This window comes from Neobacillus sp. YIM B06451 (assembly GCF_032667185.1).
GTDB lineage: Bacteria > Bacillota > Bacilli > Bacillales > Cytobacillaceae > Bacillus_D.
The window spans coordinates 403,701-519,043 of the sequence record NZ_JAVFKJ010000002.1 but is presented as its reverse complement, the minus strand read 5'-3'; the positions used below and the strand labels follow the sequence as shown (position 1 = coordinate 519,043).

The window sequence follows — 115,343 nt, the reverse complement described above, 5'->3', positions numbered from 1 at the left end:
TTGGCGGTGATGGTGCCGCCGTGGGCTTCGATGAGTTGCTTGGCGATGGCGAGGCCGAGGCCGCTGCCGCCGAGTGCGCGGGTCCGGGATTTATCCACGCGGTAGAAGCGTTCAAAAATCCTTGGCACATCTTGTTCGGGAATGCCCCACCCTGTGTCGCGGACTATTATCCTAACGCGTCCACCATCCAGGGGAGCCGCTTCCAGGGTGACGGAGCTTCCCGAATCGGAATACTTGCGGGCGTTGTCCAAAAGGTTGACGATAACCTGCTCAAAGCGCGTAGGATCCAGCCTTGCGCGCAACCCCATCGGGCAATCGAGAAGGAGGTTGATTTGCCGTTCCCTGAACGCGGGGGCCACTTTTTCCAAAAGGGCCTTGAAAAAGGGGTTTAGTTCTACGTCCATTTTCTCGACGGAAAAAGTGTTTTCGTCGATTTTGGCAAGGTCGAACAGTTCTTTGATGAGCTTGGCGAGTTTGCCGGACTCTTCGTGTATGATTGACAGATAGTTGTCGCGTTCTGCCGTTGAAATGTCGGGACGCCTGGCGATTTCGGCATAGCCTTTGATATAGGTGAGCGGAGTGCGGAGCTCGTGTGAAATGCTCGCGAGAAAATCGTTGCGCTCGGTTTTCAAAAGCGCGAGGTCGCGTGCGAGGATTTCGATCGATTGGCCAAGCTCGCCTACTTCATCCTTGGACAGTTTTGGCAAGGTAACCGAGAAGTCACCTTTGCTGATGCGCTTTGTTGCTTCGTTCATCCTGACAAGCGGCAGTGTGAGAACGCGGGAAAGGAACGCGACGGCACCGATCATGAACAGGAGCGCGAGCAGGCCGGCAATAAGGAAATGTTGGTTCATGTCAGCGATGAGCTCCTTTAGCTTGCCGGTATCCTGGAACATGTAAATATAGCCTATCCCGCCGCCATCCATCCTGACGGGGGAAACGGACGTAATGAACGGCTTGTTTTTCCAGTCGTCTTCAAGGATCATGCCTTGGCGGGGAACATCGTCTGGCCTAAGTCCCATCGTTGTTTTCATGGCAGGGGTGACGGTGTTTGACGACATGAGGATGGTGCCGTACGTGTCGGTCAGGACGACCATTGTGTCTGTCCGCGATTCCATAAGGGCGATATGGCGGATCGTTTCTTCATGAAAGCTCCCCTCGAGAATTTCACGATGGTTGTTGCCTCGTGTCTTCAAGGCGGAAAGTTCATCATCTACCCGTGAGTGGATGATGTTGCTATGGAGGAACACCATCAGAACGATTTGAAGCAGGAAAATGGCCGCAAAAAAGACGAGGCCAATTTTGAAGGAAAGTTTGTTCATAGGAACATTGCCTCCGATGCGCAAAGTTAAGATTATGAAGTACAAAGAATTCCAATAAGGCAAGAGCTTTTTTTTGAAAAATAACATCCAATCGCCATAAAGGCTTTTGTCAATTGCGGAAAAAGTGGAGTGGGAGATAAATTTAGAATACATCATTTTGGGGGAATTTTGGCAAAAAAAAGTGGGCCCTGCGTCGCAGGCACCCGTATTATAAAAGGGAGGTTAATTAAGGGTAAAGCCAGATAGTTAAAACAAAAAAACTTGGTAAAACAGATGTTTAGTCAGTGTTGCGTATTTGAGCAATCTGATTTGCCTTGTCAGCTTCGGCTTCGTGCTGTCATGGCCCCACCATGCGGCATTCGGCTTATTTCCTTACGGCATTTCAGGATCGATTCCTGAATTTTGGGTTTTTCAGGGGCTTTTCGTCCCCTTCTTTACCACATCTTCATAATAAAAAAAGGGAATGTAGATGGTATGAAGAAGTTGTGTGGTTTTTGTGAAGATGAAAATTGTTCAAATTTGCCGCGTGTTTTAGATGGTATGATGGAAGTGGCGGAAGGAGTGTATTTTTATGGCAAAAATTCTGATTGTTGACGATGAAAGAATGATTATTGAAGTGCTAGAGGCCTACCTGGAACGGGAAGGCTACTCCATTACGAAAGCCGATAACGGGGTAGACGCGCTGAAGAAGGCGCGGTCGGAAAACCCTGATATGATTATATTGGATTTGATGCTTCCGGACATTTCCGGAGAGGAAGTGTGCCGGCTTGTGAGGAAGGAGTCGGAGGTACCGATTTTGATGCTTACCGCGAAATCGGGTGAGGATGACAAAATTAACGGAATCGTGATGGGGGCGGACGATTATGTGACTAAACCGTTCTCACCGAGGGAGGTTGTCGTCCGTGTCCAGGCAATTTTGCGAAGGGCCAAAAAATCGGTTGAGAAGTCTGATAAACTTCAATTTAAAGGCGGCCTCACGATTGATACAGAGAAAAAGGAAGTGACCATGAACGGCGAATTGATTAGCCTGACTCCGATTGAGTACAAGCTTTTGACGAATATGGCCGAAAATCCTGGCCGGGTGTACAGCCGGATGGATTTGCTTGAGAAAATCCAGGATGAGGGCATGTTTTATGAAGGCTATGAGCGGAGCGTCGACACGCATATTAAGAATCTCCGCAAAAAAATCGAACTGGATTCAAGGCAGCCTCAGTTTGTTGTGACCGTGTTCGGAATGGGCTATAAATTCGGGGGCACTCCGCATGCTTAAGACGCTCAGGGCGAAACTGCTTTTTTACATCCTGTTTGTGTCGATGGTCGGGATTGTGCTCGTTAGTCTTTTTATCCAGTGGGGGTTCGATAAGAGCTTCAATAACTACCTTGAGCGAAACCGCGACCAGAAGATCGAGAGGGTTGTCAATCTTGTAAAAGCCGGGTATCAGCGTGAAGGGAAATTGGTAGATGACCAAACTCTGAGATTGATGAATGAATACGCGCTGACAGAGCAGCTTTATTTTCAGGTTTACGATGTTGCCGGCCATACGCGGCGGGATACATCTGCGATCAGGGCCGTAATGAACAATATGGGGATTGCCGTGCCGGAAAATACGGAAGGCTGGCTCTCCAAGTCATATCCGCTCATTGTCGCAGATAAGGCGGTTGGAGAGGTAGTCGCGATTTATCCACGGGGATTTATTAAGGATCAATCAACATTCCTGCAGACGATCCAGCTTTACATTTACGGAGCCGTCTGCCTGACGGTCATTATCGCGATTATCTTTTCGCTGTTTTTTTCAAAAACATTGACGTCCGGGCTGAAGAAGCTTCAGTTTGCCGCAAACCAGCTCCAAAACCATGACCTTGAAATCCGGATTCCGCTTAGGGGGCTGCCGGAAGAAGTGAAGCAGCTGGCGATTTCGTTCAATAATCTCGCCGAATCGCTTTCGAAAGAAGAGATGCTCCGAAAACAATTTACCGGTGACTTGGCGCACGAGCTAAGGACACCACTTGCGACATTAAGGAGCCAGATCGAGGCGTTCCAGGACGGCATCTGGGAGCCGACACCACAGCGGCTTGAAGCGAGCCATGAAGAATTGATGAGGCTTGTCCGGCTTGTGAATGAACTTGAGAAATTGCTCGCGGCGGAGAATCCGCAAATCCATTTGGAGATGGCAAGGCTTGAAGCGGGGGCTGTCCTATCCTTGCTTCGGGACATGTTCTCACCGTCTTTTTCGAATAAAGGTGTGGAACTTGATTGCAGCCTTCCTGAAAAGGAAGAATGGTTTTACGGCGACAGGGACAAGGTAATGCAAATCCTTTCAAACGTCATTAACAACGCGCTAAAATACACGCCTGAGGGAAAAAAGGTTTCCATTTCCGTGGCGGGTGAAAGTGAATACTCGGTCGGTTTCATTGTTGAGGATGAAGGGGCCGGGATTGCAGAGGATGACATCCCGCATATTTTCGAACGCTTTTACCGTGGTGACAAGTCTCGCGACCGGAAGACGGGCGGTGCAGGGATCGGGCTTTCGATCGTTAAGGCGCTCATGGATGCCCACAAAGGGAACATCCAGGTGAAAAGCCGGCTGAAAAAAGGCACAACGTTGACGCTGTGGTTTCCGCGGGAAGAGGAATGAGCACCCAAAGTGTTCCTAAAAAGAAACCGCTCCGTTAATCTATACGGGGCGGTCTTTTTTTTGTCGCTAGGAGCAGTCCTCGGCTGTTGGTTGGACATACTTCTATTGCTAGTAGGCATCATGAAGGGGTACTAGGCATTAAAAAGTGTGTATTAGGAATTAATAAGTGCTTTTTAGGTAAAATTCCAGCGCTGTTTGGTGGAATCAAGTGCCGGATGGGTTGAATATCTCGGCCATGTGGCCAAGTTCAATCGTTGTTTAATCTGATAGCTTCCCCAGGTGGACGATTTCCCCATCCTTCCGTCCGCCAAAGCAAAACCAGGCTCGATTGTTATCCACATGCCAATAATCCAAATTTTAAAAGGCTGCCCAAAGTGTCAGGTTCCAGCCACTTATCCCCATTCAGAACCTTACATGTCCACAATTCCACAGCCAAATACCAGTTATCCCCAGGAAATGCAAAAATACCACCCCATATCAAGTGGTGGTATCCACAATATCATAATTATCCACATGTGGATGAACGGGCTGAACTCGTCCAACCACAGTGAGAAGTGGCAAAACCCGGTCGCCGAAAGCCCCGGCCCCAATGCCGCTTTACACACTATATCTCTTCCAAACCTGAAGGAAATCAGCAGCCGCTTCATTTGGCTCAGCCAATACATCCAAGGTTGGGCCCGACTGCTTGATTTCGCCGTTAACCATAATTGCAAGCCTGCCCGTCAATAGTTTCACTTCCATAAGGTCGTGGCTGACGAACATCGCGGTGGTGCCAGACCCTGCGAAAATTTCACGGAAATCCTCCATTAGCTTGATTTTTGTAGGAAAATCGAGTGCGGAGAACGGCTCGTCCAAAAACAAAATTTCCGGCTCAATAATCATAGCCCGTGCAAGCGACACACGCTGTGCCTCGCCGCCAGACAAAAAGCGGGCATTTTTCCGGGCAAGGTGGCTGATTTGGAACCGGTCCATCCACATTTCGGCGCGCCGCCAAATTTCAGCCCGCGGAACTTTGCGTAGCTTCAGGCCGACTGCTATGTTTTGCATCACGGTCGTATCGAGCAGAAGGGGCTGCTGAAGCGCGATTGAAAATTTCCGGCGCAGATCAAGAGGCGCGCCGTTATCAGGAACGGCCTCGCCCTTGTACGAAATAGTACCTTCCGCTGGCGCTTCAAGGAAGGATGCAATTTTTAAAAATGTACTTTTTCCGGCGCCATTTGGCCCCATTACACCGAGAAACTCACCGCCTAGGATTGAAAAATCAGGGATGTCGAGGACTTTTCTTTTTCCAAAAAAATGCTTGATACCATGAAAGTGAAGGTATGGGTTCATAGCGGCCGCTTCCTTTGCTGGAGTGTTGTCAGGAAAAACGTGATCAGGAATGCCAGGGTCATCAAGATGAATGAAAGGGCGATGGCGACGTCGAAGTTCCCTTTCGAAACTTCCATGACGATGGATGTTGTTAGGATACGCGTGTCGCCCTTGATGTTTCCGCCGACCATCATCGCGGCGCCGACTTCGGCAATTACGCGGCCAAAACCGGCCATGACAGCGGCAAGGATGGCGATTTTTGCTTCTTTAAGCAGTAGCCAAAGCGATTGCGCTCTCGTCGCGCCAAGGGCTTTTATTTGTAAAAGTAGTTTCGGGTCAAGCGCCTGGAACGCCGATGCCGTCAGCCCGGTGACGATTGGCAGTGACACGAGGATCTGTGCCAGCACGATAGCGGTCGGCGTATAAAGGAGCGACAGGTCTCCAAGAGGTCCGGAACGCCAGAGCATAATTGTGATCGTCAGGCCCGCGACTACTGGCGGCAGCCCCATCCCGATGTTGATGAACACCATCAAGAGGCTACGCCCCGGAAACCGGGCGAGCCCGATGAGCATTCCAAACGGTATGCCGATAAGCGTGCTGACAAGGATTGACAGGAAGCATACCCGGAGTGTCAACAGCGTTATGTCGAAGATTTCCCTGTCTCCAGACAAGATCATCTCTATTGCTTTTAAAAATCCATCAACTATCAAATCCATCGCAGACAGGCCTTTCATGTATGGTAGAGGTGTTTATGGTCATTAGTTTAAGTGTCTAAATTTGCAGCCAATTTCCCAGCTAGTGGTTATTTTAGTCGGGCGTTCCTGTTTTAGGCTTGTTCCCTAAGTAGAAATCAACAGCCAAATGAATAGAGTGCCATTTTTCAAAAACGCCGATTCCTACGTTGTAATTCTATTAAACTATAAAACGATCAAGGACTAAATAGGGTTGCCCCCGTCCTTGGCGAAAACGGGGGCAGATAAAAGGGAACTCTATAGAAACAGGAAGGGAAAATCCTGTTTGCTACTGCTAGGATTCGCCCCGCGGACACTTAACCGGGAAGCAGTTTTTAGTAAGCGAATTAGTGGCCAACTACTCTGTATACTTGAAGAACAGCGACTGGCCGTATTCGTCTTTTCCAAACTCTTCGATCATATCCTGGGTTTTACTGTCGACCATGAACTCGACGAACTGCTCGCCGCCCTTGGCATTGACCTTCGTGTGTTTCTCAGGATTAACCTGCATGACGTGGTAGATGTTTTGCAGGTCAGGATCACCCTCTACGATAATTTGGAAATCTTGCAGATTTTTTTCCTGGGCAAGGTAGGTCGCCCGGTCAGTTAGGGTGTAACCCTGTTTTTCGGAGGCGATTTGAAGGGTCGGCCCCATTCCCTGGCCACTTTCAATATAATTGTCGCCTTCAGGTGTTGCGGAAATGGCTTTCCAGATGCCGAGTTCTTTTTTATGCGTACCTGAATCGTCGCCGCGGGATACGAAAACGGCTTTTGATTCAGTAAGCTTTTTGAATGCTTCCTTCGTTGGCAGGCCTTTGATTCCAGCCGGATCGCTAGTTGGGCCTACGACGATGAAGTCATTGTACATGATGCGCTTCCGGTTAACCGCATCACCGGCGTCAACTATGGCCTGCTCGGCTTCAGGGGCATGTACGAGCAGGACATCCGCTTCGCCTTTCGTGCCCATTTCAAGCGCCTGACCAGTACCGACCGCAATTGTTTTTACGTTTGCGTTATACTTTTCTTCAAATACAGGAATGAGCACATCGAGGAGCCCGCTGTCCTGGGTGCTCGTCGTAGTGGCAAGAATGACATCTTGAGGCGGTTCTGCCGCTTTTTCCTTATCAGCCGATTTCTTTTCTGCCGATGTTCCAGAGCTTGAGCAAGCGGATAACAGAAGGAGGAAAGCGATAATTAATATTGATAGATAGCGATTTTTAAACATTTAAAGTTGCCTCCGGTTGGGTAGTTTCGTAAATCATTTTCCCGAGCTCGCTTATGTCGTAGCCTTCGAGGTTTGAAAGGCTCGTTTTGAATTCTTCCGATTGTAAAAATGAAGCCAATTTCCTTAGTGTTTCCCGGTTTTCATCCGTCCAGCGGAACACAAGGTCGAACTGCTCCTTTGCGACGGGAATGAAGTCAAGGCCTAGATGGGATGCGGCTGAACGGATTCCGAATGCGGCATCCGCGGCGCCCCTGCTGATGTGGGAGGCCGTCGAAAGATGTGTCCATTCCTCATTCTCATAACCGTTGATGTCGGCCGGGGCAATCCCGTTCGCAAGAAGCTTCGAGTCGAGCAGAAACCGGGTTCCGGAGCCCTTTTGCCGGTTGATGAAACGGATATCCGTCCGGGCAAGGTCGCTGAATCCTCGTATGCCCTTTGGATTTCCCTTTGCGACGATAAAGCCCTGCTCCCTGGAAGCGAGCCGCATGACGCTGATTGTTTCATAGACGAACAGCTGGTGGATGAACGGCAAATTGTATTGCTGCGAGGCTGGATCCAATAGGTGCATCGCTGCTATGTCGGCCTGGCCTCGGTACAGCATCATCAGGCCTTCAAGGCTGCCGATATACGTTGGCTGAATTTGCAGTCCTTGGGCCGAGGCCGTCTCCTTGACGAGATGCTCGACGAGGAAATCGTGGCTTCCAGCTAGGCGTGCCTGGAATTGCTTGCTTGCCGCGGGCTGCTGAGGCTGTTCGGGGGCTGGCTTTCGGGCCGGCGCTTTCATGCTGCCCTTGTAGCGCTCAATTTCATCGTGCTCAATGCGCATTTTATTGCCGATTTTGAACGCTTGAAGCTCACCGCGTTTGATCATCTCGTAAACCGTGTGTTTGGAAATCTGGAAAATTCGGGCTACCTCATCAGGCGTATACGCTTTCAATTCCACGAAAGAGCCTCCTTTTTGTATTAAGATGGCATGTAATGTTTGTGCCGGAGCATTAAATAGGTATATGGCATTCATGATCCTAACATTTTAAAAGATTTGAATTAGTTTGGATGTGATGCTTTGCTCCAAAACTGTTTCAATAGTCTTGCCGCTTCTAAGAGGCGTTTCAAATTGTCTGATAGTTTCATAGTAAACGATTTCCAATGCTTGGGGAAGTGATTTTTGTTACGTTTTGTTAATTTTTATTTAGTTTAGTTAAGTTTTGTTTAGTCTTATTTGGTTTTTGGCAACAGAACAGAGGGAGGTTGGCCAAGATTTTGATATGCCAGTCACATAATCTCCATAAACGCCATCGATTGTTCAACCCCTCACAGATGAGTTTTACTGTACTATTGAAGAGAGTGAATTTTTTATATAAGGAAGGGATGTTCATGGCAAAGCTTCTTTACGTAACCGCGACACCAAAGACCGACAGTAAAATTTCTAAAGGAATGCAGCTTGGCGAGGCGTTTCTTGATGCCTTTAAGCAAGAGCAGCCTGATGTTGAAATAACACATATGCACCTTTACGATATGGATATCCCAATCATTGATATGGATATGTTGTATGCACGGGCGAAACTGAGCTTCATGGGGAAGAAGATGGAGGACCTAAGCGAAGGGGAGAGGAAGCAGATCACCGAGATGCACGCGCTCGCCGACCGTTTTATCGACAATGATTATTATGTGTTTGTATCCCCAATCTGGAACCTTGGCTCGCCGGCAATATTAAAAGCGTTCATGGATAACCTATTCATCGCCGGCAAGACGTTTGACCCAGACCCCGGCAACCGGCATGGGCTGCTTACTGGCAGAAAGGCTATCCACCTGCAGACGCGCGGCGGGATTTACTCCGAGGGGCCACTTAAGGATTTCAATTTTGGCGACCAGTACTTGACGACCGCACTTCGTTTCCTAGGGATGGAAGTCCTTCCGACAGTTTACGCGGAAGGTGTCGACCATTTTCCGAAAGAAGTTCCTGCCATCATGGCCGCGGCAAAAGAACGCGCAGCCGAAGCCGCACGTGAAATGGCAAGAGGGAATATGGCAACAGAATAAAGGTTAGAAACTTTGTGGTAAACTGGATACTAATTTGTGAGTAAGAGGCTTAAGAAGGATTTATCTTCTAAGCCTTTTGTTGTTTTTGGAGCTTACCATTAGAAGATTTGTCCTTTAGATTAGCTTCATTTATGTTTTTCCAGCCGTTAGGACTATTTCCCTCAAGCAAATTACGCTATTTCCTGGGAAATTTGTCGTTCCAGGGCAATTTTAATGTCGAGGACTTCATTTGGAAAAACCGAAACTATACTAGCCTTCCCCTCGACTATAGTGTCGTAACGAACAAAACATTAAAATTGGGGGTTAATGAACATGGCTATTCGCATTCAATTTACAAAAAGCTTTATTTTATTAGGATTGGTTCTGGCACTGGCACTATCAATGGTATTTGCATCGTTTGGGAAAAAGGCGGAGGCATCTGTTTCCTGGGGGCAAGAGGTAACAGAAGAGGCTAAACGCTATATTGGCTCACCCTACAAATGGGGCGGTACAGCAACAAAAGGCTTTGATGCTTCAGGCTACACTCAGTTCGTTTATAAAAAATCGGCCGCAAAAATCAGCCTCCCACGCACTTCAAAAGACCAATACAAAGCCGGAAAAACAATTGCCACAAAAAATCTTAAAGAAGGCGATCTTGTCTTCTTTAATACGAATGGCAAAGACGTATCTTCTGTAGGAATCTATCTTGGCAAAAATAAATTCATCACCGTTACACCTTCAAAAGGAGTCTCCATCCAATCATTGGATACAACGTATTGGAAAGACCGATACGTCGGAGCAAAGAGGTTCCTCGAGCAGTGATGGAAGGCGAATAAGAAGAGGACTGGGCGTTTCCGGTCCTTTTTCTCGTGTTTTATTAAGAACATATTTCTCTTCATATGTAACTCTTCAGTCTGTTCTTTAAAAAAACACTCGCCCAGGCACTGGACGGGTGTTCAGCTTTGAAATTAAAATTTACCTGTAAATTGAAAGAACAAGACGGCTACGCCCAAAGCCCACACGTAAATCGCGAATGGTTTCAGGGAGTGGTTTTTCAGGTAGCCAATCATCCACCGTACCGCGATATAGCCGAAAATGGCTGAAGAAATGATACCCACGATAAGCGCGGATAGGGAAATCGTTTCGGCGCCGCCTTCCATAAGATCGAAGGATTGCAGGACGACCGCTCCAACAATCGCCGGTGTCGATAGGAGAAACGAGAAATAGGCTGCCGTTTCCCGGTCAAGCTTTCGCCAAAGCGCGGCGACAATTGTAAAGCCCGAACGTGAAATTGCAGGCATAATTGCGGCTGCCTGGAAGACCCCTATAATAAAGGAATCTTTGTAGGAGATGTCCTCCATTTTTTTGTGGCCGTTTTTAATTGAATCGGCCATCCATAGAAACAGTCCGGTAATGAGGAATTCCCATCCAATCGTTGAGCCTGTTTTTGAAATTTCATCAATATAATCCTTCAACAAGAGGCCAACAACCACTGCGGGAATCGTTCCAACAACCAGCAGCCATGTGAGTTTGCCAAATGGATTACGGATGATTTTTAAAAATTCGTGCCTGTAAAAAACAAACACCGCCACGAGTGTCCCAACGTGGAGCATCGTGTCAAGCAGCAGCCCGGCTTCCTGCAAGCCAAACAAGTTACGGCCCAGATAGAGATGGCCAGTTGAGCTGATCGGCAAAAATTCGGTCAAACCCTGAATCAGCCCCAGAATAAATGCTTCAATTTTCGTTAACATCGCGTACCTCCAAATTTCCTGAATACCGTCCATGGGTGGAACGATGCAATACATAGGGCTTAAATTGGCGCACATTCCGGCCTGGGGAAAGCAACCTGTCCATTATATGTATGCGAACAATCAATCTTATAGCCCTGGGTGAATCCCTGTATTTCGGGGAAACTAAACAGAAATTTCCAGCACCATCATCTCATTTTAGTTGCCATTTTGGGTAGCCGTCAAGGAAAAATACACGTTACTGCACCTAATCATAGCTTGTTTGTAAAAGCTGTAATGCCAACAATACGGAAAGGCAACACGCAAGAACCTGAAGCTAATCACGCTTAGTTTGAGAAGGTGCTATTGGAGGAATAGGGTAGTGGATTTGATAGGTTGATGGCAAGGGCCAAATTTTACCTTGAACCGCTTTTATGTTGAGATTTCCTTCTGAAAAAAATATAATGAAGTATTGTAGCCTAACCGATTTTACTTGAGTTTCATTTGACATTTATTCCATTCTCGCTAGAGCTTTTGTGAAAAACTGCCACGCTTAAAAAGATGAATGCTTTTGGGACGAGCCCGGCGCCATCAGTAATTGCCAGCGGGCATATAGACGATTACCGCACACAAAAACCCCTTGCCGTTCCACACTGGAAGGGACGAAGGAGATCACCGCCAAAATGAAAAACACATCGAAAATTGACTATAATCTTGCACTTATCCTGCTGTTGCTATTCCTCGCAAGCTGTATCGCCATCTATAGCGCGCAAAGCTCCGGCCAGTACGAAGGAAATTTCCTCGTGAAGCAAATCCTCTGGTACGCAGTTGGCAGCGGCATCATTGCAGCCGTTATCTCGCTTGACTCCGACCAACTGAAAAAAATAACCTGGTATGCCTATGGCTTCGGGCTTTTCCTGCTTGTACTCCTTATTATTGCACCCGATTCGATCGCCCCCCGCATCAACGGAGCGAAATCGTGGTTTAAGGTTCCGGGAATCGGATCTCTCCAGCCTTCAGAATTTATAAAAGTGTTTATTATCCTTGCGTTATCGAAGCTCATTTGGGACCACCACCAGAAATATCCGGTCAAAACGATTGGAACTGACTTTATCCTTTTGGTAAAATTGGCCGCTGTGACATTTGTGCCGCTCGTGCTCGTCATGCAGCAGCCCGATCTAGGCACATCGCTCGTGTTCATCGCCATCCTGGTTGGAATGATTTTTATTGCAGGCATTACATGGAAACTGCTCGTCCCAATTTTTGCCGGGGGCCTGTCGCTTGCAGCGGCGATTTTATACTTTGTCCTCTGGAAGCCGGAGCTTCTTGAGAAATACCTCGGGGTCCAGCCCTACCAGTTCGGAAGGATTTATTCGTGGCTCGATCCGTACAATTACCAAAGCTCGACCGGGTTCCAGTTAACACGATCGTTGCTTGCAATTGGTTCGGGGCAAACGGAGGGGAAAGGCTTCGGGAAGCTGCAGGTCTACCTGCCGGAAAGCCATACGGATTTCATTTTCGCTGTCGTCGGTGAGCAATTTGGCTTCGTGGGCGCGAGCATTCTCATCTCACTGTTCTTTTTGCTGATTTACCACATTACCAAGGTAGGGATGGAAACGAAGAATAACTACTATACGTACCTGTGCGTCGGCGTTATTTCGATGATCACCTTCCATGTCTTCCAGAACATCGGTATGACCATCGGACTTTTGCCCATTACAGGCATTCCATTGCCATTTGTCTCATACGGAGGCAGCTCCCTCATGGGCAACATGCTCGCCATCGCACTCATCTTCTCCATCCGCTATCACTATAAAAAATACATGTTCTCAACCAAAGAATAGGTGGCCCGTTTCCCGGCCACCCTTTTGGTCGAAGTGCACAATTCGACTCCAAACTATCGGTGCTTGGCATCCTGGCGGACAAAATGTCCCGGTTGCCTGGCACCATTTTTATTGGATAACACCGCTTTCGACGATGGAGACACTGGGCATTATGTTCACTTTGAGGTTTCTGTAGTCTGTTTGTTTCCACTTTTTATAGCTGAAGCCGCGGGTTTTTGATTTAACGAAGTGCCCGAAGCCGAATGGGTCTACGTCTTTTTTCTGAAATTGTTTTACTAGTTTCCCGGAGTAAGATCGTATTTGGTTTTCCAAGGCGCGCTCAACTTCATTAATGATTTTTTGGTCAAGGTGATGCCCTGTATACTGAGGAAGGAACCCTTTCACCTTAATGTGCACATCGATTTCATAAGGATTGCGGCGGACCAGCTTCTTCTTAAATTTTGTTCTTATACTTTCAACCATGGCCTTATTTTTACCAAGAACTACCCTTTGGCTCGCCTCCCCATAATCCCCGGTCATTATCTTGAAAAAGAACATGTCATTTCGGGGAACTTTATCAACAACCTTTCCATCTTTAAAAAGGGCAATCCCGTTAAGCTGGACGGCTTTGTCGTCCTTTTTTTTGATAAGGGGAAGGTACGCGGTTTTTCCTGTTTGATAATAATCAGACATAAACAGGTGCATATTTGTTTTTGGCAAGTCTCTTGTCTTGATATTATGTTCCAGCATATCAGCAATAAAGGAGGCGTTTCCCTGCTTTCCGAAATCTCCTTCAAGTATTTCCTGGGCCTTTCCATCAACGACTGCCAAATAAGTTTTTGTTCCGACGCCAGGGTCGCGTTGAAGGGAGTCAAGGACTTGATAAATTCCTTCTTTTGCAAAATCCATCCCAAAAAGAACTATCTCCACAGAACCCGTTACAACCGGATCGGGAGACATCTGCTGAAAGCTGTTAAAAAGATCCCTCGTTGGCGAAGCTGAGGTAGTCAGGGTGTTATTTTCTACTGTTTGGTCAGGCAAAAAGAACGGAATCAAAGCGGTCCCGATTACCTTATCCCCTTCACCCTTATCAAAGCCGATGCCTGTGACAAGCCGGACATCGTCAATAATTTCCGTTTGTACGCATCCACCCAAAAGAAGCAAGGAGCAGAGCACAATCTGGAGGTAATACCACCTATTTTTTTTCATTGCCTTTCACCTTCCTAGCGATAAGAACTGCAATAAAAAGGAGGGGTAAATAACCGAAACCTAGAACGAACCCCGCTCTTCCTAAGAAAGTAGTTAACGCAGCCTCCTGTTCCCGGGATTGAATAAGGGTTATACAGATAAGGGCTACTACTGCAAGAAAATAAACGCTGTATTTTTGTTTTATATTGTAAGTGCGTTTTAGGATTCGTGAGGCGGCCCATAAGCCAAGGCAAACAATCGGAAGGACGTTTAGTGCCCAGGTCGCAATTCCGATATATTCAAACCGCTCGATAAAAGGCATTTCCACAATTTTAAACATTGAGAGCGTTGCCCAAATTGTCCGTTGCAGTTGGCCTTCCGAATAATAGCCAAATGAAATGACGGCGATGAAAACATATTGAATCGTTGTAAACAAGATCCCACGCTGCGCCCACTTATGCGAGGACTGGGGATTTTTAATAAAAGGATACAAAACAAGCAGACTTTCCCAGCCTAGATAGGTGAATGACATGTACAACGCCGCTAGCCCTAAATCCTTAAATGAATGGTTGAAAATAGGCAGCAAATCCGAGTAGTCGGAATAAGGAATCGTGTACAAAAACACGAACAACAAGTAAAAGGTGAAAAAAACCCCGAAAAAAACGATCCCAGTAATCGTCCTGAACCCGCCTTGAATGACGTAAATGACCAGCAGGAGAAATGCAAGCCCAAACCAGAATGTACTAAGGCCGGGGAACATCCAAACCTGGACAATTTGGATGAAGCTCCTAAGCGGTATAATGGCAGTTAATGTGAAATAAAGTATCAACGGAAGGCTGATTAATTTTCCTAGCAACTTGCCAAAAGTAAACTCATGAATGGAGACAATATCCCCGCCAGCAATTCCCGCCATTTTATAAACCATCCAAACTAAAGGATGGATTGCAAGACCGGCGATTAATACCGCAATCCATGCATCATAGCCGGCATGCTTGGCGATGATACGCTGGAAGCCGAGGACCCCAACACCGAATTGCATTCCGTGAATGATGAAGAAAACGAGAAATGGGGAAACTTTAACCTTATCCGGAACCATCTCAGACATTCCATCCACCCCTTTTTAGTCGTCAATGTCTTTCATTTCCTTTAGCTTCCTCATATTTTTCGGATTGAATCGGAATGGATTTTTCGTACGCAAAAACATCGGCCTGGTACTAACGGCTGAGAACGGGAATCGGATGAGAACATCCTTGTTATCGGCCAGCCGAGGCGGATATAAGGGGTGAAGAAACGGCCTGTTCATGGAAGTTAACCTAATTAAATGCGTTAGTAAAATGCAAAAGCAGAAGACAATGCCCAGCAATCCCCATAGCGCAGCAAACAGCAAAAATGGAAAGCGCAGCAACCGAATCGTATTCCCCATTTTGTAAACGGGAGTAGTAAATGAGGCTAGCCCTGCGAGTGCCACAAAAATGAGCAGGACGTTGCTCGTCAGACCGGCTTCGACCGAGGCTGTCCCAATGACGATACCTCCTACAATACCGATTGTTTGGCCAACCTTTGTCGGAAGACGGGCACCGGCCTCTCGGAGCAGTTCAATTGTCAATTCAAGGAAGAGTGCCTCAAGGATTGGAGGAAACGGGATCACTCTCCTCGAACTGACAAGTGTAGTAAGCAGATCCTTTGGGATCAGTTCGTAATGATACGTAAGGACCGCCACATATACGGGAGTGATTAGTACCGAAAACGCGATTGAAAAAAAACGGATGAGTCTGATAAAGGAAGATAACACCCAATTTAGGAAATAATCGTCAAACGAACTAAAAAACTCGCTCAGCGTTGTGGGCCCAATTAACGCATGCGGTGATCCATCGACTAGAACCGCGACTTTTCCTTCCGCAAGAATGGCAGCCACCCGATCTGGCCGCTCCGTATCGAGCAGCTGTGGGAAAGGGGAATTCCTATTATCGGAAATCAGCTGCACGATGTAGGAACTGTCGATAACCGCATCAAAATCGATTGCCTTTATCCGATCCGTAATTGTTTTTACATTGTCCGGGTCGGTAATGCCCTTGATATGAAAAACCGCAACCTTCGTTTTCGTCAGCGAGCCGACCGTGATCTCTTCAGATACGAGTTCCTTAATTGGAAGACGCTTCCTAATCAAGTTTGTATTTACCACAATCGACTCCACAAACGCTTCCTTTGGCCCGATGACGCTGAATTCGACCTCGGGCGGAGAGATAGCGCGGACATTGGCCTCCTTCGTTTCAAAAATGGCGAACTTCCCCGGGTCTGTCCCTACAGTCAAAAGAAGATAGCCCCTTAGCACCTTTTCCTCGAGCTTATCCGGTTTGTCTAAAATCTCTATTCCAGTAATAGGCACCAATGCCGTCACATCATCGATAAATTCGAAGTGCCGTTCCAACAGGTAGGGAAGAATATCCCTTTGGACAATTTTTTCATCCACTAGAGTAGAAAAAAATGATAAATGGAACTTAACTCCCGTCTTCCGATTCGAATATTCCTGCTGTACAAAATCATTCGACTGCAAAATAATCTCCGGAAGCGGCACTTCCACTCCAGTCTTCCGCCCCATCGCTTACACCTCCACAAAATCAACACAGATAGCATCCCCAAAAAAACCACAAATATGAAAAATAGGGAAAGTTTCAAAAAGGTGCAAGCACCATAATAGAGCAAATACGTCCAAGTGGGTTTAGGCACCTATACAAAAAAAAGCACCCGCATAAGCAGGTGCAAAAGGTTATATAGGGGAGATAGAGCTGTCATGCAAGGGAGCCTATACGCATGTTCCGCTGAAATTATTCCGCGAAAATCTTTTCAATATCGTCTAGCATCAGGTTTGCAGCAATAACACCGCCGGCTGTGTTCCAGATTGTGTCGCTGACTTTATGGACATTGCCCTTCTTGGAAACTTCCAGATTTTTGAACAGAGGGTCTTCAATCCATTGCTTTTCAACCTGGGACGCCTTGCCGTCGCCTTCTTCATATGTGAAGTAGAAGAGGATGTCGCCATCCATCGCCGGAATGCGCTCCTTTGTTACGTTCTTTTCGGCAAAATCGTCCACGTCCTGGCTTTCCGGACGGGCAAAGCCGAGTTCCTCAAGAATTACACCGGAGAATGTGTCCTTATGGTAAATCCGGACATCGCCAGCCATGAAACGGACCATTGAAACCTTCATGCTAAGCTTTTCGCCAAGCTTGCCTTTCAAGTCTTCGATGCGCTTGCCATAATCGGCAAGTACTTCTTTACCTTTTTCTTCTTTATTGACAGCTTTCGCATATAACTCGAAGTTTTGTTTCCAGTCGCCCCGCAGCGTTTCGGCAAATACTGTAGGAGCAATTGCGTTCAGTTGTTCATAAATTTCTTCCTGGCGCATTTTGTTGCCGATAATCAAATCCGGCTTCAGAGCCGCAACTGCTTCAACATTGACCTGGCTCTCAACGCCAACAACCTTTGCATCCTTCATGTCATCCTTGATGTGGTCGTACCAAGGGTCGCCTGTCCACGATTGAACAGCGCCAACCGGTTTAATGCCCAGGGCAAGCAATGCTTCAGTACCTTCGTTTGTTAAAATAACGACGCGCTCGGGAGTATTTTTAAGCGTGGTGGTACCCATTGCGTGTTCAATTGTATAGCTTTGATCTTCCTCAGTCTTGGATTTATCCTTGTCTGCCGAGTTGTCCTTTTCATTTCCTCCGCAAGCAGCCAATAATAGCACCGCGAAAATCGCCATCAGTGAGAATATGCTTTTCATCTTTCTCATGTTTGTCGTGCCTCCTGATAAATGTTAATGATAATCATTTTCAATTCCACCATCATCATAAAATGATAAAATGAACATGTCAATGATTTAATTGAAAATAATTCTCAAGTAATTGGCGGAAATGTGAACAGGCAAAAACCTGAAAAGAAGAGGAACTACCTGAGCGGTAACGAAGGTGCAAGTAAGCCCAGGCATACAAAAAGCGTCCAGATGGTCCTGGCACACAAGTCCTATCAGCAGTTTGACAAATCGGTGAAAAGAGGGAAAACCAACTGAAAATGATTCTCAGAATCATTGACACTCTCTCCGAGCCGCTTTAGACTAGATATATAACTAGTCAATCATGTAAAAGTGGGAAAGGTTTTCACTATTATGGTTTTCCTAAAGAATACAGGTTTAAAGTGGATAGGCCTTTTCGGGGCCATCTTATTGATGCTTGCCCTGATGGTGGCTAGCATTGTGTTTGGCTATACGGACACAACAATTAAAATGGCCATCGAAACATTCACCAACTTTAACGGATCGAATGAACATTTAATTATAGAATCGGTCCGCCTGCCACGCGCGTTCATCGCCGCAGCTGTCGGAGCGAGCCTTGCTGTGTCGGGGGTCCTCCTCCAGACATTGACAAAAAACCCGCTCGCATCGCCAGATATTTTCGGCGTAAATGCGGGTGCCGGGATGATGGTGGTTATCGCTGTCACGCTCCTTAAAGTGGACAGCATCCAGGCTTTCACATGGCTCTCGTTTTTCGGGGCAGCTGCTGCAGCAATCGGCGTTTACGCAGTCGGATCATTTGGCCGCGAAGGGCTTACCCCAATGAAACTGACTCTTGCTGGCGCCGCGCTTTCTGCGATGTTCGCCAGTTTTACCCAAGGCTTGCTCGTCCTGAATGAAGCGGCCCTTGAGCAGGTGCTATTCTGGCTCGCGGGGTCCGTCGCCGGACGGGAGCTGGATAACCTCGTTGCCGTACTTCCTTACCTGGCAATTGGCTGGATTGGGTCGCTGCTCATCGCTTCGAAAATGAATGTCCTGTCAATGGGCGAGGACGTGGCGAAAGGCCTTGGGCTAAACACCGCCTTTGTTAAAATTGGCATCGGGATCCTTGTCATCCTTCTCGCCGGCGGGGCAGTCGCGGTAGCCGGCCCTATTGGGTTTATCGGTATCGTCATCCCGCATGTAACCCGTTCGATTGTCGGCATCGATCACCGCTGGGTCATCCCGTATGCGGCGCTCCTTGGAGCCATGCTTTTATTGGCAGCGGATATCGCCTCCCGTTACCTGCTTATGCCACAGGAAGTACCGGTCGGCGTCACAACAGCGATCATCGGCACCCCATTTTTCATTTATATTGCGAGAAGGGGGTTTAACAGCCGATGAGCCAATTCAAAAGCACTCGATTTTTAAAAGGAAGGATTTCCTTCCTTCTCGATAAAAAAGCACTGTTTGTCTTTTTTGGGCTAGCCCTAGCCGCCTTTGCCCTTTTTGTAGGGAGTACGGCGATGGGGGAAATGAAAATTAGCCCTCTCACCGTCCTCCAAGTATTTTTTGGCGGCGGAACCGAAATGGATCAGTTGATCGTTAAATCGTTCCGGCTTCCGCGCATTATTATCGCGCTTACGGTCGGCATGGGGCTTGCCGTGGCTGGAGGCATCCTGCAGGGGATGATCCGCAACCCGCTCGCATCGCCTGATATCCTGGGCATTACTGGCGGCGCATCGGTCGCGGTCGTCGGCTTTCTCGCCATATTTAGTGACAGAAGCAACGCTCTGACCGTCAGCATCGCCTGGCTTCCGGTCGCCGCATTTATAGGCGCAGCGGTTGCCGCATTCCTTGTTTACATTCTTGCCTGGAAAAATGGAGTTTCGCCAATTCGCCTTGTCCTGATTGGGATTGGGCTAATGGCCTTAATGAAAGCTTTAACTACGATGATGATGATCCTAGGACCGATTTTTCAGGCAAGCCAGGCGAATATTTGGATAACAGGAACTGTCTATGGCTCAACGTGGGCGAACGTTTCAATCGCCTTGCCGGCCACAATCATATTAATAGTACTAGCTATCATTGCTGCCAGGAACTTGAACATTCAGGAGCTTGGGGATGATGTCGCTACGGGGCTGGGTTCACGTGTACAAAAACAACGCTTTGCCCTGCTCGCAATTTCGACTGGATTAATCGGAACGTCCGTTGCATTCGCGGGCGGCATCGGCTTCGTTGGCCTCATGGCTCCGCACATGGCGCGCAGGCTCGTCGGTTCTTCCTTCGGGGCGCTGCTACCGGTTTCAGCCATACTGGGTGGAATCCTCGTCATGGCCGCGGACCTTATAGGAAGGACCATGTTCTCGCCGCTCGAAGTACCAGCCGGCGTATTCACCGCAGGCATCGGAGCGCCCTACTTCATCTATCTACTTTTTAAAACAAGGAACCAATAAAAGTAAGGCTGAATAATTGGAGAGAAGAAATTCTAAATAAAGCAACTTGGTCATATTAAAAACAAACCGATTTTGCGAAAGATAAAAACGTTCTCGGATGATATAGACATCGTATAAGCCATTTGAACAAAACGTGATAACGTGTAAAGGAGCTGTCTGAAATGACGCAAGCGATTGAAACGAAAGAACTGTCCCTTTCCTACGGAGATACATTGATCATCGAAGAACTTGACCTGAAAATTCCCAAAGGTGAAATAACGGTTTTTATCGGAGGGAATGGCTGCGGGAAATCGACCCTTCTTCGCTCAATTGCGCGCCTGCTGAAACCAAAGTCAGGCACAGTCCTGCTTGAGGGAAAGGCCATTTCAAAGCTATCGACAAGGGAAGTCGCCAAAAATATGGCCATCCTCCCGCAGACGCCTGTTGCTCCTGAAGGGCTGACTGTCCTCCAGCTTGTAAAACAGGGACGGTATCCGTATCAATCTTGGCTAAGGCAATGGTCCGAAGAAGACGAACAAAAGGTGAACGATGCGCTGAAGGCGACCGGCCTTGAGGAACTAAAGGACCGTCCTGTCGATTCTTTGTCCGGCGGGCAGAGGCAGCGCGCCTGGATTGCGATGACATTGGCGCAGGATACCGATATCCTGCTTCTTGATGAGCCAACAACTTACCTGGACATGACCCATCAAATTGAAATTCTTGATTTGCTTTACGAATTGAATGAGCGTGAAAACCGGACAATCGTCATGGTCCTCCACGACCTCAACCTCGCCTGCCGGTACGCACATAACATTGTCGCCATCAAGAACAAACAAATATATGCGCAAGGCCGTCCAGAAGTCGTCATCAACTGCTCACTCGTCAAAAATGTTTTCGGTATGGAATGCGAGGTCACAATGGACCCGCTCTTCGGCACCCCGCTCTGTATCCCATATGGGAAAGGCCGCTGTATTCTAAAAAGTGCCGTTGCTGTTAATGGCTAAGAAATTTTAAAGCTCGAACAGCAGTGGCCAGCCAGTCTTTCGGTCGTTTAAAAGACAATTTAAAGTCCGAACAGCGGTGGTCAGGGGGTCTTTCGGTCACTAAAAGAAGATTTCTAACATCTCCTGGCATCCCAACAACGGTGCCAGGCCCCTTGATGTTTGCTCATACTTTTTAGAGAAGGGGGTTGTGTGGATTTGGAGTTCAAAGTAGGTAAATTGACGGATATAGAGAAGGAAGTTTTGAAGGATTTCCGTTTTTCGGATGAGCCAATGGAAGGGATGATTTCCGTTAAAGCGATGCTGGATCCAGCTGAAATGCATTCGTTGATCGAGCGGCTTAAGGATACATTCCAAACGGACTCCGATAAAGTTGCCGCTTCAGTTTTTATGAAACGGTATGCGTTTCTAGCTGTCGTCGCCCTTTACACAATAACGGCCTGGAACAAAAAACTTGATATACGTCCGGAAAACATTTATTTCGAACCGCCTTCAGCTGAACCGAAATGGCTTCCGAAGTTTTTCTTGGAAAACAAGCAAACAGAGGAATTTACCAAAGCAGACCGCCAAACCCTCTTACGAGAAGGGGTTTCCGAGCTGTTCGCCGGCCACATCAACCCGATCATCGAAAGGCTTGCCAAAACGACCGGCCTTTCAAAATTGATTCTGTGGGAAAACACGGCTATCTATCTCATGTGGCTGTATGAATCAAAACTTGAAAATGTGCCAAATGCCGACTACGACCTGGACTTTCTTTTCAAAAAAGCGGAAGGGTCCCTGTTCGGGAAGTATAACCGTAATCCAATCAGTAAATTTTACTATGAAAAAACATACGTGGATGACCTGGACGAAATGGTCCGAATCCGCCAAACATGCTGTTTTTCCAATTTGACTGGCGAAAAGGCAAAGCGGTGTAAAACGTGCCCGTGCCGGAAGCTTGAAATGGAGGGCAAATGCTCAAATGGACCAGAAAACGTTTGCGATGCAGTTCGAAGCCTTACTTGAAAAATACGCTGAACTCCTTGTCGGCACCTCAGACAAGGACATTACCGAGAAAGTGAAGATGTATGCCCTCTACACCCACATCGCTAAGACCATGCCAGCCCTCGCCAAGCATTGGAACGCACTTTATCCGGATGCGAAGGATGGAATGAAGGAACTTATGGCCGAAATCAAACGCCTAAACGAGGAGCATCGTAACACGAAGCCACACCCTTAACCTGTAGGGAGTGGCTTTTTTGGGAGAAAATTGGTATACACCTATGTGCTAAAATAGTAAAATTAGGTAATTGGATTGCAGGGGTGCTGCCGATGAAGGCCGAAAAAAGAACAATAAACCAAATCAGCTACACTTTCATTAACAATGGAGGAGCGGCAGTCCGCTTCATGTTTTCAGGCGCAGGCTATACGTACGAAAAACCGCTGCTTTACTATTCCACCATGGCCATGCTCGAGAATGGGTACGATGTGGTCCATATCCACTATTCCTATGAGTACGGGCCTTTGTTCAAGCGCTCTCTTTCGGAAATAAACGATACTCTCTGTAGCGATATCCATCCCGTACTAACTGAAGTTCTTGAGGAAAAGCAGTACGATTCGATTATCTTTTTGGGAAAATCTCTCGGAACAATTCCAATCATTCATGAGTTTATCAGGAACAACCGCTATGAAAATGCGAAAATGGTGCTGTTGACGCCGCTCCTGAGATACGACCAAATTACAGAAACTTTAAGGGATTGCCGCCACCAGGCATTCATCGCCATTGGCGAGAACGATCACCATTTTAGCGAAAGCAAAGTCGCTGACATCGAAACCAATCCGATGGTCACGGTCATAACGATTCCGAAATCCGACCACTCCCTTGAAATCGTACCGTGTAACACAAGGCAGTCTCTTTCCGTGATGGAACACGTCATAGAAACTCTGGCTAATTTTATTCGCAATTCAAGTGAAGCCCGCTAAAAAGGAGCAAAACATGAGATTATTTTTAATTGCCGTATTGATGAGTTTTGTCGGCGGGGCTTTGTTGCTGCTTGGCCCAATAGGTGGCATCATCGCGTTTGGTATTATATCAGCCCTTTTGATTGAACTGCTGATCATTTTAAAGGATGTCGACCTCCGGCTATCAAGGCTGATACCAAAGCGTGATAAAGTAAAGGAATTTGTCGAGGAAGTCCTCCTGAAAAGGGATGACGTTGATTTAAAGTAGTTGAGGGTTATTGTTATTAGCGCGAATATTTCTCGGCAAATTTGAAAAAGCCCCCTTTTCGGAGGCTCTATTTTTGGGGAAAAAGATCCCGGTCATGTCATCCGGGCATCCCTTTCCCTATTGTACATTCCCGCCATAAGGGAGCTGATCACGATAGCCGGAGAACTGCCGGGACTTCTTCTGCAGCGATTGCGCCTGGGCCGGTTCAACCTTGTACCAGCCTTCCTGGAACATCACATTATACAAATGGCGTTGCAGATTTTGCGTCTCGTTGTACATTTCGAGTACATCCTTATACAAGCCCATATGGCTCGCCTCGTTCAAAAATACATCATAGCCGTGGGTCATGTATTTTTCGGTCGCCAGCAAATCGTTGATAAAATCCCGGTCGTTCATGGATGGGTTTTTCTCAACTTTCGTCGGTTGGTTTGAAATCGAATTGTTGGTCATCGTCCGTTCCTCCTACTGCTGCATATACTGCTGCGGATTTTGGTTCTCGTGTGCGCTTAAATGGCCAAGGATTTTCTCATAATGGCGCTGGTGCATCTGGCCAACCCGCTCGGCCTCAGCCCGCATCGCTTCAATCTGGCAATGCTGCGCGTAAAAATGAGCCTTCTTTGCCGCAAGCAAATTCCACGTCAGCATATCCGTCAAATACAGCTCATCTTTCCCCGATAACACATTTGGCGGCTGCTGCATAACCCCTTGCTGATTCTGCATACCTTGATTTTGCTGCTGTTGCATAGTCAAAACCTCCTGAACATAATAATCCCGCATCCGTTAACATCCCCAAACATGGGAGGAATATGCAGTGACGCAAGGCGGTTTCTCTATAAAAAACACAGAGAGGCAAGCCCATTCTCTGTGCAAAAAAACAATTTCTAACAGTCAACCGGAGCTTGTTCTTTGAACTTTAACAGACACTTCCGGCAAATACAGACCTTGTGCAAAAACTCAATTGGGATTAATTCAAGAATACCGTGGGAATTCTTCATGCGTGCACCAGCAAGCTTCGGTATTCCCCGACATGCACCCGTTTTCATCCCCGCAAAGCGGGCAAATATTCCCGGCCATCGCCAGCCCCTCCATATCGCTTTTTCTCTATTTTAAGCTTTTTTTTCGGAGAGTCCACCGCAAAATAAAGAAGGCACCCATGACGGGCGCCTCAAATTTAATCCTTTTTAAATTGATTGTTCTGGCTGTTCACCTTATTCTTCCGATGCCGAATATTATGCGGACCCGCATTCCCTTTCACACTCGCCGCACTCACACCAGCCTCAGAAGGATTCTTCTTCAACCTCGCCATCAACATCACCCCTTACCTTAACATTCCCAGCTTACTCATAAATAAAGTGGAAAATTAGGGCTGGCATGGACCATCCAGGGACAAAGAAACCGAGATGGCGCTTGCATATATAACCAAAAAAAATTCCGGCACGAGGCCGGTAAAAAAGATATTCTCTTTAGTACAGGGTGGAAGTATGGAAAGTGGGGTAACTTTCCATACTTCCATCCTATCCATCCATTATGAACGTTATATGAAGGTAATGTTAAGAAATTTTAAAGTTTTTCACCGGTAGGTACGATAGTGAGAAAAGCATCCCATTCCGTTACCTGGCCATGTGTACGTTCCTTTACCAATCTTTTTTAGCCATTCTTTGGTATTGGATGATGTAGTAGTCGAGTTTCTGGCTGGCCTGGATCGTAGCTTGATGATTCATTCCAAGCTGATTGCTTTTTATAATCAAATCAGTCCGGAGGAGTTCAATATCGGCAACCAATTCATCCTTGTTAACGATCAGTTGTTGACCCATGGCATTTCTCCCGTCAGAAAAGTTTAGATGATAAAAAAAGATCCGGCCAGAAAGCCGGATTAAGACTATATATTAAAAGAGGGGGGATATGAAAAGTATGAGGGGAGCTTTTCACAAAACCATCATACCTCGCAAAAATGAACAAATTATGAACAAACCGTTAACATTTCCTTAAATATATCCCGAAACAAAAATTATTCAACAACAAGTAGAATGTTACGAAAACCCAACGAAAATCGATGAGAGGGTAAAAGCGAAACAAGGTAAAGCCTTTTATCGAATTTTTTAAAAAAGGATTTTCCTCTCCAATCACGAATCTTAAGGCTAAGACAAAGGGGGAATCCAAATGTATCAATACTTTAACGGCCTCGTAATCAGGGAAGGAACGGAAGGTATTCCAGCCGAAAAAGTCGAAGCCCTTTTCGAAGATGCCGGCTGGGCCCGGAACACGCCCAATTGGCAAAAGGAAAAATTTACTTTGATTTTCAAAAACTCGACTTGGGCTTTCACTGTCTGGGATAAAGACGACATGATTGGCATGGTCCGCGTCATCTCGGACCAGATCATGGCCGCGACGATTATGGACCTTATCGTCCATTCAGACTACCAAGGTAGAGGCATCGGCCAAAAGCTTGTCGCCCTCTGCCTTCAAAAACTCCCGCACGGGGATTGGTTCGCCCACACCTCTGCTAATAATTTCCCGTTCTACGAAAAATGCGGCTTCGAGGTAAAAGACCCTGCTAAAAACGGCACATGCGCTTACTATGGATACATTCAGGCCCGAATAGACGGCCACCGCTAGAGAGCGGATCCCTTAGTCGAACCAAAATAAACAGTGGTTTGCAAAGTTTTGGGATTGGAAGGTTTTTTAAAAAAGTAATAATTTGAGGCAACGAGCGTTTCTCCGTTACCTTTGAAGTCGATGGCGTTGAGTCACTCGCAGCCCTTCGCAACCACTTCCTTTAAAAGGTGTCAAGGTAGGCGAAATCGATACCGGGACCACCAAGGCAGAAACTTCGTCTTCCGTGACCTGGACGGCAATGCCTTCGATGTCTGGAGCGAACAGCCCAACCTTCAAAGAGTACCTTGCCCATGTAAAACAGGGGAACGGAAAGCCGACCTCATAAATCGGAGCCAAACACCGTTTTGGAAGGAAATTGTGAACACTTTTTGAAATGTGTCATCCAACCGTGCTGCTTTTGGTAAGATACTAACAGAAGCGGGGGGATGGCGATGTTTTTTTACAAAAGGAGAATTAAAGCCCGGCCTGGTCAAAGCCAGGATACTGAGGCTTCCATTGATGGGCATGCCGTTCAGGAAACCCGAAAAAATCCTATTCGGAGATGGAAGCTATTGGTTGGCTTTTTGATAACAATGATTTGTTTCATTGCATTTGGTTTTGGAGCACTCAGCTATGCCTCAACCCCAACATTTTGTGCATCCTGTCACGAAATGGCTCCCCAGCATGCAACTTTCCAGGTCAGTGCCCATAATCAGATAAAATGCGTTCAATGCCATATCAAACCCGGTGGGAAAAATACGATAATAAATAAAGTCGAAGAAGCCAAAAGGGTTGCTGCTCATTTTACCAAACCGTCCACGCGAGTTGTCCAGACAGTGGCCGTAAGTAATGAGAATTGCGAGCAATGCCATTCGAGGAACCGCCTAGTTACTGCCACTGGGGACATTATTGTCAACCATGTTGGCCATATTGAAGAGGGAATCCCTTGCATCACCTGTCATAGCGGTGTCGTCCACGCCAAAGTAGTCGAGCGGGGAATCAGCGACTCCTTTACTTATCAGGCCTGGACTAATGAAAATGCCGAAAAGCTGATAGGTGAAAAATTTGTTAAACCAAATATGGGGACTTGCATTGACTGCCATGAGCAGGTGAACCAGGGAAAGCGTCCTTGGAAAGATTCAGCTTACAGCCTCCCGGATTTGGAACGTGACCAGGAACTTGACGAAAAAGATTCTTCTATTGAGGAAACGCCTGAAATGAAGGCAGGTACTCTGGAGAGAAGCTTGCCCAAAAACACCCAGAAGGTGATCCTCGAAGCAATAGGCCAGCAAAAAACTGACACGAAGCTTTCAATGCAATGTTTCACATGCCATCAAGAGATTAATACCCCAAAAAATCACAGCAGCAAAAACTGGTCCCAAACCCATGGAAGTAACGCAATAGAGGAATTAGGCGAGTGCCTGAACTGCCACAAAGACTCGCTCTGGTCCAAAAAACTTCAAAAGCAGGATATTAGGAAATTGTTAACCGAAGAAACGAAGGAAATCATCTATGAAAAAACCATTGCGGCGGCAGCAAAGGAATCCCGTGGCAACTATTTTTGCAGCTTGTGCCATGCAGAAAGCCCAGAAAATCACAAGGATCGCCACACCTGGCTTTTCGATGCTCATCGAAAAAATTCCGAGTCCCCTGAACAAAGAAGAAGCTGCTTCGTCTGCCATGACAACGAAAAGCCAGAACCGGGCATAGAAAATAATGCCCCTTCAGACGTGTATTGCGAATTTTGCCACGAAGGTGACTTCCCAGGTGAACCAGCATACTAATGCTCCTGCCAATTTAAATATCGAAGATGCCAATCATTACAACCGGGCAAAAAAGTTCCAACCCGTGTTCCCAGGCACCTTAATTCAAAAAAACGGTCTTTTTTGTGATAAAAAGGCCGCTTTTTCTGTTTGAAAAATGGCCAATAGGAAGTAGGAACAAAAAAAGGTCCGGCACGCGGCCGGACAAAAAGAGAATTTTAAAGGGGGTATGAAAAAGTTGGTTCCTTTCCACACATCTATCATACTGCCCAAATATGATGATTCTATTACGTACAGATTAAAAATTAACGTAAAATTAATTACGGTGCTGTAATATTCCCTCTTTTTGGGATATCGGTTGAAAAACGGGGAGAAACATGGTAGCATTTTTTTTTTTTTTTTTTTTTTTTTGGAAGGAATTGGGTATACGCTCGTCGAATAGTAAAATAAGGGAGACAAATAAACTCATTTTTTACAAGCAACTTTCACTTCCTAAATAATGAGAGGGAGGTATACCATGATGCAAATAGAAATGTTCATGAAAGTTCTTCAATATCTTACCATTCCATTTGTAATTGCCGTACTCATTTTTATTTTCTCAATTCTGAGATCTATCGTTGCGATATTTGTTCCCTATAAAACACGCCTCGTCCAGTGTACAAATTGCATCGAGCTGATTGATGAAACCGCCGTTACCTGCAAGTATTGCAAAACGGTCATTAACAGGCCGGAGAAAAAGCCAAACCTATTCATAAGAATGGTGAATTATAAAACCTTTGACAGGTTTCATGACAGAAATCAGGTAATGATCAAGGATTTCCATCGGAAAAACGATGATCCTCGGGTTTAAGTCGTTCTCGAAACGGCAGGCCCATTTTTTAAAAAAGCTATTGCAAGTGATGAATAAATAATGTAATATGTGGAAACAACAATAGAACTATGATTTTCAAAAGCGATGACGAGGGCATGGGGTACTTTTTCGGTTTACAGAGAGGGAAGGAAAGCTGGAATCTTCCTAACGCAGGAAAGTGTCTTACCGCCTCCGAGCTGCATTGGGGAAATGAAGTATCCAATGCCGTCCTTGCTACGTTACAGCGCCAAAGCCGTAAGCTGCCGCCCCTTTACACGGGAATGTTCCGCTTGAAAAAGTGAAACTCATGGCCAGGTTTGTTTACGGGAAATTGGGTGGAACCACGGGTAACGCACTCGTCCCTTGCCGAGGGATGGGTGTGTTTTTTATTTTTCAAAAATATAAGTATCGCGATGAAAAGGACACGAATTGTTTTCCGGTTTCCAGAGAGGGAAGGGTGCTGCGAACTTCCTAACGCAGGAGAACAATTTACCGCCTTTGAGCCGCATCGGGGAACCAGAGTATCCGATGCCGTATATGCTGCGTTAAAGCACCAAAGCCGTAGGCAATCGCCGTTTTACAAAGAAGGATTGATTACGGGAAATTGGGTGGAACCACGGGTTATGCACACTCGTCCCTTGCTTGAGGGACGGGTGTTTTTTATTTTAAAAAAGGAGAGGAAAACGATGATCAACGTAAAATTAGCGGACGGAAGTATGAAGGAATTTGCAAAGGGAGTGTCAGTCGGGAAGGCAGCGATGGCAATCAGCGCAAGCCTTGGGAAACAGGCAGTTGCGGGAAAGGTTGACGGCGAGCTCGTCGACCTAAGCTTCATTCTTCAAAACGGCGCGGTGCTTGAGATCATTACGCTCGATTCCGAAGATGGGCTGCAAATTTTGCGGCATTCTTCGGCCCACATTTTGGCACAGGCAGTAAAGCGGCTTTTTGGCGAAGTAAAGTTAGGTATCGGACCTGTCATTGAAGACGGATTTTATTATGACATGAAGCTCGAACGCAGCTTGTTCCCCGAGGATTTACTGGCGATTGAAAAAGAAATGGAGCGCATCGTCGCCGAGAACCAGGCGATCAAGCGCCATGAAGTATCCTATGAAGAAGCAGAGAGGTTATTTTCCGAAAAAGGTGAACAGTTCAAGCTGGAAATCCTGAAGGACCTGCCCCCTGGCGAAAAAATAACACTTTATGAGCAGGGAGAATTCATTGATCTTTGCCGCGGCCCTCACCTTCCGTCGACTGGATTCGTGAAAGCCTTCAAACTGACACGCGTTTCTGGCGCTTACTGGCGCGGCGACAGCAAGAATGAAGTCCTTCAGCGTGTTTATGGCGTTGCTTTTAAAAGGAAAAAGGAACTTGATGAGTACCTAAATTTCCTTGAGGAAGCCGCGAAGCGCGACCATAGGAAGCTTGGGAAGCAGCTGGAACTGTTCATGTTTTCTGAGGAAGCGCCGGGTATGCCATTCTATCTGCCTAATGGGCAAATCATCCGGAACGAACTGGAGAACTTCTCCCGTGAGCTCCAAAACGGCGCCGATTACAGCGAGGTCCGGACTCCGTTCATGATGAACCAGCGGCTGTGGGAGCAATCAGGCCACTGGGATCACTACCATGAAAACATGTACTTTTCCGAGGTCGACGGGACAAAATTTGCGATGAAGCCGATGAACTGTCCCGGCCATATGCTGATTTTTAAAAACAATCTTTATTCCTATCGCGATTTGCCTGTGCGCTTATCCGAGTTTGGGCAGGTGCACCGACACGAGTATAGCGGCGCGCTGAATGGCATGCTGCGCGTTCGGACTTTTTGCCAGGACGACGCTCACATTTTTGTACGTGAGGACCAGATCGAGGATGAAATCAAGGAAGTGTTCAAGCTCGTTGACCGAGTCTACCGGACTTTCGGATTCGACTATTCGGTGGAGCTGTCGACTCGCCCGGAAGATTCCCTTGGTGAAGACGCGCTCTGGGAGGTTTCCGAGGCAGCTTTAAAGCGGGTGCTTGAAAACCTGGAAATCCCATATCACTTGAACGAAGGGGATGGTGCATTTTACGGGCCGAAAATTGATTTTCACATAAAGGACGCCTTGAAGCGGAGCCATCAATGTGCGACAATCCAGCTTGATTTTCAAATGCCTGAGAAATTCGATTTGGCGTACATCAATGAAAAGAATGAAAAGGTACGGCCAGTCGTCATCCACCGCGCGATTTTCGGCTCGATTGACCGCTTCTTCGGAATTCTCGTCGAACATTTCGCTGGCGCCTTCCCGGTTTGGCTCGCTCCAATCCAGGCGCAAATCATCCCGGTCTCTGGAGTCCACCTTGATGCCTGTTTGCGCTTTCAGTCAGAATTAAAGCAGCTTGGGGTCAGGGCAAAAGTCGACGGAAGCGGGGAAAAGCTTGGCTACAAAATCCGCCAGGCCCAAATGCAGAAAATCCCGTATGTGCTCGTAATCGGCGACAATGAAGTGAACGACAACACAGTGAACGTGCGGAGATACGGTCAGCAAAACTCCGAAAGCATCCCGTTTGAAGTGTTTAAAGAAATCATTGCCCGGCAAATCAAGGAACGCTCACTCGAAAGTGAATTGCCGGCTGGGGAACTTGTATAATTTTTGCAGTGCGCTGATCCTTTGGGTTGGCGCACTTTTTTAGTAATGGCATTTTTTTAGGCGGGATGTGATAATTGAATTACCCAATTATAGGAAATGGAGAAGCGAAGTATGAGAAAAATTTTTATCGTGTCAGGTCCGGCGGGCGTGGGGAAATCAACCATTGCTAGGAGGCTGGCCGAGCAATTTAGCCATAGTGCCTATATTGAAGGTGATCTGGTCAATCATATGGTTGTAGGTGGGCATATCCCACCGTGGGAGAGCCAGGAATTGGAGTCGCTCGTCTGGGAAAATATCATCGATTTGGGCATTAATTTTGTTCAGGCCGGCAAGGACGTTGTCATCGATTATATCTCTTTCCCTGAGGATGTCCGGCGGTTTTCCGAAAAGGTTGGTAAGGAAGTTGGGGATGTTGAAATCCATTACGTAGTATTATGGGCAGAACGCGATGAGTTGTTGCAGAGGGATTCCCTTAGGGCGAAACCCGACCAAATGGGAGCTAGATGCCTCGAGCTGGTGGACGAGTTTCTCAGCAAGGGAGTCGAACCGCGCTTTTTCTATGATACTACCAGGCTATCTAAACTCGATGATATCGTCACTAAGATTATGGAGAATCCCTCCTATAAATTCTCATGGAAGGTTGGGGCCACATGAAAAAATGGCTTTTGGCCGGTATCGGGATAGCGGCCATTATGGTAGTTCTTTATGCTTTTGGCAAAAATGGGCCCGTAAACCCGGTGAGGCTTGGGGAACAGATCAACCTGCTTGCATCCGGGAAAAGCCTCCCCGTCAATTTCGATGACATCGCCTTTCAGAACGAAGATCATCCAGATAATGAATATTTAGTGAAAAAAGCCGTCAATCAGATTGGTTATCTGAAGATATGGCGGCATTTTAGACTAGATACCGCAGACATCCCGGCGGTTGATTTTCAAAAGAATGCAGTTATCTTTTTTGGCACCTATGAATCAGGGAGCTGTCCTTTTAAGATTGAAGAGGCCACTTTTCGGGCTGGGGAAGAAGAGTTGTCCATGCGGCTAGCTGCTGAAAGCGGTGTCTGTACAACCGATGCCACACCAAGAACTTTTGTGATTGAAATTAAAAAAGATGCTTCGGAAAAATTAAGGAACTTCGTTGTAGTACAGGGCGGGAAGGAGACCTCGGTGCCAGTGTTGGAGGATTGAGTTGTTTAGGGAGAATAGGGGGATGGACAGAACGTGAAAAAGTGGAAAACCTTGGCGTCTGAGTATTTTTACAAAACACCCTTCGGAAACTTGCGGAAGGACACATGCGAGCTTTCAAACGGTATTGTAATCAACGATTATTACGTAAATGAATATCCGGACTGGGTGAACGCGGTAGTTATTACCGAAGATAACAAAATCGTGCTAGTAAAACAGTACCGCCACGCCGGGAACGACTTTTTCCTGGAGATACCCGCAGGGAAAATTGAAGAAAACGAGACGTATGAAGAAGGAATTCTTCGGGAGGTCAGGGAGGAAACGGGATTTACTTCTAATTCCGCTCCGGTTAAATTAGTTGAATTCATGGTCAATCCCGCTACCCAAACCAACAAAGTAATTTCCTATCTAATTCAGGGCGCTTATAAAGCATCTGCACAAACATTGGATAGCACCGAAGAGATTCAAGTGATACTCGTTGATTTTAACGATTTTGGCAGGATGATGGGATCCGGCGAAATCAAAACTCAGCTATTTACCGCTAGCGCGTATTATATGGCGAAGAATTATATTGGGGCACAGGGTTCTAAAGACCAAATTATACCTACATAGAGGTGACAAAAGATATGTATCTCTCAAAACTGGATGCTCGGACGCTTACGGATAGGCAGTTGACGAATCTGCTATTCGGGGGACTCGAAGATGATGGAGAACAGGGCGACTGCATTTTTGTGGCTGGGAGCAACAAAGCGGTCCAGTACAGGTTGCCGAAAGCAGTACAGCTTTATAATGAGGACCGGGCCAGCAAAATCCTTTTTTCCGGTGGCGTAACATGGCCGGGGAACGATTTTCCGGAAGCAATCATGCTGAAAAATGAGGCGCTCGCCCTCGGGGTCCCGGAAGAGGATATATTGGTGGAGGACCAATCGCTCCACACTAAGGAAAACGTGCTCGCCTCCTTGTTAACATTGGATCGTGCGTTTTACTTACATAAAATTAACAGGCTCCTTATTGTCACGAGCACCTACCACATGCGGCGGATGCACCTGACGTTGAAAACGTATATGCCGCCGTGGATCCGCTATACGTTGTGCCCCGTTAAGGATAACAATACAAATGAAGATAATTGGTTCCTTAGTGATATTGGCAGAAAACGCGTCGAAACGGAAGCACAGAAACTAATCTATTATATTAAACTTGGGGTACTAATCGACGAAGATGTTGAAGTATAAATGAAGACTAAATATGGTTTTTAAAAAACTTGTAGGATTTTGCCGGAAAGGAAGTTTAACCTCCATTCGTAGTGGGTATAAATGACTGAATGTGAGAAACTTCAGTGAGGCGAGTGACATGCACGAACACGAACAGCAATTACTCAAAAGAGAAATCAGCAGGCTGTCACAGGATCTTGAAAGATGCCCTGACCCCCAATATAGAGAGCTAATACAAGAGTATATATTGTTTTTAGGTACTGTTATAGACAATAATAATTAATCCCTATGAGGGGTTTTTTTGTTTTTATAAAACATTTCCGGCTGAGAATTTTGATGGTTGGAATTTAATAGTTCAAGCTAAGCCGTTTCTGAAATAGAAACGGTTTTTTGCTGTGGGCACCAATTGTGTGTGGTAAAATTAGGGGGAAGAGTGTACCTCAGTTTTAAGGAGGTTCTAAAAATGAACGCAATCGAAAAAAGGTTCATTATCTCAAATAAAATCCGGAATATCCTCACATATCTTCTTGTCGGCTATATCGCTTTTATGGTGGTTGTCTCCGTCGTGAAGTTTCCGGTATCTGTTGCTGGTTTATTTTTCAAATTGGAACCGCCAGTGTACGTACCAATTCAAGCGGACCATACGTATGCCAGGGCAATCGGCTTTGATAGGGTACAGCTAACGTATGAAAATCAGAACGAATCAATCATTGTTTGGGCGACAAGCAAACTAGGGTGGAACAATGTATCGGATTGGGATGAATCGCTCACTTTGCCGGATGGCACCACCGCCTATTACACGGTTGCATCCGATGACACCCAAATGTTTAGCTGGACAAAAGGCAAGGTTGAATACTCAATTGATTATAAAGGAACAAGTAATCTGGCAAAAGAAGAGTTCATTAAGACGGCTTTAAGTATGAAGTGAAATGTCAAAAGACTGCCGGCAACTCTCAAACAAGGTTGCCGGCAGTCTTTTTAATTCTGGAGAGTCTCTCACAATGTTTTTTTAAAAACATCCATTACCTATCTTCAGCCAAAATCGGAATCATATAGCGAAATGTCTGCGCACTAGGGGAGTCAAACTTCTCCAATTTAACCCCATTGGACTTGAACCCGAACCGGTGTACCTGCCTCATGAACTGGAAACAGATAAACGGATCATTTACATTGCATTCCAGTGTGGCGTAGAGCATTGGCTTCAGTTTCTCGAAATACATCTCCCCGCCAGCAGGCAAGTGGGAAGGCTTTCCTGTTAAAATAAACCCTACTTCTCCTGTGAGGGTATCGCCTTTGGAATCCAGGGTCCGAAGGTAAATCCCAGGCCGAACGTCAAGCCCAAATTGCTTTGTTTTACCCAAATCGGAAAGCATGGCTGCCTGAAAGGGGTTCAATTTCCTTTGGACGGTATGGCGGAACCAAATGAACGTGGGCTGCTCGTCCCATCTCACAAGATGCATATGCTGTTCCTTGGCATTCATACCATTCAGATACTTTTTTGCAACCTGCAGGGAAGCGAGCTTTGATTCCACTTCCTGCCTCCAGCCTGAAAGCAAATACTGCCTTTTTTCCTCATCTGCTTCCAAATAGGAATGAATGACCTGGATGCTGATATCGGCAAGGCGAAGAGAATGGATGATCTGTGCTTGATGGACCTGTTCCTCTGAGTAAACCCGATATCCATTATCCAAACGCCCGGAAGGCTCAAGCAATCTTTTCTGGTCATAGAACCGCAACGTGCTTGGTGATAGCCCGGTCCGCTCGGAAAACCTCTGTATTGTCATTGCCAAACCCGTTCACCTCCATTCAAGGAATGCCTGCAAGTATCTTTAGCAAAAGGGACTTACGCAGAGTATGACCAAACATTGATGCGGTTTCCGTCCAAATCAAAAAAGTGGAAGCCAGCCCAGCCTGTATTCGGGTTGCCTGCGATTTCCGATGGTTCCAGCCCTTTGGCTTTTAACTGGTTATATGTCTCGAAAAACAATTCAGGCCGGACATCAAAGTAACTCCGGACGGAAGGGTTTGCTTTTTCAAAAGAGGCATCCTCAATCCGCTCCAGCCAAATATTATCGTAAAACACTTCAGAAAGCTGAATCCAATCATAGGCATCCTCTGCTTGCAGGTGGGCATAATCACTGCCGTATTGTTTTAAAAATTTCAACCCCAGGTTCTCTTGATACCAGACTGCCGCTTCCTCTACATCCCTGACCCCAATCCTTACATTCACATCGCTGAAACCTGTAATCCGTGCTTCCGGAAATTGCCCTTCAAGGGAAGGATTATGTACCGCGGTAATCCTTGCATTCTCAAAGCCGAAAATATCAAAACTCAGCTGCCCGGTCGGCAATTCTGTCAGTTCCGAAACCTTGATTCCTTCCTTTTTGAAATAAGCCAGTGTTTCCTTCAGATTCACAACTTCGAACCCAACGCGTGTATGCCCTTCAAAGGAACTGTCTGATTTAAAATGCTCAAAATCAGCTTCAAAGGATTTAAGCGTAACAACCCCAAGCCGCGGCATTTTTAAAAAAGCTTTTTTCCCTACCGGGGATACGACTTGATCGAGGCATGTCCACCCCAAATGTTCGGTATACCAGTTAAGGCCATCTTCAAAGCGATCCCACGAAACCATAATAAACCCGCCATCCCATCTAAAAACCATCTTTCCATCCCCTTTAAACTAAATCGGTAACATCTTCCAACCTCTATTCTAAAGGTTAAGGTTACTTTAAGGTCAAGAAGTTATAAAAATTATTGAGTGAAAAAACGCCAGTTCGATTCCAAATTTCAACGGAGCCTGAAGAATAACTGATTGCGGCATCGCAGGTCCAAGATCTATCTATCTACGTGAAATGCCTGCTTGTTCGGTATTCATTTAGCATTAATAATTGTGGATTCGGCATAATTATCGCTCGGTTTGGCATTATTGGTTTCCTATTCCCACCAAAGATGCCCGGCAATAAGTCAATTTCCCCTTGTATAAAATTGATATATATGTATAATAAAAACTAATTGTATAAGAAGGTTTTCTAGGGTTCCGTAACAGTGATGTTAGCCTGGTCCGAGAGAAAACTCACAGCGAATGCTGTGCCACGGAGGGATAAAAGCCTGGGAGATACTGTTTACAGTAATCTTTCGGGCTTTTTTATTTGTGGAAAATAACGTATGAAAGGTGAGAAACATGAATTCAAACTGGATGAAAGTTTTCATAGCTGCCATTTTCGAGGTAGCATGGGTGATTGGATTGAAACATGCGGATGGATTCCTGGAATGGACAGGAACCGTTCTGGCGATATGGGTTAGTTTTTACTATATGATTTTGGCGAGTAGGAACCTGCCCGTCGGAACGGTTTATGCTGTGTTCGTCGGCCTTGGGACCGCGGGAACAGTATTAGCGGATATTGTGATTTTTGGAGAGCCATTCAAGGCCGAGAAAATACTCCTGATTGCCATTTTATTAGCCGGGGTTATAGGCTTAAAAATGGTCTCAGGCGACAGCGAGAAAGAGGAGGCGGAATCGTAATGGCATGGATTTCATTAATTTTTGCAGGGCTTTTTGAAATGTTTGGCGTTGCCATGATGAGTAGGCTTAACCAAAAACGAAACTGGCAATCAGTTGTCTTATTGGTCCTCGGGTTCGGAGCAAGTTTCCTATTTTTATCGTATGCGATGAAGTTCTTGCCTATGGGGACTGCATATGCAATCTGGACGGGGATTGGCGCGTCAGGCGGAGCGCTCATAGGCATGTTGTTTTACGGCGAATCAAAAGACTGGAAGAGAGTTGTCTGCATTGCGATGGTACTTGGCTCTGCAATCGGCCTTAAACTCATTTCGTAAATGTGGAAAATAACCCCTCCATATGATTAGATAGGATTATCTGAAAATTCCTTAATAGATAAGCTTATGGGGGGATGTTTCCAATGGGCCACGAACAGGCTTTGGAAAATTATATCCGGGCAACAAACACGCATGACTTTGGAGAGGTGGAGAAACTTCTCCATCCAGGAGCGGTTTACTGGTTCTCGGATAAAACCTGCACATTGATAAGCGACATACAGGCATACTTTGAAAATTCATGGAATCTCATCAAAGACGAAGTATACTCCGCCTCCGATACCAATTGGCTTGCCGTTGACGCCAACTCAGCCACCTGCATTTACCGGTATCATTATGAAGGCTTTTACAATGGAACATTAATTTCTGGCAGCGGCCGGGCAACCAATGTTTTCGTAAAAGACGCCAACCAGGAATGGAAACTAATTCACGAACACCTTAGCCCGTAATGAAGCTCTTTTTAAAAGGGCTGCTTCTAATGACTGTTTTGAAAGTTTTAAGAGTGAAGCTGTCTTGATAGGATATCTCAAGACCGTTTTGAGAGTTTTTAAGAGGTAAACCGGTCTTGATGTTTTTTTTAGAAAACCTACAGTTATCAAACTAGTAAATGAGGAAAAAGAAGCATGGGTATTCAAATTTTGACCTATTCCGAAAAACCGATTAAGGCTGAGGACGTGATGCGGTTGTACCAAGATGCTGGATGGTGGCCGGAAAGGGAAGAGGGCAATATTGAGCTGATGCTAGCGAACGGGCAATCCGTAGGAGCATGGGACGGGGAAGTACTCATTGGGTTTGCCCGCGCCGTCACAGATGGGAAGTTCAGGGCGTATATTGAAGATGTTGTCATCATAACTTCCTACCAGAAAGACGGAATTGGTGCAAAGCTAGTCTCCATGCTCTTGGATGGCCTCACCCATATTGACGTCATCAGCTTATTTTGCGAACAACATCTCATTCCTTTTTACGAAAAAAACAACTTCAGGCAGAGCAAATCGCAATACGTCATGCATAGAATTAAAGGTAGTTAAGAACCGAGTTTTTTCGGAAAGTTAAATCCAAAAATAAAAAGAAGCGTGAGGAACACACGCTTCTACATAAAGTACCTATTTGTTATTTAGTACCCTCCACCCATGTAGGATGCTCCAATAATAATTAGAAGGATGAAAAGCACAACAATCAAAGCAAAGCTTGTGCCATATCCACCGCCACCTTGGTATCCCATAGACTCACCACCCTATTAGTCATGTTACAAAGTATGCAAATTCTAAAGAGATTGATAGGGACAAACATGGAGGAATTAGTAGGTGAAAGAACCATTTAGTGAAAGAATCAAAAGTCATTCTCTAGGCCTATGAAAATAAACATGTCCAAGCATCCCACCATGCGCTCTCCGGATAAGAAAGGAGTACCAAAAGTGAAAAAATCCAAACCCACTGTCCTTGTACTTGGAAGTTTCCACATGAGCGAGCATAAGGAATTGTTGTCGGAAAAACGGCAAGCGGAAATCGAGGAAGTTGTAGCTAAAGTAATCGAATTCCGGCCAACGAAAATCGCGGTGGAAATGACCGCTGAAAAGAATGATCTCCTAAATCAACAATACCGGGAATTTAAATTGGGGCGGTTTTCCATAGAGTTGAATGAAATTGATCAGATTGGCTTCCAATCAGCTTCAATACTGGGTCATGATAAGCTTTATGCGGTTGATTGGATGGGAAAATCGCGGATGGGCTATGGAGAAGTAGAGCAATGGTTAAAAGAAAACCAGCCTGAACTCCATAAAGAAATTTACGAAGGAATTTTTTTACCGGAACTAACAAGCAATAAGAGTGTGTTAGAGTATTATCGGGAGCTGAATGACCCTGTATGGCTTGCGAAAGTACATAAAATGTATCTAAATATGGCCCGCATCGGGGATTTCAGCAATTATATAGGCATGAACTGGTTAAGCTGGTGGTATGAAAGGAATTTAATCATCTTCTCCAATTTAACCCGCCTTATGAATTCGGATAGCGACAGAATTTTATTCATAGTAGGCTGTTCCCATAGCGCAATCATTACCAAATTCCTCGAGGAAAGTGAAATGTGCGAGATTGCGGACCCTTTGGGGTATTTATCCTGAAATTGCGACAGGCTGAATGTATTATAATTGAGGTGAACATGTGATCACATATAAGGAGATAGATGAATCCTATTTTCATGAATATGATAGAATCGCCATGCTTGTCCATGTTAAAAGTATATTTAGCCTGGAAAAAATAGAAAATGGTTTAGGCGGAATTTTGCTAAAAGAAACCCCGGTTAAAGAATACATAAAAGATCTAGGAGCATATGAGAAACCAACACAATATCCAAATGAATTTGATATAACAAATTGGGTGTTCTTCATGGCGTTTCATAATGAACGGCCTGTTGGAGCTGCGACCGTTGCTTCAAAAACAAAGGGTATCCATATGCTTGATGCCAGAGAGGACCTTGCTGTACTATGGGATATAAGGGTGGATGATCCATATAAACAACAAGGGGTCGGCACACAACTGTTTAACATGGCAGTTGAATGGTCCAAATTAAAGGGATTTACCCAAATGAAAATAGAATGCCAAAATAATAATGTCCCAGCATGCAAATTTTATCAAAAACATGGGGCGGTGTTAGGCAAAATAGATGAATATGCATACATCCATGATCCTCAGGTTAAAGATGAAGTTCAACTTATTTGGTATTTGAATTTATAACATCCCTAAACCAACACCTTCGCACTCATCCGAAGGTGTTTTTGATGATTATTTTGTACGGAGCCTTTTAAAAGAAAAATATAGGATGGCAAGCAACAATACAAGCCCGACTCCCAGAACCCATTTGGATGTCTCGGAACCCACATGCTCCAGGTTTGCGATTTTCAATGGCTTTTTCCCCGGCCCTAGAATCTGCAGGTCTTCCGCAGCATTTTGCAAGAGCTTTGTCCGGTCACATAAGCCGGTTTCCAATTTACCCGTTTTTCCGGATGCATAGACCAAATATTCGTTTCCCTCAATCAAATTCGCTCCGCAGCTGGCCGAACTTTTTGCGGTAGTCACAATCAATTGGCTTTGGCTCGGTCCTTTCCAGACGGATTTTACCTCGAAAATAATTGTAAGCGGGTCAGCCGAAGACTGGGTAAACAGGTTGAAGTTCCTGTCTTCAATCTTAAGCACCTTCCCTGAAAACACCGCGGTTTTGTTCTGAAATTCTGTTTCGACAGCCTGCGGCCCAGCGCATGAGCATGCAGCTACTTTTGTTGGCCCGCCAATCCAAAACGACCCGGCAAAAATCATGATACATATAAGAAAAACCAATTTTCTCATCCTCATCACCTCTTAATGAATAGACGTTGTTATTTGTGAACATGTGGCAGAAACTTATCGAAACAGCCCCAGCCAACCTGGATAATTATATTGGTCTTCTAAAATTTGAAAAAAAATGGCCCGTGAATCCTAAATGGATGATTTAGCATTCATTATAATCTTCTAAATAATGTAAAGTAGATGGGTAAGTACTATCAGAACGTTGAGTCAATTAGGGGGATGGCACATGCAAATCAGAAACTCGGCTAAAGCGGTTATTATCATGGATGAAAAGATTTTATTGATAAAAAAGCACGATGGTGAGGGTGATTATTATCTTTTCCCGGGTGGTGGTCAGGAGCGCGGTGAAACACTTCATGAAGCGCTGCTAAGAGAGTGTATAGAGGAAATTGGCCAGCCAGCTGAAATTGGGGAACTGCTTTATGTCCGCGAATACATAGGAAAAAACCATGAATTTTCATCAATGCATTTAAATTTTCATCAAGTCGAACATTATTTTGCTTGTAAACTCGTCAACGGGAAATACCTCAACCTATTGCCTCCTAACCCGGACCCAAATCAGATTGATGTTGTGTGGCTGCCAATTGATAAATTGCACGAATATAACGTATATCCTAAAGAGCTTAGACATCACATAATCAAACATACCAGAAACGAAAAGTCTCCGGTTTATCTTGGTGATATAAACTAGATCAATATAAAAAGGGTTGAGGCTATATTTTCCCTCAACCCTTTTAGTTTCTATTACTCTTCAAGCCGTGGTTTAGCAGGATCGCAGTTGGGCCTTTCAAGATTTGCCGATTCGCTGAGTTTCATTAGGTAATAACATTCTTCACGGAACATGTGGTCCGCCATGAGCGGGGCGAATGTGCCAAGCGCTTCCTTGGATAACCGGAGTTCCTCGATTTCCTCTAAAAATTGCTGGAACAACACGATTTCCAGCTTTGCCTCCGAATTGAACCTGGCCAAGGCCGGAAATTCTGTCAAGTTGGTGCGTAGATAGCCAGCCATTTCAACCGCCTTCAGATAGAACTGCTCAAAGTGTTTCGTGAAGGTATCGCTTTTCTCTTTCAAACGTTTCTCCACACTATCCAAATTCGATGAAATCGCACCGGAATGGCCAGCCGCATCGAGCAGCCAAACAAGGTGGTGATGGACTTCATGGCAAAGCGGCGGCATTTCACCGGCCTTTACATGCTCCAAAATCCGTAAATACTCCTCAAGTTCATTAACCATATGATTGAAGAAGGTGGGGGAAAGATGGACTTTTATTTTTCCGGCAAGATGTTCCCTCAATAATGCCAGTTTGAATTCACGCAGGCTGATCACCTCTGCTTTAGCTGTGGCTGCCAGCTGCATTGGGTCCGCAGTTCGCGCCTGAGCGAGAAGTGTATCAAATACCTGTATGAATCGTGAAGCCTCTTGAATCTCCCTTATTTGGACTGGCGCCAGCGCTTCGAAGATAAACCGCGAATGATCTCCCAAGATTTGAAGCCAAAACAGATGTTCATCCCTTGCTGTTCTTAGAAAATCAACAGCCATTCCGGTCCCCCCCTTAAAAAATCCTATGCCCTATAAATGTGTATTCCTAGTTTACAGGGCTTATGATTTTTCAGGAATGTCGGTTTTCGTTGTTTTGCTGTCCCTCTTACAATAAAAAACATTTGCTAAAGATTATTTGTCGTTTTTACCTCTTACAGCTCTATGGAAAAATATAATGGAACAGAGTAATGGAAAAATGGCTGAAAAGCTTTGGGCCATGGCCTGAAGAAAAGCCGTCCCTAACAAGATGAATCCAATCAAATAGAAAAAAACGGTTTTATAACCCATGCTCTCACCTCAGTCTCCCAGTCAATTAATCCCCTGACCTAATCAAAAATCAGTCTTAGCAAAAATTTTCCCTGACAAAAAGTATGATAAAGAGGATACAGCTAAGGAAACAATTGCAATTGAAAGAATTGGATGGTTTTGCAGAATAATAGAAAGACCTGAATTCATGCCCAGTAGTTTGCCAAAGCTGCTTGTTATAAGGAAAAATAGTAATATTCCAACTAAACTTGAAGTCCGGTACCCAAACTTAAAGTGAATAGGGTAGAAAACTGATGACAAAAGATAAGCGAAGCAAAACGATAGAAGTGTACCATGAAGGCCAATCGAAAGCTGAGGTAAAAGATTGAAAACATATTTTAAAGTGACAATTAAAATAAAATAAGTAAAGTAGGAAATAACCCACCACACAGCTATCATCAAATATTTTGCGCGAATGACTTCCCAACGGCTTACCGGAAGACTGAGGATCAACCTATTTTGCAGCCGTTCGCTTTCCCCTGTATTGAAGTTAGAGTACATGGTCATAAAATAGGCAATAAAGCCAACACTTAAACCAAAGATAACATTTTCGATAGAAGCATTGCCCATGCTGATTTCCTTTTGTTTTGACAGGAAAAAAGCGAGCAGAAGGAGCGGGGCAAAATAAGCACTTTTCTTTTGAGTATAAAGGTCTTTTATCATTAGCTTAACCATAATAAAAAATCTCCCTTCCTGGAATCCATCTGTTGCGAACTTTTATCTGGATGACTTTACCAAGTAGTACATAATTTCTTCTAAAGAAGGCCGCTCCACTTTCCACTCTGAATCCAATTCGAATTCATTTGACCTATCATTTTTCAAAAAGGCCTCAAATCCAAGGGGGGATTCTTTCATCATAATGGGCTGATGATCTTTTATCCTTCCTATTAAACTTTTCGGTCCTTTAACTAGAACATAGTTCTCCAATAGAGTCTCAGTCTCTTCCGAGGCAATAATTTTGCCATCCAGAATAAAAGTAATAAAATCAGCTACTTGTTCAAGGTCAGTTGTAATATGGGTTGAGAAAAAAATGGCTTTATTCTCGTCCTGGATTACGTTTAATAAAATATCCAGTAATTCTTTTCGGAAAACAGGATCAAGTCCCGATGTGGGTTCATCCAAAATAATCAACTCCGCATGATGGGAAAGGGCAATGGCCAGCGAAAACTTCATTTTCGTTCCTTTTGAGAGTGATTTTATAGGCTTTTTAAGTGGGATCTTGAAATCTTTCGCGTATCGGTAAAAAGCTTTATCATCCCATGACTCATAAAAGGAAGAAATGATTTTTTTGTTTTTTTCGCCAGACAAATCCTCAAAGAATACATCTGTGTCATAAACGAAGCCGATTCTCTTTTTTAGATTTTGCATATTTTCCCGATATGTAGTTCCAAACAGTTTAACCTCACCAGCATCAATATGTGCAAGGTCCATTATGCAACGGATTGTTGTACTCTTGCCGGATCCATTTGGCCCAATGAAACCCATAATATATCCTCTTTTAAGTGAAAAAGTTACCTCTTTTAAAGAAAAGTCATTATAACTCTTGCTAACCTGGTTCAGCTCCAAGATATTCTCCATCGATTCATTCCTCCTCGTACAGCTTTTTGATCATTTCCAGCACTTCATGTAAGGGAATGTCATATTGTTTGCAGTCTTTGGCAATCAGCTTCAATTTGCCATTGATTGTTTCGAACTGTTTTTGTTTTAGCATGTTTTTCCCCCTTACGGAGACGAACGTTCCTTTTCCGATAACCGTATCGATGTACCCTTCCTTTTCCAAATCATCATAAGCCCGCTTTGTTGTAATGACGCTTATTTTTAACTCTTTGGCAAGGTTGCGTATGGAAGGCAACTGTTCTCCATCTTTAAGATCGCCCTTCATGATTTGCTGAATCATTTGATTTTTTATTTGCTGATAAATGGGTAAATCTGAGTTATTTGAAAGTATAATATCCATTACAACACCCAATCGTATTAACTGTATATATTCATTATATACAGTTGATTATTAAAAATCCTTGTCGAAATTGTGGATTTTTTAGAAGGGGAGGGGAGAGGCTTCATTTAAAAGCAGCTAAAGTAGACCATTAAAAAACGCTCCTAGTTTTAAGAGCGTTCAAGGGGCGAAAAAATATAGAAAATTGCGGGGTAACTATAGGACAATGGCTTTGGAACAGTGGCGGGTAGTGTGAACACAAATTTTTCTACTTCTATTTTACCACAACAAAAAATCAATTTTCAGACTGCAAATAGCCACCTATTCCAGTTACCATAAGTGAAAACGGAGGGATGGATATGAAACTGGGACTAAAATCGAATGAAGTACGAGTTGTGCCGTATGATCCCGAGTGGAAGAAGGAATTTACCAAGGTGAAAAAGAATCTTATGCAGCATACCAATCTACAAGACAATCAAATTGAGCATATCGGAAGCACAGCGATCACTGGAATCCACTCAAAGCCGATTATTGACATTCTTGTTGGAATTGGTGACTATTCATCAGTTTCTGATTCGCTTGCCAAAGGCTTGCAGAAAGCGGGCTTTTACCGGCTTCGCGTGGAAAGGCCGAACGAAATCGTATTTGCGAAATTCACGGACAATAGCTACGAGGTAAAAACCCATTTCATCCATCTTGTTGATTTCGGCGGCGAGCTATGGAATCACCTCATCTTTTTCCGCGATTATCTAAACTCGAACGAAGAGGCGAAAAGGGAATACGAAGAACTAAAACTAGAGTATACCAGGCAGACCTCACAAGGAATCAACGAATACACCGACCATAAAGAAGCCTTTGTTAAAAAAATCTTTGCCATGAGCAATAGCAAAAACTAGACTATTATAACCAGATATAAATCAACCACGCGCTATTTGGGAGGCGAAGTAGTAAAATCGAATCAAAGGGGGGGGAGCTAAAATGGTCATACAAGCGAACATGTCACCAGTTGGAATCGTGGAAGTTTGGGGAGAGACGGCATCTATTTTCAAAAAATATGATATCCCATTGACGAAACATAGTTTAAAGGAAATTATTGATGGTGATGACCTTTCTCCACTTCTTAAAGAATTAAACGATGCAGTTGGAAGTTCATCATCCACTTGTATAGAAGGCGGCTGACAAATGCCAACTAACAAGGAGTAGTTTACTCCTTCTAAAAACGCTTCTAACTATTATGAAAAATAGGAAATGCTCAGAACCACTGAGCACTTCCTCTATCTAATCCTACATCTCCTCCGGTGCCTGAATCCCGAGCAGCCGCAACCCTTCCTTCAGGACAATTGTGACTGAATAGGCGAGCGACAGGCGCGCCTGCTTCTGGCTGCTTTCCTCGAGGAAACGGACCGAGGCGTAGTATTTATTGAACGCCCGCGATAGTTCGATGCCGTATTTGGCGATTTGGGAAGGGTCATATTCAGCGAAAGCACGTTTCACCGCTTCCGGGAAGGCCATCAAAGCGGTTACGACCGGCCATGCTTCCGTGTCCTCAAGCTGAATATCCCCGCCGCTCTCGGCAAACTTCCCTTTTCGTAAAAGCGAGGAAGCGCGGGCATGGGTGTATTGGACATACGGCCCTGTTTCGCCTTCAAAGCGCAGCATGTCTTCCAATGAGAATTCAATGTCGTTCATCCGGAAGTTTTTTAGGTCGTGGAAAATCACAGCCCCGGTGCCAACCTGGCGGGCAACCTCTTCCTTCGCCGGAAGATCCGGATTTTTCTTCAGGATGTCTTCGAGTGCCAGGGAAATGGCTTCATGTAGAACCTCCTCAAGCAAAACGACTTTCCCTTTCCGGGTCGACATCTTCTTGCCATCCTTAAGCATCATCCCGAATGGAATATGAACCAATCCGGCTGCCCAACCAAAGCCCATCTTCTCCAAGACGGAAAACAACTGCTTGAAATGGAGGGACTGCTCATTCCCCACGACATACAGCGATTGAACCGATCCGTACGTTTCGTGGCGGTAGATGGCCGCCGCTAAATCACGGGTCGCATAAAGGGTGGTGCCGTCCTTCTTTTTAATGAGGCAGGGAGGAAGGTCCTGGATCTGGACAACCTGCGCGCCATCCGATTCAATGAGAAGCTTCTTCTCTTTAAGAAGTTCGACAACCCGGTCCATTTTATCGTTGTAAAAGGCTTCACCATTTGTTGAATCAAAGCTGATTCCAAGCAAATCGTAAATCTTGGAGAACTCCTTGAGCGATTCTTCACGGAACCATTTCCATAGCGAAAGGGCTTCGCCGTCCCCGTCCTCAAGCTTTTTAAACCAGTGGCGGCCCATATCCTCAAGCTCAGGATTAGCTTCGGCCTCCTCATGGAATTGGACATAGAGCTTCAACAATTCCTTAATTGGCTGCTTTTTAACTTTATCCTCATTGCCCCACAGCTTATAGGCGACAATTAGCTTGCCGAACTGTGTGCCCCAGTCACCGAGATGGTTAATCCGGATCGCCCGGTAGCCGCATTTTTCCGAAATGAGCGCGAGGGCATTCCCAATCACCGTCGAGCGCAGGTGGCCCATCGAAAAAGGCTTCGCGATATTCGGCGAGGATAAGTCGATGGTTATCGCCCGGCCATCGCCAAGTTTAGCATCTCCGTACGCCTCCTTTTCAGAAAGGACCTGCTGTATCACACTTGCCGAAACGGTGGCTTTCTCAAGAAATACGTTCACATAACCACCTACAGCTTCTACTTTTTCAAAAAATGGCGAATGGATTTTCCCGGCCAAATCGGCCGCAATGCTATTGGGTGCTTTTCGGAAAATTTTCGCCAGCTCGAAGCAAGGGAACGCCAAATCGCCCATATGCTCGAACTTTGGCTTCTCAATCATCAAACTGATTTTCTGCTTATCAAGCTGTCCGTCCAGCGCTTCAAAAAGAACGTCCGTAAAACTGTCCTTAAAATTATTCATTCCGATTCCCCTCCCAGAAAAATAAAAAACCCCCGCCTCTATTAAAAGAGACGGGAGTTTGATTCAAACCCGTGGTACCACTCTGCTTGTTTTTTCAATGAAAAAACCACTCGACTTTGTAACGGGGCCATCCCCGGCCATCCCTACTGGTTTTCAGGAAAGCATCTCCGAAGTGCGCTTCATCGTTCGCGTCATGCCAGGCTTCCACCATCCCCGGCTCGCTCTATTTCCGCTAAACAACTACTCTCTTCATCATTGATTTTTTATTTTGTTATCAATAGTATAGCCATTCATTGGAAATTTGCAACAGGTTTATGATGTCTAAGGGATTATTTTCATTAAAAAATATCGTTTGCACAAAACAAGTTTGATAAAATAAAATTAACAATTAATAAAATTCTGACAATTACCATAAGCTTAACGAAGAAATAATAAAAGAAGGGATATAACTTTATGATGCGAATTAAGTTTATGCTAAAGCAATTCTTAAAAGAGCCGTTCTGGTTTAAGCTGTTGATCATTACATCTTTAGTAGGTTCCATCCTTTTTAGCAGTTCATATTTTTCAGGGAATGAATATTTCCAAAGCCTATCCAAACTATCGGCGGCCATTTTTTTCACTGCCTATGGTTTAAAGTTCCGGTATAACCGAATAGTTTTCAGCATCTTTACTGTTGTAGCCGCGCTTTGTATCTATCTCTCCATTACTGCGTTTTTCTAGAGTGAATAATGGAAATACTGTGAAGGAAGTAAAGCAAAAAGAGGAGGGTCCCCGGATGGCAAACGGCAGACTGAATCTTAAGGTCGATGAGTTTTTAAGCAAAGCGAATAAATGGAAGGAAGAATATGAAAAGTTAAGGGGAATCGCGCTTGACTGTGAACTGTACGAGGAATTTAAGTGGATGCATCCCTGTTACACATTTGAGGGGAAAAACATCGTCTTAATCCATGGATTTAAAGAATATTGCGCACTTCTTTTTCCGAAAGGGGCCTTGTTAAAGGATCCGCACGGGATTTTAATTCAGCAAACGGAAAATGTCCAGGCGGCGCGCCAGATCCGTTTTACGAACGTCCAGGAAATATATGAACTGGAACCCATCCTGAAAGATTATATTATCGAAGCGATTGAGGTGGAAAAAGCCGGGTTGGAAGTGAATTTTAAAAAGACAGAGGAGTACAGCATCCCCGACGAACTTCAACATAAATTCGAAGAAATGCCTGCCTTGAAAACCGCTTTCGAAGCATTGACCCCAGGGCGCCAAAGAGCATACATTCTTTATTTTTCACAAGCGAAACAATCTAAAACGCGTGTGGCACGGGTGGAAAAATACACGCAGCAAATTCTGGACGGAAAGGGTTTAAATGATTAGTTCCTGAAGGAATTACATGGAAAGTGTTGAATGTATACATAGCAGTTCGAAAAAATTCCTATAGGGGAGCTGAAAAGTAAATGATTAGGAAACTCGGCCAGGTAATGCTGTATGTGAACAACCAGGATGACGCAGTGGATTTTTGGACAAATAAGTTAGGATTTAGCGTGATTGCTGAAGAAAACAACGGCCAGGGATTCAGGTGGATTGAAGTCGCACCAAAAAACGGCGGCGGTTCTTCCATCGTCATCCATAACAAGGAATTCGTCGAGAAAATGTCGCCCGGATTAAATCTCGGTACGCCATCTCTAATGTTTTTCACAGAAAATTTGGAGGAACTGTACGAAGACCTATCCTCTAAAAATATCAAAGTCGGGGATATCGTAACAATGCCAGGCGCCCGTGTGTTCAATTTTGCCGATGGAGAAGAGAATTACTTTGCGGTGTTGGAAAAAAAGTGACGAGTCAAACGAGCAACCTGGATCTTCAGGGACTTTGGGCAGCTGGAATTTTCTATTATGACACTTTTGAGGAAACCTATATCGGTTTAAGTGATCAAGGTTTAGGATTTATCTATTATATGAATCCTGCTTCCGATTACATTGAATTATTTAAATGGGAGATTACTGGCCAAGACGAAATTTCAATATTTGTGAATAAAACATATACGTTTTACGATGAAGAATTATCGGAAATGGAAGATAGTTGCGAAAGAATTGAGAACATCAGAGTTAAAAAATATAAAAAAATGAGCTTTACTGAGGAAATGCTTGAAACAATAGAATTTTCACAACCACTTTTTTTGAATGATTCAGTTTTTGGGCTTGATGAAGAGGATATTCGTACATGTCATAAGTACAGGAGACTGAAAAAACTTATTGGAGAAAATCTTCCTAATGAATTTAAATACTTGTAAACTGAATTCCTTCTTGGGGAAGCCACACTAGTGGGAAAAAATAAATTACCTAAATCCTATATTTTTTTATTCTATTGCTGCCAACCGGCGGCTTTTTGTTTATTCTTAAAATAATCGGTAATTAGAAGCGAAACAAACTAGGAGGCAAAGAAAATGATAATCTTGCACTGTTTAAAAGAGAGTGAGTGGGAAAGAGTTATATTTTCGGGCTTTTAGAAGCTTGTTTTCCTTCCCAGGCTTTCATCAGGTTTTTATGAAATTCCTTTGGTTTTTCGATAAAAAACCATTCGACCGAGTGCGCGGTAGTTGGCATCCACTTATTGCGGCGGGCCCTTATTTTCTCATGGAATGTATAATGGGGATAAATGACTGTCGATTTCATCCCTCTAAAATTCATGTAGCGAATGCTCTCTATTTCTTCCCAATAAACCTTATTGCCATTGAGATCTATAACAATGCCTTCCTCGTCCCAATAAAAACCGTTGCCCTGGCTTCGCTTTCGTAATAGATAAGTGGCGTAAACGATGAATAAGAGAGGGAAACTTAAAGTAAGTAAAAGGCCTGCAGTAGCCTTTTGAAGTAAAGAGAAAATGCCCAAACCGAACCAAGTAAACCCAAACACCATAAACACGCTGATTGCCAGCAATGAAATCCGATATACTTTCATCTCTTCACTCCGTTTTCCATCTATACTGATTTGTCCTATTATATTAGCATGGTACAAAGCGGTTGCTTTGTACCAATTTTAGGTAAGGTGAAGCGGGAATGCGACAATTTTTAGAGAGGGAGGAGTAAGCGATGCCATGTGTACACGAGTTTGGAGTAATAGATGTTTTGGACAAACAGGCAAATTTTCAAGAATACAACCCTGACAAATACAATTGCATTTCCGTTCACGATGATATCATCGAGACGCTGGTTGATCGGCTGACTAGCATGAAAACGTATTTCCACTCGCTTGGCCGCCCGGAGTTTGGGCTGGCCTATTACGGCATAACGATTATTCCACCGGAATCCCTGTCGTTTTTTTATGAAGTTGTTTCGGCCTCAAGTGATTTTAAAAAGTCCGAGGAACTTGCTGAATTGGCGGCTAAAATCATTCAAGGAAGCGAGGAAAGGAAATATATGATTCATTACGGGGTTTAGGCTATTGTGCTGAAAGCAATCAGTATAATAATGGGGGGGTTATACTGATGCGCTTAAAAAGCCATACCACTTTTAAAAAATCTCAGGTATGGCACCTAAGATTAAAACAACCCCATTGTTATTGCGTATTTCCAATCAAGAATTGTGCCGTTTCCCCCCAATGCGCGGTTTTGGGTAATCATAACCAATCAAACTGATTCTTGATTTTCCTTCCCGCCTCTTTTTTCAAGCAATTCAATAATCCTTTTGTTTTGTTCAATCTGTATTTCGGTATTTCTTTTAATCTTTAAAATTGAAACCACGAGTACAATCACAGCTGTAGGAATAGCGAGTGTGATTATTAGAGACATAAATCCCATTAAACTAGCCATACAATATTCCTCCTTAAGACCTTTCTTCAATTTTACCATTCAATAAAAGGAGATTCCCCAGTTTTTGTAGAAAACAATACAGGTTGCGGCTTTTTTAGGTCATTTAAAGAGGATTTAATGCCAGTACAGCAATGAGGAGAGAGTCCTTCGGTCATTAAAAGAGCATTTATTGCCCGAACCGTAAATACTATTTTATAAATCTCCCCCGAATTGCACTAAACATGTGCGGTTTCAGGAGCAAGTGAAAGGAAGTGCCAAAGATTGAATTTAGAAATGGTAATGAAGGAGCTTGAAGCGCTTGGCAAAGAACGAATGAAAAAAATATACATATCCAACGGCGCGCATGAGCCGCTTTTCGGCGTGGCTACAGGCGCTATGAAACCACTCAAAAGGACAATAAAAATAAATCAACCCTTGGCTGAAGAACTTTATGCCACGGGGAATTACGATGCAATGTACTTTGCTGGCGTTATTGCAGACCCAAAAGCCATGACTGAAGCGGATTATGATCGCTGGATTGATGCGGCTTATTTTTACATGCTGTCCGATTTTGTTGTGGCCGTAACTTTATCGGAGTCGGATATTGCACAGGACGTTGCGGATAAATGGATATCAAGTGGTGAAGACCTTAGAATGTCGGCTGGCTGGAGCTGCTACTGCTGGCTTTTAGGAAATCGGCCCGATGTTGAGTTTTCAGAAAATAAGATTTCCGAAATGCTTGATAGGGTGAAAAATACGATTCACGACGCGCCGGAACGGACCAATATTTCAATGAATAATTTTTTATACACCGTTGGGCTTTCGTATTTGTCGCTCCATGAAAATGCAGTCAAAACCGCAAAGGAATTAGGTATTGTAGAGGTGAAACGGGACAAGAAAAAAAGCAGTTTTTTGAATGCTTACGAGCGTATTCAAAAGGATGTTGAAAAAGGAAGGATAGGTTTTAAACGGAAGTATGTAAGATGTTGAAACCACTTTAAACGTGATTCTTCTTTTATGCTGTTATATAGTTTAAAACTGTCCTTGGCATTTAGTGAAATTACCGTGAACCCCCATGGATTGAGAAGGCAAAGAATCGGAAGTTGAAGTTGGAGCGGTATATCATCTGTTCTGGTGGAATGATCTTTAAATAAGATGAACTTAGTTGAATGCTAAGTTCATTTTTCTTTTGATTTAAATCGCTTTTCTACTTAGGTAACTTCTGTAATCATTCCTGTACGAAAGATGTTATTACTATTACCTCCATCAACTGGTATAATTGTATTATAATGGAAAACACATAATGTCGGGTGGGATGACGTTTGCGAAATTTCAATAAAGTAATTCTTTTTGTGTTTATTATATTCGTAGCAGCACTTTTATTAATTCCTGAAAAGAAGGTTCAAGAAACGATTGGCAAAAAACATGAGCCAGAATACGGAAATGAAGTGAAAAATCTCGAAGTCTTCGCGCGCATTTACGGGTATGTCCGTTATTTTCATCCTAGTGACGAAGCTGCCAACATCGATTGGGATGAGTTTGCCATTTATGGGGTGAATCGAATTAAGCAAGCGAAAAATGAAGAGGAACTTTTACGTGCTTTAAATGAACTGTTCACTCCAATTGCACCAACCATTAGCCTCTCATCTCAAAAGGTAGTCAATCCAAATAACTCGGACAAAGCTCCTAAAAACGCGGTTTTGGTCATTTGGCAACATCAACGTGATTTCCAAAGTTTTGATTACTCCAGTGAGAGAATCTATTCCGAGAATTCAAATTCTATTATGCTATTTGATCAATCTTTTAAATATGGTGACAATACAATAAACAAAAAGATCGAGAAAATACATTTGTCTTTACCAACTATTCTCTTTTCTGTTTCGGAACAAACTATTGGAAGTACAAAAGAATCGAAAAAGAACCTGAAAAAATTAGAGGACAATATACATCAGTATTTGTCTGATTATGATTCTTCCTATGATAATGAAGATGTTCGAATAGCAAATGTTATTATTTCTTGGAATACGTTTCAGCATTTTTACCCATATTTTAAGGAGATTCCTATTGATTGGGTAGGGCAGCTTCCAAAAAGCATTCAGGCAATGAAAAATGTTAAGAATGAAGAAGGCACTTATGACGTTATGAGAAATATGGCAGCACAACTTAAAGATGGCCATATTGGCTATATCCAAAATATTAATCCGTCCGTGGCTCTTTTTAAAATTCCTATTAGTGTAAAGCATGTTGAAAGAAAATTAGTTGTTACTTTTTCCGAGGTAAAAGAAATTCAGCCTGGAGATGTACTTTTGAAACTGGATGGAAAAGATGCACTTAAAGAATTTAAGAATCTAATGAAACAGACTTCTGGAACAATACAATGGAAAGAGCAGCAAGCGGCATTCAATTTATTGGCGAGCCAGGATCAGCCCGAAGCAAAATTAATAGTTGAAAGAGATGGCCAACTCATAACAGTTGATGCCCCTTATAATTACCAACCAACGAAATTTATCGATTACGTTTATGATCGAAAGAAAGATTTTTCAGAGATAGAACCAGGGATTTATTACATTAATTTTTTTAGTGATGATAACCAATTAGATGATAACATGATTTCCAAACTGTCTGAAGCTAAAGGAATTATCGTGGATATAAGAGGATATCCCAGAGGAGACACTCCTAAGGTCTTTCTTAGCCATTTAACAGATAGAAAGTTGGATACTGCCAGGTTTTTAAAACTTCAGCCGATCTTTCCTGACCATAGTGATAAAAATGGTTATGAAAATGGAAGCTGGTCAATTGAACCAAAACAACCGAAAATTAAGGGCAAAGTGGTATTTTTGACAGATGCCAGTGCCATAAGTTATTCCGAAACCATTATGGGGATTGTTGAACATTATAAACTGGGGGAAATTGTCGGTGAACCGACTGCCGGAACAAACGGAAATGTGGTTCAAATGTTCTTGCCGGGGGGCATGAAGTTTTATTGGACAGGATTAAAGGTGGTCAAACATGATGGCAGCCAACATCATAATGTAGGAATTTCACCTACTGTACCTGTTAAAAATACAATTAAAGGCTTGACCGAAAAAAGGGATGAACAGCTGGAAATGGCAATAAAATTAATTAAGGAAAATTGACTGGAAAATCCCTTTAACTGAGCGGAAAAAGGAATCAGCATACCAGGCAAACGACTCGTGAAAAAATGGTTTGCGAACGTGAAATTGGGGACAACAAAAGAAATAACTATGGTAAACTCATACCACAATTAAAAGTTTTTTTATAATAACAAATTGAATTCGAAAATTGCATAATCAATGCCAATGTTCATTATCTTCTAAAGCAGTGTGATTTCAATTGAGAAATCCACTGCTTTTTTATCGACCGGGGAATTGTTTTTGGGAAATGAAACTTTTAATAAAATTTGGCAGTATAATGAAGTGGTGGCCCTTATTGGAAGGAGTTGAAGACAGTGAGCATTTTTTCAAGGATTAAGGATATGATGGGAAGCAAAATTGATACCATTGATAAGGATGAAGATCTGGAAAAAATGGTTGAACAAAATTTACAAGACCTGAAAAAGGATTTAGGGAAGGTAAAAGCGGAATTAACATCATGTTTGCTCCAAGAGCAACGCTTGAAGCGGGAACTGAATGAATGCCAGGAAGGTATTGAGAAAATGGAACGGTACTCCGTTAAGGCTCTGGATGAGGGCAATGAAGGAGACGTAAGAATGTTTCAAGAGAAAAAGGCGGTTATGGAAGAAAAATTGTCCGAGTTGCAAGCTGCCATTCAGTTGGCTTCAGCGAAATCCCAGCAGTTAAAACCGATACACGATCAGCTCATAGCTGATATAAATGAATTGGAATCTATTAAAAGGAGCGGTTTTTGACCGCTTCCATACATATAGTTCATACAAAGGGGTGATTTTGTTCGTGATTCTTCATTATAAATGCCCTAGCTGTGGGAGTGATATGGGGTTTGATGCTGATTCAGGCAAACTGAACTGACAAAGCTGCGGAAGACATGAAAATATTGAAAATTATCCGGAAGAGCTTGTGACAGCCAGATTTTCTGACGATGAAGCAAAGGAATACCATTGTGAGAATTGTGGGGCTGTTCTTATTACGACAGCTGAGACTGCGGCAACAAGATGCAGTTATTGCGGAGCTGGTGTCGTCATTGCCGATCGCCTATCAGGCCAGCTTGCACCTGCAAAAGTCATTCCTTTTACAATTAGCAAGGAAGAAGCAATGATGGCATTTCAAAAATGGTGCCGAAAAGGCCTGCTTACTCCAAAAGACTTTATGACAGCAGATAGGATAAAAAGTATTACAGGGATGTATGTGCCGTTTTGGTTGTTTGATTTGAATAGTAAAGTGCAGGTTAGCGCGGAATGTACGAAGGTTAGAACCTATTCACAAGGAGATTATATTTATACAGAAACAAAGTACTATGATGCCTTCCGTGATATCAATTTAGATTATCTTAAGATTCCAGTTGATGCATCCGTCAAAATGAATGATGAGTTAATGGATAAATTGGAGCCCTATCCCTATGATCAATTAAAGGATTTTAGGACCCCTTACTTGGCAGGGTATATTGCTGAAAAATACAACTTTACAGATGAAGAGCTGCTCCCCAGGGCGAAGGAAAAAATCAGCGGCTATGTAGAGTCCTATATTAAATCTACCTTTTCAGGCTATCATTCGACCAATTATAAATCTAAACATATTGATACGAGAAATGTAAAAAGCCATTATGTTTTATTGCCAGTTTGGATGATCAGCTATGATTATAAAAATTCCCCCTATACGTTTGCGATGAATGGACAGACAGGTAAGGTTGTCGGTAAACCGCCAATCAGCTCAGGTAAGGTAACGGCGTGGTTTAGCGGCGTCGCAGCGGGAACCTTCTTTGCTTTAAAATTTGTCTCTTTTATGATGGGAGGCGGTTTTTGGTGAGAGAACGCCCTATGCAAAAACGAAGGTTTCTTGTGTTATTGATGCTGCTGCTGGTTTTGCCCTGGGGGATGCCAACTGCGAAGGCAGAAACCTTTGACCGGAATCATTATATATATGACAATGCCCATTTGTTAACGGATGATGAGTCGGCGGAACTTCAACAGGTAGCCAGTGAACACGCGAAAGAGAGAGAGACGGCTTTTATCATCATTACCTTAGATGGCACTAATGGAAAGGATATCGTCCAGTATGTAGAGGATTTCTATGATGAGCATGGGCCAGGATACGGCCAGCCATATGGAAATACAGCTATCCTAGCCATTGACATGAATGAGCGTGATGTCTATTTGGCTGGTTTTAAAAAAGCTGAGCAGTATTTGGATGATAGCCGGCTCGATCTCATTCGTGAGGAATTGACCCCCGATTTATCAGGTGGCCAATATTTTGCAGCTTTCTCAATATTCCTCGATAGAGCCTATGAATATATGAATATTGAGCCGGATGTCGGAACGGGTAGCTATTCGGGCAACGGATCGGTTGGAAGCCCGCAAGTGAATAATCATTATGAATTCGCTAGCCAACCATCTGAAAATATTTTTTTTCAATTGTGGTTTCAATTAATCGTCTCGCTGATCGTAGCGGGAGTGGTTGTCATGAGCATGGCCTACGGTGCTGGTGGCAGGGTCACGGTAAATGCCCGAACCTATATGGATAGTCATCGATCAAAAGTAATAAACCATTACGATAACTTTGTCAGACAAACAGTAACGAAGCAGAGAAAACCGTCTTCTAATACTAATAGCGGCGGCGGTGGCGGTGGCGGTGTCACAAGGGGCGGCCATTCGCATAGCGGCAGCAGAGGGAAGTTTTAAAAGGAATTGCTGGAGCAAGCTCGGAAACATTGAATGGGAAGGAGTAGATGTAATGTCTTTTTTTAAAAACCAATTTGCAAATGTAGTAGAGTGGCAGGAATTCAGAGATGACATGATCTTTTATAAGTGGAATAACCGCGAAATAAAAAAGGGGAGTAAACTGATTATCCGTCCTGGCCAGGATGCAATCTTTTTTAAAAATGGGAAAATAGAGGGGATATTCCGCGATGAAGGTGAGTATGATATCGAATCGCAAATTGTTCCCTTCTTATCGACTTTAAGGGGATTCAAGTTCGGGTTTAATAGCGGCATGCGTGTAGAAGTGCTGTTTGTGAATACGAAAGAGTTTGTCGTGAAATGGGGAACGCAAAATGCGATTAACATTCCCTCACTAGGGCTTCCTGGCGGCCTCCCAATACGTGCGAACGGAACGTTTCATTTTAAAGTGAATGATTATATTTCCCTGATTGATGAAATTGCTGGTGTTCGCGAGCACTATTTAGTAGAGGATGTCCGAATCCGGATTACTTCGGTTCTCGATCAGCTTTTGATGAAGTGGATTTCCAGGGAAGGAAAGGATATGTACAACCTGCAGGCCAACTCCTTCGACATTTCCAAAGGCATTCAAGAGGATTTGGATATGCAGATGGTGAAGAGCGGGATATCGATTACTGGGTTTAATGTCATGAGCTTTAGTTATCCCAAAGAAATTCAAGAAATGATTACGAAAAATGCTTCACATGGGATGGTTGGTGACGTGAACCGCTATCAGCAAATCTCAATCACAGATGGCATGGCCACCGGCAAGATGAGCGGCGGAGGAGCAGCCTCCGATATAGCGGGGATGATGATTGGGATGAATATGGCAGGTAAAATGATGAATCAGATGAATCAGCCAACTCCTAATCAGCCTGTTTCTATGGAAAATACCGATCTGGCAGACGGGCAAAAGAAACCGAACTTTTGCCCGAATTGCGGCCACAAAACAGAAGGCGCCAAATTCTGCTCAAACTGTGGACAAAAGCTTGTTTAATATCGGTGTCCGTGATCAAGGATATAATGAATAACCTAATTTAGGATGCATCATAGAAAAAGCCACCGTGGCTGGTGGCTTTTTCAGTGTAAATTTCAAGTTATTGGAGTTTTCTAATTCCTTCTTTGCCTTCGTTTGTGACGTAGGAATGGTATAGCTCTCCGTTGAGGTGGAACAATCTGTAGAAATAATGACCACCAGGCGGAGTGACGTCCTCTAGCAGTTTCATGGTGGTTGTGTATTTTAGAATTCGGTCTGAGCTTTCCTTGCGTTCAATTGCGTAGATGGCGCCTTTATGATAAATGATGTCTTTGAGTTCTGTGTTGTTTAGTACAGCCAGCTGCTTTGTTTCAAGGCTAGCGAAGGAGATTGTGTTGATTAAGTAATTGTTGCGCTCCTCGATGTTCGTAGGAGTAAAAACGTACATTTGAGTGTCATCGTAGGTCATGTTTTGACCGAGACTATTAAAAATCGTGCTGGTTGCCTTGATTTGTTTTCCGTCATCTGTAAATGGGCCATCCCAGCCGTAATGCCCTGCTGCCTTGATCGCCTCGTCAGATTTGAGAAGATTGTAGTAACTCGCCTCATCACCGATATCAGCCCATGTCAGGTCGATGTGGTAGTACTGGCCGTTCAGCTTGACCATGCTCCAGGAGTGAGCCATCGGCCTGCTTGTAACTTGATAGGCGGTGATGCCGAGTTCCCGAAGTATGTCGTTCAACGCATATGTATAGCCGTCGCAATACGCCTTTCCAAACACAAGCGCCCCAAGTGCGGTGTGGTAGACCGGATAAGGGCCCCACAGATCATTGGTCCTGATGATTTCCGCGTAGCCTTCTTCATCATACTCAATCATGTTTACCAGGGTGTCGTGAACATACAGGATTTTTGCAAGGTCGTTCTTTTTGAGCTTGGCCTCTTTAATAATTGCCGCCTTTTTCTTCTCCAGCTCGTCATAAATATTGAGTTCGTATTTGCAATAGGATTCTTCGAGTTTCGCTTTGCTTGGCGTCTCATATTTCACGGCTTCATTCCGCTCAACGTACAGACCCCCGCCAACGCTCAACAACCCTGGCTTAAATGCATAGATGCGGTAAAAATCTCCTTTTTTAAGAGTTCGGACGAATGTTTTCGTACTTCCGCTCACTTTGTACAGCGGTGTGTTTTTCAAAATAGTCAGCCTGCCGATCTGCCCCTTTTTCAGGATTGCCCCATTCCACCACACCACCTGTTCAGTGGGTGCATCCATCCATTGCGCCCGCTTGTAGTATTTCACACAATCGGCGTTTTCGTAAGCATTTGCAGCTGGCGGATTGAGAAGATAGATAAAAAATAATAAACCAAGTAAGGCAGTTAACTTTTTCATGCCGGTCCTCCCTCGTATCGGTTAAAACACGATACCTGATAAAAGGATACCATGGAAAATTGTGCTAAATTGTGAAAAAGTTTTGACACTTAGGCAGAGGAGGTACGAGTAAATAGTATCTTACTCTGCCCTTGTTTAATGATATCTTACTTGCTTAGGATTCAAAGGTGTTTGCCTGGACCTTCTGATTGATAGTTTGATTGCTGTGTTTCCATAAACCTATTGCTATCCATATGCAGCCCAAGGCGACCAATAACCCGTGGGCTACTCTCAACGGTTGCCCAACAAAAAATTGTGGAATATATAGACAAATCCCAAATGCGAATGGAATGCCACTCCATTTCGGAAATTTGCCCGACTTCCAAATTGCAAAAGCAAATAAAATTGTGGCAATGCCGAGCATTAGGAGTCCAATAAGGAACATAACTAGGCCTGCACCCGAACGGACGATAGTTGCTAGACTAATCAATTCAGCTGACTGTTGCTTTACCGCTTCCTGTCCAATGGCATGCAGACCGAATGTCTCCCCTCCATAAAAAGGCAAAATAAGACCTATCCCTACTAAACATAACACTAAAGCCCAAAAGGCAAGTGGGCTTACTGATGTGCTAATCAATGAGTTGTGAAGCCCAAGTAAACCGAGAGGGAGTAGTGTGAAAGCAACAATAGCTAGCATATGTGCGACTAACCATTCGGTGGAGGCGAAGGCTGTGGCACCTTCCAAGGATGTTTCATCAGAAAAGGGGCGGATCGCAGGATAAAGCACAAACAAAATTCCTGAAATCACGAGGGATGAAGCACTTAGGTAATTCAGTAGTACCTTTGTAGACGATGGCATGAGTTTTTCCTCCTTGGTTTGAAAAGTGGCTGAATAAACATCTTTTTGGTTAAACACGTTGAAAACAATAGTAATCTTTATATCTAATTCTACTTCAAGAAAATAGAAAAATATTTTTTTATCAAAAGATTTTATTAAGTTTTCTTTGATAAACCAATGCTTGCTTTTATTTAATTTTGCTGGATATTAACATTTTTTCTTTTTGTAAAAGTAAAATAGATGGAAGAACAACTTTCCAGCCACCTTGGAAAATAAGGAGATAAAATGAAGAAGAAAATTACGAAGCTATTACTTATTTTCTTAACAATTTCATTGATAGGTTCAGTACTTCTTGTATTCGTTTCCTCATTACTATTTTCCCCACAGTATGTTTTTAGGACGATCGTAAATGGAAATTCGGATGTTATGGATTATAAAGTATTTCCTGAACGGATTATTCAGAAAAGCTCTCAGCCCTACCGGTATAAATACCACCTGGATGAATCTCTAAAAGACATGTCAGTAAACTATACGCATAGAGGAGTAGGCAGAAAAAAATCGCTAAATATTTTTCTAAAGGAAACAAACACTACGTCATTTATCATTGTCAAAGATGACAAGGTAGTCCTTGAAGAATATTACAACGGATATGACAAGGATTCAGTTAATACTTCATTTTCTATGGCTAAGTCAATTGATTCGTTGCTAATTGGAAAGGCGATTGAAGATGGTTATATTAAAAGCGTAAAACAATCAATATCTGATTATATAAGTGAGTTCAAAGGAACGAATATGGAGAGCATTACAATTGAAGATTTGCTGCTGATGCGTTCAAACATAAGCTATGAGGAAGGGAAGATTTGGTTTGGCGACGATGCGAAAACGTATTATATGCCTGATTTACGTAATTTAGCGTTGACCCATAATGATCTGACGGAAAAATACCAGAGCAGATTTCATTATAACAATTATCATCCTTTGTTACTTGGCATCATACTGGAGCGAAGTACGGGAAAACATGTAGCTGACTATTTCGAACAAGAGGTTTGGGATAAAATCGGAGCAGAAAACGGTGCCTCATGGAGTCTTGACAGTAAAAAAACAGGCTTTGAAAAAATGGAGAGCGGTATTAATTTTAAAGCGATTGATTTTGTAAAGATAGGCAGTATGTTGCTGAATGGTGGAACGTGGAATGGCCAGCAAATAGTAAATGAAAAATGGATAAAACAGTCTACACTTAGCGAATTCCCTCTAAATAGTGATGAATACAATGGCTCATTCTTAAAAAATAGAAATATAGGATACAAATACATGTGGTATAGTACACCGAATAATAATGGCGGTTTAGACTTTTTTGCGATGGGAAAGTATGGACAGTACCTATATATGTCTCCGGAAAACGATATTGTCATTTTAAGAACGGGTAAATCGTCTGGAAATGTAGATAGATGGGAGGATATCTTTAAAGAAGTATCTTTCAAAATAGGTAAATATAAATCCGATACAGAACCTTAAAATGTAGGTAGACATGGCTCTCCTTTCCTAAACATGATGGAAATGGAATCAATAAATCTTAAGCAGATAAATGTAAAGAACCTCTTTTAAGAAGCGTTACAGTGAACCGTATTACAAGTGATGGTAAAGCAGAAAGTGGAAATTGTGCTTGATTATCAGTAGTTAAATAAGTTATTTACCACAAATATTTACAACAACAAAAAGTAAGAGGTCCAAATCGTAAATAATTGGACCTCATTATTACTTTAATTATTTATAAATGATTACGATAGCTTTCCATGAATTAAAACTTCGCCACAGAGAATAAAGAAATTTAAGTTCTTTCAAGGTAGTTCATTAGCAGTTATTTCTTGAAGATGGTTAATTACGCATTCACTGCAAGTTGAATCATCAGTTGAATACCCGCTGGAATTGCAGCTTCATCTAGATCGAATTTTGGGTGATGGTGAGGGTACGAGCTGTTTTCACTTTTCATCCCGACATGAATAAATGCTCCGACTTTTTCCTTCAAGTAGAAGGCAAAATCTTCTGCCCCGAATATGGGTTCAATGGGTGAGAAGACTTCTTTGCCAAATGTTTTCTCGATAATTCCTCTCGCAACGTCACAAGCTTCTGGATGATTGTATAGTGGAGGAGTTCCTTCGATTAATTTTAAATGTCCCTTTGCATCAAAGCTTTCACAAATGGACTCCGTTAACTTGGCCGTTTTCTGAAGCATCAATTCGGCACCTTCTTGCGTTAAGGCTCTTATTGTTCCTGAAAGTATTACTTTATCAGGAATTACATTGTAGGACATACCCGTTTGGATTCCCGTAATTGAAATCACGCCACCATGTATAGGATTTAAATTACGGCTGCCAATGGACTGAAATGCTTGTATAAGGTGACTACAAATATAAATGGGATCCACCGTTTCATGTGGGCTGCCAGCATGGCCACCTTTACCTTCAATCACAATATCAAAGTCATCACTTGATGCCATGAAAGGACCTACTGCAAAACCAATTTTACCCAAAGGGATATTTGACATATAGTGAATACCGTAAATGGCATCAACATTATCAAATATTCCTTCTTTTACAAGTTGTTGTGCCCCGCTTGGCGACATTTCCTCAGAGCTTTGGAAAATGAGAACAATGTTGTTTTTTACCAAATGTGCATTTTCACTCATCCACTTGGCAGCTGCCAGTAAAGTAGCAGTATGGCCGTCGTGGCCGCATGCATGCATGACGCCAGAAACTGTTGAAGAATAGGGCTTGTATCCTTCTTCAATAATGGGCAGTGCATCCATATCTGCTCGTAAAGCGATGGTTTTTTCACCATCTGTTCCTTTAAAATAAGCGATGACATTGGGCCCTGAAAATTTTTCTACTATCGGAATCCCTAATTCGCCTAATTTTTCTCTTACATAAGCCGCTGTTTGATATTCTTGTCCCGATAATTCAGGATACATATGAAAATGTCTGCGTTGTTTAATCGACCAGTCAATTAGCTGTTGATCAACGTAGTGTAATTTAAACATAAAGAACCCCCATTAGTTCACTAAAATGGGCCATACTGAATGGCTTGTGCAATAATTAGAAAAATAATACTAATAATGATTTGGATAAAGATAAATGGTAAAACCCACTTAATCCATTTTGTAAAAGGAATTCCAGCAACAGCTAGTCCTGCAAGCAAGACACCTGAAGTAGGAAATAAGGAATTCGAAATACCATCTCCAAGTTGATAAGCAAGTACAGCCGTTTGTCTTGTTATGCCAACAAGATCAGCTAATGGTGCCATAATTGGCATTGTAAGTGCGGCTTGTCCACTTCCAGACGGCACTAGGAAATTTAAGAAAAGTTGTAAAAAGAACATTCCGATGACAGTGAAAAAAGGTGATAGTTGACTAAGTAAGGTAGAGGCAGAGTGCAATATCGTATCGATTAATTTTCCATCTTGTATAACGACAAGAATTGCTTGAGCAAATCCAATGATTAAAGCTCCGCCAATTAATTCTTTTGCTCCATCAATAAAACCATCTGCAATCTGACTTGCGGATAATTTTCCTACAACCCCAAATAGAATGCCAAATAATAAAAACAATCCTGCAATTTCAGTAATATACCATCCATATTTGATAACACCAAAAATTAAAACAACAAAGTTTAGTAAGAATAACGTTAATATTATTTTATGACGGAGAGTTAACAAGACATCTGTCTTTATTTTTGTTTGGTCTTCATTTGTAAAGTGACCTAAAAATCTAAGGTTTGGATTGGCTTTAACTTTTTTCGCATATTGGTATACGTATAGTACTGCAGCCAAATACAATACAAAAAAGAGTACGATTCTTAAGCCAATACCAGAGAACGTAGGCAATTCTGCAATGCTTTGTGCAACTCCGATATTAAAAGGATTGAGAACTGCAGCCATAAATCCAATTCCAGCACCCAATGAAACAATTGCATATCCAACGATAGCGTCCAACTTTAACGATACAGTTAATGGTGCAATGATAGCAATATAGACAATCGTTTCTTCGGCCAATCCCATTAAGGCACCGGCTACGGCAAAAAAGAACATAAGGACAGGAATTAGCAGTAATTCTCTATTTCCTAATTTCTTTGTGATCGTAATGATGAAAGCATCGAGGGCGCCCGTAGATTTTAAAATTCCAAATGCTCCCCCAACAATTAAAACGAAGAATATTATGCCAGCTCCATTAATCATCCCAACATGAATATTATTAAAAATATCTAAAAATCCAACAGGGGATGATTCTGTATATTGAAATGAATCTGGAACGACTAAAGTTCGACCGTTTTCTTCATATCGCTCATACTCACCTGCAGGTAAAAAATGTGTGAGGACAGCCGCAATAACAATAATACAAAATAGTAAAACAAACGCGTTTATGTTAAGAGCTCTGGTCCCTTTTGTTTGTTCGTGATGCATATATATAAACTCCTTTACTTTTTACTTATCCTTTGTTGAATATTAATGCAGTTTATTTTAATTTATATTCATATACAATTCAATATTTCAAAAGTTTTTTTGAAATCATTAATTTTATTCTTAATTAGGACATTTAACCAGTTGCCCTTCTCATAATTGTGAATATAAAGCAAAAAAGACCCGAATTATGCAAAAATATAAAAAAGCATAAAAGGGGTATTTGACTGGAAGATCACCTATGGAATGTTCTTGAGATTTTAATAGTAAGACCCAACTAGGGAATATGACTAGTTGGGTCTTTTTACTTCAAAACCTACCCATTGTCCCCATGTCATTTCCTCGCAATGAACACTACTAACCTGGTAAAGGTTTTGCTTAATGTAAGCTCGAATGGAAGTCGAGTTGCATTGTCACATCTATATTTCTGGTTGTCCCTTGACTGTTGGGTAAATCATAAATGCTTCCCTTAAATAAGGTGTGACTCATTTAACATTTATGAACCACGACACAACGAAATTGTCTTTAAGTAGTAACGATTTGTATAAAACTTAAGTGGAATTGGAAATGCTTTATTAAGCGATTGATTGTGTTTTCCTTTGATTTCATCGCTTTCTCCTGCTAAAATCATATTATTATTTTTTTGAAATAGTAATGGTTTAAACCGAAATGTTTTCATAATAATTCATTTGATTTTAAGTATATTCATGATAGGAGCTAAGATATATGACAAAGTACACAGATTTAAATGTCCCACTTAGAACAATTATGACACCTGGGCCGGTTGAAGTTGATCCAAGAGTATTGAGGGCGATGGCTACCCCGATTTTAGGACAATTCGATCCAGCCTTTACGAATATCATGAACGAAACAATGGAAATGCTGCGTGCCGTATTTCAAACAGAGAATCAATGGGCATTCCCGGTTGATGGAACTTCCCGGGCAGGTATCGAAGCTGTCCTGTGCAGCATGATTGAACCTGGGGATAAGGTTTTGGTTCCCATCTATGGCCGATTTGGCTATCTTTTAACTGAAATCTGCCAGCGTTATGGAGCAGATGTTACGACTATGGAGGTTCCTTGGGGAGAGGTCTTTGACCCCCAAGAAGTCATCAACAAGATTCATGAGGTTTCTCCGAAAATTGTTGCCATCGTTCATGCAGAAACATCAACTAGCTGCATGCAGCCGTTAATGGAAATTGGAGAAGCTTGCCGAAAAGCAGATGTTCTGCTAGTTGTCGATGCTGTAGCTTCATTGGGCGGAGTCGACCTCAAGGTGGATGAACTTAAGCTTGATGCAGTCATTGGCGGTACGCAGAAATGTTTATCTGTTCCATCTGGTTTAGCCCCAATTACGTTCAACAAACGGGTTGAAGAAGTAATCAATAAAAGAAAAAGTATTGAATTGGGCTTAAGGGCATTTAACAGCGAGCCTTCCAACAATCGAATTGTAAGCAATTATTTTGATTTAGGCCAGTTGATGGATTATTGGAGCCCTGTCCGTCTAAATCATCATACTGAAGCGACAAGTATGCAATATGCTTTAAGAGAAGGGCTTCGTATTATTCTTGAAGAAGGACTTGAAACCCGGTTTGCCCGCCATAAGTTAAATGAAGAAGCATTAGTGGCAGGAATTAAAGCGATGGGCTTAAAGATATTTGGAGATGAACAACACAAGATTCCTGTTGTTACGGCAATTGAAATCCCTGAAGGAATTAACGGCGATGAAGTACGTTCCATGATGTTGGAGGATTTTGAAGTTGAAATTGCCAGCTCTTTCGGACCGCTTCACGGAAAGATTTGGAGGATTGGAACGATGGGCTATAGCTCCCGTAAGAAAAATATCCTTCACGTTCTTGCAGCATTAGAAGCAACGCTTATTCGGAAAGGCTTTAATCTGAATAGAGGCGAAAGCTTACAGGCGGCATTAAATGTATATGATGAATTTAAAAAGCGGAATGTTGAAAAGGCCGAAGCAAATTAAAAAGAACGATAGGGACTTGATTAAATTATAGTACCACTTGAACAAAATCAAACCATTCTCAATTTAAATAAAACAAATAACACGTCGTGCAATTCTTATGGGAATCACACGACGTGTATTCTTTTAATGGGAAATAATATGATACGATGCGGAAAAGGTTATGCTATGAAGTAATTAAACAAATCGAACCATATGGTGTTGATTCGCGAAAAAAACTTGAATGTAGCCATATGGACAAAGATTGAGAAGGTGCGAGAATTCAATGATAGAGCAGCATGTAAAGTCGATATTGCAAGGTGCAAGTTCCAGAATTATGGCAAAAAAGATCATGGTATCGATAATTGGAATAGCGCTCATTTGTATTGGAGTGGCGTTTAATAACAATACATTGTTTGGGAATGACCCGGTTGGTATCTTATATGATGGCGTTCGGACTACATTCAATTTTAGCCGAGCGGAACTAGGAATCATTTCAAACTATATTAACATTGGTTTAATTTTATTGTTACTTTTCTTTGGAAGGAAATATGTAAACTTAGGAACCGTTTTGTATTTGATTCCTTATGGGCTACTCGTATCCTTTGGCGGCCAACTTTATGAATTCCTTTTTGATAATAGTATTCTTATGCATCGAATTTCAGGTGGATTAGCCGGATGTATCTTACTTTATACCGGTCTTGGTTTATTTGTTGCCAGTAATATAGGTGTTGACCCATTTACCGGCTTAATGTTGGCCTTGCGGGATAAAACAAAATGGAGTATTAGTCGGGCAAAGGTAACCATGGATTTAAGTCTAATTGTTATTGGATTTTTATTAGGTGGTAAATTTGGAGTCATAACTATATTTACTGCTCTTACGACAGGACCAGCTATTCAATATTTAAGCCAATTCTTTGATAAAAAACTGTTTAAAGAAAAACCAAAGAATGTAGAGGAGGCCGTTTAAAGCTTTGAGTAAAAACAGAAAAACGTTATCCTAGTATTTAATGCCTTGGGCACCTATGATTTATTCTATACTACTAAGATTGAATTCCTTTAAATATTTCCTTTGACATAATTCTACGAGTATAGTAAATTTACATTTGTAAGCGGTTTAATTTTTTTCAAAAAAAATGAAACGTTTCACATTTGTAAGGGGAATCGAATTGGGAGTGACAATTAAGGATATTTCAGAAAAGACAGGTTTATCTCTAGGGACGATTTCAAACTTTTTAAATGGGAAAAATGTAAGGGAAAAAAATAAATATTTAATCGAAACAGCCATTGAGGAATTGGGATATAATGTTAACATGTCTGCCCGATCGCTTAAAACAAAACAGTCAAAGTTGATTGGTTTAGTCATTCCATCGACTGGGTTAACATTTTCAGCCAAACTAGTTTCCGTCGTCGAAGAAATTTTATCAAAAAAAGGATTTATGGTCATGATTACAGTCATCGGCCACTCCCCGTTTTTAGATTATCAAAAGTTAATTAATTTACAATCTAGAAATGCGGATGCTATGATTATTATCCCTTCAACAAATAACGAGGCATTGGAGAATTGGCTAAAGAGCCTAAGAAGTTCGATTCCAATTATCATACTTGATCGGATCATTGAGGATTATAATAAAGCGAAATATGTTTTAGTCAATAATGAAAGCGCATCAAAAATGGCTGTTGACTATCTGAACCATAAAAACCATAAATTGATCTCCATTATTGGGGGAGATATGGACGGTTATACGACGATTGAACGGATGAAAGGCTATAAAAAATCCTTAGAAGAGAACCATATTGAAATGAATCCTGAGTATATCGTTTATAGTGATTTTACTAAGCGCGGCGGGTATCTAGCCTGCGAAAAACTTTTTCAATTAAAAAATCTCCCATCAGCTATTTTTGTAACAAACTATGACATGACATTAGGCGTAATCGAATACTTGAATGAGCACAACATACAAATTGGCAAGGATATTTCATTAATTGGTTTCGACTTAGATGAATTAACTAAAATTGTGAATCCCACCATAACAATGATTATCCAGCCAATAAGAGAAATGGCAGAATATACTGCATATCGGCTACTGGATTTTTTAAAACGTGAATCTTATGAGAGAACGCCTATGATTTTTACTTGTATCCTTAAAGAAGGCGGATCTGTAGCTGAACTTGAATAACACATATTTTTTTAACATGAAAATGAAACGTTTCAAGTATTTGGATTTATACAATTCTATTTTATTTAGAAGCAAAATGAAACGTTTCAATTATTTGGATTTATGCAACTTTATTTTTTAGGAGTAAAATGAAACGTTTCAAGTTTTTGGATTTGCTTATCCCCTATTTTTAAAAATGAAACGTTTAATCTATCTCAATAACATTGAAAAACAACCAAAATTTGACTACAGAAAAGAGGAAAAAGTATGGACATCATTAGAGGGATCATCGGTTTAGCCTTCATTTTTGGTTTAGGTTATTTGATAAGCTTCGATAGAAAGAATGTTCGATATAAACCGATGGCTATCATGATTGGGTTGCAGCTTGTGATCACATTTGTTTCTTTAAACACCGCAGTTGGGATAAAAATTTTAGGGGCAATTTCTGACTTTTTTAGTTGGTTGTTGAAACAAGCAGAAGGTGGTACCAACTTTGTATTTGGCGGTATACAAATGGAATTTGTCTTCTTTTTCCACGTATTAATGCCTATTGTTTTTGTATCAGCGTTACTTGGAATTTTAAATTATATAAAGGTTTTGCCATTTATTATTAAGTGGACAGGAAAACTAATCAATAAGATTACAGGGATGGGAGATCTCGAAAGTTATTTTGCACCTTCCACGGCTATTTTAGGACAGCCTGAGGTGTTTATCACAATTAAAGAACAAATCTCTAAAATGAAACCGCAGCAGCTTTATACCATTTGTGCATCGGCAATGTCAGCTGTTGCTGCAGCCACATTGGGAGCTTATATGACAATGGTTCCAGGCCAATATGTAGTAGTTGCTGTATTTTTAAATATTTTTTCAGCTTTAATTATTTCTTGCGTTGTGAACCCTTACGATCCAAAAACAATCAACGAAGATGCTTCAGTTAATTTGGTAGGTGCAGAATGGGTAAGTGCAGAACGCGAAGTTAGTGCAACAAGTGAAGTAAGTGCAGCAAGTGAAGAAAGGGAACCGTTTTTCCAAATGTTGGGCACGTATATTTTAGATGGTTTTAAATTAGTAATCATTGTCTCAGCCATGTTAATCGGTTTTATGGCTTTAGTAACGTTATTAAATAATTCATTTGAAATTATGTTTAATATTACGTTTACAGAAATTATGGGTTGGGTCTTTGCGCCAATTGCATTCGCATTAGGTGTCCCTTGGGATGAAGTCGTTAAAGTTGGCAGTATCATGGCTACGAAACTAGTTACGAATGAATTTGTTGCAATGGGTGAGTTGGCAAAAGTCGCTGAAACATTGTCTCCAAAGGCACATGCGATGATTTCTACTTATTTAATTAGTTTCGCAAACTTCGGAACATTAGGTATTGTATCGGGTTCAATTAAATCCATCGATGAAAAACAAGGAAAAATGGTTGCTAAATATTCAGTGAAACTTTTAGTAGGTGCCACAATGGCCTCCATGCTAACTGCGACAATCGTCGGTATGTTTTTTTAATCGGTAAGGGGGCCTTATTGGTCCCTTTGTCCCATGCTGGACGAATCGTAAATCAAAATTCTTATATAGGGTGACAAACATGGAAAAAAGAAAAATCATCATAGACACAGACCCAGGCATTGACGATACGTATGCGATTGTAGCCGCCTTAAGTTATGGTGGCTTCGATGTAGTAGGAATAACAGTTGTAGCTGGTAATGTAGGTTTGGATAACTGTGTGAATAACGCTTTAGGGATTGTTAATTTAATGAATGCCGACTGCCGAGTTTATCCGGGAGCACAGGCTTCATTGGTAGCCCTTGAAAATGCTAAAACATATAATATAGAATCTTCGGTCCATGGAGCAGGAGGATTGGGTACCGTTACTCTTACTCCTGACCTAACGAAACTGTCAGATACTCAAGCAGTAGATTTTATTTTAGAAACAGTAAAGGCAAACCCTGGAGAGGTTGAACTCATAACCTTAGGACCACTAACGAATATTGCATTGGCCATTCGCAAAGATAGGGAAACGATGAAAAAGGTGAAAAAGATCTGGTCTATGGGCGGCGGAGTTCGCTATGGAAATGTAACTCCTGTAGCTGAATTCAATTATTGGGCTGATCCGGAAGCCGCAAAAGAAGTGTATGAGTTGATAGGTGAAGATGTTGAAATAAATATGATCGGATTGGATGTTACACAAAGCAGCCGGATTACACTGGATGATTTATTTTTCTTAGAAACAGAGTGTGGGCATTTAGGATCATTGTTAAGTGAAATGTCCAATCATTATAAAAAAATGTATTGGGAATCTCTTCGAATCACAGGGGTTGTTGTTCATGATTTAGTTGCGGTCATGCTTGCGATTGACCCTAGTTTAAGTGATGAGGATGACGTCTATAAACGAGTCAACTTAAAGATGGAATGCGAAGGAATATGCAAAGGACAGACGGTAGTTCAATTATCCCCTAGTGATGAACCTGGAAATGCAAATGTTTTTATGGGAATCAACAACGACAACTATAGGAAAGCCGTCTTCAAACTTTGCTTCCCGGAATCCTATGCCAAGTATACAAAATATATTTTATAGTTGGGACAAGGTGTTTACTGAAATCTTTATCGGAAAAGAATGAAAAGACAAAGATTGAATCGCTGTTAAAAAGCAGCCATTCAATCTTTTTTTTGTTCCCTTAAAAGTAGTGTGTGTTTTTCCGTCTCTTGAGTATAGGTATATATAGACCGATTTTTAGGAGGGATTAGGAATGGAAGAGAAAGAGTTGCTATTAAAACTGAATGCCGAACAACTATTAATGCGGGTGATTAGATACAACCATTTTGTTTACCTAAATGCACCAGAACCGGTTAGGTCATCAGAATTAAGAATGATTCTAGAATCGATTTGTAAAGCAGTGGCATCAACAAAGGCATTCCAAGGCCAATCAGAGCTGAGCCATAAAGATTTTATCAATGAGCACTTAGTAAATAAATGGGCTAAAGAAAACGAGGATTTCTTTAGGGGGGCTGATGAAGAATCATTAGAACAATTGCAATACCATGTTAATAGGAAATTATCCGGTAGGGTTGAAGCAATAATAAGGGTTATTGAAGAAGAAAAAGAAGAGGAGGAATTGGAGCAGTTACATAAGCAGCATGGGGTTGCAGATTTAGAGCTTTATAGACTTAAAAAGATTTTCGATGAAATACATTCGTAAACCAAACTGTTCAAATGAAATCAGTTTGGTTTTTTATTTTTTTCAAATAGTAAACGATAAAAGGGAGAGGAAAATGATGTGCCAGCCACGTAAAATATTTATTGAAACATTAATCGAAAACAGCTTATCTGAAGAGTTTGACATGGCAATGACCGAATGGGTAGGGCTAGGGGAGATTTCTCGACTTGAACTAAACTTTACCCCAAATTGTGAGCTTTGCGGTGCAGCTGTATATGAAGTGAATCATGTGATCTATAATGTCAAAACTAAAAAACAGCTTAAAATTGGCTCAGATTGTATTAAAAGATTTGAATCGAATAATCAGAGATACATAAATAAAAAACCGCAGTTTTTTAGCAAGCTTAGAAAAAGGCATAAACAAAACCAATTGAGGATCAAACTAAAGGATCAATATCATTTTATGTGCAATCAAATTATACCAAGTACAAGGATGTTCAAGGAATTCCGAAGGGACTTAATAAGAATACTAAAATCTTATAATAAATTATACTGGCTCGAATCTCCTGAAGGAGCTATTAACATACTAACAAAATTGCTCAAAAAGACTGAATACACGGAAATGGAAGTAAAAAGAATAGAGTTACTGCTAACTGAGCCCAAAAAAGCAATGAATATTAGAGTGAGAACACCAAGAGGGCCTAGAAAAGTTCTCGATAAATATGGGGTCGTTATGAATTGGAGTTAAGGTTAGTAAAGTGCTAACCATTAAGTAGAATGGACAGTTACTTACCAAAATACGTTTCTGTGAATGGGATCTCGGCTTCATTAACGGTAATATTTGAATTAATCTAGCTGGAAAAAAGGCTGTCCCCAAAAGGACAGCCTCATTAACAACTCTATTTCTTTACCGTTACCTTTACAGCAGCACTTTCATTGCCGCTTTTATCCTTCGCACTAACCGTTAATACGGCTTTAACTTTTTGTTTAGGAATTTTCACGCTAAACTTTCCATCTTTTGCGGCTGTTGCAGTACCAATAACTTTGCTGCCAACCTTTACAATAACAGTCGAGCCTTCCTCAGCTTTTCCTGTTACTTTAATGGAAGTTGAAGTAACTGTGTTGACAGTAGGTCTTGCCGGCGGTGTTTTATCGCTTACAGTAATACTCGTTGATTTGCTAGTGTTTTTTGCACGATCCGTTGCTGTAACCTTTAGATTTGTACCTGCTTTTTGTGTTGAAATCTTGATGGTGAAGTTTCCTTTTTTATCAGCAGTTCCTTTTCCAAGTACCTTAGAGCCTGCAGATACTGTCACAGTCGAGCCAGCCTCAGCTTTTCCTGTAACATTCCCGGAAGAATCTTTCACTTCATTCACTAGTGGTGCTGCGGGTGGGGTCAAATCCTTCACAATGACCTTAGTCGGTTTACTTGTATTATTTGCTTTATCTGTCGACGTTACTATTATTGCAGTTCCGGCAACTTGCTTTGCGATTGCCATTTTGAATTGTCCGTTAGTACTTGCCACCGTTTCGCCGATTACTTTAGTTCCAACCTTAGCCGTTACTTTGGCTCCTGGCTCAGTTTTGCCTGTAATCGTTATTGCCAAATCTGTTACTTCATTTACAACAGGTGCTAACGGTGGAGTTACATCTTTTACAGCTTTAAACGTTACGCTGATAGTATGATTACCCTTTACATTTGTAAACGTATAACTATTTGTTACCGATTTAGTTACCCCGTCAACCTGTAACTTATCAATCTCATATCCTTTTTCCGGCGTAATCGTGAACGTTTGATTTGCTCCTTCAACCACTTCGACGCTGCCATCCGGGCTAATTGTTCCATGGGCACCCGCAGTGGCCGTGATGATATGGATCGTCGGTGTCGGCGCCGGTGGTGTTACCGCTGGCGGAGGAGTTACTGCTGGCGGCGGCGTTACCGCTGGCGGTGGCGCTACGACTGGCGGTGGCGCTACGACTGGCGGCGGTGTTACCACTGGAGGTGCTGCTGTATCAGGAATGACGACCAATGTTCCAGCACTTTCATATAATTCGATCGTTTCACGGGTCACTCTTACCTTCTGGCCAGGCGACCCGATATTTGGAATCGAGATTGTTACTGAAGTTTGGCCCGCAGCGACCGTTCCATGGCCTAAGAGGACTGACCCCGCTTCATTATACACACGAATGACATCACCTGCGGTAAGTCCTGAGACTGCTACTGTATCGTTTGATGATTGATTATTCGTAATGGTGATGTTTTCTAGTAATGGTGATGGACTTTTCAACTCATCGAAAATAGCACCTGTTATGGCAGGAGGCATTTCTCCATTTGATTTTATTAATGTAATTCCAAGCCCAATCGCTCCTTCAGGAAATGGGACATTATTTATGTTCACAGAATAGGATAGTTGATCCGCTTTAACCAATTCAATCGGGTTGCCTATAGGGCCTTCCTTATCCATGAAAAAGATGAGATAGAAAGAGTTTTCCGGTTGTTTTGGCGCTCTATCCCATGTTACTGTTCCGGTAAATCCAGTTTCAGTGAATTCAGTATCGGCTATACGAATGTTTCTCGCCAAATAAGTTGGTAAGTCCCAAACCTCGGTGGTGGCAAATTGATCATGCTCCACTCCGCCACCTAAAACTGGATAGATACTAATCAGAGACGAACCTGGAGTAGAATACGTGTCCAATATTCTATAAATTAATAATCCACCATCCTGTGATTCTAACACCATATTTAGTTTTACAAGTTTATTCCTTAAAGGATCAGTAAAATAGGCATTATACGATTGAATTGCTTGGGAATTTTCACTTGGTACAATATATAGGTATCCGCTTACCCATCCTTCACGTTCATCAGTATCTATAAATAAAGAATATCTAGGAGTAATGTTATTACGGTCCGCATCCTCCAGGTTTCCATACTTTATTAACCTTTTTCCAGATGAAACGATGATGGATTGATCATCTGTGACATATGCTTTGGAAATGATCGATGGTAAGTCGATGAGCTTTGAGAAAGTTTCACGATCGTATACGGCCCTGCTGCCGAATACAAGTTCACCCTTGGCATAAAGAACTTTTTCTGGATATGTCCCCTGTAAAGTCGATAAATCGGAGGCACTTAACATCCTATCGCCAAAATAAAGGAAGTCCCCATCTTTAATGAGATCATCTCTTTCATCATAAACAACGATGTGGTAAGAGCCAGACAATAGCGTGCTGTGTGTTTTTGCATTTATTTTAGTGTGGTCGATCGATCCAATGATATATAATGCTTCTTCCTTTGCATCTAAATCATAATACCTGCTATCAACTGGTAGTTCACTATGCTCATTCGTCTCAGTTAAAACTTTTATTCTATTTCTTTCACCGTAAATGGAATAAAAAATCTTTCCATTAAAAGGTTCTATTTTTATCGGAAGTCCCTTAACTAAGCGCTTTTCAATGCCCAAATGAGGCTTCTCGGTGTCGGCAATATTGAACTGGGCAATATAGGATTCTCCTTTTAAGCCAACATACACCTTCCCATTATTTACTTCGACATCCACTGGACGAGAGCCAATCCAAACGCTTTTAATAGGAATGAAGTCGCTTTTTCGGATGACAGTTAAGGCATTCGCATTTTCTGATATGGCGTAAATGTATGGCGTTTCTTCAGTTGTCGCCCAGTCCGTAATGGTAAAATTGCTTTCTAACGTATTGGCTATTTTTTTCATTTGAACCTGTGGAGATGGATTTACGTTTATAGTGTATCGATATATTTTGTTGCTGGCAGTTGAAGATTCTGGCTTAAAAAGGTACACTGAGCCATCTTCTTCATCCAAGATGCCTTGGGTTGGCATAAACGGAGTTTCAGCCAGATTAAGGTATGTATTTTTATCATAAATACCTTGAGTTGTAAGAACATAATTACTCGAGACACTCAGAATCTTTGTCGTATAATACGAAGGGTTATCCCCCAACCACTGATACTCACCTAAGAAATTAGATAAGTCATTTTTATTCATTCGATAACCAGCAAAGTAGGCACTCTGCTCGTCTAAAATAATCTCTTCGGTGGGGCTGGGGAAACCATCGTTTGCGACACTAATTATTTTATCTTCAACAATATTAAATGAGTATAGTTTGCTGCCGGTCCAACGTCTATCGGCTATATAGAGAGTGCGGTTATCTCTGCCGACCTGAAGGTCTACGTATCCTGCCATTCTAATGTTGCTGTAGTATTTGTCAACCTTAGTTGTTTTGTCAATTGAAAACACCAGTCTATCTGAAGCCCAAAAAATGTGTGTGGCTGATACAGCCACATCTGTAGGTTTAACGCTGGTTGGATATTGCTCATCCAATGATTTCGTTGTTAAATCCACCGATTGAATTAAATTATTTTCTTGTGATATATAAAGTTTATTTTCGAACATATACATATCTGTCGGCGCAGCACTGAGCTGTAGTTCTTTCGTGATTCCCAATGTTTGTTTGTTCAAAAAGTATAGCTTGTTTGTTGAGTCGGAGATTGCATAGATCAATCCTGCTTCTTGATCCAATATCCAGTCCGTCAAATTTTGCTGGAAGGATACTGCCGCTATTTGTTGTGTAATTTGCTGTGGTTCGGTGTTGAGCGGGACTGCTGAATTTAAATCAAAAGGCACATTTGACATCGATTTTGACTGTAGTGTCTTAATGCCAAACTGACCGTTATCTACTTGTTCATTGGCAGAAGCAGGACTGCTTAGTCCACCAAAAGTAGAAACAATTAGAATTGCCATTAGTAACCATGCTGTTACTCTTTTCTTGCTGAATACCTTCATCATCATACTCCCCCATAAGATTTTTCCATTTTTATCAAACACTACAACATTCGATAAATTTAGACGCTTATCCTTCCTTATTTAGGAAAAGTTGGAATTTTGTTAGAAAAACAAAGAATGTGCAAGGTGAATACTGATAATCTCATCAACTTCTTTTCGGTATTGGCGTTAACGGGGTTGGTGAAATTGGGGGTGTCCAAGAAGAAAGTGATAGTGTTGATTGAAGTAGAGAGTGAACTGCTTAGTTATGTAAAAAGTATATAGCTTTATTTTTTAAAAAAAGAATAAAGGGCCAAGCCGTCCACTATTTAGCAACAGGCCTTGACCCTTTTTATCATAATAGATATTAAACCGGGAAAGTAGCTGATTTCCTTGTTTAAAAACTCTCCCTTTTAAAATTCTTCCTGAACTTTAAAAGACTGCCGCCGACTTCATTTAACACAATGGCTGCCAATATAATGGCGGTGCCCAGCCACTGAAGCGGTGTTATCGCTTCTGATAAAATAACGCTGGCAGATACGATTGCGATTGGTAATTCGATGGATGTTAAAATATTGGCAATGCCGCCTGGAACCAATGGCACGCCCACTGCGAAAAACAATGGGGGAATGACGGCTCCGAACAGGGAAGCCCCGGCAGCCGCCATCAATAAGTCCGCCTCCAATGGCAATACAGTCGGAATTTCACGCATAAATACGAAAAAAACGAGGAGGGCAGCCCCAGTTGCCATAAAGGATGTCCTGGTCCAGGAATTTACATTTACGGCAATTTTCCCGCTGAAAAAAATAAACCCTGCATACGTGAATGCTGAAAGTATGCCAAAAAGGAAGCCTTTAAAAGGAAGTCCTTGTATTTCTCCATTCACGATATTGGAAGCGAAAAAGACACCGACCAAAATCAACACGATTGACAATATGGTTATAGGCGCTGGCTTAATTTTGCTGAAAATCCACTCCAGAATGATTCCGATCCAAACGAATTGAAACATTAAAATGATGGCCAATGAGGCTGGCAAGTACTGCATCGCGCCATAATAGAAAATACTTGTTAATCCCATGAAACAGCCGGTCATCAACAACTGGAGAATATTTTTCTTATTCAGCCCTTTGAAACTAGAGCGCTTTATCAGGGTAATTGACCATAATAAAAGAAAGGAAACACTCATTTGGACGATAGTGATCTGTCCAAGCGAATAGCCAAAGCCAAATCCCAATTTTGCGAAGATTGGTGTAAAGCCAAAACAACCTGCGCCAAATAATATAAATAAAATGCCTTTATTTACTTTCAAAATAAAGCCTCCTTCACACAATACTACCAAACCATTATTATACCATGATAGTGAATTTACTGTCCCCGGAAACTTTTGAGAGAGCGCAAACCGGGGATATTGGCAGAGGATTGCTCAACAACATTATTGGATTAAAAAAACGCCCCAGTAAAGGGAACATATCCTTTACTGGAACGAGAAATTTTATAGTAGCTTATCTATATTTAATTTCAGCTCTGCCAGTTCGTGTGGAAGAAACCTTCCGCATCGGTTCGTTCATACGTATGGGCTCCGAAATAATCACGTTGTGCCTGAATGATGTTTGCGTTTGACATGCCTGTTCGATAACTGTCGTAATACGTAAGGGCGGCACTTAAACATGGGAACGAGATGCCGGAATTGATCCCCTCGCAGACGATTTTTCGTAAACTCATTTGATATTCTTTTGTTTTTTTAGTGAAATATGGGGCGATTAATAAATTTGGCAGCTGTTGCTGCTCTTCGAATATTCCACCGATAACGTTTAAAAATTCGGCCCGAATGATGCAGCCGCCGCGGAAAATTAGCGCTATTTCCTTTAACGGCAAATCCCAGCCGTATAGATCGGACGTCATTTTATACTGCGTAAACCCTTGGGCATAAGCACAAACTTTCCCCATATATAAAGCTTGCCTCACATAGTCGATCCACAATTCTTTATCGAGGTTTTGCCCATTCATTTCCGGACCTTTTAAAATTTCTTGAGCATTCATTCTTTCCTCTTTTAAAGCAGAAAGGTACCTGGCAAACAATGATTCCGTAATGATTGATGTTGGGATTCCGTTATCAATTGCCTGAAGGCTTGTCCATTTACCTGTTCCTTTTTGTCCCGCCTTATCGAGAATGACGTCAATCAGCGGCAAGCCTGTCCGTTCATCTTTTTTTCTAAGAATCTCGGCTGTAATTTCGATTAAATAACTTTTCAGTTCGCCTTGGTTCCAGGATTCAAAAATATCGGCGATTTCTTCGACAGGCAAAGCCAATCTTTTTCTTAAAAATGTATAGGCTTCCGCTATTAGCTGCATATCCGCATATTCGATTCCATTATGGACCATTTTAACAAAATGCCCCGCACCTTTGGGGCCGATATAGGTACAGCAAGGGTCATTGTCTACTTGGGCCGCGATTTTTGTAAGGACAGGGGCTGCTTTTTCATAAACGTCCTTATCTCCACCTGGCATAATGGAAGGCCCTGTCAATGCGCCTACTTCCCCGCCGGAAATGCCAATTCCTAAATAACCGATTCCTTTAGACTTTAACTCATCATATCTGCGCGCGGTATCATCAAAGTGGGAGTTGCCGCCGTCCATAATCACATCGCCAGCTTCAAGATAAGGGATTAATGACTGAATAACCGAATCAATCGGGCTTCCGGCAGTAACCATAAGGAAGATTTTCCGTGGGGTTTTTAAGGACTGAACAAAATCCTGCACTTCAAAGTAGGGGGAGATAGGCTTCCCGCTGCTTTTTTGAACGAGTTGGTCCGTTAAATCCCTTGTATAATTGTAGACAGCAACTTGTTCACCTTTACTGGCCATATTCAAAGCGATATTGCTGCCCATTACGCCTAAACCAATGACGCCAATTGTGTTCAACATTAATGCAAGACTCCTTTTTTAACAGATAAGGGGCAGTGTATCCCCGTTTAACGATGAGGGGATATACTGCCCGGATGGACAATTTTCGGAAAAGAACCGTCAAGTTTTTAACATTATACGATTAAGCTTAATAGTAAAACAAATCCTAGTCCAGCAACGGAGATGATCGTCTCAAGCAATGTCCACGTTGCAAATGTTTCTTTCATCGTTAGGCCAAAATATTCTTTAAACATCCAGAAGCCGGCATCGTTAACGTGAGAAGCTATCAAACTACCAGCACCTGTTGCCAGAACGACTAACGCAAGATTCACATCGGTTTGTCCAAGCATTGGAATAACCAATCCGGCAGTTGTCAAAGCGGCCACAGTAGCAGACCCCAGCGAAATGCGTAAGATTGCAGCAATAATCCAGGCTAGCAGGATTGGGGACATGGAAGTTCCTTTGAACATTTCCGCTACGTAATCACCGACGCCGCCATTGATCAATACTTGTTTGAAGGCTCCGCCGCCCCCGATAATCAGGAGCATCATCCCGATATGCGAAATCGCTGTTGTACAAGAATCCATAACGGTTTTAATTGGAATCTTCCTTGCAATTCCCATTGTGTAGACAGCAACCAATAGAGAAATCAGCATGGCAGTACCGGCATCACCGATAAAACGGATTGCCGCAAGCAATGTATTATCTTCAAATCCCATTGTTTTTTGAAGTAATGTAATAATCGTCGCAATCGACATTAAAATAACAGGCAGGATGGCAGTGAAAACACTGATGCCGAATCCAGGAGTTTCTTCAAGTTTAAACGTTTTTTGCTCACCTAAAGAGGCGATATTACCGGTTTTCGTAAAGGATGCCGGTACTAGCTTTTTCGCCAGCTTCGTAAATAGTGGTCCGGCGATAAGGACGGTTGGAATCGCGATAATGAACCCGTAAAGCAATACTTCACCAATGTCCGCTCCAAACTCTCCGGCAATTACGGTCGGTCCCGGATGGGGAGGAAGGAATCCGTGTGTGACGGATAACGCGGCTGTCATTGGAATACCAAGATACAGAATCGAAACCCTTAATTGTTTTGAAATAGCAAAAACGATAGGGATTAATAGCACTAGACCTACTTCAAAGAACAATGCGACACCGATGATGAAAGAAGCAGCAACGACGGCCCATTGAATATTTTTCTCGCCGAATTTGTTCACGAGTGTCATGGCAATCCGTTGCGCGCCTCCCGCATCGGCGATCAGCTTACCGAGCATGGCTCCAAGACCAAATATTAACGCTAAATGCCCAAGTGTTCCACCGAGGCCGGCTTCAATCGTTTTGACGATTTCATCGAGCGGCATTCCAAGAGCCAGGGCAACTCCAAACGATACAATAATTAACGAAATAAAAGTGTTTAACCTTAAGCCCATGATCAATACTAGTAATGCTAAAATTCCAATCGCTACAATGACTAATGGCACTGTAATATCCCCCTTATGTTATCTTGTTGTTAATCCCCTTTGATACTTTGCAATCCTCGAATAGTCTTCTGTTAATACTCTTGATAAGTCGATGAAAATAGGCAATAATTGCCTGTACTCTTTAACAGCATCTCCTTCCGGCGTATGTTTGTACGTGCTGCCAATCATTTCGGAAACGATTTCAAAGGAATCAATTTCTCCCAATGCATACAATCCTAAAATACAGGCCCCAAGACATGAGCTTTCATAGCTTTCCGGCACGACAACTTCAGATTCAAAGATATCCGCCATCATTTGCCGCCATACCTCTGACCTTGCGAAGCCTCCAGTTGCCTGAATGCGGGTGACAGGGCCATCCATGCATTCAATTAGAGCGAGAAATACTGTGTATAAATTGTAAATGACCCCCTCGAGGGCAGCACGAACCATATGTTCTTTTTTATGGGACATCGTTAACCCGAAAAATGAGCCGCGGACATCCGGATTCCACATCGGCGCCCGTTCACCCGCCAAATATGGGTGGAATAATAGCCCATCAGCGCCAGGCCTTACACCTGAGGCGATTTTTGTTAAAACTTCATACGGGTCAATCCCTAATCTTTTCGCTGTCTCTACTTCCGCGGAAGCAAATTCATCGCGAATCCAGCGCAAAACCATTCCGCCATTGTTCACCGGACCGCCAATAACCCAATGGTTTTCAGTTAAGGCGTAACAAAATATCCTGCCTTTTTCATCTGTTTGCGGCTTGTCGATAATCGTCCGGATGGCGCCGCTTGTCCCAATGGTGATAGCAATTTCGCCTTTTCTGATTGCGTTTACACCTAAATTTGAAAGCACGCCATCACTGGCGCCGATGACAAACGGGGTTTGTGGATCAAGCCCGATTTTGCTTGCCAAATCCGGGTTGCAATTCGTAAATAGCTTGGTTGTCGGTACGAGCTCGGATAATTGGTCCCTTGAAATCCCGGCAATCGTTAATGCCTCTTCATCCCAATCCAATGAATTCAAATTCATCATTCCCATGGCCGAAGCAAGGGAGTAATCAACAACATATTGATTAAAGAACCTTTTGAAAACAAATTCTTTAATCCCGATATACTTCTTCGTTTTGGCCGCGATTTCCGGACGCTCATTTACAATCCAGGCAATCTTGGACAATGGCGACATCGGGTGCATTGGTGTCCCTGTCCGCTTATAAACCTCATGGCCATTCAGCTCGTTTTTAATTTTATGCGTCCATGCTTCACTACGGTTATCTGCCCAGGTAATGCATGGGGTCAGCGGCTCGTCATTTGCATCCATTGCAATGACACTATGCATCGCGCTGCTAAAAGAAATAAACTTAAGCCTTTTTCGGGAATGCCGTTTCGTAATATTCGAAATCGCTTGCAAAACAGCCTGGAAAATTTCTTCCGGATCTTGTTCTGCTGTTGAAATATCAGGTGTGTAAAGCGGATAGCCAATATTCTCCTGTTGGATGACTTCGCCTTTTTCGGTGAATAAAACGGCTTTTGTACTTGTGGTGCCAATATCGATTCCTAACATAAAGTTAGTCATTTTCTTGTTCCACTCCTTTTGAAAGCATTTCCTGTGATCTCCACAGGTCTTCAACCTTGCCCTGGACATCATCGAAATTCTGGTGAAGGGACTTAATCATTAGGCTCCGGTCTTTCGACTCGATTGCCTTGATATATAATTCATGATTTTTCAAAATCCGTTCAAAATCATCGTATTTTTCCTTGAAACGCATACGCATTGATAGAAGAATCAGGCTTTCCATAACAGGTTTTAAGTTATTCCAAATCATCAGGATGTAGGAATGATCAACCGCCCGGATGATGGTTTCATGAAACAAGACATCTTGATAGGAAAATTCATCTGCATCATGGTATTTAATGGCGACCTTCATCATTTCAAAAATTTTACTAAGTTCTTTTACCAAATCGTTAACGTCCGTTCTAACAAGACGTTCGAAAACAAACGTTTCAATGAGCAGGCGAACATCATAAATCTCTTCAATTTCCTTTTCAGATAACCCGAGAACGACAGCGCCCATTCGTTCTAGCTGAATAATATTTTCCGATGCCAATACTTTCAGGGCGTCACGGATTGGCGACCGGCTTACAGCAAAATCAGCAGCCAACTTGTTCTCCGAAAGAGTGGCACCGTTTTCAATCATCCCAGATATAATCCGCATTCTGAGCTCATGTGCAATCCTGGTGCCGGTCGATGCTTTATAAAGCCATTTCTCGGGATAGAGGTTTTCCATTCATTTTCCTCCTGCTCATCAGGTGAGTATACTTGTATACAAGTATTATAATATAATTTTTCTGAATGTAAACGTTTTTACACTTAAATGTTTAATTTACGTGGGATGTTACCCAACTGGTGGGGGATTAAACCCTTGAAGGCATCTTTTCATGAAGGGCAGCAAATCGTCGGAGGCAACTTTTATTCAGTTTTAGCCGTGGAAGAGGCAACTGGGTATTTGGTTTGCGGAATGAATCGATTTGAGAGTGGGGGAAGAGAAGAAAATAATTTAAAATTCCATGTACCATATAAAGTATCGATTATGTTTTCAATATAAGGTTGTAGTTCTTTGAAACACAACAATGAGCAACGTCATATAGGCATCCTCACATACGGCAAAAAAGGTGGGTTATCTACCAGAGATAAACGCACCTTATGGATTATTAATTGCTCATCATAATTTCCTGGCTTTAATGATTAGTGTAGTCGGAAGGTATTGCGCTTTTTCATAACAATACCAGCTGTTTGAGTGCCGTTGGATGTCCGTTTCCGATAAAAATGCATCTTCCACTACTTTTTCAATCGTAAATCCGTTTTCAATTAACGTATTTATGTAGGTGCTTAACCTGAATTGCTGCATAATGGCCGGGTGGCCCCATGCTTCATGATCATACGGGCCTTCCTCATGATACGACTTAGTAATCATCACCGTGCCGTCAACATTTTTAACACGGTTGTAAAGCGGGTGCTCCCAGCTAAAAATGAAAACGCCGCCCTGTGCTAAATAGGAATGCACATTTCTTACTGTTTGGTTGAGATCAGCGGTCCATCCCAACGCATAAATAGAAAAAACGATATCGAAGTAATCAATTGGAATGCCCGGATTTTCCTCCATTGGCGATTCAAATAATTTAATAGGGGTTTTTGCGCTTCTTAATAATTCCTTCGCTGCGCCTATCTGTGTTTTAGATAAATCCAATCCCCATAATTCACGGACATTTTTCGAATCCAAGTAGTGTAATGAATGCCCGCTACCACAGCCAATCTCTAAAATCTTCAAACCGGCTACATCGCCGAACAGATTAAGGTCCTCTTCATTGGGAGCCAATGGCCCATATTCGGGCAGTGGATTCCTCCCGTAAAAACGATGGGCAACCTCATCCCAACTTTTTTTATTTACACTAATTGTATCAATAGTCATATCTTGACCTCCATTAGTTGATTAGAACATATATTCTCTATTTCGTGTGATTGTCCTGCTTTGAATGATGAAATTAGGTATACCATGGAAATCTTTAAGGACGAAACTGAAGGGTGTGGTAAAATATAGAAAGTCAAAACGGATTTTTGGTTAGGGGGCATTTGATGAAGAAAGTTTTTACTTTAGTAGGAATGATAATTATTATTTTCTTGTATCTTCATCAAGGGAATAGCCTGACCACGGGCGAAGCGATCGTTCGTGTAATGGAACTATCGCAAGATCCTCCAAAAGAATGGCGCAGCTCGATCCACAGACATAATTCTGATTTAGAAGAAATTCCACTTGAACATATTCGGGTAGAACTACAGCACCGGGAAGGATTTTGGAATGAATTTTTTAATGGAAAACAATGGGAAGTCACAATTAAATTTGGAAGCAGCGAGCCAACAATCGTGCTGGATGCTGCAACAGGGGAATGTATTGGCGTTTATGGGCCGTTAAATTAATTTCAAAGTATAGCTTCAAAAATAAATTTATATTTATATAGATTGGCGGTGATGACAGATGGAGCCTAAGTGGCTGGAGTGGGCGAAGCAGCTTCAATCGGTTGCACAGGCGGGGCTGACGTATTCCAAGGATGTTTATGACTTGGAGAGGTTCGAAGAGATAAGGAAAATAAGCGTTGAAATCATGTCCCGACACACTAGTTTAGACTCACATACAATTACTGATTTATTTGCCAATGAAACAGGCTATGCAACTCCGAAGGTCGATATACGGGCAGTTGTTTTTAAAGGGAATAAGATTTTAATGGTCAAAGAAAAAATGGATGGAGGCTGGGCGTTGCCAGGTGGCTGGGCTGACATTGGACTAACCCCAAGTGAAGTAGCGGTAAAAGAGGTGAAAGAGGAGTCAGGGTTTGATGTCAAAGTGGTAAAGCTTATCGCGGTCTTAGATAAGAAATGCCATCCGCATCCGCCGTCACCCTACCATACATATAAACTTTTTTACCAATGCGAAATCATTGGCGGGCAGCCGAAAGAAGGAATTGAAACAAGCGCAGTCGGGTTTTTTCCGGAAAATGCACTTCCGCCGCTTTCAATAGAGAGAAATACAGAATCCCAAATTCAACTTGCTTTTAAACACTTGCATAATCCACAAGAACCCGTCTGGTTTGATTAATAAATTGTCGCACGAAAAGCCATTGATGGAATGGGCCTTCCGTGTTAGCCTAATAAGAAGCTGTTAAAAAAAGGGAGGGAGAACCCGTGATAAAGATTAAAGGCGCGCACACGGAGGCAACGGTTTATTCCAATTATCCTCAGGATACCGCGCTCGAACAGATTCAGGAATTGTGCAATCAGGCTTTCTTGAAGGACGCGAAGATTAGCATTATGCCGGACTATCATGCAGGAAAAGGCTGTGTGATTGGAACGACCATCCAGTTGAAGGATAAGGTTGTCCCGAACCTGGTCGGGGTTGATGTTGGCTGCGGCGTACTGACTGTAAAGCTTCAGGATAAAAAAGTTGACTTCAATAAGCTCGATAAGGTAATTCGGAGCAAAGTGCCTAGTGGAATTGACGTTCATACAGAGGAGACTGTGGGGCAAATCAAGACGGGTTTTCCGCCTGTAAAAGAATTTAAAGCAGAGCATATTCTAAGCGAAAATAAAAGCTTGCACTCCCTTGGAACACTTGGTGGGGGCAATCATTTCATTGAGGTTTCGGCTGATTCGGACGGACATCATTATTTGACCATCCATACTGGGAGCCGTTATGTCGGATCTAGAATCGCCACCCATTATCAAAAAGTGGCCATTTCCAAACTGCAAAGCAGGGATTTAACCGAGATTATTGAAAAACTGAAAGCAGAAGGCCGCCAAAAGGAAATCCAGAGCGTCATTCATAGCTACAAGGAAAAGACTCCTGTCATTCCAAATGACTTAGCTTATTTGGAAGGGGATGATTTTTACGATTATATCCATGACATGAAACTGGCCCAAGAGTATGCAAAAGCGAACAGGGAAGAGATTGCGCGGGCCATTATCGATAACCTGGGGTTTGAGGAGGTTGACCGTTTCGATACGGTTCATAACTACATCGATACCGAGAACCTCATTTTACGGAAAGGAGCCGTTTCCGCCCAAAAAGGGGAGCGCCTTATCATTCCAATCAACATGAGGGACGGATCAATTCTTGCAGTCGGAAAAGGCAACGAAGAATGGAATTACTCCGCGCCGCATGGAGCCGGCCGCCTCCTTAGCCGCTCAAAAGCTAGGAAGGCATTAAGCATGGATGATTTCCACACGACGATGAAAGGCATTTGGACGACATCCGTTTCCGAGGAAACCTTGGACGAAGCACCAATGGCTTACAAATCAATGGATGAAATTTTGGAAAAAGCCGAGGAAACCGTTGAAATAGCCACAATCATAAAGCCTGTCTACAACTTTAAAGCAAGCGAAAAATATACTCCAGGAAGATACAAAAAGAAAAGATAACTATCTTCCTCAAGACTGTGCGCTGAATCTCGAGGGATTGGCGCACTTTCTTTATAAACAAATGAGCTGATTTAATGGAGGTTCAATGAATTATCCAATCCCAATTCCCAAAACGTCAAAACAATTGTGGAAAGAATTCAAAGCATTTGAAAGTGGATTGGTATGTCCGACGGAACCCGTTAACATTAGGTTTTTGTTTAGCCCGGTTTCTGGACTGGGAATAATTTGTTTAATATAGACCGGAATAGGGTCAAACTATGGTACAGTAGAGAAGGAAAATTTTAAAAGTGAGAAGGAGAACTGCATGATTGAAGTAAAAACATCTTCACTTAGCAATGGAGAATTCAATAGAGGCGTATTTGCGACACGTGATATTAAAAAAGGGGAGCTTTTGCACGAGGCTCCTGTCATTGCTTATCCGAACGACCAGCATGAACATATAGAGAAAACCTTGCTTGCTGATTACGCTTTTGAGTATGGGATAAACCATACCGCTATCCTGCTTGGGTATGGGATGCTGTTCAACCATTCGTATGAACCGAATGCCATATATGAGATTAATTTTGATAACCACACATTCGATTTCTTTGCTTATACAGACATAAAAGCAGGCGAAGAAATTCTTATCAATTATAATGGCGACGTGGATGACAAAGAAGAACTGTGGTTTAATAAAGAATAAATTTGAACTGCCAGGTAAGGAGCAGAGAATATGAACAAACGATGGACGATCGATAAGATCAAGGAATTTGTTGAAAAAAATTCCGACAGCAAATTGCTGACGACGGAATACCACGGTTTTTCGCAAAAGCTGCTATTTAAATGTGCATGCGGCAGCAATTTTGAAAAAACATTTACGAAATTCAAAAATAACCACCAGCGTAAATGTGACGTGTGCCAACCGCCGAAAGCATCACGCTAAAACATATTGTCAATAGACATAGCGCCGATTTCTTTATTTACAGAAACCGGCGCTATTTGTTTCAATGTGCCTGTTAATTGCTGCCTTTCACAAGAATATGCATCCCAGGAGCATCGGAAGGACGGACATGAAAACCAAACTTTTCATAAAATCCAACCTTTCCCTTAGCACAAGATAATTGAATATAATTGACATTCATTTTTTTGCAATGGTCCATTAACAGTTGCATAATTTTCATTCCGATTCCTTGTCTCTGGAAGTCGGGATGGACGATTAAATCGCATATAAAGGTTTGATAAAAGCCATCAGAAACGATTCTCCCAAATCCAACTAAACGATTGTCCAATCTCGCGGATACGCTATACCAACTATTTGATATGGCTTTATGTAAAACCTCATCAGAATAATCAAACGCTGTATTCCAGCCGGTTGTTTCATATAAATCAAAAAATTCTCCTTTAGATGGAAGCGATTCAGTATAGATAATTTCCATGTAGAACCCCCACGGTACTTATTTTTCCATTTCAAATAGACGTAGATGGGTCCAAAAGGTTTCATATATGGGAATTGCGGGGGTAATCGTCGGGTATTTTAATCTAAATTATCGGTATCAAACATAATAATTCAGGCGAAATTTTAACCGCCAACGGGAATACTAATCTCGAGGTGGTAAGGATGATTAAAAAGATACTGGTTTTCATTTTAATATCGGGTTTTCTATCAACACATACTGCAGCTCAAACGCACCGGCAAATTGAACTATTCGATATCGCCAAGGGCAAAGTCGTTATGACGGCACAGCCAACTCCCAAGGTACATGAAGAAGTAGGGAAAGTCCTTGCTGGTATAACCGGGCCTTATCCTAAATTAAATCCTGTTCCGGGAGAAGGCTTTATGATTAAGGTCCCTTTGGAACCGAGTGTGAGGGTGAAAACCCAATTGTTTACTGGACTGGTGGATGAAGTCATCATTATTTTTCCCCCTTATGAAAATCCACATCTTATGTTTTTTGATGATAAAGGCAGGGCGTTGGCCTTCAACTTTAAAGGTGATGCAGCCAGATTGTTGGAGTTGTTAAACTTTAAACAATAGGCCTTTTTTGTGTTATTCCTTTTACCGTTCTTCATGGAATTATTTTCGTGGGATTGCCGGTGAAAATGGATTGATGTGAATCTAAGTGAACCTTATGAACGTCTAATTCGTAAACAAGGTGTTTTTGGATGAAAAGGGGAGTGAAGAAGGTGAAGAAGAGGGCTCTCGCAATAGGTTTCACAGGCTTGGTGGCAATCGTATTTCTTGTGTTATTTTTAAAAAAGGATGTCTCTTATCAGGAAATATCGCTATCGGAAAATGAAATAAACAGCCTGGTGGCAAATTTACCTTCAAGTGAAAACCCCTTTACAGGGATAGAAGAAAGAGGCATAAAGACCGAAGCCTTTATTGTTGGCCAGGCAGGGCAGGGAATTGAAATTGTATCGATTAGAAAATCCGATAATGTGGGAGTAGACATAACGTATAAAATCACAAACTCCACTGATCCCGGTTCTAGGCCAGTTAAAAAAGTTAGCATCATGAATCCTTGGGGAAAACCTATTGGATTTATAAAAGTGGATTAACTACTTGTCATAGGAATTTTTCGAATAGCATAACAGCCGGTTTCCTGTTTATTCAAAGCTAGAGCTGAGGGGCAACGGATTTTGAAAAACTCTTCCGATGTTAGGAAGGGTTTTTCCATTATTTGAAATTTGTTTTCCGGGTGGATTTTAATGGTATAGGAAATTAACAAGATGGCTAGTTTCTAAGTTTAAAGATAAATGATTCGATTTCCTCCAAATAGTTAGAAGAAGGAGGATAAATTACTAAAGCACTTCAAGTGCTTTTTTGTGTGGAAAAATATCAAATATTGTAACTTTTCACATCGCGGAATCGTTGTTATGTTATCAAATGGAATGCAGGAAGGAGATGAGCAGTTGGAACGGGAGATAATTAGGGAGAAAATACACAATTGGTATTTTGATTACAGTAATGATATTTTCAACTATGTTTTTTTTATTGTAGGTGAACGGGAACAGGCAAAGGATATTCTTCAAGACACTTTTATCCGCGCATTTAACAACTATAATTCTTTTGACGGGAGAAATGCTAAGAGCTGGCTTTTTCGGATAGCACGGAATTTATCAATTGACCATCTAAGAAGGAAAAAACCAATTAGATACTTTTTAGACTCTTTTCCCTTGGTAACATCAAACGATCCAGGACCTGAACAAATTGCCATGTTAAATGAAGCGGAAAGGCAATTATATGTTTCATTGAGTAAGCTAAAGCGTGATTATAGGGATGTCATTATTTTAAGGAAAATAAAAGAGTTTTCCATAAGCGAGTCCGCTCAAATCCTTGGTTGGAAGGAAAATAAGGTAAAGGTTACTTTGTTTAGGGCGATGAAAGAACTGAAAATAGAGCTGGAAAAGGAGGGATATACCAATGAAACAGTATTCCGGAGAAGTGAATGAGTTCGATCGGGAATTTAAGTCTATGAATAAAAAGATTAGCCTAACCAAAGTGGAACAAAATCATGTTTTTGAACAAATGAATGCAAGGATGGGAGATGGGCTTCGGAAACAGAAAAATCCCTTAATTCCGTGGAAATTCATGATAGCTGCATCAGGAGCGGCCTTGTTATTCATCATATTAGCCATGCCAGGACTTTTAAGCGGTGTTCTAGTCAATTCAGGAAAAGCCATGACAGCTATACAAGCGGTCGAAAAACATTATGAAGCTTATAACAATAGGGATTATGATGCCTATTATGACCTGCAAAGTAAAAGGTTAATGGAAACTCAAGAGAAACAAACAGGTATGACCAGGGAAGAGTTTATTAAAAGTTGGAGAGGTGCAAATTTTCCAACCGTGGAAGTGAAAAAGATTCAGGAATTAAATACAGAAACCGAAGAGGGCACTATCGTTTCGGCAACTGTTTATGTTCCCATTTCGACTCGCGGAGCTGCATATACTGAAGTAACCACCTTTAAAGTAATCAAAGAAGACGGTGAATGGAAAATAGATGAGGTTGTTAGTGTGAATAGGATTAATTAATAGGGTGAAGTAAATGAATGAGTAAAATAGTTGCTCAAATCCATGGGGACCATTAAAGCTTTCTCCCTTAAAATGCGAAGTTGTCCAAACTCCTGAAAAGGAAGTTGTCCGAGCGAGTATGTACAAAACATTTTTCTTTTAAAAGAAGGTATGGTTGAATCTTTTCAACCACTTTAGCGTCTAATAAATGACAAAATCAACTAATACCAGTTCGAAAGGTCTAAAAAAAATCTTTTGGGAAACTGGTTGGCAGCACCACCATTCACTTTCATCGTTATTTTAAAAGAAAAATGCTTCCTGCCATATGTAAATTAAAAGGAGAACTCTTTATGAAGGCAATGGTCTACACTAAATATGGAACCGCTGGCATTCTAAATTTAACGGAGGTAGATATGCCTGCTCCAAAGAACAATGAGGTATTGGTAAAAGTTCATGTTGTGTCCGTAAATTCCTGGGATTGGGATCTCTTGAGAGGAAAACCTTTTCTGGCACGCCTTGGGGGATTGCTAAAACCTAAATATAGGATACTCGGCGCGGATATAGCCGGGACTGTAGAAGCAGTTGGAAGCGATGTAAACAACCTTCATATCGGTGATAAGGTATTCGGGGATATTTCCTGGTGTGGCTGGGGTGGATTTGCGGAATACGTTTGCGTTCGTGAAGAGGCGTTGACGTTGAAACCAGGTGGTATGACTTTCGAGGAAGCGGCGGCAATGCCTCAAGCGGGAGTCCTTGCCTTACAGGGGCTTCGGGATAAAGGTGGGATTCAAGCTGGCCAAAAGATTTTAATCAATGGGGCTGGCGGTGGAGTCGGGACTTTCGCGCTGCAAATCGCCAAATTATATGAAGCGGAAGTCACTTGTGTGGATAGTGCGAAAAAATTGGCAATGCTCAAGTTCCTTGGGGCAGACCATGTTATAGATTACACTCAAGAAGACTTCACCAAGAATGGGCAGTTGTACGATTTGATCCTGGATGTCGTAGGAACGCGGTCAATTTTTGAATACAAGCGAGTATTAAATCCAAATGGCACATATGTGATGGTTGGGGGATCGCTTTCGCTTATTTTGCAGCTATTGCTCATAGGGCCTGTTATTTCAAAAAATGAGAGGAAGAAGTTGGGCATCCTGGTTCATAGGCCGAATAAAAAGGACCAAGATTTTTTAAAGGAGCTTTTCATTGCAGGCAAGGTCGTTCCGATTATAGATCGACAATTTTCTTTAAGCCAGACGGAAGAAGCGATACGGTACCTTGGAGAAGGACACGCCAAGGGGAAAGTGGTTGTCTGTATTATAAATAATCAGGAAAATTAAATGATGGCAGTGTCTATAATGGTTTTACTAACGTTGTCTCCTAAGAAGGCATATTTCCTCATTTCCAGTATAGATAAATTATGGTAATATACGTAAAGAATATACATACTGGGGGACATTTGAGCATCATGAAAATCTTAAGACTGGTGATACTTGCTATTGGCGTCATATTAACTGGATGTTCTAAGGAAAGTAACATTATAAAAGATAACATTCCAAAAACGGTACAAAAATCAGTAGATATAAATGATGGAGCAGGCTCAATAGAAAATAACTCTTATCCAGAGGAAGATGAAAATCTACCTCAAGGGGAAACGGAAGAAATATCACCAGAAAGTTACATACCAATAAATGAGGAGTTTATTCGGGGACAATGGCTTGATGTTCGTATTAAAAAATTGAGTGATCTGTGGAATTATAAAGAAGATGGTACGTTGGAGAGAATTTCTGCTTCTGTATATGAAGATGTTAAAATCTCAAGCTACTCAGTTTTTCATGAGTTTATGGAATACGATTCCAATGGCCTTAAGATTTTTAACTCTGTATATAATGAATACAATGATGAATTTGGTGACATTGAAGTCGAAATTGAGAGGATAAATGAAGATTTTCTTATCTATACGAACAAAAGTGGAAGCGTTGATTATTCCGTGAATTTATTTAGGTTGGATTCGGCTCTAGCTGCTAAGATTCTAAGCCAGACAAAAGCAGAGATGTTTAGAGATCAATGGGTGAATCTAGACAATGTCGAGCGAGAAAAATTACTATCCGATATACTATCTGGACTTAAAAAAGAAAAGCCAATGATTAAGCAAGATATCGGGTATTATAAAAATTTTATTGACGAATTATATTACATTAAAAACAGAAATAGTACTATTCCATTTCATCAGTTACTGGGAGTTGCAATTCTATATGGAAATGCTGAGGCGGATGGTGTTATAGAGAATTAGAGATAAGAATATCATCTTTATTTTAAGTGAAAGAATCCTTAAAAAAAGAGCATCTACTTTGGAGTGAAGTAGATGCTCTTTCAGCTAAAGGAGAATATTTCTTCGATGATAATTCAAATATGATTTCATCCAAAAAACTCCTCAACGAGTTCATGGATTTTTTCAGGTTTTAAAAATGGTGAAATCGATTTTTCTGTTTGAAGCGTGAGGGCGGCGCCGGCAAGGCCGAGTTGGCAGGCGTTCATCAACGATTTACCATTCATGAGTCCGTATATTGTGCATGAACCAAAGGCTTCACCAGCTCCAGTGACATCAACAACTTCCCTTTGGAAAGCTGGCAAATGCCCGGATTCATCGGCGGAGCAAAAATATCCCCCTTGGTCCCCCAGCGTGATAATCACTTTTTCAACTCCGCGCTGCCTAATTTTTTCACAAGCAGTTTGACAATCATTAATTGAGTCAATCTTGATTCCTGCAAGGATTTCCGCTTCCTCACGGTTTGGGAGCACAAGTTCGACCCCGTCCAAGCGAGATGGAAGTTTTTGCGCCTTGGCCGTTGATACAGGGTCAATGTACAGAGGAATGCTTTCATCTTTGCAGCGTGTAATCAAGTGATTTATACAATCGCTTGGAATGTTCGTATCCAAATAAACAGCTTGGGAGGCAGCGATATGTGACCATTTTTCCTCGAACATGGAAATGGTCAACTTTTCGTATATATTCATATCGGCCATGGAAACAATGCTTTCACCGTCAATATCCAATAAAGTGGTAAAAGTCCCCGTCCGTTCGGTAGGCAATACCCATACTTGGCTGACATCAACTCCCTGGCCCTTCGTTTCTTTCAGGATCCAATTCCCTTCTTTGTCATCCCCCAGACAAGTCATTAGAGAAGCACTCACGCCGAGCCGGCTTAAATTTTCCGCGAAGTTGCGGGCCACCCCGCCAACAGCCTCGGTTATTTTGACCGGGTTGGAAGAATACAGCCGCACTTTCTTTTCCGTTCGTGCTTTCCGGTCCGTGTTCGCGCCTCCAATGCAAATAATCGATGATTCTTCCTTCAGAATATAGCCTCGCCCTTTAATTTCGCCGCGTCTCGTCAGGCTGCTAATATAATTCGCAACGGCAGGGCGTGACAAGCCAACAATGCTTGACAATTCCTGCTGGGAAATAAAAGGATTCATTCTTATCAAATCCAAGATTTGTTTCTCTTTATCCATGGAAGTTTCCCCTCCCCTTTAAACAACAGCTTATTCCATAAACATAAGTTTGTAAACGCTTAATTTTACAACGATTAACAAAATGTGTGCTGGTTGGACACTGTGGTACCAACCTTATTCAGATTTTCATTCTATTGGAAATAAATTATACGTTATCGAAAATGGACAGACAAACGATAGTTAATATCCTGATGCCAGAGGAATAGCCAAGTTGTGTTTTATTTACATCCAAATCATTGCTGAATAAATAATAGGTACGAGTTAAATAATGAATATGTATCTGTTCAATTTCATTTTATCTAGTCGAATAAATCCCGTAATACGAAGCTTTTACCGTCTGTCCACAGACGGTGGGTAATTATGGGATTATTTTTTTCTGGTAATATGGTTGACTTTCGATGATGAAAACGTATACTAAACTTATGTTTATTTAATAAACTTTTGTCACGAAGGGAGGTTGTAGGAGTGACGAAGGATCTAACTAGAAACGAAAAATTGGTTTTGGAAATGGTTCGGGCAAACCCGTTTATTTCTCAGGAGGAACTGTCGGAATTAATGGGACTCCCAATGGCCTCCATAACGAGCAGTATTTCTGAACTAATTAAGAAAGACTATGTTTTGGGCAAAGCGTTTGTTTTAAATGAAACATCCCCAATCATTTGCATTGGCGGGGCTAACGTTGACCGTAAGTTTTATGCAAAAGAGGAAATCACGAATGAGACTTCCAATCCAGTGAAATCTTCTACTTCGGTAGGAGGAGTAGCGAGGAATATTGCTGAAAACCTGGGGAGATTAGGCGAGGAAGTACTTTTACTATCAGCCAGGGGCAATGATTCAGAATGGGACATGATTTATGAATTGTCATCACCCTTTATGAATTTGGAGCATGTGGCCCAATTTGAACATTCGTCAACAGGTTCCTATACTGCCGTTTTAGACAAAAATGGTGACTTGACAGTCGCATTGGCAGATATGGATATTTATGAAAATATTACACCTGAGTTGTTAATAAAAAACAGCAACCTGCTTAGGAAAGCGAAATGTATTGTCGTTGATTTGAATTGCCCAGGAGAAACGATTGACTTTCTCAGTGGTTTTACATCAAAATATCATATTCCATTAGTCGTTATCCCTGTTTCAGGGCCTAAAATGAACAGGCTTCCTAAGAACCTGAATGCCTTAACGTGGCTCATCGTAAATAGGGATGAAACTGAAACCTACATGGACATGAAAATCAATGATGAGCATGACTGGAAAGAAGCAGTTAAGAAGTGGCTCGAATTAGGCGTGAAAAATGTCATAATCACGAATGGTTCAAAAGGTGTTATGGCGGGATTTGAAAACGGTGAAATCCGTTATTATCCGGCCATTAAAACGCCAACAGTTGTCGATGTGACAGGCGCGGGAGATTCATTTTGTTCAGGAGTTGTTTATTCCTGGCTACAAAAGAAGGACCTCGATTACATTATTAAATCTGGTTTAGTCAATGCACACAAAACCATTATGTCTAAATATACAGTGAGACAAGAGCTATCCCAACAACAATTCAAATTGGATATGGAGGAATTTCAGAATGAAACAGTATATTGAACTATCCGCAGAGGTACAAAAAGCGAAAGAGGAGGGCAAAGCGATTGTAGCACTTGAATCCACAATCATTTCCCACGGTATGCCTTATCCACAAAACGTCCAAATGGCCCGCGAAGTTGAACAAATCGTTCGCGACAACGGCGCTGTTCCTGCAACAATCGCGATTATTGATGGAAAAATTAAAATCGGCTTAACTGATGAGGAATTAGAGCTATTCGGTAAAAGCAAAGACGTTGCAAAAGTATCACGCCGTGACCTGGCTGCAATTGTTGCAACGAAAAAACTTGGTGCGACTACTGTTGCCACAACAATGATCTGTGCTGAAATGGCTGACATCAGCATTTTCGTAACAGGCGGTATCGGCGGCGTTCACAGAGGCGCGGAAACAACGATGGACATCTCTGCCGACCTTGATGAATTGGCACAAACAAATGTAGCGGTCGTTTGCGCGGGTGCGAAATCAATCCTCGACCTTGCTCTTACCCTTGAGTACCTTGAGACAAAAGGGGTTCCTGTCATCGGCTACGAAACTGAAGTTCTTCCAGCATTCTATACAAGAAGCAGTGAATATAAATTAAATTTCTCCACTGATTCAATTGATGTAATCGCTGAAACATTGAAAACGAAATGGGAATTGAACCTTCAAGGCGGAGCGGTAATCGCGAACCCAATCCCTGAAGAGCATGCGATGGATGAAGATTACATCAATGGCATTATCGCTGATGCGGTTAAAGAAGCAGAGGAAAAAGGCATTTCCGGTAAAGACACCACACCATTCCTGCTTGGAAAAATCAAGGAATTGACTGAGGGCAAGAGCCTTGTCGCAAACATCGAATTGGTAAAACACAATGCGAAAGTTGGATCCCAACTCGCAGTTAGCTTCAACAACAAAACAAAGTAATTAAACGAATAAAACCAACAACTTCTATAAAGTGGCGTCATTCGCTTTATAGAAGTTGTTTTATTAAAAAGGATCCTGAAAACGTTAACAGAGTAATGTAAATTTATTGACGGGGTGAATGAAGTGGATAAGAGAAAAATTATTTTGGATTGTGATCCAGGACATGATGATGCAATAGCAATTATTTTAGCAGCCGCACGGCCGGAATTAGAAATTCTGGGAATCACAACGGTTTCAGGGAATGCGGAGATTGAAAAAACAACCGATAATGCTTTGAAAATTTGCGACTTGGTTTCATTGACAGATGTCGTAGTCTCAAAAGGTGCAAGCGATCCTTTGATTCGCGTCCGCGAAACAGCACCCGGCATTCATGGGGATTCAGGCCTGGATGGTCCGGAGCTTCCTGAACCATCACGCAGCTGGAGTGATGAACATGGTGCCGACACCATTATTAGACTAGTAAAAGAGTCGAACAAGCCAGTTACTATTTTACCTACAGGGCCATTAACAAATGTTGCATTGGCTCTAGCGAAAGCACCTGAAATTAAAGATAATATAGAAGAAATTGTTCTTATGGGTGGCGGGACATTCGGTAACTGGACACCAACGGCTGAATTCAATATTTGGGCCGATCCGGAAGCCGCTAAAAAAGTATTCGATAGTGGCCTTCCAATCGCGGTAATGGGACTGGATATCACTCACCAGGCCTTGGCAACTAAAGAAGTCATTGATGAAGTTAATAAAATTGATAACAACGTTGCCAAAATCGTTGGCGAACTGTTAGTGTTCTTTGCTTCAACGTACAAAGAGATGTTCGATTTCGACGGCGCGCCAGTACACGATGTCTTGACTGTTGCCTACTTGGTCGCACCGGAGTTATTTACGATGAAGGATGTAAATATCGCAGTGGAAACAAAAGGCGAGTATACAGCGGGAACGATGCTGGTTGACCTCCATGGAGTTACCGGCAGAGAAGTAAATGCCAAGTTCGGGCTCGAGCTTGATGTAGATGGCTTCTGGAAGCTAATGATTGACGCGTTGAAAAAGTACTAAGGGTTGGGTGGTTGGTCATCCATTTGTCCCTGCCGCATGATTCGTGACAACCATATACGAAAATCCGGTTTGGCTGTCACGAAAAGCAATGATTCGTGACAACCAAGATCGAAAACCTGGTTCGGTTGTCACGAAAGGTAATGATTCTTGACAACCAAGTTCGAAAATCCGGTTTGGTTGTCACGAAAGGCTATGATTCGTGACAACCAAGATCGAAAACCTGGTTCGGTTGTCACCAAAGGTAATGATTCGTGACAGCCAAGTTCGAAAATCCGGTTCGGTTGTCACGAAATGCCTAGATTCGTGACAATTGCAGGCGGAAATTCAGTTAGGTTGTCAGACAAATTTTCATAGGTTACAAGAGAACACTTTTGCTATTCCCGGCTAAATGAAGCCGGGTTATTTTTTGTTTTAAAATAACCGCCAACTCTTCGTAGTTTGAGGGAGATTATGCTAAAATTACCAGTACCAGCTTGTTGTTTACTTTTAAAAACATTCGAAACCACTTGGAAAATACAATGTTAACGGAGGAATAAATATGCCCCTTAATGGCTGACCAAGAAGAGTAATTCTAGATTTGGCAGTGACTTTGGATGGTTTTATAGAAGGCAAAAATGGTGAAGTGGACTGGTGCATCATGGATTCTGATATGAAGTTCACTGATTTCCTTAATCAAATTGATACTATTTTTTATGGGAGAACGAGCTATGATTTATGGGGGAAATATAAGCTGGGTGCTGAGGCTTCCGATGCCGAAAAGGAGATGTGGGAACTGATACATAGTAAGAAAAAATATGTATTCTCCAGGACACAGAATCGTGATGAAAATCAAGCGTCATTTATAAATGATAATATCGTTGAGGAAGTTAATAAATTGAAGAATCAGCCTGGTAAGGACATCTGGCTATATGGCGGAGCAAGCCTTATAACCACTTTTATAAATTTAGGGCTTGTTGATGAATTCAGATTATCTGTTCACCCTGTAGTCTTGGGAGACGGAAAACCATTATTCATTGACATAAAGCAGCGAATGGATCTTAAACTGGTTCATACAAGAAGTTTTTCCTCTGGCGTTGTACAACTTTGCTATCATCTTAGTAACGAATAAGGTAATCTCATTTACCCTAAAGAGAAGCGAACGGAAAATTTTAACAAAGGTTTTAAATGGCAACCCCTCCTTCTTCATGCTACGATTATATTGAAATATTATTAAAATTAGGAAAAGGGTGGCAGCATGAAGAAGATTTTAATGGTATTGGTGTTACTATGCTTTGTTTCTCCATTCAACGCAACCGCAGAGGCTTCAACGTCAAAGGTATGGTGGGACGGTTCGGAACTAAAGCCGGGTCAAATTGGGAGAGTTACAATAATTAAAGGAGCTATGTTGTTTAAGTTAGAGAAAAATTCATATCTTTCTCCTGTTCGTCAACTTAACCCTGGCGAAGTGTATCGAGTATATACAACGAAAGTTAACCGTAATATCCCGCTTTATGGTTTAGGCGGCGGACTATATGTGGCGCAAGAACCGGGCACTACTCCTGGTTATCTAAAATACGAAACTCCATCAAAAGAAAAACTCGCACTTGTAAACAAGCCTTCATCAAGTTCGGAAACTCAAGCCTCGATCGTAATGTGGGATAATGCTGAATTAAAGCCAGGTCAAATTGGGAGATTAATAGTTATGGATGGATCTCCTGCCTTATTGAAGGTTAATGAAGAAGGAAAGAAAATACTTGTTCGCTATTTGGAGCCAGGTGAAGCTTATCGAGTCTATACATATACTGATGGTGTTTATGGAGTTGGCGGCGGGTTAATTGTTGGTAAAAATGAACCAATTAAATATGAAACTCCATCGAAAGAAAAACTAGCCTTAGCAAATAAGAAATAATCATTGAAAAGTGCGTTGATCCGGGTAGGATTAACGCACTTTTTTGTTGAGCATTTTTAAAAAAACGCAAAGTCCTTTAAATAAGAGAGGAATGTTCAACGTCTGCTTGCGTAAAACTGGCGATGGAGCTGATGAACTTGCTCCGCTAGTTCAGGAACAGGGCCGTCTATTGGGGTATCGCGAATAACATCTTGAATAGAAAGATTCCGAACGCGCGATGGAGCAACTCCCATTTCACTCAACCATTGTGCCAGCTGTTCGGATGAACTTGCATACACGATCCGGCCTAAACCAACCCAACCGTGGGCCGCAGCACACATAGGGCAATGTTCGCCAGAAGTATATACGGTCGCCTTGCTTCTTTCTTCGGGGGTCATGTTCGCGGCTGCCCATCGCGCCAAAGCAAATTCCGGGTGTTGTGTATGGTCTCCACCGGCTACGTGGTTATGGTCTTCTGCAAGCACTTCTCCATTAGCTGAAACAAGGACTGAACCAAATGGCTCGTCACCTTTCTCCAGCGCGATTTTGGCTAATTCGATACAACGGCGCAGGTGCTTCAAATCTGAATCATTTATCATAATTGAATCCTCCTCGTCTTTTTTATTTTTTTCAATAATAATCCATAGACAAGACCCGTTTTGGGAAAACTTGTCTTATTAAAACCTGATCTAATTTATATATCAACTATAGCATTTTCAACGTAAGCGTCAAACAAACCCTACCTCATCCTTCTGGTGGGGGAGAAGTACTACACGCAGGTTTTATTTCTTTAAAAAAGCAATAGGGACATCCTTTTTATGTAAAAGCAGGAATGGTAAGGAGGTATTAAAAAGGGGAATTCTTAAGAGACTTTAAATTTATAATAAACCTTTATTGACTATTCTAAAATTATAGGTATATAATTTGGGTGAAAGCGATAACAAGATTGAATATTATTTTTTTTAGAAATTTTGTAAACCGGTTTCTAATTAGCTCATCAATTGGCCTTTAACAGTCGCATATGTCATTTTTTACTCGATCTTTACTTCTTCGGCTTACTTTTAATTGAGTAAATATATTTTTTAGGTTTTTTGTAAACCGGTTTCTAAAAATTAGTAGTTACATAAAATTCATTTCCGAACGCCCGGCTACCAGGGAGTGAATTTAAAAAGCATTGCCCTTTTGTGAACCGGTTAACTAAATCGGTAAACAACACATCATATTTTTAGTAAAGGAAGTGGGTTGATTATATGAGGCATAGGGCCCAAGGGGATAAAATCCGGGTAACCATCAATGATGTAGCAAAAAAAGCAAACGTTTCCAAAACTACGGTATCCAGATATTTAAATGGAAAATATGAATACATGTCGGAAGAAACAAAGGAACTACTTGCAAACGTTATCAACCAATTGGGATATCGTCCAAGTAATCTGGCAAGAAGCTTGAAAGCTAAGAATTCCGATGTCATTGGCTGCATTATTGCCGATATTGGAAGCCCGTTTTCATCAATTGTTTTAAAAGGTATCAGTGATTATTGTAATCAATTGGGTTACAACGTATTATTCGCAAACATAGGCAATGATCCGGAATATGAGAAAGAAAGCATTGAATCATTATTGGATAACAAAGTAGATGGCTTAATTATTAACACCACCGGTAAAAATGATGACTATCTTCTATCACTAAAAAATGAGGGAATCAACATTGTCCTGGCAGACAGAAGTTTAAGCACTCCCAATATGCTGGATACGGTATCGACGAATAATTACGATGCAACCTATGATTTAGTGAAATATTTATACGAAAAGGGCTACAAACGGGTAGCGTTTTTTACCCAGGATATGACGGTTATTAGTAGCCGTTACAAACGCCATGAAGGGTTTAATGACGCTCTGAAAAAATTTTTTAATCAGGATGGGAATTTGACTACCTATGTTGTCGACATTGATGATTCGCAAAATATAGATGATAGTTTAAAAGAATTTGTAAGCGTTTCAAACGGTGAGCCCGCTGCGATTTTTACCGTTAACGGTGTGACGTTACTAAAGGTTCTCCATGGTATGAAGCGACTGAATATTGAAATCTCCCCGCAAATGGGAATATGCGGCTTCGATGACTGGGGTTGGGCGTCTCTGATTCCTCCTGGAATTACAACCCTGACCCAGGAATCCTATGAATGCGGCGTTCAATCTGCCAAACTTTTAATCGAGCGCATTAAAGAGCCAGGCGAATTCGAACCACGATATATAGAGTTGCCGGCTAAGCTTGTGAAACGGGGATCTACAAATCCTGAGCTATTAAAGGAGGCTGATCATAAATGAATAAACAAGAAGCCAAGGCACGGCTGCAAGGGAAAATCATCGCGGTTATTAGAGGAAATGATCTTGAAGAGGCTAAAGAAATTTGCAAAACAATCGTACACTCGGGAATTACCACTTTGGAAGTTACCTTCAGCCTTCCGAAAGCAGAAGAACTCATCCGTACGCTGAAATCTGAACTTCCGGAAGCCGTCATTGGAGCGGGAACGGTATTAACGAAGGAACAAGCAGAATTAGCTATCACAAACGGAGCAGACTTTGTCGTTTCTCCTTGTGTTGTCGAAGAAGTTGGTGCCTATTGCAAAGAGCATGAAATCTTTTGCTCACTAGGGGCTGCTACCCCAACCGAGGCTTATCATGCCTATCTGGCAGGAAGCGATGTGGTGAAATTGTTCCCAGGCGAATGTGTATCGATGAAGATGATCAAAGGGATTAAAGCACCAATGCCATTTATTGATATGATGCCGACCGGGGGAGTGGATGATTCCAATATTAAAGACTGGTTTGAAAGCGGTGCCTTTGCAGTAGGATTAGGCGGGTACTTAACCAAAGGCATCCATACCGGCAATCTGGATGTTTTGAAGCAAAGATGTGAAAAGATATTACACGCATTACAGTAGGAGTGTGAAGAATTGAAAAAGGATCAAATTGCCATTAATACACTTGTCTATCTTGAAGATTTAAAAGCTGGCGTACCTCAAAGTGAGATGCTTGACTGGGTTCATGAACTCGGATTGAAAAATATTGAAGTTAGAAGAGAGTTTATTAAAGACCGCAAAGAACTGCAGGATATTAAAACGAAATCGGAACAATATGGAATGAATGTCTTTTACTCCATACCCGAGGTGCTTTATGAACATCAGAAACTAAACGTTGAAACGCTGGAACTGTATTGCAAGGAAGCTTATGACATGAATGCCTCCGCTCTCAAACTAAATATTGGCGAGTATGGCCAAGTTTCTGAAGCGGATTTGAAAGAGATTACTAGATTGACTGAGAAATACTTCGTCAAACTCACTGTCGAAAATGATCAAACAGAAAGCAATGGAAGGTCACAAAAAATAGTTGATTTCCTGACCGAGGTGAAAAAACTTGGCGGACCGATTACCTTTACGTTCGATATCGGAAATTGGCTGTTCCAAGGGGAAGATCCGGTTGAAAACGCCAAACTGCTCCAGCCTTTTGTCACTTACATTCACATAAAGGATATAGATCAAGAAAAAAATACAAGGCTGTTGAACGACGGGCTAGTCGAATGGAAAAGAATCATCGAGATTTTACCAAAAGAAATACCGGCTGCCATAGAGTATCCGATTTCGAAAAAAGACGTGCTAGTTTCCGAGATTCAAAAACTACTAGACATGTAGGAGGTGATTCTCAAAAAACCATACGACATTTTAGCTAGAAACTTTAAGTATTCATTTTGAAATAACTAACTAGGGGGAAAACATAATGGCATTAACGATCGGTATTATTTTATTGCTGACGTTTATCGGATTTATCGTTTATGCAGTTAGAGGCGGAAACCTCATGATCGGTTTCTTGGTTATGGCAGTTATTTGGTCAACGCTTGGCATAATTGGTGGAGAAATTACTTGGGACCAAGCCATGACGCAGATTTTCCAGGGCGGGCCTGAAAGTTGGGGGCCGACGGCAGTTGTCGTTGTGTTTGGTAGCTGGTTTGGGCAAGTGTTAGTAAGAACGGGTGTCGCATCGAAGATTATCCGTATGACTGTTGAGCTCGGCGGGGACAAGCCGCTCATTACAACTGTCCTATTGTCGGTCGTAACTGGTTTAATTTTTACAAGTACGTTTGGTGCAGGCGCGGTTGTCGCGATTGGGGTTATTGTTCTTCCAATTCTATTATCACTCGGTGTACCGAAATCTCTGGCTGTTTCTTCCTATATCATGTCAGTCGGTTCAGGTATGTATGTCAACATCGTGTTATTTAAGCAAATGCAAGCAATCTTTACAGACTTCCCATACGACGGAAACTATTTGAAATTTGGTTTTACAGCGATGGCTGTTCAATTGCTTGTTGTTATTCTTATGTTGTCGGTCAGGCTTCGCAAAACAAAACCTAGCCGCGCGTGGGCTGCAACAGCGTCTAGCGGTGATAATCAACATGTACCAGGAATTGCGCTTATCACGCCATTAATACCGGTTGTCCTTGCAATCGGATTTAACTGGCAGCCGATTCCGGCGTTCATAGTAGCAGCATTATTTGCATTATTTGTTACCGGTAAAATCAGATCTTACAAAGATGCTGAAAAAGTTATTTCGAAAACATTCTATGATGGCGTAGTTGACGTTGCTGGACTACTTGGTTTCTTGTTCATTCTTCCAATGTTCAATAAAGTATCAGGTGCTGTTTCACCATTCTTTGAAAGTATTTTGGGCGGAGTCATGCCAACCAGCACATTAACGGTTGCCCTTCTATTCATGGTCATTGCGCCGCTTGGTTTATTCCGTGGCCCATTAACCGTATTTGGTGCCGGTGCTGCGACGATCGGGATTTTAACAGGAGTAGGTGACTTCCCATTGGCATTCTTATTCCCATTGATGTATATCCCAACAATTTCAATGAATATTTCAGCTTGTCCTACTCAATCTTGGAACCTATGGTCCATTAACTATACAAAAACAGACACAAAAAGCTTCTTGCTTTCAGGTGTACCTTGGGCATGGGGTGTATCGATCATTAACATTGCCATTGCCTATTTGATGTTCGGATAAGAAAAGGATGCAGGAGACCGGTGATTACCACTGGGCAATTTTTGCGAAAATCACAGAAAGAAATCGGTTGTTCCTGGTGAGGGAGCAGCCGATTTCGGCAAAGTGATAACGTTTTGAAATGGAGGAGTCATCATGGCCAAACGAGCTATTCGCGTCGGAATCGACGTTGGGGGAACTCATACAAAAGCAGTCGCAATAGATAATGCAACACATGAAATCATCGGCAAAGGTTCGGTCAAGACCACTCACGATCATCCAAGTGGGGTGGCAGCAGGTGTTATTGAAGCGTTTAAATTATGTTTAACAAAAAACAATATTCATCCTGAAGACGTTATTTTTATTGCTCACAGTACGACACAAGCGACAAACGCACTGTTAGAGGGGGACGTTGCCGAGGTTGGGGTAATTGGAATTGGAAGTGGCGGCATTGGCGGCTGGCTGGCAAAAAAACAAACGAAAATTGATGATATTGATTTAGGTACAGGCCGAATCATTAAGACACACCATCGTTACATGAAACAAAAACAAATAAATCAGGAAACAATTAAAAATACAATAAGAGAATTAAAAGACGACGGCGCAGGGGTTTTTGTTGCTTCCAAGGCATTCGGTGTCGATGATTTGACTGAGGAAAAGGAAATCCAAAAACTTGCTGATGAGCATGGCATTCCTGTATCAGTTGCCTCTGAAATCAGTAAGCTGTACGGCCTGACGCGAAGAACGAGAACTGCCACCATTAACGCGAGCATTTTACCGAAAATGCTGGAAACGGCAAATAGTACAGAAGGCAGCGTTCGCCAAGCCGGGATTCAGGTACCATTGATGATCATGCGCGGTGACGGCGGAGTTATGGGAATTGATGAAATGAGAAAGCGTCCCGTCCTAACGATGCTGTCAGGCCCTGCCGCCAGTGTTGTTGGCGCTTTGATGTATTTAAGAGCTTCAAACGGTATTTATTTTGAAGTTGGCGGAACGAGTACGAACATCGGCGTTATCAAAAATGGACGCCCGGCTGTTGACTATTCCATCGTTGGCGGCCATCCAACGTATATTAGCTCCTTGGACGTCCGTGTATTGGGGGTAGCCGGAGGAAGTATGGTCCGCGCATCCAAAGAAGGCATTGTTGACGTGGGGCCAAGAAGTGCCCATATTGGCGGGATGCCTTATGCCGTCTTTACACCAATTGAAGAAATCGTCGACCCGCAAGTTGAGTTCTTCTCTCCAAAAGAGGGCGACCCTGCAGATTATGTCTATATTAAACTGAAAAACGGCAACAAAATTACGATTACAAATAGCTGTGCGGCGAACGTATTAGGATATGTAAATCCTGAACATTATGCATACGGAAACCCTGAGGCTGCCCGAAAAGCGATGGAGCCGCTCGCGAAATATATGAATAAGACAGTCGAAGAAGTAGCAGCGGAAATATTACAAAAATCGTATGAAAAAATTAAGCCGGTTATTGAAGATTTTGCGGAAAAATATAAGCTTGAAAAAGACCAAATTTCCCTCGTTGGCGTTGGGGGAGGCTGTGCATCCCTACTGCCATTTACCGCGAAAAATATGGAGCTGGATTACAGCATCCCGGAAAATGCCGAAGTTATTTCTTCTATTGGCGTGGCCTTGGCGATGATTCGTGACGTCGTTGAACGGGTAATCCCAACACCAACGAAAAAGGACATCGCGGATCTCAAGAAAGAAGCCGCAAGCATGGCGATCGCCAACGGAGCCGTTCCAGATTCCGTTGAGGTTCAAATCGAAATCGATTCGCAGACGAATAAAGTAACGGCGATTGCAATGGGTTCTTCGGAAGTTCAAGCAACAGATTTGTTAATGGCCTTAAGCGAAGAGGAAGCGAAAGAAATCGCTGCCAAATCAATGGGTGTTCCGATTGGGGAAGCCGAATTGATTACGAAGAGCGATGTCATCTATGTCTTCTCCGCCAAAGGAAAGAAAGAAGGGGCAAAACAAGTCAGAATCATCGACAAAAAAGGCTTCATTAAAGTACAACGTGGGGACGCAATCGCTGAAAAGTGCACAGTCGCACAAGCACAAGAAGTGATCGCCCAAATGTGGGAAACATTAGCCATCTTCAAGAGTGATATTAAATTAAGCCCGGATATTTACCTATGTATTGGCGGGAAGGTCTTGGATTACACCGGCATGCTCGATAAAGAGCAGCTATACATGGTCGTTGATACAGAATTAGGAACGATGGAGCCGCATGAAGAAATCATTATCGTCGGAGCAAAAAATGATCTATGATCGCTGAAAAAGTGAAGGTTTTGACAAACATAACGGATCAAGAGTGGGGTCAATATGCGTTCAGCAGAGACCCTCTCAACCGTAAAGTGGCGGATCACGAAAAACAGGAACTGATTGAAAAGGCCATTGAATGCGGCAAACAAAAAGCTGTTCAGGTAAGGCAAAACTATCCCGTTCATTCCGTTAAAGAAATAGCCGCCAGGATGAACGCAAAAGTAAGGTTGGAAGATTCATATGGCACTGAAAATTATATAATGTTTGCTTGTTATAACAGTCCGGACAGCATTACGTTATTTAAAGATAATATTGGATATGTCAATAAATTGATCCATGAACATCAGCTAAGGTCCATGCTTAATGATGTTGACGTCGAGGAGCTTTTAATCGCCCATGAATTGTTTCATTTTATTGAAGAGCATGATGCTGATATATTCACAAACAACACGAAATTAACCCTTTGGAGACTCGGGAAATTTCACTATAAATCTCGATTGTCCGCCCTTAGTGAGATTGCCGCGATGCAGTTTGCAAAAGACCTGCTGGAGCTTGACTTTAACCCATTCGTTTTTGATGTGTTAATGTTATTTCCTCTTCATGAAGGGAAAGCGGATCAATTATTCAATGAAATTACAACGATCACAAGGAGTTAATCTAAATGAGTAAAGTACTGTTATTTGGTGAGCCAATGGCGATGTTTACAGCGGAAACAGAGGGTCCGCTCGAGGAAGTCGAGTTATTCAGAAGATCATTGGCCGGTGCAGAGGTGAATGTCTGTACAGGCCTTGCCCGGTTAGGCCATGAAGTATCCTACGTAACAAAGCTTGGACAAGATCCAATGGCACTTTATATTAAAAACTTTTTAAATCGGGAAGGGATTGGGACTGAGTTCTTAACCTTTGATCCTATTTATAAAACAGCCACTCAATTAAAGAGCAAGGTTTCCGAAGGGGATCCTGTAGTGGCCTATTATCGCAAGGGGTCAGCTTTTTCACATACGAGTGCGGCTGATATTGATCAAATCAAATTAGAAAATGTTGAGTTAGTCCATGTAACAGGGATTCCGCCGGCATTATCATTAAGCTGCCGTGAAGCTACTTTCCGGTTAATCGATCGGGCAAAAGAACGTGGCATCACCATTACCTTTGACCCAAATCTTCGTCCAAGCTTATGGGAAAGCGAAGACGCCATGATTAAAGTTATCAATGAAATTGCTACTAAAGCCGATTTGATTTTGCCGGGCGTTTCGGAAGGATTGATTTTGACAGGAACGGATGACCCTGAAAAAATTGCTGACTTCTATCAGAATCTTGGCGTCAAAGAAGTCATTGTCAAGCTTGGAAGTAAAGGTGCTTACGTCAGAACTGAATCCGAAAGCTTTTACCAGGAAGGCTTTAAAGTCGAAAAAGTGATCGACACAGTCGGAGCAGGAGACGGTTTTGCAGTAGGAGTCATTACTGGTAAACTAGAGGGTCTGTCAATTCAAGATACGATTACCCGCGCGAATGCGATTGGTGCAATTCAGGTCACATTTGTAAGCGATAATGAAGGCCTGCCAACAAGGGAAGAATTAGACCACTTTATTGCGAGCCATCAAAAATGAAACTTCAACTAGCTGTGGATCGGGTATCGATTGAAAGGGCGATCGAAATCATCCGTGAGGCCGAACAATATATTGATATTATTGAAATCGGCACTTCGCTGATTAAGGATTTTGGACTCGAATCTGTGAAGCGGATCAGAGCTGAATTCCCCGACAAGGCTATTTTGGCCGATATTAAAACAGTCGACGAAGCTGAATATGAATTTGAAGCGATTTATCGGGCTGGTGCCGATATTGCCACCGTTCTCGGCGCCGCTTCATTTGAAACAATCAGAATCTGCCAGAAGGTCGCCCAAAAACACCAGAAGGATTATATGATTGACTTGCTTGAAACGTCACCTGAAAAGCAACTGGAACTGAAACAGTTTTCAGATGGAATCCTTTGCGTGCATCTTCCATCCGATAAAAGCACAGGATTACAGGCATTAATCAAAAGTACGTTGGCGCAGATTCATGATTTTCCAAGATTGGCTGTAGCCGGGGGAATCAAACCTGAGAATATCGCTGAAATAAAGAAAGCCAATTTTGAAATAGCAATCGTCGGCAGCAGTATAACGAAATCGGCTAGTATTCGTGAATCTGCAAAACTGTTTAAATCGTTAGTGGGGGGAGAAGAATGAACCTGCTTGATGCGATTTTAAAAGAAATCAATGAAGTCGTTTCGAAAGTGGACGAGCAATCACTGGCAGATGCCGCGGAGTATATTACAAATGAAAGAAGAGTCTTTGTGGTGGGTGAAGGCCGCTCGGGGCTTATGGCAAAAGGGTTTGCGATGAGGCTCATGCATTTGGGCTATGAAGTATATGTAGTCGGCGAAACGATCACGCCGGCCATTAAAGAAAATGATGTAGTCGTTGCGGTTTCCGGCTCTGGAAAAAGTGCGAACGTCGTATCCGATGCGAAAAAAGCAAAGGAAAAAGGAGCAAGAGTCCTGGCGTTTACGAGCAATTTGGAATCGGAGCTGGCTCGGGGAGCGGATGCGTCTGTATTAGTGCCTGGGACCATACGAGGAGACCAGGGCGATAACAGAAAATCAATTCAATTGCTAAGTTCGCTGTTCGACCAAAGTGTCCACATTGTTCTCGATGGTTTATGTTTATATTTGAGTAAACGTGATGGCGTATCCAATGATTCGGCTACGCGGAAGCATTGGTAATTGCAAAAAAGAACTCCTCCCGTTGCTAGTGTGCAATGGGGAGGAGTTTTTTTATAACCTTTTTAACCGTTTAAGATTTTTCTTCAAATTAAACCTTTACACTGATTAAGGCATTTTTTTATCCTTTAGGACTTTATTTTTCGTATTATTAGATGAATGTGTCACGTTAGTAAATAGATGGGAAAATAATGATCAAAAAGGGGATTCGAAAAATGAAAAGGCGTAAAGTTGGAATTTTACTGTTCGATTATGTAGATATTTTAGATTTTGCCGGCCCTGCTGAAGTGTTGGCGCTAACAGCTAATAATAAGGCTGAACAGGCACTTACTCTTTACAAAAAGGAATTATTGCCTACGAGACCATTTGAAGTACTTACGCTTACAGAAACAGGAGAAGAAATAAAAACTCATTCTGGTATCAAAGTTAAACCAGATTTCAACATTGATGATAGTCCTGATTTGGATATATTGATTATTCCAGGCGGCCCTTTAAGGGCAGTGCAATCCATAACTAAAAACCAAAGAATAATAGATTGGATTATTAATCACAGAAGCATTGAATACATATGTTCAGTCTGTACTGGAGCCTATATTTTGGGAACAACGGGGTTGTTGGACGGAAAGAAAGCAACAACCCATCATTTAGCTTTAAAAGTGTTACAAGAAAAGTATCCTGAAGTTCGAGTGTTATCAGATCACAAAGTAGTACATGATGGCAACCTAATAACTTGCGGCGGGGTATCTTCAGGAATTAATATGGCACTTTATCTTGTTGAGCAAATTTTGGGCAAACCAGCTGCTGAGAGAACAGCTAAAACGATTGAGTTTGTACATTAGATAGTATGATTTTTTCAAAATTTCCGAGCATAATACCAGGAGGTTTTATTTTGATTAAAGGGTTATATGAGGCACATTTACCTGTTAGTAATCTTGAAAAATCAATAGAGTTTTATAAAAAAATGGATTTGGAAATTGCATACCAACAAGAAAACTTAGCATTTTTCTGGATTGAAAAAGGGAAAAGCTGGCTGGGGTTGTGGGAGACTGATAAAGTTCAAACACCTTACCATCCTTCATTAAGGCATGTGGCCTTTCGGATTGATCGAGAAGATTTGAAAAATATAAAAGGTTGGTTAGAAGAAAGAGGGATAGCGGTCTCAACCAGCTTTGGATTCCCTCCGGAGAAACAACCATTAGTGTTACCGAATAACCCACAAGCACATGCAGCACTTTACTTTAAGGACCCGGATGGGAATAGCATAGAACTAATTGCGCCTTTAAGAATTGATTTTGAAGAGGAATTTAAAATGATGACTTTAGAAGAATGGGAACGACATAACAAGACGTGAAGCACTGAAGAGTGCTTCAGTCCAGCATGAATAGGTTCCCCATTCTTTAATTAGGTTTTTGAAGTTTCTGTTCTGAAAAAAGATATAAGTCATACCTTGTATTGGCAATACTTACCCTATACCTGGATTATCTTTATTAATTCTGATAGAATGAAGGGCTATTAGGGAGGTTTTGTACTTGAAACTAAAGTTATTGGGGTTAGCGTCGGCTTTTATGCTGCTTTTGGGGGGCTGTTCGCTCCTTGAGGAAGCAAATGATATACTTTCATACGTAAATGGTGTCTCGAATTATGTAGATAAGGCGACCACTTTTGCCCAGGAGGCTCCACAAAAAGCTCAACAAGCGCTCCAGGATGAACAGGCTGTCGAAGACCTGAAAAGCGAGCTCGAGAACATGAAAAAAGAAATCCAGGCATTCGATAAGCTTGAAGTTCCAGGAATCGCCTCGGACCTTCACACTCAAATCGAGGAAAAAAACGCACAATTGCAGGACAAAATTGATCTTTATCTTCAGCACATTGAAAACGGAACCCTTGGTGAGGAAGTCCTGAAAAACGAAGAACTCGTCCAACCAATTCAGGATATCATGTCGATTTATGAGCAGATAAAGGAACTGGGGAGGTAACTCCGTTAGCATCGCTATACCGCCTACTTACAGGATTGCATCTTGGAGATCAGGCGTAATAAGGTATTTGATAGACCCTGGCCAGGGGTCTTTTTTTGTGAACATAAGTTAAAGAAGAATATCCAAGAATTATATAAGTGAAATCAATGAACCTTCATAAAAAAGTAATAATTACCCTTATGGTATAAAGCTGTTAGCATAGAAAGTAACTAAAGGTTTACTTAAAAGAGGAGGGGTTTTGTTGGAGACGGAGATAAGGTTTAGAATGGCTACTGAAAAAGATTTAGATAGTATTGTTGCAATGCTTGCTGATGATGTTTTAGGAAGTAAACGTGAACGTTATGAGCATCCACTTCCTAATAGTTACATAAAAGCATTCGAGGCTATTACATCTGACCCTAATAACGAGTTAGTAGTGGCTTATGACGGCAATGAAGTGATTGGGGTGCAACAAATTACGTTTACTCCTTACATAACACATCAGGGTGGATGGAGAGCTACTATCGAAGGAGTGAGAACATCAGCTTCTGTAAGAGGCAAAGGGGTAGGTACTGAACTTATTAAATGGGCAATTCAACGTGCAAAAGAACGTGGTTGTCATTTAGTACAACTAACAACTGATAAAAAAAGACCAGATGCATTAAGATTTTATGAACGTTTAGGTTTTAAAGCAACACATGAAGGTTTAAAGCTAAAACTTTAAATTTTTTTAAAAAATATCTGCAATTAAGTGAGATCAAATGAATTATAGATAAATCGTAAAAACAGCTGCCTTAACTGGGCGCAGCTGTTTTTGGTGTCTGAATGAAGGAGAGAGCTGGATTTTGTAATCGTACGGGATCTTCTATTGTAAATGTTGTTTGTAGAACTTTTCTTTTAAGCTAATGGCGGGAATAGTTCCTTATTGGATAATGATGGTACTATGTAATGTAATTGTGTATGTTTAAGAAATGAAATTTCGGGAGGGATTATGTGAACACTAAGATTCTTAATAGTATTACTTATATTCAAAATCAGAATAAATTCTCAGGAAGTATTCTTGTTAAAGATGATAAAGAAATTTTGACAGAAGTAAGCTATGGTTATGCTAATCGTTCTGAGCAAATTGAAAATAGCCCTTTTACGCGATATGGAATAGCGTCAGGATGCAAGCTGTTTACATCAATAGCAATTTGCCAGCTTGTAGAGGGTGGAAAATTGACTTTTGAAACAAAGTTAGAAGATTGCCTCAACTTTTCCTTCCCAAAATTTGATAAAGATATAACCATTCAGCACCTTTTAACACATACGGCTGGAATACCAGATTATTTTGACGAGGAAGTAATGGATGATTTTGAAGAGTTGTGGGTTAAGAACCCGATGTATCATATAAGAAGCTTAGAAAACTTCTTACCACTATTTCAGAATCAGCCAATGAAATCAAAAGTAGATGAAAGATTTCATTATAATAATGCTGGATATATTTTACTTGGGTTAATTGTAGAGAAAGCAAGTAAGCTTCAATTTACCGTTTTTGAAGAAAATATCTTTAAAAAAGCAGGTATGACAAACTCGGGTTATTTTGAATTTGATTCCCTTCCTAAAAATACAGCACTTGGTTATATTGATCTTCCAAATGGTACTTGGAAAACAAATATTTACTCATTGCCTGTTAAAGGTGGTTCAGATGGCGGGGCGTATGTGACCGTGAATGATATGGCAAACTTCTGGGATTCACTTATAAATAATCAATTACTTAGTGAAGAATATACCAACATGTTACTTACTCCTCATGTTCCAACGAATGAAGAAAATCACTTTTATGGTTATGGAGTATGGATTGAAAAGAATGATGATGAAATTAATAAATATCATATAATGGGTTATGACCCTGGAGTTAGTTTTCATTCCGGATATTATCCCAAGACCTCAATTAAAACTGTTATATGTTCTAATAAATCTAAAGGGGCATATGCCATTATGAAAGGAATTGAGGCTGAAATATAAATTATCATTATTAGTTTATAAAGAAATGTAAATAAAAGAGTTGTCCTAAAAACCCCAAAAGAAAGCACTGCAAAACAGAAGTGGATGGAAGTTTGCACGCGGGACATACCGGCCATAAAGGGAGAATTTTTGATGAAGTAGCAGTGCAAATTAAAGAAATGAACTTCCGTAAACTCGGGTTTGAACAAGAACAATTATCCTGATGGTTTTTTTCGTGAAACCAAGATCTTTTCTCAGCCGAGCAATTCCCTGTAAGCGAAGTGGTTGAGACTCTGCAAATGATTAAATCACAGGATGAAATGAAAAAATCAAGGGTCTCCGCTTTGGTTACCATGGCCGTGAAGTTCTAACCCCTTCAACAAAGGAATTAATTATTCTATAGATGACTCTAAAAAACGTAAAAGGACTGAAAAAGAATGACAGAACACTACCAACATCGGTTAAACACATTAAAGAAGCATTTGGAACAACAACAGGTGGAATTGGCTATTGTGAAGGATCCGAAAAATGTCTTCTATTATACAGGCTTCAATTCAGACCCACATGAGCGATTTATGGCACTGGTTATTGATCTTAAAAAGCAAAGCCATCATTTATTCGTACCCTCATTGGATTTGGAAATTGCGGAGGAGCAGTCTTTTGTAAAAGAAATCATCCCAATATCGGATGAGATGGATCCATATCAAATTTTAAAAAACACATTGGGTGAAGGGTTTCAAACGATAGGTTTGGAGACGAAAACAATCTCTTTGTATCACCATGAACAGCTGAACAAGTATTTTCCGGATTATCGCTACAAAAATATCGGGGAATTCATTTCCCGGCAACGAATGAGGAAAACACAAGAGGAATGTGAAAAGGTCCAACATGCCATCCATGTTATTGAAAAAGTGATGGGGGAAGGGATAAAAAGAGTGAAGGAAGGCATGGCTGAACAGGAGTTAACAGCTGAACTGGAATTCCTGATGAGGAAATTTGGCGCGGATGGCCCATCCTTTTCCACGATTGTCCTTTCAGGCGCGAAAGCTTCATTGCCACATGGAATGCCTGACAACAAACCAATCACTAAAGGTGATTTTTTACTAATTGATATGGGTGTGATTGTTGATGGTTATTGTTCGGATATAACCAGGACATTTGTAATTGGTGAAGAAACCGAAAA

Annotated in this window: 122 protein-coding genes, 1 riboswitch and 1 other annotated feature (2 of these 124 cut by a window edge); of the genes, 82 read left to right on the top strand and 40 right to left on the bottom strand. The window is 42.1% G+C overall.

The window, feature by feature from the left end:
• Positions 1 to 1,322, bottom strand: the 5' portion of a protein-coding gene (locus RB160_RS07200) for a sensor histidine kinase (RefSeq protein ID WP_316569548.1). It extends 43 nt beyond the left edge of the window; 1,322 of the gene's 1,365 nt are visible here — the first part of the coding sequence; the start codon lies at positions 1,320 to 1,322; its stop codon lies off the left edge, out of view.
• A gap of 571 nt (positions 1,323 to 1,893) precedes the next feature.
• On the opposite strand from RB160_RS07200, the gene RB160_RS07195 reads away from it, so the two are divergent.
• Positions 1,894 to 2,592 (top strand): response regulator transcription factor, encoded by a 699-nt coding sequence (locus RB160_RS07195; RefSeq protein ID WP_316569547.1) that lies wholly within the window; start codon positions 1,894 to 1,896, stop codon positions 2,590 to 2,592.
• Positions 2,585 to 3,958 carry a HAMP domain-containing sensor histidine kinase gene (locus RB160_RS07190; protein ID WP_316569546.1) on the top strand — a complete coding sequence of 458 codons (1,374 nt, stop codon included), beginning with the start codon at positions 2,585 to 2,587 and terminating at the stop codon, positions 3,956 to 3,958. Before RB160_RS07195 ends, RB160_RS07190 begins: the two co-directional genes overlap by 8 nt.
• Before the next feature lie 597 nt (positions 3,959 to 4,555).
• Here RB160_RS07190 and RB160_RS07185 read toward each other — a convergent pair.
• The 4 genes from RB160_RS07185 to RB160_RS07170 form a co-directional block, all read right to left on the bottom strand.
• Positions 4,556 to 5,290 (bottom strand): ABC transporter ATP-binding protein, encoded by a 735-nt coding sequence (locus RB160_RS07185; RefSeq protein WP_316569545.1) that lies wholly within the window; start codon positions 5,288 to 5,290, stop codon positions 4,556 to 4,558.
• Positions 5,287 to 5,985 carry an ABC transporter permease gene (locus RB160_RS07180; protein ID WP_316569544.1) on the bottom strand — a complete coding sequence of 233 codons (699 nt, stop codon included), beginning with the start codon at positions 5,983 to 5,985 and terminating at the stop codon, positions 5,287 to 5,289. The genes RB160_RS07185 and RB160_RS07180 overlap by 4 nt, the downstream gene beginning before the upstream one ends.
• Before the next feature lie 373 nt (positions 5,986 to 6,358).
• Positions 6,359 to 7,225, bottom strand: coding sequence for an ABC transporter substrate-binding protein (locus tag RB160_RS07175; RefSeq protein ID WP_316569543.1), 867 nt, complete (start codon positions 7,223 to 7,225; stop codon positions 6,359 to 6,361).
• The gene (locus RB160_RS07170) at positions 7,218 to 8,168 is read right to left on the bottom strand and encodes a substrate-binding domain-containing protein (protein ID WP_316569542.1); all 951 of its coding nucleotides are present in this window, start codon (positions 8,166 to 8,168) and stop codon (positions 7,218 to 7,220) included. Before RB160_RS07170 ends, RB160_RS07175 begins: the two co-directional genes overlap by 8 nt.
• 431 nt (positions 8,169 to 8,599) lie before the next feature.
• Here RB160_RS07170 and RB160_RS07165 point away from each other — a divergent pair, with 431 nt between their 5' ends.
• On the top strand, positions 8,600 to 9,265 hold the full coding sequence (locus RB160_RS07165; protein WP_316569541.1) for an FMN-dependent NADH-azoreductase: 666 nt from the start codon (positions 8,600 to 8,602) through the stop codon (positions 9,263 to 9,265).
• A 312-nt stretch (positions 9,266 to 9,577) separates the two neighbouring features.
• The gene (locus tag RB160_RS07160) at positions 9,578 to 10,066 is read left to right on the top strand and encodes a C40 family peptidase (protein WP_316569540.1); all 489 of its coding nucleotides are present in this window, start codon (positions 9,578 to 9,580) and stop codon (positions 10,064 to 10,066) included.
• Positions 10,067 to 10,212: 146 nt separating this feature from the next.
• Here the strand turns inward: RB160_RS07160 and RB160_RS07155 are convergent, their stop codons facing one another.
• Entirely contained in the window at positions 10,213 to 10,995 is a 783-nt protein-coding gene (locus tag RB160_RS07155; protein ID WP_316569539.1) for an undecaprenyl-diphosphate phosphatase, read from the bottom strand.
• A gap of 659 nt (positions 10,996 to 11,654) precedes the next feature.
• Here RB160_RS07155 and RB160_RS07150 point away from each other — a divergent pair.
• On the top strand, positions 11,655 to 12,815 hold the full coding sequence (locus tag RB160_RS07150) for an FtsW/RodA/SpoVE family cell cycle protein (protein WP_316569538.1): 1,161 nt from the start codon (positions 11,655 to 11,657) through the stop codon (positions 12,813 to 12,815).
• 108 nt (positions 12,816 to 12,923) lie between these two features.
• Here RB160_RS07150 and RB160_RS07145 read toward each other — a convergent pair whose 3' ends face one another.
• From RB160_RS07145 to RB160_RS07130, 4 genes are all read right to left on the bottom strand, one after another.
• Complete coding sequence (locus RB160_RS07145) at positions 12,924 to 14,003, bottom strand: Ger(x)C family spore germination protein (protein ID WP_316569537.1); 1,080 nt, start codon at positions 14,001 to 14,003, stop codon at positions 12,924 to 12,926.
• Positions 13,990 to 15,087, bottom strand: coding sequence for a GerAB/ArcD/ProY family transporter (locus RB160_RS07140; protein WP_316569536.1), 1,098 nt, complete (start codon positions 15,085 to 15,087; stop codon positions 13,990 to 13,992). Before RB160_RS07140 ends, RB160_RS07145 begins: the two co-directional genes overlap by 14 nt.
• Before the next feature lie 15 nt (positions 15,088 to 15,102).
• Positions 15,103 to 16,581, bottom strand: a complete 1,479-nt coding sequence (locus tag RB160_RS07135; protein ID WP_316569535.1) for a spore germination protein — start codon at positions 16,579 to 16,581, stop codon at positions 15,103 to 15,105.
• 226 nt (positions 16,582 to 16,807) lie between these two features.
• Entirely contained in the window at positions 16,808 to 17,773 is a 966-nt protein-coding gene (locus tag RB160_RS07130; RefSeq protein ID WP_316569534.1) for an ABC transporter substrate-binding protein, read from the bottom strand.
• A 372-nt stretch (positions 17,774 to 18,145) separates the two neighbouring features.
• On the opposite strand from RB160_RS07130, the gene RB160_RS07125 reads away from it, so the two are divergent.
• The 7 genes from RB160_RS07125 (at position 18,146) to RB160_RS07095 (ending at position 23,394) form a co-directional block, all read left to right on the top strand.
• Positions 18,146 to 19,153: a FecCD family ABC transporter permease gene (locus RB160_RS07125; RefSeq protein ID WP_316569533.1), complete on the top strand. Its 1,008-nt coding sequence runs from the start codon at positions 18,146 to 18,148 to the stop codon at positions 19,151 to 19,153.
• A complete protein-coding gene (locus RB160_RS07120) occupies positions 19,150 to 20,205 on the top strand; it encodes a FecCD family ABC transporter permease (protein ID WP_316569532.1) in 1,056 nt (351 codons plus the stop codon). The genes RB160_RS07125 and RB160_RS07120 overlap by 4 nt, the downstream gene beginning before the upstream one ends.
• Before the next feature lie 161 nt (positions 20,206 to 20,366).
• Entirely contained in the window at positions 20,367 to 21,188 is an 822-nt protein-coding gene (locus RB160_RS07115) for an ABC transporter ATP-binding protein (RefSeq protein WP_316569531.1), read from the top strand.
• A gap of 195 nt (positions 21,189 to 21,383) precedes the next feature.
• Complete coding sequence (locus RB160_RS07110) at positions 21,384 to 22,190, top strand: IucA/IucC family C-terminal-domain containing protein (protein ID WP_316569530.1); 807 nt, start codon at positions 21,384 to 21,386, stop codon at positions 22,188 to 22,190.
• Positions 22,147 to 22,404, top strand: a complete 258-nt coding sequence (locus RB160_RS07105) for a YusU family protein (protein ID WP_316569529.1) — start codon at positions 22,147 to 22,149, stop codon at positions 22,402 to 22,404. Before RB160_RS07110 ends, RB160_RS07105 begins: the two co-directional genes overlap by 44 nt.
• Positions 22,405 to 22,496: 92 nt before the next feature.
• Positions 22,497 to 23,147 carry an alpha/beta family hydrolase gene (locus tag RB160_RS07100; RefSeq protein ID WP_316569528.1) on the top strand — a complete coding sequence of 217 codons (651 nt, stop codon included), beginning with the start codon at positions 22,497 to 22,499 and terminating at the stop codon, positions 23,145 to 23,147.
• A 13-nt stretch (positions 23,148 to 23,160) separates the two neighbouring features.
• Entirely contained in the window at positions 23,161 to 23,394 is a 234-nt protein-coding gene (locus RB160_RS07095; protein ID WP_316569527.1) for a hypothetical protein, read from the top strand.
• 117 nt (positions 23,395 to 23,511) lie between these two features.
• Here RB160_RS07095 and RB160_RS07090 read toward each other — a convergent pair whose 3' ends face one another.
• The 5 genes from RB160_RS07090 to RB160_RS07070 all read right to left on the bottom strand — a co-directional run bounded on the left by RB160_RS07090 (position 23,512) and on the right by RB160_RS07070 (position 25,208).
• The gene (locus tag RB160_RS07090; protein WP_316569526.1) at positions 23,512 to 23,844 is read right to left on the bottom strand and encodes a spore coat protein; all 333 of its coding nucleotides are present in this window, start codon (positions 23,842 to 23,844) and stop codon (positions 23,512 to 23,514) included.
• 12 nt (positions 23,845 to 23,856) lie between these two features.
• Positions 23,857 to 24,138, bottom strand: coding sequence for a hypothetical protein (locus RB160_RS07085; RefSeq protein WP_316569525.1), 282 nt, complete (start codon positions 24,136 to 24,138; stop codon positions 23,857 to 23,859).
• 225 nt (positions 24,139 to 24,363) lie between these two features.
• Entirely contained in the window at positions 24,364 to 24,468 is a 105-nt protein-coding gene (locus RB160_RS24005; RefSeq protein ID WP_396954670.1) for a cysteine-rich CWC family protein, read from the bottom strand.
• A gap of 97 nt (positions 24,469 to 24,565) precedes the next feature.
• Positions 24,566 to 24,700: a YuzL family protein gene (locus RB160_RS07075; protein ID WP_082306974.1), complete on the bottom strand. Its 135-nt coding sequence runs from the start codon at positions 24,698 to 24,700 to the stop codon at positions 24,566 to 24,568.
• A 328-nt stretch (positions 24,701 to 25,028) separates the two neighbouring features.
• Positions 25,029 to 25,208: a Spo0E family sporulation regulatory protein-aspartic acid phosphatase gene (locus RB160_RS07070; protein WP_316569524.1), complete on the bottom strand. Its 180-nt coding sequence runs from the start codon at positions 25,206 to 25,208 to the stop codon at positions 25,029 to 25,031.
• 346 nt (positions 25,209 to 25,554) lie between these two features.
• On the opposite strand from RB160_RS07070, the gene RB160_RS07065 reads away from it, so the two are divergent.
• The 10 genes from RB160_RS07065 to RB160_RS07020 all read left to right on the top strand — a co-directional run bounded on the left by RB160_RS07065 (position 25,555) and on the right by RB160_RS07020 (position 34,546).
• On the top strand, positions 25,555 to 26,010 hold the full coding sequence (locus RB160_RS07065) for a GNAT family N-acetyltransferase (protein WP_316569523.1): 456 nt from the start codon (positions 25,555 to 25,557) through the stop codon (positions 26,008 to 26,010).
• Between the two features lie 431 nt (positions 26,011 to 26,441).
• On the top strand, positions 26,442 to 27,773 hold the full coding sequence (locus tag RB160_RS07060) for a cytochrome c3 family protein (protein WP_316569522.1): 1,332 nt from the start codon (positions 26,442 to 26,444) through the stop codon (positions 27,771 to 27,773).
• Complete coding sequence (locus RB160_RS07055; RefSeq protein WP_316569521.1) at positions 27,757 to 27,906, top strand: hypothetical protein; 150 nt, start codon at positions 27,757 to 27,759, stop codon at positions 27,904 to 27,906. Before RB160_RS07060 ends, RB160_RS07055 begins: the two co-directional genes overlap by 17 nt.
• 363 nt (positions 27,907 to 28,269) lie before the next feature.
• Positions 28,270 to 28,602, top strand: a complete 333-nt coding sequence (locus RB160_RS07050) for a hypothetical protein (protein ID WP_316569520.1) — start codon at positions 28,270 to 28,272, stop codon at positions 28,600 to 28,602.
• A gap of 686 nt (positions 28,603 to 29,288) precedes the next feature.
• The gene (gene thrS / locus RB160_RS07045; protein ID WP_316569519.1) at positions 29,289 to 31,226 is read left to right on the top strand and encodes a threonine--tRNA ligase; all 1,938 of its coding nucleotides are present in this window, start codon (positions 29,289 to 29,291) and stop codon (positions 31,224 to 31,226) included.
• Between the two features lie 111 nt (positions 31,227 to 31,337).
• Positions 31,338 to 31,880: an AAA family ATPase gene (locus RB160_RS07040; protein WP_316569518.1), complete on the top strand. Its 543-nt coding sequence runs from the start codon at positions 31,338 to 31,340 to the stop codon at positions 31,878 to 31,880.
• Positions 31,877 to 32,410: a hypothetical protein gene (locus tag RB160_RS07035; protein ID WP_316569517.1), complete on the top strand. Its 534-nt coding sequence runs from the start codon at positions 31,877 to 31,879 to the stop codon at positions 32,408 to 32,410. Before RB160_RS07040 ends, RB160_RS07035 begins: the two co-directional genes overlap by 4 nt.
• A gap of 33 nt (positions 32,411 to 32,443) precedes the next feature.
• A complete protein-coding gene (locus tag RB160_RS07030) occupies positions 32,444 to 33,019 on the top strand; it encodes an NUDIX hydrolase (RefSeq protein WP_316569516.1) in 576 nt (191 codons plus the stop codon).
• Positions 33,020 to 33,033: 14 nt separating this feature from the next.
• A complete protein-coding gene (locus RB160_RS07025; protein ID WP_316569515.1) occupies positions 33,034 to 33,639 on the top strand; it encodes a YdcF family protein in 606 nt (201 codons plus the stop codon).
• A gap of 442 nt (positions 33,640 to 34,081) precedes the next feature.
• A complete protein-coding gene (locus RB160_RS07020) occupies positions 34,082 to 34,546 on the top strand; it encodes a hypothetical protein (protein WP_316569514.1) in 465 nt (154 codons plus the stop codon).
• A 94-nt stretch (positions 34,547 to 34,640) separates the two neighbouring features.
• Here the strand turns inward: RB160_RS07020 and RB160_RS07015 are convergent, their stop codons facing one another.
• Positions 34,641 to 35,402, bottom strand: coding sequence for a helix-turn-helix domain-containing protein (locus RB160_RS07015; RefSeq protein WP_316569606.1), 762 nt, complete (start codon positions 35,400 to 35,402; stop codon positions 34,641 to 34,643).
• A 59-nt stretch (positions 35,403 to 35,461) separates the two neighbouring features.
• The gene (locus RB160_RS07010) at positions 35,462 to 36,280 is read right to left on the bottom strand and encodes a VOC family protein (RefSeq protein ID WP_316569513.1); all 819 of its coding nucleotides are present in this window, start codon (positions 36,278 to 36,280) and stop codon (positions 35,462 to 35,464) included.
• A gap of 356 nt (positions 36,281 to 36,636) precedes the next feature.
• Positions 36,637 to 36,735: riboswitch (guanidine-I (ykkC/yxkD leader) on the top strand.
• Positions 36,736 to 36,799: 64 nt separating this feature from the next.
• On the opposite strand from RB160_RS07010, the gene RB160_RS07005 reads away from it, so the two are divergent.
• The 4 genes from RB160_RS07005 to RB160_RS06990 all read left to right on the top strand — a co-directional run bounded on the left by RB160_RS07005 (position 36,800) and on the right by RB160_RS06990 (position 38,480).
• Complete coding sequence (locus tag RB160_RS07005) at positions 36,800 to 37,141, top strand: DMT family transporter (RefSeq protein WP_316569512.1); 342 nt, start codon at positions 36,800 to 36,802, stop codon at positions 37,139 to 37,141.
• Complete coding sequence (locus tag RB160_RS07000) at positions 37,141 to 37,455, top strand: DMT family transporter (protein WP_316569511.1); 315 nt, start codon at positions 37,141 to 37,143, stop codon at positions 37,453 to 37,455. The genes RB160_RS07005 and RB160_RS07000 overlap by 1 nt, the downstream gene beginning before the upstream one ends.
• 83 nt (positions 37,456 to 37,538) lie before the next feature.
• On the top strand, positions 37,539 to 37,901 hold the full coding sequence (locus tag RB160_RS06995; RefSeq protein WP_316569510.1) for a YybH family protein: 363 nt from the start codon (positions 37,539 to 37,541) through the stop codon (positions 37,899 to 37,901).
• A gap of 174 nt (positions 37,902 to 38,075) precedes the next feature.
• Positions 38,076 to 38,480, top strand: a complete 405-nt coding sequence (locus RB160_RS06990; protein WP_316569509.1) for a GNAT family N-acetyltransferase — start codon at positions 38,076 to 38,078, stop codon at positions 38,478 to 38,480.
• A gap of 86 nt (positions 38,481 to 38,566) precedes the next feature.
• Here the strand turns inward: RB160_RS06990 and RB160_RS06985 are convergent, their stop codons facing one another.
• Complete coding sequence (locus RB160_RS06985) at positions 38,567 to 38,674, bottom strand: YjcZ family sporulation protein (RefSeq protein ID WP_316569508.1); 108 nt, start codon at positions 38,672 to 38,674, stop codon at positions 38,567 to 38,569.
• A 192-nt stretch (positions 38,675 to 38,866) separates the two neighbouring features.
• On the opposite strand from RB160_RS06985, the gene RB160_RS06980 reads away from it, so the two are divergent.
• Both RB160_RS06980 and RB160_RS06975 read left to right on the top strand, forming a co-directional pair.
• On the top strand, positions 38,867 to 39,571 hold the full coding sequence (locus RB160_RS06980) for a DUF5694 domain-containing protein (protein WP_316569507.1): 705 nt from the start codon (positions 38,867 to 38,869) through the stop codon (positions 39,569 to 39,571).
• 40 nt (positions 39,572 to 39,611) lie between these two features.
• A complete protein-coding gene (locus tag RB160_RS06975) occupies positions 39,612 to 40,184 on the top strand; it encodes a GNAT family N-acetyltransferase (RefSeq protein ID WP_316569506.1) in 573 nt (190 codons plus the stop codon).
• Between the two features lie 48 nt (positions 40,185 to 40,232).
• Here RB160_RS06975 and RB160_RS06970 read toward each other — a convergent pair whose 3' ends face one another.
• Entirely contained in the window at positions 40,233 to 40,793 is a 561-nt protein-coding gene (locus RB160_RS06970) for a hypothetical protein (RefSeq protein ID WP_316569505.1), read from the bottom strand.
• Between the two features lie 226 nt (positions 40,794 to 41,019).
• Between RB160_RS06970 and RB160_RS06965 the strand changes: the two genes are divergently transcribed.
• Positions 41,020 to 41,484: an NUDIX domain-containing protein gene (locus RB160_RS06965; protein ID WP_316569504.1), complete on the top strand. Its 465-nt coding sequence runs from the start codon at positions 41,020 to 41,022 to the stop codon at positions 41,482 to 41,484.
• A gap of 53 nt (positions 41,485 to 41,537) precedes the next feature.
• On the opposite strand, the gene RB160_RS06960 is transcribed toward RB160_RS06965, so the two are convergent.
• The 4 genes from RB160_RS06960 to RB160_RS06945 all read right to left on the bottom strand — a co-directional run bounded on the left by RB160_RS06960 (position 41,538) and on the right by RB160_RS06945 (position 44,598).
• On the bottom strand, positions 41,538 to 42,335 hold the full coding sequence (locus tag RB160_RS06960) for a DUF2935 domain-containing protein (RefSeq protein ID WP_316569503.1): 798 nt from the start codon (positions 42,333 to 42,335) through the stop codon (positions 41,538 to 41,540).
• Positions 42,336 to 42,665: 330 nt separating this feature from the next.
• Positions 42,666 to 43,304, bottom strand: coding sequence for an ABC-2 transporter permease (locus RB160_RS06955; RefSeq protein ID WP_316569502.1), 639 nt, complete (start codon positions 43,302 to 43,304; stop codon positions 42,666 to 42,668).
• Positions 43,305 to 43,358: 54 nt separating this feature from the next.
• On the bottom strand, positions 43,359 to 44,219 hold the full coding sequence (locus tag RB160_RS06950) for an ABC transporter ATP-binding protein (RefSeq protein ID WP_316569501.1): 861 nt from the start codon (positions 44,217 to 44,219) through the stop codon (positions 43,359 to 43,361).
• Between the two features lie 4 nt (positions 44,220 to 44,223).
• A complete protein-coding gene (locus tag RB160_RS06945) occupies positions 44,224 to 44,598 on the bottom strand; it encodes a GntR family transcriptional regulator (RefSeq protein ID WP_316569500.1) in 375 nt (124 codons plus the stop codon).
• Positions 44,599 to 44,936: 338 nt separating this feature from the next.
• Here RB160_RS06945 and RB160_RS06940 point away from each other — a divergent pair, with 338 nt between their 5' ends.
• Together RB160_RS06940 and RB160_RS06935 are read left to right on the top strand one after the other, a co-directional pair.
• Positions 44,937 to 45,473, top strand: a complete 537-nt coding sequence (locus RB160_RS06940; RefSeq protein ID WP_316569499.1) for a GrpB family protein — start codon at positions 44,937 to 44,939, stop codon at positions 45,471 to 45,473.
• Between the two features lie 82 nt (positions 45,474 to 45,555).
• Positions 45,556 to 45,756 (top strand): hypothetical protein, encoded by a 201-nt coding sequence (locus tag RB160_RS06935; RefSeq protein ID WP_316569498.1) that lies wholly within the window; start codon positions 45,556 to 45,558, stop codon positions 45,754 to 45,756.
• A 105-nt stretch (positions 45,757 to 45,861) separates the two neighbouring features.
• On the opposite strand, the gene argS is transcribed toward RB160_RS06935, so the two are convergent.
• The gene (gene argS / locus RB160_RS06930; RefSeq protein ID WP_316569497.1) at positions 45,862 to 47,547 is read right to left on the bottom strand and encodes an arginine--tRNA ligase; all 1,686 of its coding nucleotides are present in this window, start codon (positions 47,545 to 47,547) and stop codon (positions 45,862 to 45,864) included.
• A gap of 43 nt (positions 47,548 to 47,590) precedes the next feature.
• Positions 47,591 to 47,812: a binding site (T-box leader), on the bottom strand.
• A gap of 188 nt (positions 47,813 to 48,000) precedes the next feature.
• Between argS and RB160_RS06925 the strand changes: the two genes are divergently transcribed.
• The 4 genes from RB160_RS06925 to RB160_RS06910 all read left to right on the top strand — a co-directional run bounded on the left by RB160_RS06925 (position 48,001) and on the right by RB160_RS06910 (position 49,832).
• Positions 48,001 to 48,267 (top strand): hypothetical protein, encoded by a 267-nt coding sequence (locus RB160_RS06925; RefSeq protein ID WP_316569496.1) that lies wholly within the window; start codon positions 48,001 to 48,003, stop codon positions 48,265 to 48,267.
• A 55-nt stretch (positions 48,268 to 48,322) separates the two neighbouring features.
• Positions 48,323 to 48,916, top strand: coding sequence for a YdeI/OmpD-associated family protein (locus RB160_RS06920; protein WP_316569495.1), 594 nt, complete (start codon positions 48,323 to 48,325; stop codon positions 48,914 to 48,916).
• 80 nt (positions 48,917 to 48,996) lie between these two features.
• Complete coding sequence (locus RB160_RS06915) at positions 48,997 to 49,377, top strand: VOC family protein (RefSeq protein ID WP_316569494.1); 381 nt, start codon at positions 48,997 to 48,999, stop codon at positions 49,375 to 49,377.
• Complete coding sequence (locus RB160_RS06910) at positions 49,374 to 49,832, top strand: hypothetical protein (RefSeq protein ID WP_316569493.1); 459 nt, start codon at positions 49,374 to 49,376, stop codon at positions 49,830 to 49,832. Before RB160_RS06915 ends, RB160_RS06910 begins: the two co-directional genes overlap by 4 nt.
• Before the next feature lie 196 nt (positions 49,833 to 50,028).
• Here the strand turns inward: RB160_RS06910 and RB160_RS06905 are convergent, their stop codons facing one another.
• Positions 50,029 to 50,499: a hypothetical protein gene (locus RB160_RS06905; RefSeq protein WP_316569492.1), complete on the bottom strand. Its 471-nt coding sequence runs from the start codon at positions 50,497 to 50,499 to the stop codon at positions 50,029 to 50,031.
• A 131-nt stretch (positions 50,500 to 50,630) separates the two neighbouring features.
• Here RB160_RS06905 and RB160_RS06900 point away from each other — a divergent pair, with 131 nt between their 5' ends.
• Complete coding sequence (locus RB160_RS06900) at positions 50,631 to 50,978, top strand: short-chain dehydrogenase (RefSeq protein WP_316569491.1); 348 nt, start codon at positions 50,631 to 50,633, stop codon at positions 50,976 to 50,978.
• 188 nt (positions 50,979 to 51,166) lie between these two features.
• Here the strand turns inward: RB160_RS06900 and RB160_RS06895 are convergent, their stop codons facing one another.
• Positions 51,167 to 51,349 carry a hypothetical protein gene (locus RB160_RS06895; RefSeq protein WP_316569490.1) on the bottom strand — a complete coding sequence of 61 codons (183 nt, stop codon included), beginning with the start codon at positions 51,347 to 51,349 and terminating at the stop codon, positions 51,167 to 51,169.
• 261 nt (positions 51,350 to 51,610) lie between these two features.
• Here RB160_RS06895 and RB160_RS06890 point away from each other — a divergent pair, with 261 nt between their 5' ends.
• The 6 genes from RB160_RS06890 (at position 51,611) to RB160_RS06865 (ending at position 58,194) form a co-directional block, all read left to right on the top strand.
• The gene (locus RB160_RS06890) at positions 51,611 to 52,318 is read left to right on the top strand and encodes a DNA alkylation repair protein (protein WP_316569489.1); all 708 of its coding nucleotides are present in this window, start codon (positions 51,611 to 51,613) and stop codon (positions 52,316 to 52,318) included.
• Positions 52,319 to 52,650: 332 nt separating this feature from the next.
• Positions 52,651 to 54,465, top strand: coding sequence for a S41 family peptidase (locus RB160_RS06885; protein ID WP_316569488.1), 1,815 nt, complete (start codon positions 52,651 to 52,653; stop codon positions 54,463 to 54,465).
• Positions 54,466 to 54,797: 332 nt separating this feature from the next.
• Positions 54,798 to 55,217, top strand: a complete 420-nt coding sequence (locus RB160_RS06880) for a PspA/IM30 family protein (RefSeq protein ID WP_316569487.1) — start codon at positions 54,798 to 54,800, stop codon at positions 55,215 to 55,217.
• 142 nt (positions 55,218 to 55,359) lie between these two features.
• Complete coding sequence (locus RB160_RS06875) at positions 55,360 to 56,289, top strand: TFIIB-type zinc ribbon-containing protein (protein WP_316569605.1); 930 nt, start codon at positions 55,360 to 55,362, stop codon at positions 56,287 to 56,289.
• On the top strand, positions 56,286 to 57,161 hold the full coding sequence (locus RB160_RS06870; protein WP_316569486.1) for a TPM domain-containing protein: 876 nt from the start codon (positions 56,286 to 56,288) through the stop codon (positions 57,159 to 57,161). Before RB160_RS06875 ends, RB160_RS06870 begins: the two co-directional genes overlap by 4 nt.
• Positions 57,162 to 57,213: 52 nt before the next feature.
• A complete protein-coding gene (locus RB160_RS06865; RefSeq protein WP_316569485.1) occupies positions 57,214 to 58,194 on the top strand; it encodes an SPFH domain-containing protein in 981 nt (326 codons plus the stop codon).
• A gap of 100 nt (positions 58,195 to 58,294) precedes the next feature.
• Here the strand turns inward: RB160_RS06865 and RB160_RS06860 are convergent, their stop codons facing one another.
• Entirely contained in the window at positions 58,295 to 59,560 is a 1,266-nt protein-coding gene (locus RB160_RS06860; RefSeq protein WP_316569484.1) for a transglutaminase domain-containing protein, read from the bottom strand.
• A 154-nt stretch (positions 59,561 to 59,714) separates the two neighbouring features.
• Complete coding sequence (locus RB160_RS06855; protein WP_316569483.1) at positions 59,715 to 60,398, bottom strand: hypothetical protein; 684 nt, start codon at positions 60,396 to 60,398, stop codon at positions 59,715 to 59,717.
• Between the two features lie 264 nt (positions 60,399 to 60,662).
• On the opposite strand from RB160_RS06855, the gene RB160_RS06850 reads away from it, so the two are divergent.
• Positions 60,663 to 61,892, top strand: coding sequence for a serine hydrolase domain-containing protein (locus tag RB160_RS06850; RefSeq protein WP_316569482.1), 1,230 nt, complete (start codon positions 60,663 to 60,665; stop codon positions 61,890 to 61,892).
• Between the two features lie 364 nt (positions 61,893 to 62,256).
• Here RB160_RS06850 and RB160_RS06845 read toward each other — a convergent pair whose 3' ends face one another.
• Together RB160_RS06845 and RB160_RS06840 are read right to left on the bottom strand one after the other, a co-directional pair.
• Positions 62,257 to 63,414: a M20 metallopeptidase family protein gene (locus tag RB160_RS06845; RefSeq protein ID WP_316569481.1), complete on the bottom strand. Its 1,158-nt coding sequence runs from the start codon at positions 63,412 to 63,414 to the stop codon at positions 62,257 to 62,259.
• A 20-nt stretch (positions 63,415 to 63,434) separates the two neighbouring features.
• Positions 63,435 to 64,832 (bottom strand): YfcC family protein, encoded by a 1,398-nt coding sequence (locus RB160_RS06840; RefSeq protein ID WP_316569480.1) that lies wholly within the window; start codon positions 64,830 to 64,832, stop codon positions 63,435 to 63,437.
• 723 nt (positions 64,833 to 65,555) lie between these two features.
• Here RB160_RS06840 and RB160_RS06835 point away from each other — a divergent pair.
• From RB160_RS06835 to RB160_RS06805, 7 genes are all read left to right on the top strand, one after another.
• Positions 65,556 to 66,812 (top strand): pyridoxal-phosphate-dependent aminotransferase family protein, encoded by a 1,257-nt coding sequence (locus RB160_RS06835; protein ID WP_316569479.1) that lies wholly within the window; start codon positions 65,556 to 65,558, stop codon positions 66,810 to 66,812.
• A gap of 262 nt (positions 66,813 to 67,074) precedes the next feature.
• Entirely contained in the window at positions 67,075 to 67,758 is a 684-nt protein-coding gene (locus RB160_RS06830; RefSeq protein WP_316569478.1) for a YczE/YyaS/YitT family protein, read from the top strand.
• Between the two features lie 205 nt (positions 67,759 to 67,963).
• Positions 67,964 to 68,968 (top strand): LacI family DNA-binding transcriptional regulator, encoded by a 1,005-nt coding sequence (locus tag RB160_RS06825; RefSeq protein ID WP_316569604.1) that lies wholly within the window; start codon positions 67,964 to 67,966, stop codon positions 68,966 to 68,968.
• A gap of 246 nt (positions 68,969 to 69,214) precedes the next feature.
• The gene (locus tag RB160_RS06820; RefSeq protein ID WP_316569477.1) at positions 69,215 to 70,456 is read left to right on the top strand and encodes a NupC/NupG family nucleoside CNT transporter; all 1,242 of its coding nucleotides are present in this window, start codon (positions 69,215 to 69,217) and stop codon (positions 70,454 to 70,456) included.
• Between the two features lie 79 nt (positions 70,457 to 70,535).
• Positions 70,536 to 71,525 (top strand): nucleoside hydrolase, encoded by a 990-nt coding sequence (locus RB160_RS06815; RefSeq protein ID WP_316569476.1) that lies wholly within the window; start codon positions 70,536 to 70,538, stop codon positions 71,523 to 71,525.
• Positions 71,526 to 71,697: 172 nt separating this feature from the next.
• Positions 71,698 to 72,147, top strand: coding sequence for a hypothetical protein (locus RB160_RS06810; RefSeq protein ID WP_316569475.1), 450 nt, complete (start codon positions 71,698 to 71,700; stop codon positions 72,145 to 72,147).
• Entirely contained in the window at positions 72,131 to 72,853 is a 723-nt protein-coding gene (locus RB160_RS06805) for a hypothetical protein (protein WP_316569474.1), read from the top strand. Before RB160_RS06810 ends, RB160_RS06805 begins: the two co-directional genes overlap by 17 nt.
• Positions 72,854 to 73,004: 151 nt before the next feature.
• On the opposite strand, the gene RB160_RS06800 is transcribed toward RB160_RS06805, so the two are convergent.
• The 6 genes from RB160_RS06800 to RB160_RS06775 all read right to left on the bottom strand — a co-directional run bounded on the left by RB160_RS06800 (position 73,005) and on the right by RB160_RS06775 (position 83,552).
• Positions 73,005 to 76,922 (bottom strand): Ig-like domain-containing protein, encoded by a 3,918-nt coding sequence (locus tag RB160_RS06800; protein ID WP_316569473.1) that lies wholly within the window; start codon positions 76,920 to 76,922, stop codon positions 73,005 to 73,007.
• Positions 76,923 to 77,295: 373 nt separating this feature from the next.
• The gene (locus tag RB160_RS06795) at positions 77,296 to 78,207 is read right to left on the bottom strand and encodes an EamA family transporter (RefSeq protein WP_316569472.1); all 912 of its coding nucleotides are present in this window, start codon (positions 78,205 to 78,207) and stop codon (positions 77,296 to 77,298) included.
• 209 nt (positions 78,208 to 78,416) lie between these two features.
• A complete protein-coding gene (gene gnd / locus RB160_RS06790; RefSeq protein WP_316569471.1) occupies positions 78,417 to 79,823 on the bottom strand; it encodes a decarboxylating NADP(+)-dependent phosphogluconate dehydrogenase in 1,407 nt (468 codons plus the stop codon).
• A gap of 113 nt (positions 79,824 to 79,936) precedes the next feature.
• Positions 79,937 to 81,283: a GntP family permease gene (locus tag RB160_RS06785; RefSeq protein WP_316569470.1), complete on the bottom strand. Its 1,347-nt coding sequence runs from the start codon at positions 81,281 to 81,283 to the stop codon at positions 79,937 to 79,939.
• A gap of 18 nt (positions 81,284 to 81,301) precedes the next feature.
• Positions 81,302 to 82,840, bottom strand: coding sequence for a gluconokinase (gntK, locus tag RB160_RS06780; protein ID WP_316569469.1), 1,539 nt, complete (start codon positions 82,838 to 82,840; stop codon positions 81,302 to 81,304).
• Positions 82,833 to 83,552, bottom strand: coding sequence for a GntR family transcriptional regulator (locus tag RB160_RS06775; RefSeq protein WP_316569468.1), 720 nt, complete (start codon positions 83,550 to 83,552; stop codon positions 82,833 to 82,835). Before RB160_RS06775 ends, gntK begins: the two co-directional genes overlap by 8 nt.
• Positions 83,553 to 83,687: 135 nt before the next feature.
• On the opposite strand from RB160_RS06775, the gene RB160_RS06770 reads away from it, so the two are divergent.
• Positions 83,688 to 83,870 carry a hypothetical protein gene (locus tag RB160_RS06770; protein WP_316569467.1) on the top strand — a complete coding sequence of 61 codons (183 nt, stop codon included), beginning with the start codon at positions 83,688 to 83,690 and terminating at the stop codon, positions 83,868 to 83,870.
• A gap of 117 nt (positions 83,871 to 83,987) precedes the next feature.
• Here RB160_RS06770 and RB160_RS06765 read toward each other — a convergent pair whose 3' ends face one another.
• The gene (locus RB160_RS06765) at positions 83,988 to 84,734 is read right to left on the bottom strand and encodes a class I SAM-dependent methyltransferase (protein WP_316569466.1); all 747 of its coding nucleotides are present in this window, start codon (positions 84,732 to 84,734) and stop codon (positions 83,988 to 83,990) included.
• Between the two features lie 164 nt (positions 84,735 to 84,898).
• Between RB160_RS06765 and RB160_RS06760 the strand changes: the two genes are divergently transcribed.
• From RB160_RS06760 to RB160_RS06740, 5 genes are all read left to right on the top strand, one after another.
• Positions 84,899 to 85,240, top strand: a complete 342-nt coding sequence (locus tag RB160_RS06760; protein ID WP_316569465.1) for a hypothetical protein — start codon at positions 84,899 to 84,901, stop codon at positions 85,238 to 85,240.
• 58 nt (positions 85,241 to 85,298) lie between these two features.
• Positions 85,299 to 85,916: an NUDIX hydrolase gene (locus RB160_RS06755; RefSeq protein ID WP_316569464.1), complete on the top strand. Its 618-nt coding sequence runs from the start codon at positions 85,299 to 85,301 to the stop codon at positions 85,914 to 85,916.
• 86 nt (positions 85,917 to 86,002) lie between these two features.
• A complete protein-coding gene (locus tag RB160_RS06750) occupies positions 86,003 to 87,235 on the top strand; it encodes an RtcB family protein (RefSeq protein WP_316569463.1) in 1,233 nt (410 codons plus the stop codon).
• A gap of 304 nt (positions 87,236 to 87,539) precedes the next feature.
• Complete coding sequence (locus tag RB160_RS06745) at positions 87,540 to 87,917, top strand: SET domain-containing protein (RefSeq protein WP_316569462.1); 378 nt, start codon at positions 87,540 to 87,542, stop codon at positions 87,915 to 87,917.
• Positions 87,918 to 87,947: 30 nt separating this feature from the next.
• Positions 87,948 to 88,157 (top strand): hypothetical protein, encoded by a 210-nt coding sequence (locus RB160_RS06740; RefSeq protein ID WP_251339201.1) that lies wholly within the window; start codon positions 87,948 to 87,950, stop codon positions 88,155 to 88,157.
• Between the two features lie 73 nt (positions 88,158 to 88,230).
• On the opposite strand, the gene RB160_RS06735 is transcribed toward RB160_RS06740, so the two are convergent.
• Positions 88,231 to 88,650 (bottom strand): GNAT family N-acetyltransferase, encoded by a 420-nt coding sequence (locus RB160_RS06735; protein WP_316569461.1) that lies wholly within the window; start codon positions 88,648 to 88,650, stop codon positions 88,231 to 88,233.
• A 182-nt stretch (positions 88,651 to 88,832) separates the two neighbouring features.
• Here RB160_RS06735 and RB160_RS06730 point away from each other — a divergent pair, with 182 nt between their 5' ends.
• The 6 genes from RB160_RS06730 to RB160_RS06705 all read left to right on the top strand — a co-directional run bounded on the left by RB160_RS06730 (position 88,833) and on the right by RB160_RS06705 (position 93,516).
• Complete coding sequence (locus tag RB160_RS06730) at positions 88,833 to 89,249, top strand: hypothetical protein (RefSeq protein WP_316569460.1); 417 nt, start codon at positions 88,833 to 88,835, stop codon at positions 89,247 to 89,249.
• Positions 89,250 to 89,377: 128 nt separating this feature from the next.
• A complete protein-coding gene (locus tag RB160_RS06725; protein WP_316569459.1) occupies positions 89,378 to 89,773 on the top strand; it encodes a hypothetical protein in 396 nt (131 codons plus the stop codon).
• 318 nt (positions 89,774 to 90,091) lie between these two features.
• A complete protein-coding gene (locus RB160_RS06720; RefSeq protein WP_316569458.1) occupies positions 90,092 to 90,667 on the top strand; it encodes an RNA polymerase sigma factor in 576 nt (191 codons plus the stop codon).
• Entirely contained in the window at positions 90,639 to 91,250 is a 612-nt protein-coding gene (locus tag RB160_RS06715; protein ID WP_316569457.1) for a nuclear transport factor 2 family protein, read from the top strand. The genes RB160_RS06720 and RB160_RS06715 overlap by 29 nt, the downstream gene beginning before the upstream one ends.
• Positions 91,251 to 91,579: 329 nt before the next feature.
• Complete coding sequence (locus RB160_RS06710; protein WP_316569456.1) at positions 91,580 to 92,563, top strand: NAD(P)-dependent alcohol dehydrogenase; 984 nt, start codon at positions 91,580 to 91,582, stop codon at positions 92,561 to 92,563.
• A gap of 119 nt (positions 92,564 to 92,682) precedes the next feature.
• Positions 92,683 to 93,516, top strand: coding sequence for a hypothetical protein (locus RB160_RS06705; protein ID WP_316569455.1), 834 nt, complete (start codon positions 92,683 to 92,685; stop codon positions 93,514 to 93,516).
• Between the two features lie 125 nt (positions 93,517 to 93,641).
• Here RB160_RS06705 and RB160_RS06700 read toward each other — a convergent pair whose 3' ends face one another.
• Positions 93,642 to 94,736 carry a carbohydrate kinase gene (locus RB160_RS06700; protein ID WP_316569454.1) on the bottom strand — a complete coding sequence of 365 codons (1,095 nt, stop codon included), beginning with the start codon at positions 94,734 to 94,736 and terminating at the stop codon, positions 93,642 to 93,644.
• 465 nt (positions 94,737 to 95,201) lie between these two features.
• Between RB160_RS06700 and RB160_RS06695 the strand changes: the two genes are divergently transcribed.
• The 5 genes from RB160_RS06695 (at position 95,202) to RB160_RS06675 (ending at position 100,168) form a co-directional block, all read left to right on the top strand.
• Positions 95,202 to 96,326, top strand: a complete 1,125-nt coding sequence (locus RB160_RS06695; protein ID WP_316569453.1) for a carbohydrate kinase — start codon at positions 95,202 to 95,204, stop codon at positions 96,324 to 96,326.
• On the top strand, positions 96,310 to 97,227 hold the full coding sequence (locus tag RB160_RS06690; RefSeq protein ID WP_316569452.1) for a pseudouridine-5'-phosphate glycosidase: 918 nt from the start codon (positions 96,310 to 96,312) through the stop codon (positions 97,225 to 97,227). Before RB160_RS06695 ends, RB160_RS06690 begins: the two co-directional genes overlap by 17 nt.
• 123 nt (positions 97,228 to 97,350) lie before the next feature.
• A complete protein-coding gene (locus tag RB160_RS06685; protein ID WP_316569451.1) occupies positions 97,351 to 98,280 on the top strand; it encodes a nucleoside hydrolase in 930 nt (309 codons plus the stop codon).
• A 568-nt stretch (positions 98,281 to 98,848) separates the two neighbouring features.
• Positions 98,849 to 99,388, top strand: coding sequence for a dihydrofolate reductase family protein (locus tag RB160_RS06680; protein ID WP_316569603.1), 540 nt, complete (start codon positions 98,849 to 98,851; stop codon positions 99,386 to 99,388).
• A 126-nt stretch (positions 99,389 to 99,514) separates the two neighbouring features.
• The gene (locus RB160_RS06675) at positions 99,515 to 100,168 is read left to right on the top strand and encodes a hypothetical protein (protein ID WP_316569450.1); all 654 of its coding nucleotides are present in this window, start codon (positions 99,515 to 99,517) and stop codon (positions 100,166 to 100,168) included.
• 95 nt (positions 100,169 to 100,263) lie between these two features.
• Here the strand turns inward: RB160_RS06675 and RB160_RS06670 are convergent, their stop codons facing one another.
• Positions 100,264 to 100,746, bottom strand: coding sequence for a nucleoside deaminase (locus RB160_RS06670; RefSeq protein ID WP_316569449.1), 483 nt, complete (start codon positions 100,744 to 100,746; stop codon positions 100,264 to 100,266).
• A 651-nt stretch (positions 100,747 to 101,397) separates the two neighbouring features.
• Between RB160_RS06670 and RB160_RS06665 the strand changes: the two genes are divergently transcribed.
• From RB160_RS06665 to RB160_RS06595, 15 genes are all read left to right on the top strand, one after another.
• On the top strand, positions 101,398 to 102,468 hold the full coding sequence (locus tag RB160_RS06665; protein ID WP_316569448.1) for a LacI family DNA-binding transcriptional regulator: 1,071 nt from the start codon (positions 101,398 to 101,400) through the stop codon (positions 102,466 to 102,468).
• Entirely contained in the window at positions 102,465 to 103,085 is a 621-nt protein-coding gene (locus tag RB160_RS06660; RefSeq protein WP_316569447.1) for a bifunctional 4-hydroxy-2-oxoglutarate aldolase/2-dehydro-3-deoxy-phosphogluconate aldolase, read from the top strand. The genes RB160_RS06665 and RB160_RS06660 overlap by 4 nt, the downstream gene beginning before the upstream one ends.
• A gap of 12 nt (positions 103,086 to 103,097) precedes the next feature.
• Complete coding sequence (locus RB160_RS06655) at positions 103,098 to 103,832, top strand: sugar phosphate isomerase/epimerase family protein (protein WP_316569446.1); 735 nt, start codon at positions 103,098 to 103,100, stop codon at positions 103,830 to 103,832.
• An 85-nt stretch (positions 103,833 to 103,917) separates the two neighbouring features.
• Positions 103,918 to 105,201: a gluconate:proton symporter gene (locus RB160_RS06650; protein WP_316569445.1), complete on the top strand. Its 1,284-nt coding sequence runs from the start codon at positions 103,918 to 103,920 to the stop codon at positions 105,199 to 105,201.
• Positions 105,202 to 105,333: 132 nt separating this feature from the next.
• Complete coding sequence (locus RB160_RS06645; RefSeq protein ID WP_316569444.1) at positions 105,334 to 107,466, top strand: hydantoinase/oxoprolinase family protein; 2,133 nt, start codon at positions 105,334 to 105,336, stop codon at positions 107,464 to 107,466.
• Positions 107,463 to 108,116, top strand: coding sequence for a hypothetical protein (locus tag RB160_RS06640; protein ID WP_316569443.1), 654 nt, complete (start codon positions 107,463 to 107,465; stop codon positions 108,114 to 108,116). Before RB160_RS06645 ends, RB160_RS06640 begins: the two co-directional genes overlap by 4 nt.
• 5 nt (positions 108,117 to 108,121) lie before the next feature.
• Positions 108,122 to 109,066, top strand: coding sequence for a sugar kinase (locus RB160_RS06635; protein WP_316569442.1), 945 nt, complete (start codon positions 108,122 to 108,124; stop codon positions 109,064 to 109,066).
• A complete protein-coding gene (locus tag RB160_RS06630) occupies positions 109,063 to 109,686 on the top strand; it encodes an orotidine 5'-phosphate decarboxylase / HUMPS family protein (RefSeq protein WP_316569441.1) in 624 nt (207 codons plus the stop codon). Before RB160_RS06635 ends, RB160_RS06630 begins: the two co-directional genes overlap by 4 nt.
• On the top strand, positions 109,683 to 110,222 hold the full coding sequence (gene hxlB, locus RB160_RS06625; RefSeq protein ID WP_316569440.1) for a 6-phospho-3-hexuloisomerase: 540 nt from the start codon (positions 109,683 to 109,685) through the stop codon (positions 110,220 to 110,222). Before RB160_RS06630 ends, hxlB begins: the two co-directional genes overlap by 4 nt.
• A 212-nt stretch (positions 110,223 to 110,434) precedes the next feature.
• Entirely contained in the window at positions 110,435 to 111,058 is a 624-nt protein-coding gene (locus tag RB160_RS06620; RefSeq protein ID WP_316569439.1) for a DJ-1/PfpI family protein, read from the top strand.
• A 50-nt stretch (positions 111,059 to 111,108) separates the two neighbouring features.
• Complete coding sequence (locus tag RB160_RS06615; protein ID WP_316569438.1) at positions 111,109 to 111,570, top strand: VOC family protein; 462 nt, start codon at positions 111,109 to 111,111, stop codon at positions 111,568 to 111,570.
• A 178-nt stretch (positions 111,571 to 111,748) separates the two neighbouring features.
• Entirely contained in the window at positions 111,749 to 112,195 is a 447-nt protein-coding gene (locus tag RB160_RS06610) for a DUF6376 family protein (RefSeq protein ID WP_316569437.1), read from the top strand.
• 241 nt (positions 112,196 to 112,436) lie between these two features.
• Positions 112,437 to 112,898, top strand: a complete 462-nt coding sequence (locus RB160_RS06605; protein WP_316569436.1) for a GNAT family N-acetyltransferase — start codon at positions 112,437 to 112,439, stop codon at positions 112,896 to 112,898.
• A gap of 269 nt (positions 112,899 to 113,167) precedes the next feature.
• Positions 113,168 to 114,181, top strand: a complete 1,014-nt coding sequence (locus RB160_RS06600) for a serine hydrolase domain-containing protein (protein WP_316569435.1) — start codon at positions 113,168 to 113,170, stop codon at positions 114,179 to 114,181.
• A gap of 416 nt (positions 114,182 to 114,597) precedes the next feature.
• Positions 114,598 to 115,343 carry the 5' portion of a M24 family metallopeptidase gene (locus tag RB160_RS06595; RefSeq protein ID WP_316569434.1) on the top strand. The gene runs 361 nt beyond the window's last position, so 746 of the gene's 1,107 nt are visible here — the first part of the coding sequence; it begins with the start codon at positions 114,598 to 114,600; the stop codon falls past the right edge of the window.

Bases quoted from the DNA above. Each gene is read 5' to 3' on its own strand.
- RB160_RS07195 (WP_316569547.1), top strand. From the start codon at position 1,894: ATGGCAAAAATTCTGATTGTTGACGATGAAAGAATGATTATTGAAGTG.
- RB160_RS07190 (WP_316569546.1), top strand. From the start codon at position 2,585: ATGCTTAAGACGCTCAGGGCGAAACTGCTTTTTTACATCCTGTTTGTG.
- RB160_RS07185 (WP_316569545.1), bottom strand. From the start codon at position 5,290: ATGAACCCATACCTTCACTTTCATGGTATCAAGCATTTTTTTGGAAAA.
- RB160_RS07180 (WP_316569544.1), bottom strand. From the start codon at position 5,985: ATGGATTTGATAGTTGATGGATTTTTAAAAGCAATAGAGATGATCTTG.
- RB160_RS07175 (WP_316569543.1), bottom strand. From the start codon at position 7,225: ATGTTTAAAAATCGCTATCTATCAATATTAATTATCGCTTTCCTCCTT.
- RB160_RS07165 (WP_316569541.1), top strand. From the start codon at position 8,600: ATGGCAAAGCTTCTTTACGTAACCGCGACACCAAAGACCGACAGTAAA.
- RB160_RS07160 (WP_316569540.1), top strand. From the start codon at position 9,578: ATGGCTATTCGCATTCAATTTACAAAAAGCTTTATTTTATTAGGATTG.
- RB160_RS07155 (WP_316569539.1), bottom strand. From the start codon at position 10,995: ATGTTAACGAAAATTGAAGCATTTATTCTGGGGCTGATTCAGGGTTTG.
- RB160_RS07150 (WP_316569538.1), top strand. From the start codon at position 11,655: ATGAAAAACACATCGAAAATTGACTATAATCTTGCACTTATCCTGCTG.
- RB160_RS07145 (WP_316569537.1), bottom strand. From the start codon at position 14,003: ATGAAAAAAAATAGGTGGTATTACCTCCAGATTGTGCTCTGCTCCTTG.
- RB160_RS07140 (WP_316569536.1), bottom strand. From the start codon at position 15,087: ATGTCTGAGATGGTTCCGGATAAGGTTAAAGTTTCCCCATTTCTCGTT.
- RB160_RS07135 (WP_316569535.1), bottom strand. From the start codon at position 16,581: ATGGGGCGGAAGACTGGAGTGGAAGTGCCGCTTCCGGAGATTATTTTG.
- RB160_RS07130 (WP_316569534.1), bottom strand. From the start codon at position 17,773: ATGAGAAAGATGAAAAGCATATTCTCACTGATGGCGATTTTCGCGGTG.
- RB160_RS07125 (WP_316569533.1), top strand. From the start codon at position 18,146: ATGGTTTTCCTAAAGAATACAGGTTTAAAGTGGATAGGCCTTTTCGGG.
- RB160_RS07120 (WP_316569532.1), top strand. From the start codon at position 19,150: ATGAGCCAATTCAAAAGCACTCGATTTTTAAAAGGAAGGATTTCCTTC.
- RB160_RS07115 (WP_316569531.1), top strand. From the start codon at position 20,367: ATGACGCAAGCGATTGAAACGAAAGAACTGTCCCTTTCCTACGGAGAT.
- RB160_RS07105 (WP_316569529.1), top strand. From the start codon at position 22,147: ATGGACCAGAAAACGTTTGCGATGCAGTTCGAAGCCTTACTTGAAAAA.
- RB160_RS07100 (WP_316569528.1), top strand. From the start codon at position 22,497: ATGAAGGCCGAAAAAAGAACAATAAACCAAATCAGCTACACTTTCATT.
- RB160_RS07095 (WP_316569527.1), top strand. From the start codon at position 23,161: ATGAGATTATTTTTAATTGCCGTATTGATGAGTTTTGTCGGCGGGGCT.
- RB160_RS07090 (WP_316569526.1), bottom strand. From the start codon at position 23,844: ATGACCAACAATTCGATTTCAAACCAACCGACGAAAGTTGAGAAAAAC.
- RB160_RS07085 (WP_316569525.1), bottom strand. From the start codon at position 24,138: ATGCAACAGCAGCAAAATCAAGGTATGCAGAATCAGCAAGGGGTTATG.
- RB160_RS24005 (WP_396954670.1), bottom strand. From the start codon at position 24,468: ATGGCCGGGAATATTTGCCCGCTTTGCGGGGATGAAAACGGGTGCATG.
- RB160_RS07075 (WP_082306974.1), bottom strand. From the start codon at position 24,700: ATGGCGAGGTTGAAGAAGAATCCTTCTGAGGCTGGTGTGAGTGCGGCG.
- RB160_RS07070 (WP_316569524.1), bottom strand. From the start codon at position 25,208: ATGGGTCAACAACTGATCGTTAACAAGGATGAATTGGTTGCCGATATT.
- RB160_RS07065 (WP_316569523.1), top strand. From the start codon at position 25,555: ATGTATCAATACTTTAACGGCCTCGTAATCAGGGAAGGAACGGAAGGT.
- RB160_RS07060 (WP_316569522.1), top strand. From the start codon at position 26,442: ATGTTTTTTTACAAAAGGAGAATTAAAGCCCGGCCTGGTCAAAGCCAG.
- RB160_RS07050 (WP_316569520.1), top strand. From the start codon at position 28,270: ATGATGCAAATAGAAATGTTCATGAAAGTTCTTCAATATCTTACCATT.
- thrS (WP_316569519.1), top strand. From the start codon at position 29,289: ATGATCAACGTAAAATTAGCGGACGGAAGTATGAAGGAATTTGCAAAG.
- RB160_RS07040 (WP_316569518.1), top strand. From the start codon at position 31,338: ATGAGAAAAATTTTTATCGTGTCAGGTCCGGCGGGCGTGGGGAAATCA.
- RB160_RS07035 (WP_316569517.1), top strand. From the start codon at position 31,877: ATGAAAAAATGGCTTTTGGCCGGTATCGGGATAGCGGCCATTATGGTA.
- RB160_RS07025 (WP_316569515.1), top strand. From the start codon at position 33,034: ATGTATCTCTCAAAACTGGATGCTCGGACGCTTACGGATAGGCAGTTG.
- RB160_RS07020 (WP_316569514.1), top strand. From the start codon at position 34,082: ATGAACGCAATCGAAAAAAGGTTCATTATCTCAAATAAAATCCGGAAT.
- RB160_RS07015 (WP_316569606.1), bottom strand. From the start codon at position 35,402: ATGACAATACAGAGGTTTTCCGAGCGGACCGGGCTATCACCAAGCACG.
- RB160_RS07010 (WP_316569513.1), bottom strand. From the start codon at position 36,280: ATGGTTTTTAGATGGGATGGCGGGTTTATTATGGTTTCGTGGGATCGC.
- RB160_RS07005 (WP_316569512.1), top strand. From the start codon at position 36,800: ATGAATTCAAACTGGATGAAAGTTTTCATAGCTGCCATTTTCGAGGTA.
- RB160_RS07000 (WP_316569511.1), top strand. From the start codon at position 37,141: ATGGCATGGATTTCATTAATTTTTGCAGGGCTTTTTGAAATGTTTGGC.
- RB160_RS06995 (WP_316569510.1), top strand. From the start codon at position 37,539: ATGGGCCACGAACAGGCTTTGGAAAATTATATCCGGGCAACAAACACG.
- RB160_RS06990 (WP_316569509.1), top strand. From the start codon at position 38,076: ATGGGTATTCAAATTTTGACCTATTCCGAAAAACCGATTAAGGCTGAG.
- RB160_RS06985 (WP_316569508.1), bottom strand. From the start codon at position 38,674: ATGGGATACCAAGGTGGCGGTGGATATGGCACAAGCTTTGCTTTGATT.
- RB160_RS06970 (WP_316569505.1), bottom strand. From the start codon at position 40,793: ATGAGAAAATTGGTTTTTCTTATATGTATCATGATTTTTGCCGGGTCG.
- RB160_RS06965 (WP_316569504.1), top strand. From the start codon at position 41,020: ATGCAAATCAGAAACTCGGCTAAAGCGGTTATTATCATGGATGAAAAG.
- RB160_RS06960 (WP_316569503.1), bottom strand. From the start codon at position 42,335: ATGGCTGTTGATTTTCTAAGAACAGCAAGGGATGAACATCTGTTTTGG.
- RB160_RS06955 (WP_316569502.1), bottom strand. From the start codon at position 43,304: ATGATAAAAGACCTTTATACTCAAAAGAAAAGTGCTTATTTTGCCCCG.
- RB160_RS06950 (WP_316569501.1), bottom strand. From the start codon at position 44,219: ATGGAGAATATCTTGGAGCTGAACCAGGTTAGCAAGAGTTATAATGAC.
- RB160_RS06945 (WP_316569500.1), bottom strand. From the start codon at position 44,598: ATGGATATTATACTTTCAAATAACTCAGATTTACCCATTTATCAGCAA.
- RB160_RS06940 (WP_316569499.1), top strand. From the start codon at position 44,937: ATGAAACTGGGACTAAAATCGAATGAAGTACGAGTTGTGCCGTATGAT.
- RB160_RS06935 (WP_316569498.1), top strand. From the start codon at position 45,556: ATGGTCATACAAGCGAACATGTCACCAGTTGGAATCGTGGAAGTTTGG.
- argS (WP_316569497.1), bottom strand. From the start codon at position 47,547: ATGAATAATTTTAAGGACAGTTTTACGGACGTTCTTTTTGAAGCGCTG.
- RB160_RS06925 (WP_316569496.1), top strand. From the start codon at position 48,001: ATGATGCGAATTAAGTTTATGCTAAAGCAATTCTTAAAAGAGCCGTTC.
- RB160_RS06920 (WP_316569495.1), top strand. From the start codon at position 48,323: ATGGCAAACGGCAGACTGAATCTTAAGGTCGATGAGTTTTTAAGCAAA.
- RB160_RS06915 (WP_316569494.1), top strand. From the start codon at position 48,997: ATGATTAGGAAACTCGGCCAGGTAATGCTGTATGTGAACAACCAGGAT.
- RB160_RS06905 (WP_316569492.1), bottom strand. From the start codon at position 50,499: ATGAAAGTATATCGGATTTCATTGCTGGCAATCAGCGTGTTTATGGTG.
- RB160_RS06900 (WP_316569491.1), top strand. From the start codon at position 50,631: ATGCCATGTGTACACGAGTTTGGAGTAATAGATGTTTTGGACAAACAG.
- RB160_RS06895 (WP_316569490.1), bottom strand. From the start codon at position 51,349: ATGGCTAGTTTAATGGGATTTATGTCTCTAATAATCACACTCGCTATT.
- RB160_RS06865 (WP_316569485.1), top strand. From the start codon at position 57,214: ATGTCTTTTTTTAAAAACCAATTTGCAAATGTAGTAGAGTGGCAGGAA.
- RB160_RS06860 (WP_316569484.1), bottom strand. From the start codon at position 59,560: ATGAAAAAGTTAACTGCCTTACTTGGTTTATTATTTTTTATCTATCTT.
- RB160_RS06855 (WP_316569483.1), bottom strand. From the start codon at position 60,398: ATGCCATCGTCTACAAAGGTACTACTGAATTACCTAAGTGCTTCATCC.
- RB160_RS06850 (WP_316569482.1), top strand. From the start codon at position 60,663: ATGAAGAAGAAAATTACGAAGCTATTACTTATTTTCTTAACAATTTCA.
- RB160_RS06845 (WP_316569481.1), bottom strand. From the start codon at position 63,414: ATGTTTAAATTACACTACGTTGATCAACAGCTAATTGACTGGTCGATT.
- RB160_RS06840 (WP_316569480.1), bottom strand. From the start codon at position 64,832: ATGCATCACGAACAAACAAAAGGGACCAGAGCTCTTAACATAAACGCG.
- RB160_RS06835 (WP_316569479.1), top strand. From the start codon at position 65,556: ATGACAAAGTACACAGATTTAAATGTCCCACTTAGAACAATTATGACA.
- RB160_RS06830 (WP_316569478.1), top strand. From the start codon at position 67,075: ATGATAGAGCAGCATGTAAAGTCGATATTGCAAGGTGCAAGTTCCAGA.
- RB160_RS06820 (WP_316569477.1), top strand. From the start codon at position 69,215: ATGGACATCATTAGAGGGATCATCGGTTTAGCCTTCATTTTTGGTTTA.
- RB160_RS06815 (WP_316569476.1), top strand. From the start codon at position 70,536: ATGGAAAAAAGAAAAATCATCATAGACACAGACCCAGGCATTGACGAT.
- RB160_RS06810 (WP_316569475.1), top strand. From the start codon at position 71,698: ATGGAAGAGAAAGAGTTGCTATTAAAACTGAATGCCGAACAACTATTA.
- RB160_RS06805 (WP_316569474.1), top strand. From the start codon at position 72,131: ATGAAATACATTCGTAAACCAAACTGTTCAAATGAAATCAGTTTGGTT.
- RB160_RS06800 (WP_316569473.1), bottom strand. From the start codon at position 76,922: ATGATGAAGGTATTCAGCAAGAAAAGAGTAACAGCATGGTTACTAATG.
- gnd (WP_316569471.1), bottom strand. From the start codon at position 79,823: ATGTTGAACACAATTGGCGTCATTGGTTTAGGCGTAATGGGCAGCAAT.
- gntK (WP_316569469.1), bottom strand. From the start codon at position 82,840: ATGACTAACTTTATGTTAGGAATCGATATTGGCACCACAAGTACAAAA.
- RB160_RS06775 (WP_316569468.1), bottom strand. From the start codon at position 83,552: ATGGAAAACCTCTATCCCGAGAAATGGCTTTATAAAGCATCGACCGGC.
- RB160_RS06765 (WP_316569466.1), bottom strand. From the start codon at position 84,734: ATGACTATTGATACAATTAGTGTAAATAAAAAAAGTTGGGATGAGGTT.
- RB160_RS06760 (WP_316569465.1), top strand. From the start codon at position 84,899: ATGAAGAAAGTTTTTACTTTAGTAGGAATGATAATTATTATTTTCTTG.
- RB160_RS06755 (WP_316569464.1), top strand. From the start codon at position 85,299: ATGGAGCCTAAGTGGCTGGAGTGGGCGAAGCAGCTTCAATCGGTTGCA.
- RB160_RS06745 (WP_316569462.1), top strand. From the start codon at position 87,540: ATGATTGAAGTAAAAACATCTTCACTTAGCAATGGAGAATTCAATAGA.
- RB160_RS06740 (WP_251339201.1), top strand. From the start codon at position 87,948: ATGAACAAACGATGGACGATCGATAAGATCAAGGAATTTGTTGAAAAA.
- RB160_RS06735 (WP_316569461.1), bottom strand. From the start codon at position 88,650: ATGGAAATTATCTATACTGAATCGCTTCCATCTAAAGGAGAATTTTTT.
- RB160_RS06730 (WP_316569460.1), top strand. From the start codon at position 88,833: ATGATTAAAAAGATACTGGTTTTCATTTTAATATCGGGTTTTCTATCA.
- RB160_RS06725 (WP_316569459.1), top strand. From the start codon at position 89,378: ATGAAAAGGGGAGTGAAGAAGGTGAAGAAGAGGGCTCTCGCAATAGGT.
- RB160_RS06720 (WP_316569458.1), top strand. From the start codon at position 90,092: ATGTTATCAAATGGAATGCAGGAAGGAGATGAGCAGTTGGAACGGGAG.
- RB160_RS06715 (WP_316569457.1), top strand. From the start codon at position 90,639: ATGAAACAGTATTCCGGAGAAGTGAATGAGTTCGATCGGGAATTTAAG.
- RB160_RS06710 (WP_316569456.1), top strand. From the start codon at position 91,580: ATGAAGGCAATGGTCTACACTAAATATGGAACCGCTGGCATTCTAAAT.
- RB160_RS06700 (WP_316569454.1), bottom strand. From the start codon at position 94,736: ATGGATAAAGAGAAACAAATCTTGGATTTGATAAGAATGAATCCTTTT.
- RB160_RS06690 (WP_316569452.1), top strand. From the start codon at position 96,310: ATGAAACAGTATATTGAACTATCCGCAGAGGTACAAAAAGCGAAAGAG.
- RB160_RS06675 (WP_316569450.1), top strand. From the start codon at position 99,515: ATGAAGAAGATTTTAATGGTATTGGTGTTACTATGCTTTGTTTCTCCA.
- RB160_RS06670 (WP_316569449.1), bottom strand. From the start codon at position 100,746: ATGATAAATGATTCAGATTTGAAGCACCTGCGCCGTTGTATCGAATTA.
- RB160_RS06665 (WP_316569448.1), top strand. From the start codon at position 101,398: ATGAGGCATAGGGCCCAAGGGGATAAAATCCGGGTAACCATCAATGAT.
- RB160_RS06660 (WP_316569447.1), top strand. From the start codon at position 102,465: ATGAATAAACAAGAAGCCAAGGCACGGCTGCAAGGGAAAATCATCGCG.
- RB160_RS06650 (WP_316569445.1), top strand. From the start codon at position 103,918: ATGGCATTAACGATCGGTATTATTTTATTGCTGACGTTTATCGGATTT.
- RB160_RS06645 (WP_316569444.1), top strand. From the start codon at position 105,334: ATGGCCAAACGAGCTATTCGCGTCGGAATCGACGTTGGGGGAACTCAT.
- RB160_RS06640 (WP_316569443.1), top strand. From the start codon at position 107,463: ATGATCGCTGAAAAAGTGAAGGTTTTGACAAACATAACGGATCAAGAG.
- RB160_RS06635 (WP_316569442.1), top strand. From the start codon at position 108,122: ATGAGTAAAGTACTGTTATTTGGTGAGCCAATGGCGATGTTTACAGCG.
- RB160_RS06630 (WP_316569441.1), top strand. From the start codon at position 109,063: ATGAAACTTCAACTAGCTGTGGATCGGGTATCGATTGAAAGGGCGATC.
- hxlB (WP_316569440.1), top strand. From the start codon at position 109,683: ATGAACCTGCTTGATGCGATTTTAAAAGAAATCAATGAAGTCGTTTCG.
- RB160_RS06620 (WP_316569439.1), top strand. From the start codon at position 110,435: ATGAAAAGGCGTAAAGTTGGAATTTTACTGTTCGATTATGTAGATATT.